Consider the following 115343-nt stretch of genomic DNA (forward strand, 5'->3'; position numbering starts at 1 on the left):
GGACGCTCCGCGTCCTCTCCTGATTATGTGGCGCGGCGCAGAACGTGAGGGACGATAGTTGTAACCGCCCCCCACGCCCCGATCAACGCACCAGATGCAGGAACTGCATATGCCGTTCGTACTGATCGAGCACGTCGTTGATGACTTGTTCCTTGGTGTAACCCACCAGGTCGTAGTCCTGACTGCCCTCGCTCAAGTGCACCTCGGCGCGGTAGTAGCGGCGGTTGTTCAATTGCTTGGAGCCCATGCCGCCACGGGCGAACGACGGGGTGAAGAAGCCTTTCATCTGCACCTGGTAAATGAATGGACGTTCTTCACCATGACCGATTTCCAGGGTCACCGAGTCGTTGGACGGGTCGGGTACGTTGACCACGTTCAAGCCCTTCTCGACGAACACCGCCGTCACTTCTTCAATCGCTGGACGCACGGTCTGATCGAGGAAACGGTACACCTCGTCTCGCGACGGGTAATGCACCGCCTGGCTCAGACGCTGACGCCAGCCACCGCGTCGTGAACCGGACACTGGCGCCAGCGAGTACAGCTGGGCAATCTTGCGCTGCGACTCCATGACGAACGCCTTGTGCAGGCCCCACATCATTAGCAACAGAATCAACGAGAACGGCAGCGACGTCAGCACCACGGCCGATTTCAGCGCATCGATGCTGCCGGAGAACAACAGGCCACTGGTGATCAGCGCCGTGGCCACACCCCAGAACACCCGCAGCCATTTCGGACCGTCTTCGTCAGGGTTGCCGCCTTTGGCTGACAGTGTCGACAGCACCACGGTGCCTGAGTCGGCTGAGGTAACGAAGAACACGAAGCTGATGAACACCGTGACCGCAATGACTGTCTTGCTCCACGGATAGGTTTCCAGCAGCAGGTACAGGGTCATCGACGGATCGTCGATAGCCGACTGACCCAGCGCCGTCATGCCGTGGTTGAGCACTTGATCGATGGCGCTGTTACCGAAGATCGACATCCACGCCAGGGTGAAGCCCAGCGGGATCAGCAACACACCGAAGACGAACTCGCGGATGGTCCGGCCACGGGAGATGCGCGCGATGAACAGGCCCACGAACGGCGCCCAGGCAATCCACCAGGCCCAATAGAACACCGTCCAGCCGCCCAGCCAGTCACTCGGCTCGTTATAGGCGTACACGTCGAAACTCTTGCTCGGCAGTGCGCCCAGGTAGTCACCGATGTTCTGCACCAGCGTATTGAGCAAGTGCTGAGTCGGGCCGGCAAACAGCACGAACAGCAGCAGCGCACAGGCCAGCAGCATGTTGATGTCGGACATGACGCGTACGCCCTTGTCGACACCGGCGATCGCCACCAGAATCGCCGCGCCCATCATCAGGGTGATCAGACCGACCTGAATCCAGTGGGTGTGCGCCACGCCGAACAGGTAGTCCAGACCGGAATTGAGGTGCAGCACCCCGAAGCCCATGTCTGCGCCGAGCCCGAAGATGGTCGCAATGATGCCGAAGCCATCGACGGCATAGCCGATAGGGCCGTTGATGCGTTTGCCGATCAGCGGATACAGCGCCGAACGCAGGGCCAGCGGCAGGTTGTGCCGATAGGCGAAATAGGCCAGCGCCATCCCGACGAAGGCAAACACGCCCCAGCCATGCAGCCCCCAGTGCAGAAACAGCAACTGCATGCCCTGGCGTGCCGCTTCTGCGGTGCCACCCTCGCCCTGCGGCGGTTGCAGCAGATGCGTCAGGGGTTCTGAAACGCAGAAAAAGAACAGCGTGATGCTGATGCCGGCAGCGAATAGCATCCCGGCCCATGACAGGTAACTGAACTCGGGTTCGTCGTGGTCGGCACCGAGCTTGATCTTGCCGAAGCCCGACAAGGCGGTGACCACCACGAAGACCAGGTACAGGGTCATGACCATCATGTAGTACCAGCCGACCGTGTTGGCCGCCCAGTTTTGCGCCGCCAGCAGCCATTCGCCGCTGGCTTGCGGGAACGCGATCACGACGATGCCGAAAATCAGAATAAAACTCGCAGCGAAATAGAACACTGGAGCATTCATGCGAACCATGCCGCTTGAGGAGGAACTCGCAGAACTCATCGGTTGAGTGCCTCCGGACTGATAAAACCAACTGCAAAAAGCGGATACGGCAAGGGTAAGCCTCCTGTTGTGAGCGGGCAGCGAACCACCGGTTTAACTTGAACGAGCGTTCAATTTAAACATGAAAACACCCGCGAGACCTAATCGCAGGCCGGTGAATGCTGGCTCAGGCCTGGGTATGACGCATGCTTGCGCGGGTTCGTTCCCACGCTAAAGAGGCCATTTTCAGTCCGCCAAAAGCGCTGTTTGCAAACATCCGCAGCACTTTGATTCCGGTCTTAACGCGATGCACACCCTCCTCGCACCAATCTGTTACCTGCCGCCCCAAAACTGCGCAAAAAGTCATTCAGGTAACAGAACAGCGCTCCTCTCAGGCCAATGCGTGCGCGCTGACCAAAACCGTAAGACCCCGCAAATAAAGCCCTGCAGGCAAGTTAGATGGGTAAAAAACAGCAGCAGCGCAAAGTTGGTCTTTTGATTGCATATGCTTGTATGTACAAGTAGAGACAGGCTAAACACTCTGTCTTCTACTTAACTGAATCAGCCTGCTTCGCCAGGCGCTGTTCGCCCTTCATCGGGGTGGTTCGAATTGATCGCCGAGGATTTTTTTGTGACCGAGAATAATCAAGACCTGAAGCAGGACTGGACCCGCCATCGTGAAGGCGTCGTACGGGCTGCACGCGGCACTCAACTGACCGCCAAGAGCTGGCTGACCGAAGCGCCGCTGCGCATGTTGATGAACAACCTCGACCCGGAAGTCGCCGAAAACCCCAATGAGCTGGTGGTTTACGGTGGCATCGGTCGCGCCGCGCGCAACTGGGAGTGCTACGACAAGATCGTCGAAAGCCTCACCCAGCTCAACGATGATGAAACCTTGCTGGTGCAGTCCGGCAAACCGGTCGGCGTATTCAAGACCCACAGCAATGCCCCGCGCGTGCTGATCGCCAACTCCAACCTGGTGCCGCACTGGGCCAGCTGGGAGCATTTCAACGAACTGGATGCCAAGGGCCTGGCCATGTATGGCCAGATGACCGCCGGCAGCTGGATCTACATCGGCAGCCAGGGCATCGTGCAAGGCACTTACGAAACCTTCGTCGAAGCCGGTCGCCAGCACTATGACGGCAACCTCAAGGGTCGCTGGGTGCTGACCGCAGGCCTGGGCGGCATGGGTGGCGCGCAGCCGCTGGCCGCGACATTGGCCGGGGCCTGCTCGCTGAACATCGAATGTCAGCAGAGCCGCATCGATTTCCGCATCAAGACCCGCTACGTCGACGAACAGGCCGCTGATCTCGATGACGCACTGGCGCGTATCGCCAAATACACGGCCGAAGGCAAAGCCATCTCCATCGCCCTGTGTGGCAACGCAGCGGACATCCTGCCGGAAATGGTCCGTCGCGGTGTGCGCCCGGACATGGTCACCGACCAGACCAGCGCCCACGACCCGCTCAATGGCTACCTGCCCAAAGGCTGGACCTGGGACGAGTACCGTGCCCGTTCGGTGAGCGAACCGGCCAACGTGGTAAAAGCCGCCAAGCAGTCAATGGCCGAGCACGTCGAAGCCATGCTCGCCTTCCAGCAAGCCGGCATTCCGACCTTCGACTACGGCAACAACATTCGCCAGATGGCCAAGGAAGTCGGCGTCACCAATGCCTTCGATTTTCCGGGTTTCGTGCCCGCCTACATCCGTCCGCTGTTCTGCCGTGGCATCGGGCCGTTCCGCTGGGCCGCGCTGTCGGGTGACCCGCAGGACATCTACAAGACCGACGCCAAGGTCAAAGAACTGATTCCGGATGACGAGCACCTGCACAATTGGCTGGACATGGCACGCGAGCGCATCAGCTTCCAGGGCCTGCCGGCGCGTATCTGCTGGGTAGGCCTGGGTCAACGCGCCAAACTGGGCCTGGCCTTCAACGAAATGGTCCGCAGTGGCGAGCTGTCGGCACCGGTGGTGATCGGTCGTGATCACCTGGACTCCGGCTCGGTCGCCAGCCCCAACCGCGAAACCGAATCCATGCGTGATGGCTCCGACGCTGTTTCCGACTGGCCGCTGCTCAATGCCCTGCTCAATACCGCCAGCGGTGCGACCTGGGTCTCGCTGCACCACGGTGGCGGCGTGGGCATGGGCTTCTCGCAGCATTCCGGCATGGTGATCGTCTGCGACGGCACCGATGAGGCCGCCGAGCGTATCGCCCGCGTATTGCACAACGACCCGGCTACCGGGGTGATGCGCCATGCCGATGCCGGCTACGACATCGCTATCGATTGTGCCAGAGAGCAGGGCTTGAACCTGCCAATGATCGGACGTTGAAAACGTTGTCGGTCATCAGGCCGACACACGTCGGGGACGGGCATGAGCATGCCCACGGGCCGGATGCCTACTTGAAGCTGCCGTCATCCATTTCAGGCTTAGGAGCATCGACAATGAATATGAAAAAGGCCCTGTTGACCACACTGGTATCCGCTGGCCTGCTCGCCAGCGCGGGCGCAAGTCAGGCGGCCGGCTGGTGCGAATCAGGCAAGCCGGTGAAATTCGCCGGTCTTAACTGGGAAAGCGCGATGCTGCTGACCGACATTCTGCAGGTCGTTCTGGACAAGGGTTACGGCTGCACCGTTGACGCCCTGCCCGGCAATTCCATTGCCATGGAAAACGCCCTGGGCACCAACGACATCCAGATCTTTGCCGAAGAATGGGTCGGTCGCAGCGAGGTCTGGAACAAGGCCGCCGCTGCCGGCAAGGTGGTCGGTGTCGGCGCACCGATCGTCGGCGCTGTGGAAGGCTGGTACGTGCCGCGCTATGTGATCGAAGGCGACGCCAAACGCAAGCTGGAAGCCAAGGCACCCAACCTGAAATCCATCAGCGACCTGGCCCAGTATTCAGCCGTGTTCAAGGACCAGGAAGAGCCTGGCAAAGGCCGCTTCTACAACTGCCCGGCCGGCTGGACCTGTGAGCTGGAAAACAGCGAAATGCTCAAGAGCTACGGCCTGGAAAGCAAATACACCAACTTCCGCCCAGGCACCGGCCCGGCGCTGGATGCGGCGATTCTGTCCAGCTACAAACGTGGCGAGCCGATCCTGACCTACTATTGGTCACCCACGCCGCTCATGGGTCAGGTAGACCTGGTGCGTCTGGAAGAGAAAGCCGGGGTCAACAAGACGATCGATATCAAGGTCGGCGTGTCCAAAGTGTTCCACGATGAGGCCCCTGAACTGGTCGCCATCCTGGAAAAGGTCAACCTGCCGATCGACCTGCTCAACCAGAACCTGGGGCGCATGGCCAAGGAACGCATCGAATCGCCGAAGCTGGCGAAGATTTTCCTGAAAGAGCACCCCGAAGTCTGGCACAAATGGGTCAGCGAAGACGCCGCGAAGAAGGTGGACGCTTCGTTGTAAACGGCCGGGCTGTCGGACCGAACGGTTCGACAGCCCTGTCGTTGACCCGACACACCTCATTTGAGAGCCGCTTATGTTTCCTGAAAGCTTCACTTTCTCGATCGCCAACTGGGTCAACGATGGCGTCGACTCACTGGTCACGCAGTACGGCGATGTGTTCCGGCACATCTCCGACACCCTGCTATGGGCCATCGTCAACCTCGAAGGCCTGCTGCGCATGGCGCCGTGGTGGCTGATGCTGATGATCGTCGGCGGCATTGCCTGGCACGCGACACGCAAGATCGTCACGACGCTGGTCATCGTCGGCCTGCTGTTTCTGGTCGGCGCGGTCGGGTTGTGGGACAAGCTGATGCAGACTCTGGCGCTGATGCTGGTCGCCACGATCATCGCGGTGCTGATCGGCATTCCGCTGGGCATCCTCTCGGCGCGCAGCAATCGTCTGCGCTCGGTGCTGATGCCGCTGCTCGACATCATGCAGACCATGCCCAGCTTCGTGTACCTGATCCCGGTGCTGATGCTGTTCGGTCTGGGCAAGGTTCCGGCGATCTTCGCCACAGTGATTTACGCCGCGCCGCCGCTGATTCGTCTGACCGATCTGGGCATTCGTCAGGTGGATGGTGAAGTGATGGAAGCCATCAACGCGTTCGGCGCCAATCGCTGGCAGCAACTGTTCGGTGTGCAACTGCCGTTGGCGATGCCGAGCATCATGGCCGGAATCAACCAGACCACCATGATGGCGCTGTCGATGGTGGTGATTGCCTCGATGATCGGTGCACGCGGGCTTGGTGAGGACGTTCTGGTGGGCATTCAGACCCTCAACGTCGGGCGCGGGCTGGAAGCGGGCCTGGCCATTGTCATTCTGGCGGTCGTCATCGACCGTATCACGCAGGCCTATGGCCGCCCACGGCATGAGGCGCACAAATGAGCAGCGTGGAACCGAACAAAATCGTCGTCAAAAACGTATTCAAGATCTTCGGCAACCGCTCCAAGGAAGCACTGCAACTGATCAAGCAAAACCAGAGCAAGGACCAGGTGCTGGCCCAGACCGGCTGTGTGGTCGGGGTCAACGACCTGTCGCTGTCGATCGGCAGCGGCGAAATCTTCGTCATCATGGGCCTGTCCGGCTCGGGAAAATCGACGCTGGTGCGTCACTTCAACCGGCTCATCGACCCCACCAGCGGCGAGATTCTGGTCGATGGCGAAGACATCCTGCGTTACGACATGGAGGCCTTGCGCCAATTCCGCCGGCATAAGATCAGCATGGTGTTCCAGAGCTTCGGCCTGCTGCCGCACAAGACCGTGCTGGCCAACGTGGCCTACGGCCTGACCGTGCGTGGCGAAAGCAAGACGCTGTGTCAGGAACGCGCGCAGCACTGGATCACCACCGTAGGCCTCAAGGGCTATGAAAATAAATACCCGCACCAGCTTTCCGGCGGCATGCGTCAGCGTGTAGGTCTGGCCCGCGCACTGGCCGCCGATACCGACATCATTCTGATGGACGAAGCATTCAGCGCCCTCGACCCGTTGATCCGCGCCGAGATGCAGGACCAGTTGCTGGAGCTGCAAGCCAGCCTGCACAAGACCATCGTGTTCATTACCCACGATCTGGACGAGGCCGTGCGCATCGGCAATCGCATCGCGATCCTCAAGGACGGGCGATTGATTCAGGTCGGTACGCCGAAAGAAATCCTCCACTCGCCTGCCGACGATTACGTGGATCGTTTCGTTCAGCGCCGCGTAGCCACCCTTTAAGGACCGTTGCAGATGTCGCGAGCAGAACAGATCGTCATCGGTGAAGCACCTGCAGGCTGGCAGGACGTGGTCGCCGTGGCCCGACATGGCGCAAAACTGGTCCTGTCGGATGCTGCCTGGGCACGGATCGACAACGCCCAGGCCATCGTGCAGCGCATCGTCGTCAGCGGCGAGCGCGCCTATGGCGTGAACACCGGGCTCGGCGCGCTGTGCAATGTGTCACTGCAAGGCGACCAGCTCAGTCGCCTGTCGCGCAATACCCTGCTCAGCCATGCCTGCGGCGTCGGTGCGCCACTGGCCGACGAGCAGACCCGCGCAATCATCTGTGCCGCGATTCTCAACTACAGCCAGGGCAAGTCCGGCATTCACCGGCAAGTGGTCGAAGCGCTGCTGGCCCTGCTCAACCGGGGCATCACGCCGCAAGTACCGGCGCAGGGCTCGGTGGGTTACCTGACGCACATGGCGCATGTCGGTGTTGCGTTGCTGGGCATCGGCCAGGTCAGCTATCGCGGGCAGATCGTCCCGGCCGAGCAGGCCCTGAATGAAGAAGGCCTGGCTCCGGTCATCCTCGGCGCCAAGGACGGATTGTGCCTGGTCAACGGCACACCGTGCATGACCGGCCTCAGCTGTCTGGCCATTGCCGATGCCGAGCGCCTGAGCCAATGGGCCGACGTAATCGGCGCGATGAGCTTCGAAGCCCTGCGCGGCCAGCTGGACGCGTTCGATGCAAGCATCCTCGCCCTCAAGCCGCATCCGGGCATGCAACAGGTGGGCAAGAACCTGCGCACGTTGCTGGCCGGCAGCGAAGTGCTCGCCAGCAGCGAAGGCATTCGTACCCAGGATGCGCTGAGTATTCGTTCGATTCCCCAGGTGCATGGCGCCACCCGCGACCAACTGGCTCACGCCACTCGCCAGGTCGAGATCGAGCTCAATTCAGTCACCGATAACCCGCTGCTGCTCGGCACGCCCGAGGCTTTCCGAGTGGTGTCCCAGGCCAATCCACACGGCCAGTCGGTGGCCATGGCGGCAGATCTGCTGTGCATGGCGATGGCCGAGCTGGGCTCGATCGCCGAACGACGCCTGGACCGCCTGATCAACCCGATGGTCAGCGGCCTGCCGGCGTTTCTGGTCACCCAGCCGGGGGTCAACTCGGGAATGATGATCGTCCAGTACGTCGCCGCTTCGCTGTGCGCAGAAAACCGCCAGATGGCGCAACCGGCCGTGGTCGACAACTACGTGACCTCCGGCCTGCAGGAGGACCACCTGAGCCTGGGCACCAGCGCTGCGCTCAAGCTGCACAAAGTGCTGGGCAATACCACGCAGATTCTGGCCATCGAGTATTTGCTCGCGGCCCAGGCATTCGAATTTCTCAAGACACAGGGTTTTGGCGTGGGCACCGGTGCCGCGTGGCGGCTGCTGCGCGAGCGCATCCCGGCCTACGACGAAGACCGCTGGCTGGCCCCGGACATCGCCAGCAGCGCGGCCCTGATCAAAGACGAAGCGTCGCTGGAAAGGGTTTTCCAGCACTGCCGTAACAACGCGGCAGGCCTATAAAAACAGCTTACGGCCACCAGCCGTCGCTGACATTCATCAAGGAGTAGCAGCATCGTGACCACCTTATCTGCCAAGACGCTGAACCTGATCCCCGGCCAACTGACCCTGGCGCAACTGCGCGATATTTATCTGCAGCCGGTCAGCCTGACGCTGGACAGCAGCGCAGACCAGCAGATCGACGACAGCGTCGCCTGTGTCGAGCGCATTCTGGCCGAGAACCGCACCGCCTACGGCATCAACACCGGCTTCGGCCTGCTGGCTTCGACGCGGATTGCCAGCGAAGACCTGGAAAACCTGCAGCGTTCGCTGGTGCTGTCGCATGCGGCCGGTGTCGGTCAGCCAATCAGCGATGAGCTGGTGCGTCTGATCATGGTGCTCAAGGTCAACAGCCTGAGCCGCGGCTTCTCGGGCATTCGGCGCGTGGTCATCGACGCTCTGATTGCGCTGATCAATGCCCAGGTCTACCCGCATATTCCGCTCAAGGGCTCGGTCGGCGCTTCCGGTGACCTGGCACCGCTGGCGCACATGTCGCTGGTGCTGCTGGGCGAAGGCAAGGCGCGCTACAAGGGCGAATGGCTCAACGGCGTCGATGCGCTGGCGGCTGCCGGGCTGCAACCGCTGACCCTGGCGGCCAAGGAAGGTCTGGCACTGCTCAACGGTACGCAAGTGTCTAGCGCCTACGCCTTGCGCGGCCTGTTCGAAGGCGAAGACCTGTTCGCGGCAGCCCTGACCTGCGGCTCGCTGACGGTTGAAGCGGTACTGGGTTCGCGCTCGCCCTTCGACGCGCGCATTCATGCCGCACGCGGGCAGCGCGGGCAGATCGATGCAGCGGCCTGCTACCGCGACCTGCTCGGCGAAAGCAGCGGCGTGTCCGAGTCGCACCGCAACTGCGACAAGGTTCAGGACCCCTACTCGTTGCGCTGCCAGCCACAGGTCATGGGCGCATGCCTGACCCAGCTGCGTCAGGCCGCCGAGGTGCTGGAAATCGAAGCCAACGCGGTGTCCGACAACCCGCTGGTGTTCGCCGCCGAGAACGACGTCATATCCGGTGGCAATTTTCACGCCGAGCCGGTTGCCATGGCGGCGGACAACCTCGCTCTGGCCATCGCCGAGATCGGCTCGCTCAGCGAACGTCGCATTTCGCTGATGATGGACAAGCACATGTCGCAGTTGCCGCCCTTCCTGGTGGCCAACGGCGGTGTCAATTCCGGGTTCATGATCGCGCAGGTGACCGCTGCCGCACTGGCCAGTGAAAACAAGGCATTGGCCCATCCGCACAGTGTCGACAGCCTGCCGACCTCGGCCAATCAGGAAGACCATGTGTCGATGGCCCCGGCCGCCGGCAAGCGCTTATGGGAAATGGCAGAAAACGTTCGCGGGATTCTTGCCGTAGAATGGTTGGCTGCCTGCCAGGGTCTGGACTTGCGTGAGGGTCTGAAAACCTCTCCGAAGCTGGAGCAAGCCCGCAGCCTGTTGCGCAGCAAGGTCCCGTTCTATGAAAAGGACCGCTTTTTTGCACCGGACATCGAAGCTGCCAGTCAGCTGTTGTCCTCCACTTGCCTGAACCCGTTGGTTCCTGCACGTCTGCTACCCAGTCTGTGATGCACCGCGAGCCTGGCAGGGCTCGCTTTGGTCATCGCTGCGGGAAGCCGGATGCAGGCGTTCTCGCAGCTATTGCCGTACCTGTAATGAAATGGACCTGAAATGACGTCACAAGATGGTTTGAAACGCGGGTTATCCGCCCGCCACATCCGCTTCATGGCCCTGGGCTCTGCCATCGGCACAGGGTTGTTCTACGGCTCGGCCTCGGCGATTCAACAGGCCGGGCCTGCCGTACTGCTGGCTTACCTCATCGGCGGCGCGGCGGTGTACATGGTGATGCGCGCGCTCGGCGAAATGGCGGTCCACGACCCGGTGTCCGGTTCGTTCAGCCATTACGCCACGCGCTACATGGGCCCGCTGGCCGGCTTCGTGCTCGGTTGGACCTACGCGTTCGAGATGATCATCGTCTGCCTCGCCGACGTGACCGCATTCGGCATCTACATGGGCTTCTGGTTTCCGGAAGTACCGCGCTGGATCTGGGTGCTGGGCATCGTCTTTCTGATCGGCGCGCTCAACCTGTGCAACGTGAAAGTCTTTGGTGAAACCGAGTTCTGGCTGTCGATCCTCAAGGTCAGCGCCATCGTGGCGATGATCGTCGCAGGCTTCGGCATCATGATCTTCGGTATCGGCAGCTCGGCCAGCGGCACCGAAATCGGCATCAGCAACCTGTGGGCGCATGGCGGCTTCATGCCCAACGGCGTCACCGGTCTGATCGCCTCGTTCGCGGTGGTGATGTTTGCCTTCGGCGGCATCGAAATCATCGGCATTACCGCAGGCGAAGCGAAGGACCCGCAGCGCAGCCTGCCTCAGGCGATCAATGCCGTGCCGCTGCGCATTCTGCTGTTCTACGTGCTGACGCTGTTTGTGCTGATGTGTATCTACCCGTGGCCACAGATCGGCACGCAGGGCAGTCCATTCGTGCAGATTTTCGACAACCTGGGTATCGCTTCGGCGGCGACCATCCTCAACATCGTGGTGATCTCGGCGGCCGTGTCGGCGATCAACAGCGACATCTTCGGCGCAGGCCGCATGATGTATGGCCTGGCCCGTGAAGGTCAGGCGCCCGCCAGTTTCGCCCGCGTGTCGCGCCATGGCGTGCCGTGGATGACCGTGCTGGTCATGGGCATCGCGCTGCTGGGCGGCGTGCTGCTCAACTACCTGATCCCCAAGGACGTGTTCCTGCTGATCGCTTCGCTGGCCACCTTCGCCACCGTGTGGGTCTGGCTGATGATTCTGCTGACGCAGGTCGCCATGCGCCGCTCGATGAACCGCGAGGAAGCGGCACAGCTGAAATTCGCCGTGCCGTTCTGGCCTTACGGGCCTGCGGCCGCCATTGCCTTCATGCTGTTCATCTTCGGCGTGCTGGGCTACTTCCCGGACAACCGTGCAGCCTTGATCGTCGGCGCAATCTGGATCGTGCTGCTGCTCATCGCCTACGCTGTGTGGGTCAAGCCCAAGGCGCTCAACAACACTCATTGATCAACGAGGCCTGGAATGAAAACGCTCTGGAAAAACTGTCACATCGCAAGCATGGCGCACGGCAAATACTCGATCATCGAGCATGCCGCCATCGTGACCTCCGGAGCGCTCATCGAGTGGATCGGGCCTCAGGCCGAGCTGGCCGAGCCGGAACATGACAACTGCATCGATCTGAACGGTGCATGGGTCACGCCCGGCCTGATCGATTGTCACACCCACACGGTGTTCGGCGGCAACCGCAGCGGCGAGTTCGAACAGCGTTTGCAGGGTGTGAGCTACGCCGAGATCGCCGCAGCGGGCGGCGGTATTGCCAGCACGGTGCGTGCGACTCGCGCCGCCAGCGAGGATGAGCTGTACGCCAGTGCCGAGCGCCGTTTGCGGCATCTGCTGAAAGACGGCGTCACGACCGTCGAGATGAAATCGGGCTACGGGCTGGACCTGGAAAACGAGCGCAAGATCCTGCGGGTGATCCGGCGTCTGGGCAACACCCAGCCCGTCACCGTGCGCGCCACCTGCCTGGCCGCCCACGCGCTGCCACCGGAATACGCCGATCGCGCCGACGATTACATCAACCACATCTGCAACGACATGCTCCCGGCGCTGGCAGCCGAAGGGCTGGTCGATGCGGTGGATGCTTTCTGTGAATACCTGGCGTTTTCGCCTGCGCAGGTCGAGCAGGTGTTCATCACCGCAGGGCAACTGGCGCTGCCGGTCAAACTGCATGCCGAGCAGCTGTCGTCATTGGGCGGATCGAGCCTGGCCGCGCGCTACAAGGCGCTGTCGGCGGATCATCTGGAGTTCATGACCGAAGACGACGCCATCGCCATGGCCGCTGCCGGAACCGTCGCGGTGCTGCTGCCGGGGGCGTTTTACTTCCTGCGTGAAACACAACTGCCGCCGATGGACGCGCTGCGCAAGCACGGCGTGCCGATTGCGATTGCCACCGACCTCAACCCTGGCACCTCGCCGGGCCTGTCATTGCGCCTGATGCTGAACATGGCCTGCACGCTGTTTCGCATGACGCCCGAAGAAGCACTGGCGGGGGTGACGTTCAATGCCGCCAGGGCGCTGGGCATGAGCGCGACCCACGGCTCGCTGGAGGTCGGCAAGGTCGCGGATTTCGTCGCCTGGAACATCGAACGACCGGCTGATCTGGCCTACTGGCTGGGCGGCGATCTGGACAAACGTATCGTGCGCCACGGCGTCGAATCATCGATCTGAAGGAGAGCCCTGTGGATAACGTTCTGACATTCAAGCGTGGCCGTATTCCGCTGCTGATCAGCATGCCGCATGCCGGTCTGAAACTGACCCCGGTGGTCGAAGCCGCGCTGGTGGACGAAGCCTTGAGCCTGCCGGACACCGACTGGCACATTCCGCGTCTGTATGACTTCGCCGCTGAATTGGGCGCCAGCACCCTGGCCGCCGAATACTCGCGCTTTGTCATCGACCTCAACCGACCCGCTGACGACAAGCCCATGTACGCAGGTGCGACCACCGGCCTGTTCCCGTCGATTCTGTTCGATGGCATGCCGCTGTTCAAAGACGGCCAGACGCCGAGTGCCGAAGAGCGGGCGCTGTATCTGCAGCAGATCTGGACGCCCTATCACCAGACGCTGGAACAGGAGCTGCAGCGGATGCGTGATGAGTTCGGTTATGCGCTGCTGTTCGACGCCCACTCGATTCGCGGCCATATTCCGCACCTATTCGACGGCCGCCTGCCGGACTTCAACCTGGGCACCTTCAATGGCGCGAGCTGCGACCCGGAGCTGGCCAGCCGGATGGAGCAGGTCTGCGCAGCGGCCAAGGACTACAGCCATGTGTTGAACGGGCGCTTCAAAGGCGGCCACATCACCCGCCACTACGGCAACCCGGCCAACAACATCCATGCCGTACAGCTGGAGCTGGCGCAAAGCACCTACATGGACGAATTCGTGCCCTTCCACTACCGCCCGGACCTGGCCGAGCCGACCCGCGCCGTGCTCAAGCCACTGCTGGAAACCTTCATTGCCTGGGGACAAGAGCGCTTCGGCTGACAACGTCGGACGCAGAGCGTGGAGCGATAGCCGGTGGCCACGATTATCGTTCCCATGCTCCGCGTGGGAATGCCGTTCCGGACGCTCCGCGTCCGCCCTTCAAGGTTCCCGCCTGATCACTTCTTGAGCAAGCGCAAGCCGTTGAACACCACCAGCAAGCTCACGCCCATGTCGGCAAACACCGCCATCCACATGGTCGCCAGGCCCGCGAAGGTGATACCGATGAACAGCACCTTGGTCACAATGGCCAACACAATGTTCTGTTTCAGCACCGCCGAGGTCCGGCGTGAAAGCGCAATGAACGTTGGGATCTTGCGCAGATCATCGTCCATCAGGGCGACATCTGCCGTCTCGATAGCCGTATCGGTGCCTGCAGCGGCCATCGCGAAACCAATCTCCGCACGGGCCAGCGCAGGGGCATCATTGATACCGTCGCCCACCATGCCTACCCGGTGATTGCGGCTGTAAAGCGCCTCGATCGCACTGAGCTTGTCGGCAGGCAGCAGATTGCCCTGCGCTTCATCGATGCCGACCTGATCGGCAATCGCCTTGGCCGTGTGCGGGTTATCACCGGTCAGCATGACCGTCTTGATGCCCAACTCGTGCAACTGGGCGATGGCTTCACGGCTGGTCTCCTTGACCGTATCGGCGACGGCAAACAGCGCAATCGGACCCGAGGCATCGAGCAACAGCACCACGGTCTTGCCCTGCATCTCCAGCGCATCGAGCCTGGCTTCCAGCTCCGGCGAACACAGGCCCAGTTCTTCCACCAGACGATGGTTGCCCAGGTGATACATCTGGCCGTTGATCTCGCCTTTCACACCGCGGCCACCCAACGCCTCGAACGCACTGACTTCATACAGCGTCAGGCTGCCATCGGCGGCCTTGGCAATCGCCTGGGAAACCGGGTGATCTGAACGCCCGGCCAGGCTCGCGGCAATCCCCGGCGCGCTATCGGAGACTGCAGGGTTCAACGGCACATAATCAGTCTGCACCGGCTTGCCGTGGGTCAGCGTGCCGGTTTTATCCAGCGCCAGATAATCGAGCTTTTCGCCCATTTCCAGATAAACGCCACCCTTGATCAAAATACCCTTGCGCGCCGCCGCTGCCAGACCGCTGACGATGGTTACCGGGGTGGAAATTACCAGCGCACATGGGCAGGCCACCACCAGCAGCACCAGCGCCCGGTAGATCCAGTCATACCATTCGCCGCCAAAGAACAGCGGTGCGACCAACGCCAATGCCAACGCAACGACGAACACCACTGGCGTATAGATACGGGAAAAGCTGTCGACAAAGCGCTGGGTCGGCGCACGCGAACCCTGCGCCGCTTCCACCGCATGAATGATGCGCGCCAGCGTCGAGTTGTTCGCGGCGGCGGTGACGCGGTACTCCAGCGAACCGGCCTGGTTGATGGTGCCCGCGAAAACCTTGTCGCCGACAGTCTTCTCCACCGGCAGGCTTTCACCGGTAATCGATGCTTGGTCAATCGTTGAGCTACCGGACACCACTTCACCATCAAGCCCGACACGCTCGCCTGGCTTGATCCGGACGATAGCCTCCAGTTCGACGTTTTTGGCTTCGACTTCCTGCCAACTGCCATCCGCCTGCTTGACGGTGGCAAGCTCAGGCGTCAGTTGCATCAGGCCACTGATCGCATTGCGCGCACGGTCCAACGACTTGGCTTCGATCAACTCGGCAATGGTAAACAGGAACATCACCATCGCCGCTTCCGGCCACTGACCGATCAGAATGGCGCCGGTCACCGCGATGCTCATCAGCGCATTGATGTTCAGGTTGAAGTTCTTGAGTGCGATCCAGCCTTTCTTGTAGGTCGTCAGCCCGCAACTGAAGATCGACACCAGTGCCAACAAGGCAACCACCCAGGTCGGGCCGAGCGATGCAAAATGGACCACCTCTGCGCCCAGCGCCGCAACGCCGGACAACGCCAGCGGCCACCAGTGTTTCTTCACCACCGGCGCCGATTCGGCAGACGCTGCACCTTCCTCGACCGGCTCGGCCTGCATGCCCAACGAGCTGATAGCCTCACGAATCGGGTCGGTGGACGGCAGGTCATGCCAGACGCCCAACATGCGGTTGATCAGGTTGAATTCCAGCTTCTGCACACCGGCCAGCTTGCCCAGCTTGTTCTGGATCAGCGTCTGCTCGGTGGGGCAATCCATCGCTTCGATACGAAAGCTGCTCAGACGACCGCCCGCTGCAGGCGCGTCGCCAAAGGTCACTACAGCGGGCTGTGCATCGCTGGAGCAGCACGAATGGGCATGCTCCACGGGCTTTTGCTCGTGTGCGTGCTCGCCGTGATCATGGTCATGATCGTGGTCATGTGCGGGGGAATTCTTGATCGTCGTGCCCATTCGTTGTGGCTCCAGGATTCTGCTTGTTGCCAAGTGAACACCCTGTAGCCACTATAGGGTCAAGCAATCAAACGAGATGAGTCGAAATGAAAATCGGCGAACTGGCAAAAATGACCGACACCCAGGTCGAAACCATCCGCTATTACGAACGCGAAGGCCTGCTGCCTGCCCCTGCCCGCAGTGACGGCAATTACCGGCTGTATACCCAGGCGCACATGGAGCGCCTGTCGTTCATCCGCAATTGCCGCAGCCTGGACATGACCCTCGAAGAAATCCGCAACCTGCTCAACCTGCGCGACAGCCCGCAGGACCAGTGCGAAAACGTCAACGCCCTGATCGACGAGCACATCGAACACGTCAACGCCCGCGTCGCGAGCCTGCAAGCGCTCCAGGAACAACTGCTCGACCTGCGCCGCCGCTGCAGTGATGGCACGACAGAACATTGCGCGATACTGGAAAGGCTGGAAGTGACGGGGGCTGTGGCAGCGCCAGAAGGCGAGCCTTCACATGTGGGGAGGAGTCATGGGCATTGAGGTCACTTTTATCCCACTCTGATGATCGTGACAAAGCTGTGCGTCTGGATGTGTCTTCACTCTGTGCGTCTGTGTTAATTAAGGCTGGTCAAGGAAATAGCAGAAGGCTGGAGCAGACAAATGGGGACGAATGCTCTGGAAACAGAGGTTTCCCAGCTGAAGGCGTACTACGAAGAGCTAAATGCCCAGCTGCCATTGGCAACAGAAAACACTGGCGCGCGTTGTTAAGCGCTTTGCAAGATCAGAGCGGGTTGGTTACTATCACTGCCATTGGCGGGGATCGCTGGAGCAGTACCGGAACCTCGCGACGGCCTTTGGGCACTTACTGCAGAAGAAAACTCAAAAAACCGTCTGTCAGGGCGGTTTTTTGTTGCCTGAAAATCACCTCAGGGCGTCACGCAGCACGCCCACCCTGGGTGGTCCTCCATACTGTACAAGCGTTTAAACCGCCATCGGCGCCGTCATTGCCGGGTGATGCTGGTAGCCTTCCAGGGTGAAGTCCGAAGGCTCGATCAGCTCCAGCCATTCAGGCTGGTACACACCGGTCTTGGCGAATTCCGGCACGCGGTCGGAGATCACCAGTTTCGGCATCGGGTACGGCTCGCGGGTCATCTGTTCGTTGAGCATGTCCAGGTGGTTTTCGTACACGTGGGCATCGCCGATGAAGTAGGTGAACCAGCGCGGCGTGTAGCCGGTCAGGCGGCCGATGAGGCTGAGCAGCGCGGCGCCTTCGGTCAGGTTGAACGGCGTACCGAGGCCCAGATCGTTGGAGCGGATGTACAGCGTCAGCGAGATTTCGCGGGTCTGCGGGTTCGGGTGCAGCTGGTACAGCAGGTGGCACGGCGGCAGGGCCATTTCATCGAGCTGTGCGCAGTTCCAGCCATGGAACAGGATCCGCCGGCTGCCCGGGTCGTTGATGATGGTGTCGACGCACTGGCGAATCTGGTCGATGGCCTTGTACAGGACCACGAAAGACTGACCGTCTTCTTCGGACTCGGCAATCTGACGATACCCCTGGCCCAGCGCCAGTTCGATGGCCGCGACATTGCCGGCATCGATACGCTTGTAGGCTGGCCACTTGCGCCATTGCACGCCATAGATTTCGCCCAGATCGTCCTCGCCCTTGCGGAACGGGTTGTTCAGCCACTGAGCGTTTTCGTTGGCGTTCTGATCCCAGACCTTACAGCCCAGTTCGCGGAATTCCGCGGCGTTGTTTACGCCACGCAGAAATCCGACCATCTCGCCGATGGCCGATTTGAAGGCCATGCGCCGTGTGGTGATCGCCGGAAAACCTTCCTGCAAGTCATAACGCAGCATCGCACCCGGAAAGCTGATGGTGTTCACGCCGGTACGGTTGGCTTGCAAGGTCCCGTGCTTGATCACATGAGCGACCAGTTCCAGATATTGCTTCATAAATCACCTGCATTGTTGAACGCGCCGGGCGTCGTCACCCGGCGTTTCGGTATTAAACCGCTGCCTTGCTGGCGGACGGGTCGCGCTTGTAGGCCAGCCAGATCAGCAACAGGCCGGCGATGATCATCGGCAGGCTGAGGATCTGACCCATGGTCACCCAGCCCCACGCCAGGTAACCCAACTGGGCATCAGGGACGCGGACGAACTCGACCACAAAGCGGAAGATCCCGTAGAACAGCGCGAACATGCCGGAAACGGCCATGGTCGGACGCGGCTTGCGGGCGTACAGATTGAGAATGATGAACAGCGCAACGCCTTCCAGCGCGAACTGATACAGCTGCGAGGGATGACGCGCCAGTTGCGCTGGGTCGCTGAACGGCGGGAAGACCATGGCCCACGGCACATCGGTCGGCTTGCCCCACAGCTCGGCATTGATGAAGTTGCCGATACGCCCGGCACCCAGGCCGATCGGCACCAGCGGGGCAACGAAGTCCATCAGTTGGAAGAAGCTTTTGCCGTTGCGCTTGCCAAACCACCAAGCCGCGATCATTACGCCGACAAAGCCGCCGTGGAACGCCATACCGCCCTTCCAGACCTCAAAGATCAGCAACGGATTGGCGATGTAGGCCGACAGGTCATAGAACAGCACGTAGCCCAGCCGCCCACCGACAATCACGCCCATGGCCAGCCAGAAAATCAGGTCGGAGAGTTTTTCCTTGGTCCAGGTCGGGTCGAACTTGTTCAGGCGACGCGACGCGAGCAGCCAGGCGCCGCCGATACCGACCAGGTACATCAACCCGTACCAGTGAATTTGCAGCGGGCCGATAGCGACGGCTACCGGGTCAATCTGCGGGTAAGGCAGCATTGCGACTCCTCAATTGGAACGCCCTTGCGAGCGACTGAATCAGGCGCGCATGTTACCGGAGCCCGGCAGGATGCTCTAGCGGCGACCGATGGAAGCCGCCTGAACGAAGTGAAAAAAGATGCGATTGATGTGTCCAGCCGTATGGTCTTGAGCATGCGGTGTTGCGCGGACTTGTGACGCGGAGCGTCACCCAAGGCATTCCCACGCTGGAGCGTGAGGAACGATATTCTCTAACTATCGTGCCCATGCTCCGCGTGGGCATGCCGTTCTGGACGCTCTGCGTCCGGTCTTAGCGCGAGGAACGATATTCTCTGACTGTCGTGACGCTTAGTGCCCTTTGACCGAGCTGGGGTTGATCATCCGCGACAGGCCAAGGTTTTTCAGTGCCAGTTGCAGGGAGCTGCTGATGACCTGCGGGTTGTCGTTGGTCATCAGTTGCGCAAGCAGTTCCTTGGCCTTGCTGAGGTTGATCTGGCGCAGCATCCATTTCACTTTCGGCAGGTTGGTGGCGTTCATCGACAGGCTGTCGAAGCCCATCGCCATCAACAACACCGCGGCTGCCGGGTCACCCGCCATTTCGCCGCAGATGCTCACCGGCTTGCCTTCGGCGTGGGCATCACGCACCACGCTTTGCAGCGCCTGAAGCACTGCCGGGTGCAGGTAATCATAAAGATCGGCCACACGCGGGTTGTTGCGGTCGACCGCGAGCAGGTATTGAGTCAGGTCGTTGGAGCCGACCGAGAGGAAGTCCACCTGACGCGCCAAGTCGCGGGTCTGGTAGACCGCCGCCGGCACTTCGATCATCACGCCCACCGGCGGCATCGGTACGTCAGTGCCTTCGTCGCGCACCTCGCCCCAGGCGCGGTGGATCAGGTGCAGCGCTTCTTCCACTTCGTGGGTGCTGGAGATCATCGGCAACAGAATGCGCAGGTTATTCAGGCCCTCGCTGGCCTTGAGCATGGCGCGGGTCTGGACCAGGAAGATTTCCGGGTGGTCGAGGGTGACGCGAATACCGCGCCAGCCGAGAAACGGGTTGTCTTCCTTGATCGGGAAGTAGGACAGCGACTTGTCGCCGCCGATGTCCAGGCTGCGCATGGTCACCGGCAGTGGATGGAAGGCGGCCAGTTGCTCGCGGTAGATCGCCAGCTGCTCCTTTTCACTCGGGAAGCGCTGGTTGATCATGAACGGCACTTCGGTTCGGTACAGGCCCACCCCTTCGGCGCCACGCTGTTGCGCACGCGCCACGTCGGCCAGCAGGCCGGTGTTGACCCACAGCGGCATGCGATGCCCGTCGAGGGTGACGCAAGGCAGTTCACGCAGGGCATCCAGGCCCTGGGAGAGCTGACGCTCCTCCTCCACCACCTTGCCGAACTGCTTGCGCATGATTTCGCTGGGGTTGGTGAAGACTTCGCCGTGATAGCCATCGACCACCAGATCGATACCATCGACCTTGGAGTAAGGGAAGTCCACCAGGCCCATGACCGTGGGAATGCCCATGGCCCGCGCCAGAATCGCAACGTGGGAGTTGCCGGAGCCCTGAACCGACACCAGGCCGACCAGTTTGCCTTCCGGCACCTCGCCGAGCATGGCCGGGGTCAGCTCTTCACTGACCAGGATCGTGTTGTCGGGATAGACCAGCGCCTGTTGCCGTGCTTCCTGGAGATAGGCCAGCAGGCGGCGGCCCAGGTCCTTGACGTCCGACGCCCGCTCGCGCAGGTAGGCATCGTCCATCAGTTCGAAACGTTTGACGTGCTCGCTGACCACCGAGCGCAAGGCACCCTGCGCCCATTGGCCGGTCTTGATGACGTCGGTCACTTCGCTGCCCAGCGAGGCGTCGTCGAGCATCATCAGGTAGACATCGAACAGCGCCCGCTCTTCGGGGCGTAGCTGGGTGGCCAGCTTGGCTGACAGGGTGCGCATGTCACCGCGTACGCCTTCCAGCGCGTTCTGGAACAATGCCAGTTCGGCGGCGATGTCAGTGACGGTCTTGTCGGGGACCACTTCCAGATCGGCAGGCGGCAGCATGACCACAGCGACACCGACCGCAGCACCCGGCGAACCGGCCACACCCACGAACTTGGCTTCCTGAATGCCCTTGCCCTGACGACCCAGACCGCGGATCGAGCCGGTCGCTTCGGCATGCGCGATAACGCCCGCCAGTTGCGCGCTCATGGTGACCAGGAAGGCTTCTTCGCCCTCGTCGAACTGACGGCGCTCCTTTTGCTGGATGACCAATACGCCAACCACGCGCCGATGATGGATGATCGGCGCGCCCAGGAACGAGGCGTAGCGTTCTTCACCGGTTTCGGCGAAATAGCGATAACGGGGGTGATCTGCGGCGTTTTCGAGATTCAGCGGTTCTTCGCGCGTACCGACCAGACCGACCAGGCCTTCATTCGGTGCCATGCTGACTTTGCCGATGGAGCGCTTGTTGAGGCCTTCGGAAGCCATCAGGACAAAGCGGTTGACCTCGGCATCGAGCAGGTAGACCGAGCAGACCTGGCTGCCCATGGCCTCCTTGACGCGCAACACAATAATGCCCAACGCCGCCTTGAGATCCTTGGCGGAGTTAACTTCCTGGACGATCTTGCGCAGCGTATTGAGCATGGCTCGGGGTCGAACTCCGTGTCAGTCGCGCGATAAGAGGCGCGGGGCAAGCTCTTTGAGTGCGCGTCGATACACCTCGCGCTTGAATGTCACCACCTGGCCTAACGGATACCAATAACTGACCCAGCGCCAGCCATCGAACTCCGGTTTACCGGTCAAATCCATCCGCACCCTCTGCTCGTTGGAGATCAGGCGCAGGAGAAACCATTTTTGCTTCTGGCCGATACACAGCGGCTGGCTGTGGGTACGGACCAGTCTTTGCGGCAGACGATAGCGCAACCAGCCCCGAGTGCAGGCAAGTATTTGCACGTCATGTCGTTCCAGACCGACTTCTTCATTCAATTCGCGATAAAGCGCGTCTTCCGGCGTCTCCTGCGGGTTGATACCCCCTTGAGGAAACTGCCAGGCATCCTGGTTAATACGCCGAGCCCATAGGACCTGACCAGCATCGTTTGTCAGAATAATCCCGACATTAGGACGGAAACCATCGGGGTCGATCACGGCAACAACCTCGCAAACGCATGTCGCCGCATTGTTCCACAAAGGCGATCAAACCAGCAACGAGGCTTATCACCTTATGTGAAGACTTGTGAAAACCTCGTATTCTGGGGCTCTTTTTTCAACTATTTCAGCGAGTAACCCTATGCGCCTGGCTTTATTCGACCTCGACAACACCCTTCTGGGCGGCGACAGCGATCACGCCTGGGGCGATTACCTGTGCCGGCGCGGGATCCTTGATGCCGCGACCTACAAGACCCGCAACGACGAGTTCTATCAGGATTACCTGGCCGGCACGCTGAACATGACCGACTACCTGAATTTTACTCTGGAGATTCTGGGCAACACTGACATGGCGCAGCTCGAGCAGTGGCATCGCGAGTTCATGCGCGATTGCATCGAACCAATCATGCTGCCCAAGGCGCTGGAATTGATCGCCAAGCACCGCGAGGCCGGCGACAAGCTGGTGGTGATCACCGCCACCAACCGCTTTGTGACCGCACCTATCGTGGCGCAACTGGGGATCGATACCCTGCTGGCGACCGAATGCGAGATGGCGGATGGACGCTATACCGGCCGCACCACAGGTGTGCCCTGCTTCCGTGAAGGCAAGGTGACACGCCTCAATCAGTGGCTGGAAGACAACGCGTTCAGCCTCGAGGACAGCTATTTCTACAGTGACTCGATGAACGACCTGCCTCTGCTGGAGCAGGTGGCCAATCCGGTTGCGGTCGATCCGGACGATAAATTGCGTGCCGAAGCCGAGCGACGCGGCTGGCCGGTGATTACCCTGCGTCACTGAGTGCTGGCAATACTCAGGCCGGTTTGAAGCCTGTCAGACCGGCCATCACCACGAAGCACACGACGCTGATCACCATCAGCGCCAGGGTAAAGCCGCGCTTGCCGCCTTTGGCACCAAGACGCAACCGATTGAGCCTGGCCACCAGCCAGACCCAACTGCACAGCCCCAGGGTGTAAAGCACGCTGCTGCCCAGTACCCAGGTCTGGCCCAGTGACAGGCCTTTCAAATGCACCAGCCACCAGCCACTGAACGGCAGCGTCGCCAGGCAAACGGCCATCAACACCCAGAAAAACAGCAACGGCCGCTTGAGCAGGCGATTCTGCACGGTCGTGTCGCCTTCAAGACGCACCTTGACCACCCCGCTGGCCAGCACCAGCGCGCTGATCAGCAACAACGCGATGGCGACGATGTGCAGGGTATTGAGGGTGGTGATGGGTTCCATGACGCGGTGTTCCTCTGGAATCGGGCTTGGGTGAGTTTAGCAGTGTGGACACAAGAGTCGTGCCTTAAGCGCTATCGCGCCCATGCTCCGGTGGGTATGCCGGTCTGGACGCTCCGCGTCCTCTTGCGACGCAGAGCGTCGTGAACTGCATTCCCACGCTGGAGCGTGAGGAACGATAGTCGTCAGTCAGATCACCATCTTACCCATGCTCCGCGTGGATATGCCGTTCTGGACTGCATTCCACTGGAGCGTGAGGAACGATAGTCGTCAGGGATAACACTATCGTGCCCATGCTCCGCGTGGGCATGCCGGTCTGGACGCTCCGCGTCCTCTTGCGACGCAGAGCGTGAGGAACGAGAGATATCCACGGCCTCAGCCCAGAAACAGCCTGTACGCCGGGTTCTCGCTTTCGTCCCAATACCGGTAACCAATCTCATCCAGCGCAGCGCCGACCAGATGCCGCTCATCCTCCGGCACTACCAATCCAGCAACCACCCTGCCATCGGCTGCGCCGTGGTTGCGGTAGTGGAACATCGAGATGGTCCAGCGACCGCCCAGGCGGTTGAGGAAGTTGAACAGCGCGCCCGGTCGTTCCGGGAACTCGAAGCGCAGCACCACTTCATCGTCGACGCGCTCGGCATGCCCGCCAACCATGTGACGGATGTGCAGTTTGGCCAGTTCGTTGTCGGTCAGGTCCAGCACCGGGAAGCCTTGCCCGGTCAGGCTGGCGATCAGGGCGCTGCGCGGGTCGTTCTCGGGATGGGTCTGCACGCCGACGAAGATGTGCGCCTCGCGATCGGTGTGATAGCGGTAGTTGAATTCGGTGATCTGCCGCTTGCCGATGGCCTCGCAGAATGCCTTGAAGCTGCCCGGTTGTTCGGGGATGGTCACGGCAATGATCGCCTCGCGACCTTCGCCCAGCTCTGCACGCTCGGCCACGTGACGCAAACGGTCGAAGTTGACGTTGGCGCCTGAATCAATCGCCACCAGCGTCTGGCCGCTGACGCCGCGCTGCTCGACATACTTCTTGATCCCGGCCACGCCCAGCGCGCCGGACGGCTCGGTGATCGAACGGGTGTCGTCGTAGATGTCCTTGATCGCCGCGCAGATTTCGTCGGTGCTGACGGTGATCACTTCATCGACATAATGGCGGCACACTTCGAAGGTGTGATGGCCGATCTGCGCGACCGCCACGCCATCGGCAAACAGCCCGACCTGGCTCAGCACCACGCGTTCCCCGGCGGCCATCGCCGCCTGCAGGCAGTTGGAGTCGTCCGGCTCGACGCCGATGATCTTGATCTCCGGGCGCAGGTATTTCACATAGGCCGCGATACCGGCAATCAGACCGCCGCCCCCGACCGGGACAAAGATCGCATCCAGCTGGCCCGGTTGCTGACGAAGAATCTCCATCGCCACAGTGCCTTGCCCGGCGATGGTGTCAGGGTCGTCATACGGATGGATGTAAACGAAACCTTGTTCGTCGACCAGCTTCAGCGAGTAAGCCAGCGCTTCCGGGAACGAATCGCCGTGCAGCACCACGGTGGCACCCCGCGAGCGCACACCCTCGACCTTGATCTCCGGCGTGGTGCGCGGCATGACGATGGTCGCCTTGATGCCCAGCTCGCGTGCCGCCAGCGCCAGGCCCTGGGCATGATTGCCCGCCGATGCCGTCACCACGCCCCGTGCAGTCTGCTCTGCGGGCAATTGCGCGAGCTTGTTGTACGCCCCGCGAATCTTGAACGAGAACACCGGCTGCAGGTCTTCGCGCTTGAGCAGCACCTGATTGCCCAGCCGTTCGGACAGCTGACGAGCGCCTTGCAGCGGCGTTTCGATGGCAACGTCGTAGACGCGCGAGGTGAGGATTTTCTTGACGTACTGTTCAAGCATCGGGGTGGCATCACTGACGAAGCGGGCAAGGTCGGGAAGTCTACTCTGCGCACCGAAAGACGACCATACGAATGACAGGGCTTTGCGGCGCAGTCGCCGCTATAATGCGGGCCTTTTTGCATCCCCCTCTTCTACCTACATCAGGCACCGTGGAGCCCGCATGACCCAGGATCAACTCAAACAGGCAGTCGCTCAGGCAGCTGTCGACTTCATCCTTCCGAAGCTCGATGACAAAAGCATTGTGGGCGTCGGCACCGGCTCCACGGCCAATTGCTTCATCGACGCACTGGCCAAGCACAAGGCCGCCTTTGACGGCGCTGTCGCCAGTTCGCAAGCCACTGCGGCGCGCCTCAAGGCGCACGGCATTCCGGTCTATGAGCTGAACACGGTCAGCGATCTGGAGTTCTATGTCGACGGCGCCGACGAAAGCGACGAGCACCTGAACCTGATCAAGGGCGGCGGCGCGGCACTGACTCGCGAGAAAATCGTCGCGGCGGTGGCCAAGACCTTCATCTGCATCGCCGACGGCAGCAAGCTGGTGCCGGTGCTGGGCGCATTCCCGCTGCCGGTCGAAGTCATTCCGATGGCCCGCAGCCACGTTGCGCGGCAACTGGTGAAACTGGGCGGCGACCCGGTTTATCGCGAAGGTGTTCTGACCGACAACGGCAACATCATCATTGATGTGCACAACATGAGCATTACCAACCCGGTGGAGCTGGAAGCGCAGATCAACGCCATCGTCGGCGTGGTCACCAACGGCCTGTTCGCCGCCCGTCCGGCCGACCTGTTGCTGCTGGGCACCACCGAAGGCGTGAAAACCCTGACGCGCTGATAAAACCGGTCATGCCCACGCAAGGTGGGCATGACCCTCACAGGCTCAAGGCTTGCGGAACACGTAAAACAGGTTCGGCTCGCTCACCAGATACAACGTCCCCTGCGCATCCATGGCCATCCCTTCCGCCTGCGGCACACCCTTGCTCAGCCCCATCGCCCCTTTTGCCAGCGATCCGCTGCCAATCGGATGACCGCTGGTGTCGAGTTCAAGAATGCGCTTCGACTCATCGGACAACGCCAGCAAATGGCCGCTGGTCTCATCGAATTGCAGGCTGGAGAGGTCACGAACCGACAGTCGGCCATCGCGCTTGCTGTTGGAGATGACCTGCAGATTGCCGGGAGCCTCGGAGTTGGTCTTGGGAAAGCCGCGCACCTCGATGATCTGCACCGGATCACGCTCGCGGGCGACAAACAGGCGCTTGCCGACCGAATCATAGGCCAGCCCTTCATAGCCCTTGTTGCCGCTGGCGGTGATGCCCAGCGTCAATTGTTCGGCCTGGGCGGCGTCCAGACTTTTGGTGTTGTCATCGACGTGAATCTGAATCAGCCGGAGCCGGCGCTCATCGCTGATCACGTAAGTGCCCGGGCTGATGTATTCGACGGCCTCGGCATCACCGAAGCCCACCAGCGGAATGCGCCGCAGCACACGACCGTCCAGGCTCAGCTCGACCAGCTCGGGATTCTGGTTGGTCACCGTAAACAGGCTCTTGCGGTCCGGGTCGTAGCTCAGGCCCGAGACATCATCCTGCAACCCGTCGATCACCTGTGCTTCGGTGACGACGCGGTACTGATCCAGACCAATGGACTGAAGCGAGTCGGACTGCCAGAACACCTGCCAGTCGAACAAGGCGCTTTCAACATAGCGGTATCGCTGATTGGCGATCACGAATACGACGATCAGGGGTACAAGGGCCAGAAGCAGGACTAAAGAGCGAGTAGAGCGACGCATGAAGGGTGACTCGGACAGATTGAGCGGACGGGATTGATACCATGCCATCCTGAAAGCAAGCTTAATGGCATGGTGCTATATGTTTGCCGAATGTGTATCGGCGACCTGTGTAGCTGCCGTCCTGGCTCAGTGCTTGCGAAGCGCCCTGTGAAACGAATAGAACAGGTTCGGTTCGCTGACCATGTACAGCGTACCGGCCTCATCGAGGGCCACGCCTTCAGCGCGCGGAATTGTATCCTTCAAACCGTTCATGCCGCCCAACAATGTCATGAAGCTCACCTGCTCGCCTTGATCATCGACTTCCAGCAACATGTGCGAATCGGCAGACAGCGCGAGCATGTGGCCCGTGCGCGGGTCGATGCTCAGCGAGGACAGATTGCGCATGTCCAGCGAGCGACTGGGTAGCGGCTGCTTGTCGCCTGTCAGCACGTCGCTGCCATTACTTTTCCAGGTGTACAGCGCGGGAGGTCGCTCCTCGCCCAGTATCAGCTGCTGACGCTGCGGGTCCCAGGCGATGCCTTCGAAGCCCTTATTCTGGTTGGCGGACTTGCCGAGTTCATACTGGGGGAAATCCGCGATGTTCAGGGTGGTGGTGTCGGCGTTCACTTTAACGATGGTCAACTTGTGCTGGCGCTCGTCAGTGATCGCAATCAGGCCATCGTTCATGACGGCAACGCCTTCGGGATTGCTCCAGCCCATCAGCGGGATCTTGCGCAGTACATCGCCCGTGAGCGTCAGCTCCACCAGAAACGCATTTTTGCCCATGACCGCAAACAGCGTTTTGGTCACCGGGTTATAGGACAGGTCCGACGCCTCGTCCTTCTCCATGCCTGGCAGCACCTTGGCGTCGATATCGACATGGTAGTCCGGCAGCCAGATGCTGGCGTGGCGACCTGCCTTGCTCTCGAACCGCTCCTGAAACCAGAGCAGCGCGCGGTCATCCCAATGCATGATGAACGCCAGCCCATAGCCCAGCAATGCAACCATTAACAACCACGAATACCAGCGCATGTTGCGCAGGTAAGCGAAGCGTTTTTTGGTACGAGGCGGCGTTGCGGCAGTACTGGCCATTCATGTGTTCCTGAGCAAATGAGACTTCATGACGACGTGGTGCCCTTGCAGGGACGGCCGGATTATCCAGAACAGGTGTGAAAAAAACGCAAAACCGACTGGACTATCAGTCACCCCACAAACAAAAGCCACCCGAGAGTGATCCCGTGTGGCTTTGGGCGCTGCCTGAAAGGCTGTCGGCTTACCTGACGACGCTCTCGAAAGGCGTCTGCCCGACCAGTTCCAGAGCGATCTGGTCGCCGGCTTCGAACGGCCCGACACCGGCAGGCGTGCCGGTCATGATCAAGTCGCCGGCCTGCAGCGAGAAGTTGGCTGCCATGTGCTGGATCATCGGCACGATTGGGTTGAGCATCATGTTGCTGTTGCCGTCCTGAACCACCTTGCCATTGAGGATCAGGCGGATACCGATGTCCTCCAGATCAGGGAAGGTCTCGGCGGGCACGAACGGCGGGATCACCGCAGCGCCGTCAAAACACTTGGCCAGCTCCCACGGCAGGCCTTTCTCACGCAGACGAGACTGGACGTCACGCAGCGTCAGGTCCAGACCAGGCGCAAAGCCGCTGATCGCGTCGAGTACTTCTTCGCGCGAAGGGTTCTTGCTCAGGGGCTTGCCGATCAACACCACGATCTCGGCTTCGTAATGCACCGAACCGCGGTCTGCCGGGATGGTGAAGCCACCCTCCAGCGCAACCACCGCGCTGCCGGGTTTCATGAACAGCAGCGGCTCGGTAGGCACCGCGTTGCCCAGTTCCTTGGCGTGTTCGGCGTAGTTACGCCCGATGCAGACCACTTTACCCAGCGGGAAGTGAATGTTGGTGCCATCGACATATTTGTGCTGGTAGCTCATGACGTCTCCTGAGGCTGTAAGAGGTAGCCTGCTTATTGTTGCGACGGATCAAATGGTTGCGACGGATCAAACGGCGAAGATTTTGCCGGGATTCATGATCCCGTTGGGATCGAACACCGCTTTCAACGCCTTCATGTATTCGATTTCGACCGGCGAGCGACTGTACGTCAAATAGTCACGCTTGGTCATCCCGACGCCATGCTCGGCCGAAATCGAGCCGTTGTACTTTTCGACGGTCTCGAACACCCACTTGTTGACCCGGGCACATTTGACGAAGAACTCGTCCTTGTCGAGGCTCTCGGGCTTGAGGATGTTCAGGTGCAGGTTGCCGTCGCCAATGTGGCCGTACCAGAGCACTTCGAAGTCCGGATAGTGTTCGGCAACGATGGCATCGATTTCAGCCAGAAACTCCGGCACTTTCGAGACAGTGACCGAGATATCGTTTTTGTACGGCGTGAAATGCGAGATGGTTTCGGAGATGTACTCGCGCAGCTTCCACAGGTTGCGTATTTGCTGTTCGCTCTGGCTCATCGCGCCGTCCAGCACCCAACCCTGCTCGACGCAGTGCTCGAAAGTCGCCAGCGCCTGATCGGCGAGGTCTTCGGTGGTCGCTTCGAATTCCAGCAACACGTAGAACGGGCACGGCGTGTCGAAAGGCGACGGCACATCACCGCGCGCCATGACGCGGGCGAAGGATTTGTCCGAGAAGAATTCGAAGGCGGTCAGGTCGAGCTTGCCGTGAAAGGCATGCAGCACCGGCATGATCGAGTTGAAGTCCGAGGTGCCCAGCACCATCGCGGTGAGGTTCTTCGGCGCACGGTCGAGGCGCATGGTCGCTTCGACGACAAAGCCCAGCGTACCTTCGGCACCGATGAACAACTGGCGCAAATCGTAGCCGGTGGCGTTCTTGATCAGGTCCTTGTTCAGCTCAAGCAGGTCGCCCTTGCCGGTGACCACCTTGAGGCCAGCGACCCAATTGCGCGTCATGCCGTAGCGAATGACCTTGATGCCGCCTGCATTGGTGCCGATATTGCCGCCAATCTGACTGGAGCCCGAAGAAGCGAAGTCGACCGGGTAATAAAGACCGTTTTCTTCAGCCAGTGCCTGCAATTGCCGGGTGATCACGCCAGGCTGACAGACCGCCGTGCGGTCGGTGAGATTCAGATCCAGCACCTGGTTCATGTAATCGAACGAGACGACCACTTCACCGTTGGCGGCCACCGCGGCCGCCGAAAGCCCGGTTCGTCCACCCGAAGGCACCAGCGCCACGAGCCGCTCATTGGCCCAGCGCACGATGGCCTGCACCTGTTCGGTGGTCTTGGGGAATACGATGGCCAGTGGCGCGGGGGTGAACTGCTTGGTCCAGTCCTTGCCGTACGTCTCCAGAGAGCCGGCATCAGTGAGTACCTTGCCAAGGTCAACCAGGGTCTGCAGCTCATCAATCAAAACGCGATTGGTCATTGAATCAACTCTCGAACGATTCATGGGCATCCTGAGAACGGTTCACGTTCGGGATGAGGTTTCGCGGGGCTCATATGCTAGCATACGCCCCCCGCGAGTCGTGCCCAGAGCCGATCCGGCCACCCCCTGCCAATTTTCTTCGGGACACAGGTTTACGCAGATGAGCAAGACTTCCCTCGACAAGAGCAAGATCAAGTTCCTTCTTCTCGAAGGCGTCCACCAATCCGCTGTCGACGTCCTCAAGGCAGCCGGTTACACCAGCATCGAGTACCACACCAAGTCTCTGCCGGAAGCCGAACTGAAAGAAAAGATCGCCGACGCCCATTTCATCGGTATCCGCTCCCGTACTCAGTTGACCGAAGAGCTGTTCGATTGCGCCAAGAAACTGGTTGCGGTCGGCTGCTTCTGCATCGGCACCAACCAGGTTGACCTGAACGCGGCGCGCGAGCGCGGTATCGCAGTGTTCAATGCGCCCTACTCCAATACCCGTTCGGTCGCCGAACTGGTGCTGGCCGAAGCCATCCTGCTGCTGCGCGGTATCCCCGAGAAGAACGCTTCCTGCCACCGTGGCGGCTGGATCAAGAGCGCGGCCAACTCCTTCGAGATCCGTGGCAAGAAGCTGGGCATCATCGGTTACGGCTCGATCGGTACGCAGCTGTCGGTGCTGGCTGAAGGTCTGGGCATGCAGGTGTACTTCTACGACACGCTGACCAAGCTGCCGCTGGGCAACGCCACTCAGGTGTCGAGCCTGAACGAGCTGCTGGGCATGTCCGATATCGTCACCCTGCACGTTCCGGAAACCTCGGAAACCCAGTGGATGATCGGCGAGAAAGAAATCCGCGCGATGAAGAAGGGCAGCATCCTGATCAACGCTGCGCGTGGCACGGTGGTCGAGCTGGACGCACTGGCTGACGCCATCAAGGACAAGCACCTGATCGGCGCCGCCATCGACGTGTTCCCGGTCGAGCCGCGCTCGAACGACGACATCTTCGAAAGCCCGCTGCGCGGTCTGGACAACGTGATCCTGACGCCGCACATCGGTGGCTCCACAGCCGAAGCGCAGGCCAACATCGGTCTGGAAGTGGCGGAAAAACTGGTCAAGTACAGCGACAACGGTACGTCGGTGTCCTCGGTCAACTTCCCGGAAGTGGCGCTGCCTGCGCACCCTGGCAAGCACCGCCTGCTGCACATCCACGAAAACATCCCGGGCGTGCTCAGCGAGATCAACAAGGTCTTCGCCGAAAACGGTATCAACATCTCCGGTCAGTTCCTGCAGACCAACGAGAAAGTCGGCTACGTGGTCATCGACGTCGACGCCGAATACTCCGACCTCGCCCAGGCCAAGCTGCAACAGATCAAAGGCACCATCCGCAGCCGCGTGTTGTTCTGATCTGAGCGCCGTGCCCACCCCGTGTGGGCACGAGCGATGTTCTTGCGGGCACCTATCGTTCCTCACGCTCCAGCATGGGAATGCAGTTCACGACGCTCTGCGTCGCACGATAGTTGCGATAATCGTTCCTCACGCTCCAGCGTGGGAATGCCGTTCGTGACGCTCTGCGTCACACCAGCACTGATAGCCCTACTTCACATTGATGGTGATCTTCTTCGACTCGACCGAAGGGTTCAGCGGCATGTGGCCTTTGTCGCCCATCAGCAATTGCAGGGTGTGCTGGCCCGGCGGCAGGTTGATTTCGGTTTCGGTCTGGCCCTTGCCGAAGTGGCGGATGTTGTCGCTGACAGGTAGCGGTGCATTCATCGACGGCTGGTCCTTCACGTCGATCAGCAGGTGATGGTGACCGGTCTCGGGTACATCGACACCCGCAGGCGCGACGCCCATGCCCTTGAGGCCGAATTGCACCTTGAACGGTGAAGTGACCGTTTCACCGTCCTTGGGCGAGATGATGTACACCTCGGCGCCTTCAGGGGCTGCGGTGCGTGGTATATCGGCGGCGCTGGCCAGCATGGATGCGCTGAGCAACAGGCCGGCGACCATCGTTCCAGAAAATAAGGATTTCATGATTGCTCCGGCTGCAGTTGGCGTAAGTCGACCCTCACACGACGAATCCGTCGGGTCAGGAGTGCTCACGATAGACCGCAGCCAGGCTCAATGGCTCATTGCGTTGATGAAACTGTTTTCATGAACGCAGCCTGCAGGTCACTGGAACAGCTCGTTACCCCGGCGTCTGAACCATCCCGTCAGTGACAGGCGATCACGACTGGCGGGCATAACTTCGTGGGGAATTTCGCCGGACAGAAAGACCACCAGGCAGCCGCCTGTAGGCTGAACGTCGTAAGCCACCTCGTCCTTGAGGTACATGCGCAACTGACCGCCGTGCTCGGGCAGCCAGGCGTTGTTGAGGTAGAGCACCGCCGACACCATGCGCCTGTCGTCATCGCGGAATCGATCCACATGCCTGAGGTAGCGGGCACCTGGCGGATACAGTGCGAAATGGCTTTCGTAATCTTCCAGCCCGAGGAAAAGGCCGCGATTGAGCGCCTGACGCAAACTGTCCATCAGCTCAAGATAGCGGTCGCAGCACTGCACCTGCCCCGGCTCGAGCCACTGAATGCGGTCGCCACGAATCCCCTCGCGTATTTCCAGCGCGGTTCCCTTGCCAATCGCGGCAGGCTCGAGCTCGCCTTCGGCCGCACGTTTGCGGCACTCTTGCTCAAGTTCCAGAGTCAGAGCTTCGGGCAGGAAAATATTCTGCTGCGACCAGCCGTTGGCGGCCAGATCGTCGACGATTCGTAACAGCAGTGGGTGGTCAGAGGGTATGCGCATGGCGTGCATAGTATCCATAAGCCCTGAAATCGGACAGAGGCTTATACATGCGGTATCACACGCATGAGATTTCATTCACCGAAGGCACTCATAACTCGACAAATCCACGCTAACACCGGGAGAATAGCGGCCTGCCGACAGGAGTCCCCAATGCGTCGTTTGTTTGTTTTGCTGTTGATGTTCTGCACCTCACCTGCCTGGGCAGACAGCTACGATCAGTTGTACAAGTCTGCAGGCTGGCCGGAACAGCGCGCGCATTTCAACGATGCCCTCAAAGCTGCCCAACAGCGTTACAGCAACAACCTGCCGCCTGCGGTTTATCAAGCGCTGGTCAACAACAGCAATCAGCGTTTCGCCCCCCAGGCCATGGACCAGCGCGCCTCGAAGCGCCTGCGTGAAAGCCTCAAGGACCCTGCCCCGTCGCTGCAGTTTTTCCAGTCGCCGCTGGGCCGCAAGATCGTCAATGCCGAGCTGACCGCCACCCGCGCCGATCAGCTGGCCAAACATGCCCAGGGGCTGCCACATATCGAAGCGGATGCAACGCGTCAGTTGTTGATCGGCCATCTGGCCCAGGCGCTGCCTGCCAGAGAGGCCGGCGCGGAAGTCAGCCTTGCCATCGCAGGCGTTGCCGCAGACAGCCTGAGCCAGATGATTCCCGGCCTGCTCGGTGGAGGCCAGGCGCAGGGCATGCTCGAAGGCCAGCGCGAGCGCCTGATGGCGCAGATGAGTGCTGATCTGAACAACACGCTGCTGTACGTCTATCGCGACCTGTCGGACCCTGAGCTCGAAGAATTCTCGACCTTCGCCGAGTCGCCGGAAGGCAAAGCCTATTACCAGGCCGCTCTGGCCGCGATTCGTGCCGGCCTAGCCGTCGGGCAGAGTGCGTCGAGCCTCAATCCCTGATCGTCACCAGAACGCCTAGCGCAAGCGCCCTTTCAGAAAATCAAAGTACCGAGCCCGCAGCTCTGGCGTTTCGTTGGCCAGATGATGCCGGGCGTGCCCGAGCATCAGAATCTGCGGCTGGCTGAACTTGTCTTTCAGGATCGCCAGATTGTGCGACCAGTCGACCGTCATGTCCGCCTCGCCCTGGATGATCAGCGGGCTGCGCAGGCTGCGCGGCGCGCTTTCAACACGCACGATCCATTGCGCCAGCGCGCCGACCCAGGCCGTGGGCAGTCGCAGCGGCTGTAACGGATCGGCCATCAGAAAAGGCAGGAACGCGGGTGCATTGGAGTTTTCGGTGAAACGGCGGGCAATGCCGTTCACGAACGGTTTGAGCAGGTGATAACTCAGACGCGACCAGCCCCAGGCGCGCGGCCTGACCAGCGGCGCCAGCAGGATCACCTCCCCCTGCGCGGGCGAGTCTGCCCCCTGATGAAGCAGGTGATCCGTCACGATGGCACCGCCCATGCTTTGTCCGCACAGGTGCCAGGGATGTGGCAGCCCAAGGCCTTCGGCTTCGAGCAGCAGGCGTTGCAACACCAACTGGTACTCGGCGAAGTCATTGATACAAGCACGGCTGCCGCTCGACAGACCATGCCCCGGCAGGTCGCAGGCGATCACGGCAAAGCCCTGCTCCAGAGCCCACTCGATCACATGCCGGTACAGCCCCATGTGGTCATAGAAGCCGTGAAACAGAAACAGCGTGGCGACCGGGCTGTCAGGCAGCCAGACCTGCCCGACCACCTCGTAGCCCGCCACATCGAGGCGCCCCAGCCAGCTGCGTATGACGTTCTCGCCACACAGTCCGGCAAGACCGTAGAAGCGCTGATAGGCCAGTCCTTCCATGGAAAGCGGATCAATAACGCTCAGCGGCAGCAGGCTGGCACGCAGGTTATCGGGGTCGAACGTGGCGGACATGTGGTTTCCAGATTTCAACAAATGGCTCGTAAAGTTGTGTAACGATATTCTTCTGTCTGCCACGGCATGGCAAGCTAAGCCGCTGTAATCGCAGACATCTGTCATTGAACGTGCACATTACTGTCTGCACACTGGGCAATGCTCGCGAGCTCACCTGCCCGAATTCGCCCTGAAGCCGCTTCAAACGGCTCTTGTGCCGGGTTTCATCGAGTCAACTGCGTCACAACGATAGTCTCCATTCCTGCCTACGCCATTTACAGAGAAACCGGATGAAACGCAGCCTCTTCATTCTAGCCATCATCATCGCCCTGCTTGCAGGTGTCGCGGGCTGGTACGTAAATAGCAAGTTGCCGGTACGCGACGGCGAGATCGCCATGAGCCGTCTTCAGGCCCCCGTCACCCTGCGCTACGACGAGCGTGGCGTGCCGCACATCCGCGCCGAGAACGAAGCCGACCTTTACCGTGCGCTGGGCTATGCCCATGCTCAGGACCGGCTATTCCAGATGGAAATGCTGCGTCGCCTGGCACGTGGCGAGCTGGCGGAGGTACTCGGGCCGAATCTGGTCGAGACCGACAAACTGTTTCGCACCCTGCGCATTCGCGAACACGCGGACGCGTATGTCGCACGCCAGGACAAGAACACCCCGACCTGGAAAGCGCTGGAAGCCTACATCGATGGCATCAACCAGTATCAGGACACCCACGCAAGGCCGATGGAGTTCGACGCACTGGGCATTCCCAGACGGCGCTTCACCACAGAGGATACGGTCAGCATCGCCGGCTATCTGGCTTACAGTTTTGCCGCGGCGTTCAGAACCGAGCCGCTGCTGACCTACGTGCGCGATCAGCTTGGGCCGGAGTACTTGAAAGTCTTCGATCTGGACTGGCACCCGGACGGCATGCTCGACTCGAAACCGGCACTGGCCGACGCCGACTGGAAGGGCCTGAATCAGCTGGCGCAGTTGAGTCACAAGGCGCTTGAAGACGCTGGTCTGCCGCAATTCGAAGGCAGCAACGCCTGGGTAATTTCCGGCAGCCGTACGCAAAGCGGCAAGCCGATCCTGGCGGGTGACCCGCACATTCGCTTCTCGGTACCTTCGATATGGTACGAAGCGCAGCTGTCTGCGCCGGGCTTCGAGCTGTACGGGCACTTTCCTGCACTCAACCCGTTCGCGTTGATGGGCCACAACATGGATTTCGGCTGGAGCCTGACCATGTTCCAGAACGATGACGTGGACCTGATTGCCGAGAAGACCAACCCGGATAACCCGAATCAGGTCTGGTACCACGGGCAATGGGCGGACATGAAACGCACCGAGCAGCAGATCGCCGTCAAGGGCCAGGCCCCGGTCACACTGACGCTACTGGAATCGCCGCACGGCCCTATCGTCAATAACGTGATGGGCAAGAACGCCGGCCAGACACCTATCGCGATGTGGTGGTCGTTTCTGGCGTCTGCCAACCCGGTGCTGGACGGTTTCTACGAGGCCAACCGCGCCGATACACTGGACAAGATGCGTAGCGCAGCCGAGAAGATTCAGTCGCCGGGCCTCAACATCGTCTGGGCCAACGCCAAGGGCGATATTGGTTGGTGGGCTGCGGCGCAACTGCCGATCCGTCCGCAGGGCGTCAACCCGGGTTTCATTCTGGATGGCAGCACGGCGCAGGCCGATAAGCTCGGCTTTTACCCGTTCAGCGCCAACCCGCACGAAGAAAACCCGGCGCGTGGTTACATCGTGTCAGCCAACTTCCAGCCGCAGTCGCCGACCGGCATGCAGATTCCCGGCTACTACAACCCGGCCGAACGCGGCCAGGCGCTGAACCGGCAACTGAGTGACTCCAGCATCAAGTGGGACTTGGCCGCCAGCAAAGCGCTGCAACTGGGCACGCAGACCGACTATGCACCGAGCATTCTCAGGCCACTGATTCCGGTACTGCGCAGCGTTGTCAGCGACCCGGACGAACGGGTGCTCGTGGAGCGACTGGCCAGCTGGAAAGGCGATTACCCCGTCGATTCGGTGGGTGCCACGCTGTTCAATCAGTTCCTGTTCGACCTGACCGAAGAGACCTTTCACGACGAATTGGGCGACGCGATGTTTGAAACCCTGCTGTCGACCCGCGTGCTGGACGCCGCCCTGCCGCGCCTGGCCGCCGATGCCGATTCGCCGTGGTGGAACAATCGCAATTCACCCCACGAAGAAAGCCGTGCCAACACCGTCAAGGTGGCTTGGCGCGCAACTGTTTCGCACTTGCGGTCGCTGTACGGCACCAACCCGGATGAATGGGTGTGGGGCAAGGCGCATACCCTGACTCAAGGCCATCCGCTGGGTTCGCAGAAGCCACTGGACATGATTTTCAACGTCGGCCCGTATGCAGCGCCGGGCACGCATGAAGTGCCGAACAACCTGTCGTCGAGCATCCGCCCCGCCCCGTGGCCAGTCGGCTACGGCCCCTCGACCCGCCGCCTGATCGACTTCGCCGACCCGGCACACAGCCTGGGGATAAACCCGGTAGGACAAAGCGGCGTGCCGTTCGACAAGCACTATTCCGATCAGGCCAAAGCCTTCGTGAACGGCGAATACTTGCCGCAGCGCTTCAGCGAGAAGGACGTGGCCGAGCATACGGAAGGCGTTTTGCGGCTGGTGCCGGGGGCGTAGCGATATTCTCTGCGCCGGGCCCGGAAATGGGGCTTCTGCCCGGAGGGCGTGGGAGCGAGCTTGCTCGCGAACTGTCGGGAACCGACAGTGAAACCGTCACGTGCGGTACATCTGGCACAACCGAGGTCGCTGGTTTTGCTGCCGGTCCCCGGCAGTTCGCGAGCAAGCTCGCTCCCACGCCCTGCGGGCAGAATCAAGAGCGGGCTTGTGTATCGCGCCCGATCAGGCTGCTTCCAGGGGTTTTAAGGCTGGTGCCGGGGGCGCAGCGACACTCTCTGCGCCGGGCGCGGAAATGGGGCTTCTGCCCGGAGGGCGTGGGAGCGAACTTGTTCGCGAACTGTCGGGAACCGACAGTGAAACCGTCACGTGCGGTACATCAGGCACGACCGAGGTCGCTGGTTTTGCTGCCGGTCCCCGGCAGTTCGCGAGCAAGCTCGCTCCCACGCCCTGCGGGCAGAATCAAGAGCGGACTTGCGACCAACATCTTCGCGAACAAGTTCGCTCCCACGCCCGGAGGGCAGAATCAGGAGCTGACTTGTGTATCGCGCACGATCAGGTCTTCACGCCGCCGGTGCACGCCTCGGATCAGGCTGCTTCCAGGCGTCTGCCGCGCTTTCCTCGATAGCTTGCTGGATCGCGCGCTTGCGGTTGTTTTCGGCGCGGCGGGTGAAGAACCAGACCAGGAAGGTCGCCAGCGACACGGCCAGCAAGATCAGGCTCGCCACGGCATTGATTTCAGGCTTCACACCCAGACGCACGGCAGAGAACACTTCCATCGGCAAGGTCGTCGAACCGGGTCCGGAGACGAAGCTGGCGAGTACCAGATCGTCCAGCGACAGCGCGAAGGACATCATGCCCCCGGCTGCCAGCGATGGCGCGATCATCGGGATGGTGATCAGCAAGAACACCTTCCACGGACGGGCGCCCAGGTCCATTGCGGCTTCTTCGATCGACAGGTCCAGCTCACGCAGGCGCGCCGACACCACCACCGCCACGTAGGCCGCACAGAACGTTGTGTGCGCGATCCAGATGGTCATGATGCCGCGTTCCTGCGGCCAGCCGATCAACTGCGCCATGGCCACGAACAACAGCAACAGCGACAGACCGGTGATCACTTCCGGCATTACCAGAGGAGCTGTGACAAGCCCGCCAAAGAACGTGCGGCCTTTGAAGCGGCTGATGCGGGTCAGCACAAACGCGGCCATGGTCCCCAACGCCACCGCAGCAATGGCGGTGTAGCAGGCGATTTCCAATGAGCGCATCGCCGAGCCCATCAGTTGCGAGTTGTCCAGCAGGCCGACGTACCACTTCACCGACCAGCCGCCCCAGACCGTCACCAGTTGTGAGGCGTTGAACGAGTAGATGACCAGAATCACCATCGGCGCATAGATGAACAGCAAACCCAGCACCAGCATCAGGTTCGAGAATCGAAAGCGGTTCATGCCTTGCCCTCCAGTTCTTTGGCCTGACTGCGGTTGAACAGGATAATGGGCACGATCAACACCAGCAGCATGATGACCGCCAGCGCCGAAGCCACCGGCCAGTCACGGTTGTTGAAGAATTCCTGCCACAGCACGCGGCCGATCATCAGGGTTTCCGGGCCGCCGAGCAGCTCGGGAATCACGAACTCGCCCACCACCGGAATGAATACCAGCATGCAGCCGGCGATCACGCCGTTCTTGGACAGCGGCACGGTGATTTTCCAGAAGCTGTTGAAGGTGCTCGAGCCCAGGTCGGAGGCAGCTTCCAGCAGGCTGGTGTCGTGCTTCACAAGGTTGGCGTACAGCGGCAGGATCATGAATGGCAGGTAGGAATAGACAACGCCGATGTACACCGCCAGGTTGGTATTGAGGATCTGCAACGGCGCGTCGATCAGCCCCAGCCACATCAGGAATGCATTGAGCAGCCCGTTGTTGCTGAGAATGCCCATCCAGGCGTAGACGCGGATCAGAATCGCCGTCCAGGTCGGCATCATGATCAGCAGCAACAGCACGGTTTGCAGGTCCTTGCGCGCGCTGGCGATGGCGTAGGCCATCGGATAGCCGATCAGCAGGCACAGCAAGGTGCTGATGAAGGCCATCTTCAGCGAACCCAGATAGGCCGAAACGTACAGATCATCGCCACTGAGCAAGGTGTAGTTGGCGAAGTTGAGGACCATCTGCAGCTTTTCGTCGGCGTAGCTGAAGATTTCGGTGTACGGCGGGATCGCGACGTCGGCCTCGGCGAAGCTGATCTTGAGCACGATCAGAAACGGCAGAGCAAAGAACAGGAACAGCCAGAGGAACGGCACGCCGATGACCATCTGCCGCCCGTTGGGCTTTATGCGCTCGAACGCGCGCTTGATCTTGCGGATTTTCATGAGCGCAGTACCACGCCGCTGTCGTCTTCCCACCAGACGTAGACTTCATCGCCCCAGGTAGGCCGTGCGCCCTGCCGCTCGGCGTTGGCGACGAACGACTGCACCAGCTTGCCGCCCGGCAGCTCGACGTAGAACACCGAGTGACCGCCCAGATAGGCGATGTCGTGGACCTTGCCGCGCGACCAGTTGTATTCGAAGCCGGGCTGCTCGGTGGTGATCAGCAGTTTCTCCGGACGCAGTGCGTAGGTGATGTGCTTGTCTTCCACCGACGTACTGACGCCGTGGCCGACATAGATATTGCGCTCCAGCTCGGGGCTGCGGATCAGCGCATGGGCTTCCATGTCTTCGATCACGTCACCTTCGAACAGGTTGACGCTGCCAATGAATTCGCAGACCAGACGGCTGGTCGGAGTCTCGTAAATGTCGATCGGGCTGCCGATCTGCGCGATCCAGCCCAGGTGCATGATCGCGATACGCTCGGCCATGGTCATGGCCTCTTCCTGATCGTGAGTCACCATCACGCAGGTCACGCCGACGCGCTCGATGATCTCCACCAGTTCCAGCTGCATCTGCGAACGCAGTTTCTTGTCCAGCGCGCCCATCGGCTCATCGAGCAGCAACAGCTTGGGCTTTTTGGCCAGCGAACGGGCCAGGGCCACGCGCTGACGCTGACCGCCGGAGAGCTGATGCGGCTTGCGCTTGGCGTACTGAGTCATCTGCACCAGCTTGAGCATCTCTGCCACGCGGGCTTCGATTTCCGACTTGCCCAGCTTGTCCTGCTTGAGGCCGAAGGCGATGTTGTCCGCCACGGTCATGTGCGGGAACAGCGCATAGGACTGGAACATCATGTTGATCGGGCGTTCGTACGGCGGCATGTCGGTGATGTCGACACCGTCGAGGTAGATGCGCCCTTCGGTCGGCCGTTCGAACCCGGCCAGCATGCGCAGCAGTGTCGATTTGCCGGAGCCAGAGCCGCCAAGCAGGGCAAAGATCTCGCCCTTGTTGATCTGCAGGGACACATCGTCCACCGCGATCGTCTCGTCGAACTTTTTCGTGACCCGATCAATCTTGACCAGCACCTCTTTGGGTTGCTGACCGCCTTCGATGGCTTTCTTGTAGGCGCCGGAGGCAACTGCCATGGGTGAAACTCCCAACAGGTAGGCAACCCGGCCCATATGGCCGGGTGCTGGATTTTTATTTGCCCGACTTGACCTTGGTCCAGCTGCGGGTCATCAGACGTTGCACCTTGGGTGGCAACTCGCTGTTCACGAACAGGCGGTCCAGCACTTCCTGAGGCGGATAGACCGCTTCATCGGTACGGATGCTCTGGTCCATGAACTCGCCGGAGGCGGGATTGGGGTTGGCGTAACCGACTTCATCGCTGACCTTGGCGATCACCTTGGGGTCGAGCATGTAGTTGATGAAGGCACTGGCCGCCTTGATGTTCTTCGAGTCCGCCGGGATCGCCAGCATGTCGAACCACAGGTTACCGCCCTCTTTCGGAATGCTGTAGGCGAGCTTCACGCCCTTGCCCGCTTCTTCTGCACGGGCCTTGGCCTGGAACACATCGCCCGAGAAACCTGCGGCAACGCAGATGTCGCCATTGGCCAGGTCGGTGATGTATTTGGACGAGTGGAAATAGGTCACGTAAGGACGAATCGCCAGCAGCTTGGCTTCGGCCTTCTTGTAATCGGCTTCCTTGGTGCTGTTGGGGTCCAGCCCCATGTAGTTGAGCACCGCTGGCAACATTTCATCGGCAGAGTCGAGAAACGCTACGCCGCAGCTGGAGAGCTTCTTGATGTTCTCCGGCTCGAACAGCACGGCCCAGGAGTCGATCTTGTCGACGCCCAGTGCCGCCTTGACCTTCTCGACGTTGTAACCGATGCCGTTGGTACCCCACAGGTACGGCACGGCGTACTGGTTACCCGGATCGTTCTTCTCCAGGCGCTTGAGCAGCGCCGGGTCAAGATTCTTGTAGTTGGGCAACAGCGACTTGTCGAGCTTCTGGAACGCACCGGCCTTGATCTGCTTGCCGAGGAAGTGATTGGACGGCACCACCACGTCATAGCCTGTGCGTCCGGCCAGCAGCTTGGCTTCCAGGGTTTCGTTGGAGTCGAACACGTCGTACATCGGCTTGATGCCGGTAGTGGCTTCGAAGTCGGCCAGGGTGGTCTTGCCGATGTAATCGGACCAGTTATAAATATGCACGGTGGACTCAGCCTGGGCACTGAGGGTCAGTGTCAGGCTGGCAGCCGCCAGCAAGGCTTTGGAAAGAATAGAAATAGACAAAGAATGAGTCCTTTTAACAGAGGGGCCTGAGCGCCGGAGGGCGTCCGGAAAACCAAACCGGCGCGCAACTTACCGTCTATGAGCCCAACCAGCAAAGGTTTAGGCAATATTCCTGTCTGCTGACTGCTGCGCGGCCGAAGCTACGCAGCATCCACAGGTTTGATGACAGGCTTATTTACCTGACTTTATCTTGGTCCAGCTGCGGGTCAGCATTCGCTGCGTAGCAGCAGGCAGGTCAGCGATTGCATACAGTTTGGCCTGTACGTCGGCAGGTGGATAAACGCCAGGGTCACTGGTGATTTCCTTGTCGACCAGCGCCGTAGCCGCCGCGTTACCGTTCGGGAAGCGCACGGCGTTGGTGATCTCGGCCATGATTTCCGGCTTCATCAGGAAGGTCATGAACTTGTAGGCACCCTCGACGTTTTCGGCATCCTTGGGAATGGCGACCATGTCGTAGAAGCTGCCGGCGCCTTCTTTCGGAATGTTGTAAGCAACTTTGACCTTGCCACCGGCTTCGGCAGCGCGGGACTTGGCCTGATAGATATCACCCGAGTAGCCGACCGCTACACAGATGTTGCCGTTGGCCAGGTCCGAGATGTACTTGGACGAGTGGAAATAGCCAATCGACGGACGAATCTTCATGAACAGCGCTTCAGCTTCGGCGAGCTGCTTCTTGTCCTGAGAGTCGGTCGGGTAGCCCAGGTAATGCAGGGCAATCGGCAGCATTTCGGTCGGCGAATCGAGGAAGCTGATGCCGCATGATTTCAGCTTGGCAGCGTTCTCCGGCTTGAACAGCAGGTCCCAGGAATTGACTGGCGCGTCAGCACCCAGAGCGGCCTTGACCTTGTCCGGGTTGATGCCGATACCGATCGAACCCCACATGTACGGGAATGCGTGCTTGTTATCCGGGTCGCTGACCGACACGGCCTTGAGCAGCGATTCGTTGAGGTTCTTCCAGTTTGGCAGCTTGGACTTGTCCAGCTCCTGATAAACACCGGCCTTGATCTGCTTGGCCAGGAAGTTGTTGGACGGCACGACGATGTCATAGCCGGATTTGCCCGCGAGCAATTTGGCTTCAAGCGTCTCGTTGCTGTCGAAAACGTCGTAGACCACCTTGATGCCCGATTCTTTCTCGAATTTGGCAACGGTGTCCGGCGCGATGTAATCGGACCAGTTATAGACGTGCAGCACTTTGTCATCGGCCTGCGCAGCAGTGGCCACAACGCCCATCAGGGACAGCGCGAGAAGGGTCTTGCCAAATTTTTTCATGCGTAGCTCCAATGTATTTTTATCACTGACCGTCAGTTAGCGGCGTGTAGCCATTAGTCTGGCAACTTCCTGGGCAGGCTTTCAAGCCGAAACCCCTTCAAACAATGCACATTGCGCTTGAATCGACGCTTTTTTCTGCGTTTTCAGCCCTGCAACACCGCCAGTGTCAGATCCAGGCATTTGCGCGCCTTCTCTACCAACTCATCGATTTGCGCAAAACTGATCACCAGCGGTGGCGCAATGATCATGGTATCGCCCACAGCCCGCATGATCAGGCCATTGTCGAAGCAGAAGGTTCGACAGATCATTCCCGCGCCCTTGTCGGTGTAACGCTCGCGGGTGGTCTTGTTCTTCACCAGTTCAATGGCCCCGAGCAGCCCGACACCGCGGACTTCGCCCACCAGCGGATGATCGCTCAACTCACGCAAACGCTTTTGCAAATACGGTGCCGTTTCCGACCTGACCCGTTCGACGATCTTTTCTTCGCGCAGGATACGGATGTTCTCCAGCGCGACCGCCGCAGCCACCGGGTGCCCGGAGTAGGTAAAGCCATGATTGAAGTCGCCACCCTCATTGAGCACCGCGACGATTTCATCGCGCACGATCAGGCCGCCCATCGGCACGTAACCGGAGGTCAGTCCTTTGGCGATGGTCATCATGTCCGGCTTGAGGCCATAGAAATCGCTACCGAACCACTCACTGGTACGCCCGAAGCCACAAATCACCTCATCGGCGGCGAACAGGATGTCGTAGCGGGAAAGGATTTCCTTGATCTTCGGCCAGTAGGAATCGGGGGGGACGATCACACCGCCTGCGCCCTGGATCGGCTCGGCAATGAATGCACCGACGTTCTCGACGCCCAGCTCGAGAATTTTCTTTTCCAGTTGCTCGGCAGCCCAGATGCCGAATTCGTCCGGCGTCATGTCGCCGCCTTCGCCGAACCAGTAGGGCTGGGGAATGTGCACCACCCCTGGAATCGGCAGATCGCCTTGCTCGTGCATGTAGGTCATGCCACCCAGACTGGCACCGGCGACGGTGGAGCCGTGATAGCCATTGACACGGCTGATGATGGTTTTCTTGTTCGGCTGGCCTTTCAGCGCCCAGTAATGACGAACCATGCGCAGCATCGTGTCATTGCCTTCAGAGCCTGAGCCGGTGAAGAACACATGGTTCATGCCCTGCGGTGCGATCTCGGAAATGGCCTTGGCCAGTTCCAGCACCGGCGGGTGAGCGGTCTGGAAAAACAGGTTGTAGTACGGCAACTCACGCATCTGTTTGCTGGCTGCGTCGGCCAGTTCTTCGCGGCCATAACCGATGGCCACGCACCACAGGCCGGACATGCCATCGAGGATCTTGTTGCCCTCGCTGTCCCACAGATAAACGCCCTCGGCACGGGTGATGATGCGCGGGCCTTTCTCTTTTAGTTGTTTGTAGTCGCTGAACGGTGCCAGGTGATGCTCGCTGCTCAGGGCCTGCCATTCGAGGGTTTGCGGGTTGTTGGCACTCATGCAGCACTTCCTTTGATCAGGTCAGTTGGCAGAGCGCCGCGCCTCAACCGCGGCGGCGCTCTGCGTGATCAGACGGCGAAAAGCAGGAATTCCCGCTCCCACGAACTGATCACGCGCTTGAAGTTTTCATGCTCGACGCGCTTGACCGCGACGTAACCGATGATGAATTTCTTGCCCAGGTATTTTTCGATGGTCTTGCTGTTTTCCATGCGCTCCAGCGCGTCTTCGATGGTCAACGGCAGACGCAGATTGCGCCGCTCGTAACCGCGTCCGACCACCGGTGCGCTCGGGTTGATGCCTTCGACCATGCCGATGAACCCGCACAGCAGACTGGCGGCGATGGCCAGATAAGGGTTGGCATCGGCACCCGGCAAACGGTTTTCCACACGACGGTTCTGCGGTACGGCGTCCGGCACACGCAAGCCGACGGTGCGATTTTCTTCGCCCCACTCGACGTTCACTGGCGCCGAGGTGTCAGGCAGAAAGCGCCGGAACGAGTTGACGTTGGGCGCGAACAGCGGCAACAGCTCGGGGATGAACTTCTGCAGGCCACCGACGTGGTTCAGAAACAGCTCGCTCATGGTCCCGTCTTCGTTGGAGAAGATATTCTTGCCGGTCTCGATGTCGATGATGCTCTGGTGCAGGTGCATGGCACTGCCTGGCTCGCCGGTCATCGGCTTGGCCATGAAGGTCGCCGCGACATCGTGCTTGAGGGCGGCTTCGCGCATGGTGCGTTTGAACACCAGAATCTGGTCGGCCAGCGACAGCGCATCACCGTGACGGAAGTTGATTTCCATCTGCGCCGTGCCGTCTTCGTGGATCAGCGTGTCCAGGTCGAGGTTCTGCAGTTCGCACCAGTCATAGACGTCTTCGAACAGCGGATCGAACTCGTTGGCCGCTTCGATCGAGAACGACTGACGGCCGGTTTCCGGACGCCCGGAGCGGCCGATCGGCGGCTGTAGCGGGTAGTCAGGGTCGTCGCTGCGCTTGGTCAGGTAAAACTCCATCTCCGGCGCCACGATGGGCTGCCAGCCCTGATCGGCGTAGAGCTTGAGGACCTTCTTCAGCACGTTGCGCGGCGACAGCTCGATGGGGTTGCCTTGCTTGTCGTAGGTGTCGTGGATCACCTGCGCAGTGGGCTCGACCGCCCAGGGCACCAGATACACCGCGTTCTGGTCAGGGCGGCAGATCATGTCGATGTCTGCCGGGTCCAGCAGCTCGTAGTAGATATCGTCCTCTACGTAGTCACCGGTCACCGTCTGCAACAGTACGCTTTCAGGCAGACGCATGCCTTTTTCAGCGATGAACTTGTTGGTCGGCGAGATCTTGCCGCGCGTGATCCCGGTGAGGTCGGACATCATGCATTCGACTTCGGTAATCTTGTGTTCTTTCAACCAATCGGTGAGCTGGTCGAGGTTGGTACTCATAAATACCTCAGGGTTTTATTGTCCTGATCGTGATCAGGCGTTCCAGACGCATCGGCGTCATGATGTACAACTCGTTTCGGCAGACGCCGAATAGGGGTAAGGTGACAGCTGCGGGACCGGATTTCCAGACGGCCGCGGTCACACTGACGAAGCCGCTATAGTGGTAATGTCCGGCGTTGAGAGTAGAGCAGACTGGCTTCGGTAGCCGTTCAGGGATGTCGCAATGTGTGGCAACCCACCACGAGCACCGATATCACAGGCATGATGAGCGCTGTACGGACTTGATAGTCGCGTGTCGACCAGGGAAAGGTGAAGCATTGGACCCCCGCTATTGTTGCTCTACTGGGTTGCGATCGAGCTTAGCCTCGTTCATTTTTTTATACAACAACCCGTTAAAAATAGAAGACAGGCCGCTCTAGCTCGTATTTAACAACGGTCAGAAACGGAATAAAACGCCCTAAATAGCAGCAAAAAAGGCCATATGGCGCAGTTTTAGGGCAAAAAAAGGCTCTATTGACTTCATCATGGCTTTCGGATTGACTGAGATCCGCAATCATTGATGATTGATATTTTTAACAACAAAGGTGTTGCATCATGTCGGTACCCCCGCGTGCCGTTCAGCTTAACGAAGCGAACGCGTTCCTTAAGGAACATCCTGAGGTTCTGTACGTTGACCTTCTGATTGCAGATATGAATGGTGTGGTGCGTGGCAAACGCATCGAACGCACCAGCCTCCATAAGGTTTACGAGAAGGGCATCAACCTGCCTGCCTCTTTATTTGCTCTGGATATCAATGGCTCCACGGTGGAAAGCACCGGCCTGGGCCTGGACATCGGTGATGCTGACCGAATCTGTTATCCCATCCCCGACACCCTGTGCAACGAGCCATGGCAAAAGCGCCCTACCGCGCAATTGCTGATGACCATGCACGAACTCGAAGGCGATCCGTTTTTCGCCGACCCGCGTGAAGTATTGCGTCAGGTCGTCGCCAAATTCGACGAAATGGGCCTGACCATCTGCGCCGCGTTCGAGCTGGAGTTCTACCTGATCGATCAGGAGAACGTGAACGGTCGCCCACAACCGCCCCGCTCGCCGATCTCCGGCAAACGCCCGCATTCGACACAGGTCTACCTGATCGACGACCTCGACGAATATGTCGATTGCCTTCAGGACATCCTCGAAGGCGCGAAGGAACAAGGCATTCCTGCTGACGCCATCGTCAAGGAAAGCGCCCCGGCCCAGTTCGAAGTCAACCTGCATCACGTCGCCGACGCGATCAAGGCGTGCGATTACGCCGTATTGCTCAAGCGCCTGATCAAGAACATCGCCTACGATCACGAGATGGACACGACCTTCATGGCCAAGCCCTATCCGGGTCAGGCAGGTAATGGTCTGCACGTTCACATCTCGATCCTGGATCGCGATGGCAAGAACATCTTCACCAGCGAGGATCCCGAGCAGAACGCCGCATTGCGTCACGCAATCGGCGGTGTGCTCGAGACCCTGCCGGCACAAATGGCCTTCCTGTGCCCGAACGTCAACTCGTATCGCCGGTTCGGTGCGCAGTTCTATGTGCCCAACTCGCCGACCTGGGGTCTGGATAACCGCACGGTCGCCGTTCGCGTACCGACCGGCACCGCCGATGCGGTACGTATCGAACACCGCGTTGCCGGTGCCGATGCCAACCCGTATCTGGTCATGGCTTCGGTCCTGGCGGGCGTGCACCATGGCCTGGTCAACAAGGTCGAGCCTGGCGCCCCGGTAGAAGGCAACTCCTACGAGCAGCATGAACAAAGCCTGCCGAACAACCTGCGTGATGCACTGCGCGAGCTGGACGACAACCCGGTGATGGCCAAGTACATCGACCCGAAATACATCGATATTTTCGTGGCCTGTAAAGAGAGCGAGCTGGAAGAGTTCGAACACTCCATCTCCGACCTCGAGTACAACTGGTATCTGCATACGGTCTGATTGAGGCCGAGTAACACAAAACGCCGCAGGCTTTGAGCCTTGCGGCGTTTTTGTTTGGTGTGCAGCCTCCGGACACCTATCGTTTCTCACGCTCCGGTGGACTGCAGTTCATGACGCTCCGCGTCACACCTATGTACCGCGCCGCCAGTTCAAGATCGGACGCAGAGCGTCCAGAACTGCGCTACCACGCGGAGCGTGGGAGCGATAATCACATGGCCGCACGCTTATCGTTCCGCACGCTCCAGCGTGGGAACGCATTTCATGACGCTCTGCGTCATAACTCTGCGCCGCGCCGCCAGTTCAAGATCGGACGCAGAGCGTCCAGAACTGCGCTACCACGCGGAGCGTGGGAGCGATAATCACATGGCCGCACGCTTATCGTTCCGCACGCTCCAGCGTGGGAATGCAGTTCGTGACGCTCCGCGTCACACCTATGTTCCGCACCGCCAGTTCAAGATCGGACGCAGAGCGTCCAGAACTGCGCTACCACGCGGAGCGTGGGAGCGATAATCATATGGCCGCACGCTTGTCATTCCGCACGCTCCAGCGTGGGAATGCAGTTCGTGACGCTCCGCGTCACACCTCTGCGCCGCGCCGCCATTTCAAGATCGGACGCAGAGCGTCCAGAACTGCGCTACCACGCGGAGCGTGGGGGCGATAATCATATGGCCACACGCTTATCGTTCCTCACGCTCCAGCGTGGGAATGCGGTTCGTTTGGCGACGACAGCGGTTCATCCCGTCGTAATCCCTTACAATGCCCGCAGCCCAACCAAGAGCCACGCCCATGACACGCGCCGCCACTCCTCGCAAACCTCAAGCACGCAGCCAGGCCAGAATCGATTCGATTCTCGACGCCGCGCGCACGCTGCTTGCCGAACAAGGAGTGGCCAGCCTGTCGATCTACAGCGTTGCCGAGCGCGCCGGCATTCCGCCCTCGTCGGTGTACCACTTCTTCGCCAGCGTCCCCGCGCTGCTTGAAGCACTGACCGCCGACATCCACGCCGCCTTTCGCGCGTCGCTGCAGGCCCCCATCGATCACGACCAGCTCACCACCTGGCGCGACCTGTCACGCATCGTCGAGCTGCGCATGCTGGCCATCTACAATGCCGACGCCGCCGCCCGCCAATTGATCCTCGCCCAGCACGGCCTGACCGAAATCAACCAGGCCGACCGCCAGCACGACATTGAACTGGGTCACTTGATGCTTGAAGTGTTTGACCGCCACTTCCAGCTGCCCGCACTGCCGGACGATGTCGACGTGTTTGCGCTGGCCATGGAACTGGGGGATCGGGTGTATGCGCGGTCGGTGCAGTTGCATGACGAGATTACACCGCGCATGGCTGAGGAAGGGATGCGGGTGTTTGATGCTTATCTGGGGTTGTATTTGCCGGTGTTTTTGGTGAAGAGAAAAATATCACCACTGCAGTGACCGAGGTTGTAGAGACTGAGTGCAACACTGTTATTTATGCTGTTTACGTATAGCCTTACGGTGTATCCTATACATATCAGCCGCGTATAATTTAAAATTATTAATATCTCTCTCCCTAATAGCTTTATAAAACTGCGATGGACCAGCCGCTATAGAATTCTCAGTGCTAACAGCCCGTCTGGCATCATGAAAACAGATGAACTTTTCGACGTCTATCCGTCTTTTATTGTGCAAATCCAAAAGGGTTTGGGCCTTATAAAAATCCGCGGGTGCAGCCGTGTCAATTGGATTATGAAACTCCTTAGTCTTTCTCGCCCTATACTCCCAACTCATGTCTGGAAAGGCGACCGACGGCCTACCTTTATCAGAAACTTGCAGAGCTGAGGTCATAGATGGCGGAGGGGATGAAGCAGTGTTCGTTGATGCAGGGGGTGATGCTGGCAAAGGCCTGTTCTCCATTGAACGATGCGCTTTTGAGTATTTGCCCCGCGTGCTCAAAAAACCGCGAGAAATTTGTTTTCTCCCTCCTTTTGATTTCAAGTATGCGTTTTTTAGTACCCGTCTAAGTAGCACGTTATATGGCGCATGCCCCGACGGATCTCTAAACCCCACCGGGTCTCCTTCACAATACCCATACGCATTCAACCCGCCCTCATCAAACGGACTCAAACTGTCCGGGCTGTTGAACCGCATAAACACCGGGTTGTAAGCCCGATACCCATTCCCCAGCAGATAATGCCCGGTCACCGGATCACGCCGCTCGCCATTGAAGCCCAGCAAGCTGGTCAGTCCGCTTTCAGCCGGGTGATGACCATAGACGCTGTACGCCACAGGCTCAATTCCAGACTTATCCACAAGCCGCAGGACAGAACGTTGCTGATCCGTCGCAAGCAGTGTCGTATCCACTACGCCATCGGCATACCGCAGCTGAGCCAATAACAGGTCTTCATGCTGAAAGACCGTACGCTGCAGCGCGCCCTCAATCTCGGTTGCCAGGCGGTTCTTTTGATAGAAGCGCTGAATATCAGCCTGCCCCAAAGGCGAGCTCGAAGCCAGCCGGTCCAGCGGGTCGTAGCGATACGTGCACAGCACTATCGGGTTGGGGGAGGTCATGGCAGTTGTTTCACATAGAACCAGTCTTCAGCATCCGGCAAAACCGATACGTCGCCTACCTCGCATAACTGCTAGGTAAACGCTCGGCTTCGAGCTTGAAAGCACCGTGCTTGAGGTCTTTGATCGCCGCCTCAAGCTGCCTGCATTGCAGAATGATGTAGGCGGCGATGGGACTGGGAGGATCGGGTGTATGCGCGGTCGGTTCAGTTACATGACGAGATCACACCACGCATGGCCGAGGAAGGGATGCGGGTGTTTGATGCGTAATTGGGGTTGTATTTTCCGGTGTTTTGGGTGAAGAGAGCCAATTGAGAATTACGACCGAATGGATGCTTGTTCTTCTCTTGGGTTTTTTAGATACTCAATATAGTTTTTTCTTTCCCGCCTCAATGCCGATCTCTGATCATAAAAGGTGCCTCTATTAAAACCAGCAGAGCCTTTAATGCTAGACATATAATTAATCTTCGCCTCAAGATACCCAATTCTCGTAGTGAACGTTTCAGTTTCTAGTCTGCCATTAATATAAACAGGATTATCAGGCTTAGGCTTTTGAATACCAGCGCTCTTAAGTGCGTCACGATATTTTTTGCGTGCACTCAACACGATAGGATCCCTGCTGGCAAAGCCTACCTGATTGCCTCCTTTTTTCTTACGAGGCCTCGATGGAGCTGATTTATTCCCATGCGACGAGGCCAACGAATTTAATTTTTTAGTTGAGTTAGCTGAAGTGACATTGCCAATGCCCCTTGATGAGATTCCCGCGCTTGACGAAGCAATCGGCGAAGGGCTAGAGGAAATCGCGGGGAGCCTATCAACCATTTCAGATAACATTGATAACGGCGTCTTGATTTTTATAGGCGGTGCCCGCACCATCTCAATCGGTCGGGCTCGGTTTAAAACACGCTTTGCCATCTCAGTGATAACGCTGAATTTTCCATGCCCCGACGGATCCACAAACCCCACCGGATCCCCCCCACAATACCCATACGCATTCAACCCGCCCTCATCAAACGGACTCAAACTGTCGGGACTGTTGAACCGCATCAACACCGGGTTATAAGCCCGATACCCATTCCCCAGCAGATAATGCCCGGTCACCGGATCACGCCGCTCGCCATTGAAACCCAGCAAGCTGGTCAAGCCACTTTCAGCCGGGTGATGACCATAGGCGCTGTACGCCACAGGCTCAATTCCAGACTTATCCACAAGCCGCAGAACAGAACGTTGCTGATCAGTCGCAAGCAGCATCGTGTTCACCACACCATCAACATGCCGCTGCTGAGCCAACAACAGGTCTTCATGCTGAAAGACCGTACGCTGCAGCGCGCCCTCAATCTCGGTTGCCAGGCGGTTCTTTTGATAGAAGCGCTGCACATCCGTCTGCCCAACCGGCGAGCTGGAAGCCAGCCGGTCCAACGGGTCGTAGCGATACGTGCATAGCACTGTCTGGTCGAGAGAGGTCATGGCAGTTGTTTCACATAGAACCAGTCTTCATCATCCGGCAAAACCGATACGTCGCCTACCTCGCATAACTGCTAGGTAAACAGCAAAAAACCCCGGAGGGTCAAGACCGTCCGAGGTGTTTTTTGCCCATCGTTTACAGCTTGGCGATGGAAACTTCAGTGGACTTCACGAAGGCGATGACTTCGCTGCCGACGACCAGCTCCAGCTCTTTGACCGAGCGGGTGGTGATGACCGAGGTCACGACGCCCGATGCGGTCTGTACGTCGATTTCCGACAGTACGTCGCCGTGGACGATTTCCTTGATGGTGCCTTTGAACTGGTTGCGAACGTTGATGGCTTTGATAGTCATGGCATGTCTTCCTTTGGGGATCAGGGTTAATTTGCCCAGCGCAATTGCGTAGGCAGTGGCGAAAACGGTTCCGGGTCAGGCGGCGAACCCGGCAGGGCCAGCACGCGGTTGAGCACTTCGGCCTCCAGCGCCGCAAGGCGATGCGAACCACGAACACGCGGACGTGGCAGGTCGACCAGCAGATCGAGACCGATCTGCCCTTCTTCGATCAGGATCACCCGGTCAGCAATGGCAACGGCCTCGCTGACGTCGTGGGTGACCAGCAGCACCGTGAAACCATACTGGCCCCACAGTTTTTCGATCAGTTGCTGCATTTCGATCCGGGTCAGGGCATCCAGCGCGCCCAAAGGCTCATCGAGCAACAGCAGGCGCGGCTTGTGAATCAATGCACGAGCCAGGGCAACGCGTTGCTTCTGGCCGCCGGACAATGCGGCAGGCCACTCATTGGCGCGCTCGGCAAGGCCGACGGCCTCAAGCGCTTCAAGGGCCTGCGCCCGCCAGTCGCCGTTCAGGCCAAGGCCGACGTTGTCGATGATCTTTTTCCAGGGCAGCAAGCGCGCCTCCTGAAACATCAATCGCGTATCTTCGCGGGCATCGTCCAATGGCGCAGAGCCGGCAAGCAGCTGGCCTTGCGTTGGTTTGTCGAGGCCGGCGAGCAGGCGCAACAGGGTGCTTTTGCCGCAACCGCTGCGGCCGACGATGGCGACAAACTGACCGGCAGGGATGTGCAGGTCGATGTCCTTGAGCACTTCACGGGCGCCGAACGCTTTTTTCAGCTTGCGTACCGCCAGCGGGATGCCACGCAGCAAGTGTGGAGGTTGCTGTTTCAGACTGGTCATGCGGCACCGCCTTTGCTCGTTTGATAGGCCGGGTGCCAGCGCAGGCAGACACGTTCCAGGCCTCGCGCCGCCAGATCGGCCAGCTTGCCGAGTACGGCGTACAACACGATGGCCAGCACCACGACGTCGGTTTGCAGAAATTCCCGCGCATTCATCGCCAGGTAGCCGATGCCGGAGCTGGCGGAAATGGTTTCCGCGACGATCAGCGTCAGCCACATGAAGCCCAGTGCAAAGCGCACACCGACCAGAATCGAAGGCATGGCCCCCGGCAGGATCACATGACGGAACAGGCTGAAACCTGACAGGCCGTAGCTGCGGGACATTTCTACCAGCGCCGGATCGATGTTGCGGATGCCGTGGTAGGTGTTCAGGTAAATCGGGAACAGAGTGCCCAGTGCGACCAGGAATATCTTGGCGGTCTCGTCGATGCCGAACCACAGGATGACCAGCGGAATCAGTGCCAGGTGCGGCACGTTGCGGATCATCTGCACCGAGCTGTCCAGCAGACGCTCACCCCATTTGCTCAGGCCGGTGATAAAGCCCAGCGCCAGACCGATGCCGCCGCCAATGGCGAAACCGATCCCGGCGCGCCAGCCGCTGATCGCCAGGTGCGTCCAGATTTCGCCGCTGGCGACCAGGTTTATCCCCGCTTCGATGACCGCGCTGGGCGCGGGCAGAATGCGTGTGGATAACCAGCCGGCGCTGACTGACAGCTGCCAGACTGCCAACAACAGCACTGGAAGTGCCCAGGGCGCCAGTCGGTGAATGATGCGTTGCGAAGCACTGAGGCTCATGGAGTTGTCTCCTCGAAGGGCCTGACGATCACTGTGCTTGAGCAACAGCAGCAGGAGGTGTCCAGACCACATCAGCAATGCTGAGCGGCTTCGGAATCAGCTTGAGCTGGTAGAAGGTGTCAGCGATTTTCTGCTGTGCCGCCACCACCGGCGGGGTAAGGAACTGCGCGCCGTAGCCCTGACGCTTCACTGAAGTCAGGGTGATGTCGGCCGGCAGCCCCAGCAACGGCGCGACCTGTTGGGTCACTTCATCGGGGTTGGCCTTGGACCACTCGCCCACCGCACGAACCTCCTCGACCAGCGCCTGAATCACCTTGGGGTTTTTCTGCGCGTATGGCTTGGTGGCGAGATAGAACTGATGGTTGTCGACAATGCCGGTGCCGTCTTTCAAGGTCCGCGCCTGCAATTGCTTTTCAGCAGCGGCCTGGTACGGGTCCCAGATGACCCAGGCATCCACGCTGCCGCGCTCGAAGGCTGCACGCGCATCGGCCGGAGGCAGGAAGACGGTCTGGATATCGGTGTATTTCAGACCGGCATCTTCCAGCGCCTTGACCAGCAGGTAATGGACGTTCGAGCCCTTATTGAGGACGACTTTCTTGCCCTTCAGGTCTTTGACCGAAGTAATCGGGGAGTCTTTGGGAACCAGGATGGCTTCACTGGTCGGTGCTGGCGGCTCGTAGGCGACATACAGCAGGTCCGCGCCTGCGGCCTGAGCGAAGACCGGCGGCGTTTCGCCTGTTACGCCGAAGTCAATGGAGCCGACGTTCAGGCCTTCAAGCAACTGAGGGCCACCGGGGAACTCGGTCCACTGGACTTTCACACCCTGCTCGGCCAGACGCTTTTCCAGCGAGCCCTTGGCCTTGAGCAGCACCAGCGTGCCGTATTTCTGGTAACCGATGCGCAGATCTTCCGCCTGGGCCTGAGTGACCGCACCAAGAGCGACTGCAGCAGCAAACAGAGCGGCAAGGCTTCGACGCAAAATGACAGTGCGCATATGCGCTCCTTTACCTATTTGGGGTGGCCCCCTGCTCGACCGCTGAGGAACGAGCAAGGTGGGAATAGGCACGACATTAACAGCCCTTTTTTATATCTATAAATCTTATTTATTCATTTAGTTATTCCATAAATGAATATAAGAGAAGTGTCCATGTTTGCACGTTGGCGACCTGTGACGCAGAGCGTCACGACAGGCATTCCCACGCTGGAGCGTGAGGAACGATAATCTCAACTATCGTACTCATGCTCTGCGCCCGCAGTTGATCCAGCGACGCAGCAAGCGGCAGGGAACAATAAAAAAGGGCCGATAAATCGGCCCGAATAACCCCACGCTTGGTAGATCGGAAATCAGCGGTTTGGCTGTGGTGTCAGGCGCAGATAAGGCGTGACTGCTTTGTAGCCCTTGGGAAAGCGCTGCTTGATCTCGGCTTCGTCCTTGATCGACGGCACGATCACTACGTCATCACCGTCCACCCAGTTGGCGGGCGTGGCAACTTTGTAATTGTCGGTCAGTTGCAAGGAGTCGATGACCCGCAATATTTCGTGGAAGTTGCGCCCGGTGCTGGCCGGATAGGTAATCGTCAGACGCACCTTCTTGTTCGGATCGATCACGAACAGCGAGCGCACAGTCAGCGTGTCGTTGGCATTGGGATGAATCAGGTCGTACAGGTCGGAAACCTTGCGGTCGGCATCGGCCAGAATCGGGAAGTTGACCAGGGTGTTTTGCGTGGTGTTGATGTCGTCGATCCACTTGATGTGCGAATCGACCGGGTCCACCGAGAGCGCAATGGCTTTCACGCCGCGCTTGGCGAACTCGTCTTTTAATTTGGCAGTGAAGCCCAGCTCTGTGGTGCACACCGGCGTGAAGTCAGCCGGATGAGAAAACAACACACCCCAGCTGTCACCGAGCCATTCATGAAAACGTATACGCCCCTCACTGGATTCCTGTTCGAAATCAGGGGCGATGTCGCCAAGTCGCAGTGTCATGGTGTTGCTCCTTGTCTGTATCGGGTAGGCCTTGGTATAGCACTACTGTGCGCCCTGTCGAGAGAAGTTAAAAAGAATAAATAATGCGCCTTATAGACCTTTTGGAAATATCAAAAAACAGGCAAAAGAAACCCCGCACGGGGCGGGGTTCCTTCAAGCCTCAATACACTTACATGAAGTTGTAGGTGTAGTTGAAGATCAGACGGGTTTGGTCGGTGTTGGTCGAGTTGTTCAGGTCGCCATCCGCACGGTAAGTACCGTGACGCAGGGTGGTGCCGAAACCTTTCATCGGACCGCTCTGGATCACGTAGTCAACACGCATGTCGGTTTCCCACTCGGAGTATTCTTCTTTACCGGTAGTGCGATCACGAATGTCGTCTGCGTGCAGGTAAGCGATGGCTGCTTTCAGGCCTGGAACACCCACCTTGGCGAAGTCATACGAGTACTGACCGAACGTGGTGTTTTCACCCGCGCGGTTGAAGCCGTTGATCATCGAGTCAGTGAACAGGTAGAAGCTCGAACCGCCGTTGCCTTCAAGACTCGAAGTGCTGGTGCCGTTCTTGGTGACGTTGCCCTGGTTCAGGAAAACCATGCCGCCGTCATCGCCAATCTGCTGATGGCCAACCATGAACGCATGGCCGCCCAGGGCGTAGGTGAACATGGCGGACCAGGTGGAGTTATCCACTTCGCCAGCGTTCTTGGCATAACCGTTGTTGTTGTTGAAACGGTAGCCGGTTGCTGCGTCGCTGTTTTTGCCGTCGGAGCTGCTGTTGAAATAACGCAGGTCAGTCTTGAAGGACTGGTTGGCGTCGATTTGGTAAACGTGTACCAAACCGAGGAAGTGCTGCTTGTAGAAGTCTTCCAGATTTGCGTAGTAGTACTGCAGGGTCAGGTCTTTGGTGACTTTCCAGTCAGCACCGGCGAAGCGGAACTGATCGGCAGTCTCGGAAGCGCCGGCAATGGACAGGTCAGTCCAGTTGCTCGAAGCACGGCCGATGGATTTGTTCAGCTGACCGGCAGTGAAGGTGACGTTGTCCAGATCCTTGGAAGTCAGGATGCCGCCCTGGAAAGCCTGAGGCAGAAGACGACCGTCGTTGCTGACCAGAATTGGCAGGTTAGGTGCCAATGCGTTACCGACTTTCAGCTCGGTTTTCGAGAAGCGTACCTTGCCGTTGGCGCCCAGACGGCTCCACTCGCTGACAGCAGAACCGTCGCTGTCGGTAGGCAGAATGCCGCCGTTCGCTGCAGGACCGTGGTTGCCACGGCCGCCATCAAGGTGAACACCGACCAATCCCTGGACGTCCAGACCAAAACCGACAGTACCCTGAGTGAAGCCCGACAGGTAGTCGAATTTCAGGCCAGTGGCCGTCTCACGGTTGTTGTGGGTAGTGCCTTCGCGGAAATCGTTGTCAAAATACAGGGTACGAGAACTGACGGACGCTTTACTGTCTTCCAGGAAACCAGCTGCGCTGGCCTGCTGAGCCAATACACCAACGGTGACGGCCAAAGCCAGGGTGGACTTCTTCATTACTACGCTCCTCGTGAATCTAATTTTTTATATCCATGGTGCCGGGCTTGGCCCTGACCCACGGATTAGCGATAGGCGACAGTCCCGATCCGAGATCAATGGATTCTGTTCGCCCTGACTTTTGACTAGACCGCTTTTGTCGATGGCAACACGTCGGTGCAATGCTTTTTATGCGCTGAAGAAACCATTGCTGGAATCTTGAGAACATCCAGTCATATGTCACAACTCGTGTCAGCATAGACGTCACGGAGTGTATCGACCTAACTACCCATTTCCCAAAATTTATTTTGGTACCGTTCGTCAGATCTTTCATTTTCGTGCGCCCGACCGGAAAAATGCACCTTCACCGGTCTCGATCTCCGCCAGTAGAGCGCTGATGCAAAACTGGCGAAAGCCTTGTATTACGGGAACTTCGGAGAGATTAGTCAGTAAATGTGACAGTTGTCATCACTTTGATGGCGCGCCCTGTTCAAGCACAAAAAATTTTTTTCACTTTGCTTTTTGAGGCCATTTTCAAGCGATTTTCGGCCTTCAGAGCCGTCCTTCACTGTAGCTCACGTGAACAAAAAGGCAATTCTGGTGTCCGGCGCCTTAACAGCCAGCCGATTGGCCAATGCGCAAACGGCTCATTTATGCATGAGACGGGGACGATCCATCATCGAGTTCGAATGAATGAGTGCATCAGTATGGGTTTCTGCACCCCCGTGGTGCGCAAATTGAGTGCGCTCCTGAAAGCCGGAAAGCTGGAACATGTACTGCGTTATGAGGGATGAGCGACGCGGCACCACGGCTCCGCTCAATAGCCAAATCACCTTCGGCACACGAAGAACATGTATAAATATTTATAATTCAAAGAGTTATGCGTTGCACAAATAAAGCATGGCATCACACAGAGAGAATACGCTTCACACGCGGACACGCTTTTTCTGAGACGATTTGAAAACTGGCACGCCACCTGCAATAGGTATTACATCACCAGTTTTGGGGACCTTGGTACAGGCAGGCCGGGGATTCCCCTCTTTTATTCCTCCCGGAGACTGACCTCCAGTCTCCAGCGCCCGTCCACTTTCTCAGTGCGCCAGTCGCCATGAAGTGGACGGGCTGCCAGGAGCGTCAGCACCAACCCCTTCTCCCCTCGTTCCACCTTCCAGCGCGCAACCCGATTGTCGAACCTCAGTTGGCCCGTCCACGGCTGTCCTGAAGCATCGACGTTGAGTACCACTGCACCATCGACTGTCGCACCCCGATACTTCGGTTCTTCGTTGAACCAGAGCGCCAGACCGGCAGGCAATTCTTCGATCTGTTCCAGCTCGACCGGGTCAGGCTGCTGCAGGCGGCCGATAATGGTGCCCACGGTAAACCCGACAATCGCCATGGAACCAAGAACACGCGGCCATAGCTTCGGTCTCGGGTCCTCTTCAAGGGTAGAATGCATCCCGTCCTTTCGTTCGGAGCCGTGCATGTTTCACGTCATCCTTTTTCAACCAGAAATTCCGCCGAATACCGGCAATGTCATCAGGCTGTGCGCCAACAGTGGCTGCACCCTGCATTTGATCGAACCCTTGGGTTTCGAGCTGGACGACAAGCGCCTGCGCCGTGCCGGGCTCGATTATCACGAGTATGCCACGCTGCAGACACATGCTGACCTGGCAAGCTGTCTGGAGAAGATAGGCAACCCGAGATTGTTTGCCTTCACCACCAAAGGTTCGCGCCCCTTTCATGATGCGAGCTTTGAGCCAGGCGATGCCTTTCTGTTCGGTCCGGAAAGCCGTGGCCTGCCCGCCGATATTCTCGACTCGCTGAGCAGCGAGCATCGCCTGCGACTGCCCATGCGTGAAGGCTGCCGTAGCTTGAACCTGTCCAACACGGTGGCCGTGGCTGTCTATGAAGCATGGCGTCAGCACGGGTTTGCCTAGACCGAGCGGCCATGCACAAAAAAGCGCCCCGAAAGGCGCTTTTTGTTTGCAGCGGTAACGCTTACTGAACAGTCGGCGTTTCGCCAGCTTCCTGCATGCGCTGCAGTTCTTGCGCGTACAGGGCGTCGAAGTTCACCGGAGCCAGCATCAGCGCAGGGAACGAGCCACGTACGACCAGGTTGTCGATGGCTTCGCGAGCGTAAGGGAACAGGATGTTCGGGCAGAATGCGCCGAGGGTGTGGCTCATTGCGCCGTCGTCCAGGCCCTTGATCAGGAAGATACCGGCCTGTTGCACTTCAACGATAAAGGCAACTTCGTCGCCGTTGTTGACGGTCACGGACAGGGTCAGCACGACTTCGTAGAAATCGCCTTCCAGCTGCTTCTGACGGGTGTTGAGGTCCAGGCTGACGGTCGGCGTCCACTCCTGGCGAAAGATCGCCGGGCTTTTTGGCGCTTCGAACGACAGGTCGCGAACGTAGATACGCTGCAGGGAGAATTGTGGGCCGTTTTCTTCGTTGGCAACGGCGTCGTTGTTCGGTTGATCGGTCATCTCGGATCCTTGTCAGATTAGGCTGAAAGATTAAGGGGTATCAGGCCAGCAGCGCATCGAGCTTGCCGGCACGCTCCAGAGCGAACAGGTCATCGCAGCCGCCCACGTGGGTCGAGCCGATCCAGATTTGCGGTACGGAAGTACGACCGGCCTTCTTGGTCATTTCGGCACGCAGCTGCGGCTTGCCGTCGACCCGGATTTCCTCGAAGGCCACGCTCTTGCTCTGCAGAAGCTGCTTGGCACGTATGCAATACGGGCAGTAGTCGCTGGAATAGACGATGACTTGAGCCATGTTCACTTCACCAGAGGAAGGTTATCGCCGCGCCAGCTGGAAATACCGCCGGACAGCTTGGCCGCCTTGAAGCCGGACTTGAGCAGCTCGCGGGCGGTGGTGCCAGCATGCTGCCCCATTGCATCGACTATGATCAACGTCTTGTCCTTGTATTTCTCCAGTTCGGCGGTACGGGTCAGTACCTTGTCCTGCGGGAAATTCAGCGAGCCGACGATGTGCCCTGCGGTGTAATCCTTTTTCGAGCGCACGTCGATGACCACGCCCTGATCGCTGTTGACCAGCGCGGTCAGCTCGCGAGTGCTCAGGCTGGCGCCGCCCTTGCTCATTTCGTAAGCAATCAGCAGTCCCAGCAGAATGACGAAGGCACCGGTGATCAAATAGTGGTTAGTGGCGAATTCAAGCAGGTGAGCAACCATCAGTAGGTTCCAGGGCGTTAAAATGTCGGCCAGTATACACAGCAGCCAAGGTCGGCCAAAGTCCGTACGGCAGTGACGCCGTTTGAACTTGTCCTTAAAATGCCGTTCCCTTGTACTTTGTTCATCTCTTTATCCAATCAGCATCGAGTGGGTTCTATGACTGCCACGCCAAAACCTCTGGTTCTTATCATCCTGGATGGCTTCGGACACAGCGAAAGCCACAAGGGCAATGCCATTCTGGCCGCGAAGATGCCCGTCATGGATCGTCTCTACCAAACCATGCCCAATGGCCTGATTTCCGGGTCGGGCATGGACGTCGGTCTGCCGGACGGTCAGATGGGCAACTCCGAGGTCGGGCACATGAACCTGGGTGCCGGCCGCGTGGTGTATCAGGACTTCACTCGGGTGACCAAAGCGATTCGCGATGGCGAGTTCTTCGAGAACCCGACCATCTGCGCCGCTGTGGATAAAGCCGTCAGCGCCGGCAAGGCCGTGCACATCATGGGCCTGCTCTCCGATGGCGGCGTGCACAGCCACCAGGACCATCTGGTGGCGATGGCGGAACTGGCGGTCAAACGCGGTGCAGAAAAAATCTACCTGCACGCCTTCCTTGATGGCCGCGACACGCCACCGCGCAGCGCGAAGAAATCCCTTGAGCTGATGGACGCAACCTTCGCCCGCCTGGGCAAGGGTCGCACCGCCACGATCGTCGGCCGTTACTTCGCCATGGACCGTGACAACCGCTGGGACCGGGTTTCCTCCGCCTATAACCTGATCGTCGACAGCACCGCTGATTTCCACGCAGACAGCGCCGTTGCCGGGCTCGAAGCGGCCTACGCACGCGACGAGAACGACGAGTTCGTCAAAGCCACCCGCATTGGCGAAGCTGCCCGCGTGGAAGATGGCGACGCAGTGGTGTTCATGAACTTCCGCGCCGACCGCGCCCGTGAACTGACCCGCGTGTTCGTCGAAGACGATTTCAAGGACTTCGAGCGCGCCCGTCAGCCGAAGGTCAACTACGTGATGCTGACCCAGTACGCGGCCAGCATCCCTGCGCCGTCCGCTTTTGCTGCGGGCAGCCTGAAAAACGTGCTGGGCGAGTACCTGGCGGACAACGGCAAGACCCAGCTGCGCATTGCCGAAACCGAGAAATACGCCCACGTCACCTTTTTCTTCTCCGGCGGACGTGAAGAACCGTTCCCGGGTGAAGAGCGCATTCTGATCCCGTCGCCGAAAGTCGCCACCTACGACCTGCAGCCGGAAATGAGCGCACCGGAAGTGACCGACAAGATTGTCGATGCCATCGAACATCAGCGTTATGACGTGATCGTCGTCAACTACGCCAACGGCGACATGGTTGGCCACAGCGGCATCATGGAAGCCGCGATCAAGGCTGTGGAATGCCTGGACGTGTGTGTCGGGCGCATCACCGAGGCGCTGGAGAAAGTCGGCGGTGAGGCGCTGATCACCGCTGACCACGGCAACGTCGAGCAGATGACTGACGACCACACCGGGCAAGCGCACACCGCGCATACCTCCGAGCCGGTGCCATTCGTTTATGTTGGCAAACGTCAGCTGAAAGTTCGCCAGGGCGGGGTTCTGGCCGATGTCGCGCCGACCATGCTGCATCTGCTGGGCATGGAGAAACCGCAGGAAATGACCGGCCATTCGATCCTTGTTAACGAGTAACCCGGTCAAAACCGGCCTTTAGCCATCAGGCAAGGCCGGTTTTTTATGTTTCAGGCCTCAAAGCAGTGGCTGCGAGGCGTTTTTTTTGCAGCGCATGGCGGGCATACTAGGCCTGACATTTTTTCTCACAATTCCTCGGTATCGCCCACCTACATGCTTCGCGCCTTGATTGCCCTTGCTCTGATCTGCCTGCTCAATCCGGCGTTTGCCGAAGACGAGCGTGTGCAAACCCAAAAACAGATAGATGCTGCGCGTCAGGATGTGGCAGAGCTGCAAAAAGTCCTGGGCAAGCTTCAGGAAGAACGTGCAGGTGTCCAGAAGGACCTGCGCACCACTGAAACCGAAATGGGCAAGTTGGAAAAGCAGGTCGAGGTCCTGCAAAAGGAACTAAAAAAGACCGAAACCGAGCTGCAAAAGCTCGACAGTGAAAAAAAGAAACTGAACAGCGCCCGTGTTGAACAGCAACGCCTGATTGCCATCCAGGCCCGCGCCGCCTATCAGAGTGGCCGCCAGGAGTACCTCAAGCTGCTGCTCAACCAGCAACACCCCGAGAAGTTCGCCCGAACCCTCACGTATTACGATTACCTGAGCCAGGCGCGTCTGGAGCAGCTACGCAATTTCAATGAAACCCTGCGCCAGCTGGCCAATGTCGAAAAAGACATCGACCTGCAGCAGGCCCAACTGCTGGTGCAGAAGAGCAACCTGGACAGCCAGAGCGAAGAACTGGCCAAGGTTCGTCAGGAACGCCAGCAGGCGCTGGCCAAGCTGAATCAGGACTACAAGGCCCGCGATCAGAAAATGCAGGCCCGTCAGCAGGATCAGGCCGATCTGGCCAAAGTCCTCAAGACCATCGAAGAAACCCTGGCCCGCCAGGCACGTGAAGCCGAAGAAGCTCGCCAGAAGGCGCTGGTTGCCGCCCGCGAGGCAGAAGAAAAGCGTCAGCGCGAAGCTGAAGCCGTCGCCCGCAATAACAGCAGCAACAGCAGTAGCAAAAGCGATGATGAACCGGCACCGCGTCGCCCGGTCAAAGCCCCCGGCGCAGTCGTTTCCAGTGCCGGTGTTTCCTATGGCGGACCTTTTGCACAGGCCAAGGGAAAACTTCCATGGCCTATCGATGGTCGACTGCTTGCGCGTTTCGGTGAAGCCCGCGGTGATGACGAACGGACCAAATGGGACGGCGTCATGATCAGCGCCGCAGCCGGAAGCCAGGTACGTGCCGTGCATGGCGGACGAGTGGTGTTCGCCGACTGGTTGCGCGGTGCCGGGCTTCTGGTCATTCTCGACCATGGCAACGGTTATCTGACCCTTTACGGGCACAACCAGAGCCTGCTCAAGTCGGCAGGTGACATTGTAAAAGCCGGTGAAGCGATTTCCACGGTCGGCAATAGTGGCGGTCAGGACACGGCAGCGTTGTACTTTGCTATTCGTCAGCAGGGTCGCCCCAGCGATCCGGCCCAATGGTGCCGCACTCAAGGATAAGTCGGCGTCAATATCTGTAGGAGTTCGTTAGACATGCTGCATTTGTCCCGCCTCACCTCGCTGGCCCTGGCAATTGCCATCGTTATCGGCGCGCCTCTGGCGCAAGCTGCCGAAAAGACCGCGCCAGCCACGCCTGCAGCAGTCTCGCCCGCCAAAACCAATGCCACCGCAAAGCCACCGCTGCCGCTCGACGAGTTGCGCACCTTTGCCGAGGTCATGGACCGGGTCAAGGCGGCCTACGTGGAGCCGGTCGACGACAAGACCCTGCTGGAGAACGCCATCAAAGGCATGCTCAGCAACCTTGATCCGCACTCTGCCTACCTCGGCCCGGAAGATTTCCAGGAGCTGCAGGAAAGCACCAGCGGCGAGTTCGGTGGGCTGGGCATCGAAGTCGGCGTCGAGGACGGTTTCGTCAAGGTGGTTTCGCCCATCGACGACACACCGGCTTCCAAGGCTGGCATCGAGGCAGGCGACCTGATCGTGAAGATCAACGGTACGCCGACCCAGGGCCAGAACATGCAGGAAGCGGTCGACAAGATGCGCGGCAAGATCGGCGAAAAGATCACCCTGACGCTGGTCCGCGATGGCGGCACGCCGTTTGACGTGACCCTGGCGCGGGCAACCATTCAGGTCAAGAGCGTCAAGGCGCAGATGCTGGAAAATGGCTACGGCTACATCCGCATCACCCAGTTCCAGGTCAAGACCGGTGACGAAGTCGGCAAGGCGCTGGCCAAATTCCGCAAGGACAACGGCAAGAAGATGAGCGGCCTGATTCTCGACCTGCGCAACAACCCGGGCGGCGTGCTGCAATCGGCGGTGCAGGTGGCGGATCACTTCCTCACCAAGGGCCTGATCGTCTACACCAAAGGCCGCATCGCCAACTCCGAGCTGCGCTTCTCGGCAGACCCGGCAGACGCCAGCGAAGGCGTGCCACTGGTGGTGCTGATCAACGGCGGCAGCGCCTCGGCATCGGAAATCGTTGCCGGCGCCCTGCAAGACCAGAAACGCGGCATCCTGATGGGCACTGACACCTTCGGCAAAGGCTCGGTGCAGACCGTTCTGCCGCTGAACAACGATCGCGCCCTGAAGATCACCACCGCCTTGTACTACACGCCGAACGGCCGCTCGATCCAGGCCCAGGGCATCAACCCGGACATCGTCGTACGTCGGGCCAAGGTCACCAACGAAGCGGACGGCGAGAACTACAAGGAAGCCGACCTGCTGGGTCACCTGGGCAATGGCAATGGCGGCGCGGACAAACCGACCGTCAAGAGTGGCACAGCCGCCAAGGCGCGTCCGCAGGATGACGACTTCCAGCTCAGCCAGGCGCTCAGCCTGCTCAAGGGGCTGAGTATCACCCGCGGCAACTGACGTATGCGCTTTCTAGCTCTGCTACTGCTGACCCTCTCGATCACTGGCGTTGCTCATGCAGCGCCAGCCGAGAACAGCGGCAAACCGCCCAAGGCTTACCTGAGCCTGATCATCGACGACCTGGGCCAGAACCAGGATCGCGACAGCCGCACACTGGCGCTTCCCGGCCCGGTCACCCTGGCGATCATGCCTGATACTCCGCATGCCACCGAGTTTGCCCGCCAAGCGCATCGCGCAGGCAAAACGGTCATGCTGCACATGCCCATGGACCCCGCGACCGGCCCTTACGCCTGGCACCCCGAACTGCCACTGCCCGAGCTGGAAAGCCGTCTCAATGCTGCCCTGCTGAAAGTGCCGTATGCAGCCGGTATCAACAACCACATGGGCAGCCGGATGACCGCCGAGCCGGTCGCCATGACCTGGCTGATGGCCGAGCTACAGCGCCGTCACCTGTTTTTCGTCGACAGCCGCACCAGCGCGAAAACCGTGGCGGCCGCCGAGGCGCAGCGTATCGGGCTGGCCAGCGTCTCGCGTGACGTGTTCCTGGACGACGAACGCACCGCAGAAGCCATCACCCGCCAATTGCAGACCGCGATAAAAATCGCCCGCAAATATGGCTCGGCCGTGGTTATCGGCCACCCCTACCCCGTCACGCTGGACGTACTGGAACGCGAACTGCCCAACCTCAAGGCACAAGGCGTCGAATGGATCGACCTGCGCAGCATGATCGGCGAACGCGGCAATCAGGCGAGTGCGGCGCATGGCAAGAACGGGATTTATCGCTGACGCAGCAGACCACCGCACCGCCCTGTCAGTTCTGTCAGTACCTTCCAAGCAAGGACAAGCCCACACTGCGTTTACTCGGTTCGGGCAGTATGGACATCCGATAGCAGATCTCGTCTGACGCTATCCACCACTCCCGCTGTTGTACGAGAAGATCACAGGCACGAGCATAGTGGCCCTCACCGCCCACCTCGTACCTGCCCACTATTTCTCTCTCGGGCATGAAGCGCCCGGGCAACAACGGGTAACCATTTCATGAGCGATTTCACTTCAACCGTCACGGGTGCGGGGGCGATGCAGGGCTTCATCTGCGGCACCTCCATAGAGGATTCCGAACCGCAGGCAACTCAAGCCGTTTCAATTGTTGCAGTCGACATAACGGCAGTTTCAGATGATCGCGTCGAGGTCATCGTCATGGTCTACGGCGCAAACGGGGCGACGGTAGAGGCGCTTAGAGCCGATGGCACCTGGGCCTCGATCGGCTCGGTTGCCATGGGCATACTCAATCCGGATGTGCCTGCAAGTTATCTCGTAGACCCTGACCACATTCGCCTGCGTGTCGCCGGCTTTCCAGGCTCTGACACCACGTTTCGAGTCCGTCCGATACTGACCCGCCTGTCATCGCACAAGAACAACGACGGCAGCCTGTCAGTCAGCGGCTCCACCACTATGCAGTCGGGGCTGGTAGAAGCATTTTCCGATTCAGAATGGAAAGGCATCGGTATCGTCAGCGGCGGGGTCTTTTCCAACCCGGCCGTACCGTCTGCTTATCTGCACACCGCCGATACCCTGCGTGTCCGAATATGCGGCCATGATAAAAACATTTGCTCTTACGCACTGGATTCAACGCTCGAATTCCCTCAGCCGCGCTCTTTGCTTATTCGACCAATGCAGGACGCTGCAGCCGAGCAGGCCGAGAGGTCCTGGCTACTTCGCAAGGCCGACTATCAGCCGACCGGCTACTATGCGCCAGCAGGACAAGAGATCGAGGTGCGGGCATGGGGCAACGTCGATAATCTGACCTTGCTGGTCGGTACACAAGGCATGGCTGACCGCAACAACCCCTCAGAGCAGTCCGAGAACATGCGGGCAACGCCTCTGAACCGAGTAGTCAACACTATTCGAGACCCGTTGGGCGGTGCCATTCATATCCGCAAGCTGGCCGGCCCCAGGTCGGGCGCAGCGCGGGTTACTTTCGGGCCCGGAGCCATTCCGATGCCCTACTACGTCAATGGGGTTACCACTCAAAACCAGTGGCGCAGCATGCTCCTCCTCACCAATGCGCCTGAAGTCGAGCTGGCGGGAACACATATGGTCATTGCGGCATTACTGAGCACGGCACTCAAGTTTTCCAATGTCGACCCCAGCGCCATAGTGCATTCTCATGAAGAGGTCATGCGGCTGGAAGCAGAGCTCAGCGGGCTGAATGGTTCGGCTACTGTTCACAAAAGGTCGGATCTTTTGCTCTATGCGGTGGAAAGTCGATCAACCTTTAGTCCCTACGCAACCACAGGCATAGTTGGTCTGCCTTACATGGAACATATCGGCGAGTATAACGAGGCTCTGCTCGGCGGGCTGGCCGCTGAGCGATGGGTCACGCTGCATGAGTATGGACACCATTATCAAACCTCTTACAACTCATACGGCCCATTTCGCGAAGTCACCGTCAATCTGTATGCCCTTGCTGTAGGACGACACTACATCAACGAATACACCTATGTATTTCCAGAGCGGTGGCCTGGCACCGTGAATTGGCTGGCGTTACCACGCACTGAAAAAATCTACGGGGCGCCTGAATCCGACCCTTTGGCGATGTTTGAACAGCTTCGCAAGGGATTAGGCGAGAACTTCCTGCCAGACTGGCATCGTTACATCAGAGAACATCCAGGCGAGGCCCTGGGTCTTAAATACTTCGTACTGACTGCGTCTATCGCCGCCAAACGTAACCTGACCGAGTTTTTTGCCGATTGGGGCTTACTCAAACTCACGGATACCGACGTATGGATTGCCGTGAACGCCCTTGGATTTCCTTACCCGTCACAGCGGCTGGCTGCCATCAGGCCTTACTTGAATCAGGTTTGACTGTCATGGATCAGCTCGGCTTGGCAGAGGTAGGTACATGAATACGCCCGGATTGCGTCGGCAGGTTCAAGATCAGACGTAAGCCAAATCTGCTTTCCGTGTCCACCACCGTCTCAGCCTTGATAAACGTGTCAATTCCGGCTTAAAGGAAGGTGTTCCCATGATGGGGGCCCAGACACATTTATCAGGGATTGATGATGAAACCGACCATGATGACGGGGGCGTGCTGCGTCGCCGCACTGCTGCCTTTTTCCATCCACGCCACACCTGCAGACCTGGGCGAAGGGCTGATAGCTCTCTCACCTTCGACAGCCCTGCTCAACGCCGACGGCTCGCGCGACCACTGGAACGGCATTGGCCGTATCAACAGCAGGTCAGGGTCCAACTGCACGGCGACGCTGATCGATAGCCGAAGCGTCGACAGCCCGTCTGACGCGCCCGCCTACGTACTCACCAGCGGCCACTGTATCAATCGCCAGAATGGCGTGATCATCACCGATGGCGAAGTCGAAGGCAGCGTGCAGTTCAATTTCTTCACCGACAGCAAAGCGCGCAGCTATCCATTGAAGCGCGTCCGCTGGAGCAGCATGCAGGGTGTCGACCTGGCGATCGTCGAGCTGCAGCCCACGCTTGAAACGCTCGTCAACGACGGTATTCAGCCGATCAGGCTCGCCAGCGAGATGCCCGAACAGGGTCGCGATATCTTGTGGGTGGGCGCACCGCTCGACAAGGATTCCGGACATCTGCGCATGGCGGCCTGTGTTCACCAGACGTCGGAGGTGATCATGGAGCAGCCTTGGGTCTGGCGTCACACCGTACGCAATCAATGCCGGGATGTCGGTACGGGCGCGTCCGGCAGTCCGCTGCTGACCCGTGACAACGGCGAGCTCTATGCGGTCATGAACCTCACCAACCAGGCCTCGTCGGATAACCCGATCGAAGACCTCAGTGATGAAATACCCGGCTTTCCGCCCATGGTCGCCGACAGCAACTATGGCAACCCGGTCACGCTGTTGAAGAAGTGTTTTGTCAGCGGCACGCTGAGTACGGATCCGGCAGTCTGCGATCTGTTCCCAGCCTTCTCGGTCGATTTCGAAACGCTGGGCCGGCAGCCCGCACAGCATGCCAGGGTGCAACTGGATGCCGAGGGCAGGAATGTCTATCCATCCTGGGACTTGCGCTTCATGGTCGACACGCCCTTGTATCGCTACAAGAAGGTCGATTCGGCCATGCAGTGCGAAGACCCGGTGGGTTACAGCCATACCATCAGCTCACAGGACGCGGCCATCGATGACCCTGTGGACAAACAGATAGGCATCAACTGGCTGTGCATGGTCGGCGTGTCTTCGGCCGAGCAACGCCCAAGCATCGGTCTGATGCGCAATGCCCTGACGCTTGGCATAGAGCTGCAACCGGCAGGCCCCACTCCGGCACCGCAAATGGAGATCGGCAAAAACCGATCTGGCGCGACATCGGTCGTCTGGTCGCACGAGCACCGGCTGATCGACTACTACACGGTCAAAATGGGCAAGCCGGACACCACCGACTGCTCCGCCCCTGAAGGTTTCAAGCCGCAATTTCGCAATCTGGTATTACGCGCGCAGTCGTTGCCGTTGAAGATCTGCACTTACGCCCACGACATCAACGGTCAGCCATCCGCCTTGCGCGAAGACATCATCCCGTCGCCCGCAGCAGGTTGAGTGGTTACTGATAGCGCGCCTTGGCGGCATCGACCCAGCCTTCGGCGCGCATCTGATCGAGGGCCTTTTGCAAGCGTCTGACGACCTCGTCAGGCGTGCTCTTGTTGACTGCCAGGTAGAGTTCGGCGCTGTTGAAGCGCAGCGCCGTCTTGAGGCCCGTGACGCCTTCCAGTTTCGCCAGATAGCGGCCCACTGGATCGCCTACTGCCCACAGGTCGATCTGGCCGTTGGCGAGCTTTTTCACGTTGTCGCGGTCACGCAACATCAGAATCGGGTTCAAGCCCATGGTTTTAAGACGCTCGCCAATCGCATCGCCCTTGTAGGCACCGATACGGTAATCCCTGGCCTGCTCCAGCGACGTCAAGGTGATCGGGCTGTCGCCCCGCGCCAACATGATCCAGTCGTAGGAACCTACCGGGCCGACCCATTTGAAGAGGTTTTCCCGTTCGGGCAGGCGGGTCGTGGAAAACACGCCGTAACCGGGCTTTTCCAGGGCCAGTTTGTAGACCCGGTCCCACGGAAAACGCAGCGTCATGCTGTAGCCGATATTGGCGCGCTTGAACATCTCGCGCACCACTTCGGCGGCGATACCGTCAATGTTGTTTTCCTGGGCGAAATTCTTGCCGTCGACCGCCATGTTGAACGGCGGGAAGTTCTCGGTCAGCAACACCATGGAATAAGGCGTCGACTCGCTGGCCCGGACACCTTCACTCGACAAGACACCGATCCCGATCAGTGCAAGCAGTAGGCGTTTGAACATGTTCCGGCACTCGATCGTGAACGACGCATGCAGAGTGCCGTGAACCCGGCGCACTGTCTAGCACGCTGTCCGGCGATGTCGCTTACAGGCAATAGTCGAATGCCACAGGGCTGAAACAAAGCGAGCGCCGGCTGTTTCAAACCCTTGGCCTGAAACAAGCGGCGCCCGCTTTCATGCGCAGTGGCCTAGCGCACGACAATCCCGCGGCTGGCCATGTAGGCCTTGGCCTCGGGGACCGTGTATTCGCCAAAGTGGAAGATACTCGCCGCCAGCACAGCGCTGGCGTGGCCCTCGATGACACCGGCAGCCAGGTGCTCGAGGTTGCCGACGCCACCCGAAGCAATCACCGGAATACCCAGCGCATCGCTGATTGCGCGCGTGACGCCCAGGTCGAAGCCGTTTTTCATGCCGTCCTGGTCCATGCTGGTCAGCAGGATCTCGCCAGCGCCCAGGTCTTCCATCTTTTTCGCCCAGAGCACCGCGTCCAGCCCGGTGGGTTTGCGCCCGCCGTGGGTGAAGATTTCCCAGCGCGGGGTTTCGCCCGGACCGGAGACCTTCTTGGCATCGATAGCGACCACGATGCACTGCGACCCGAAACGCGCGGCGGCTTCACCGACGAACTCGGGGTTGAACACCGCGGCCGTGTTGATCGAGACCTTGTCGGCACCGGCATTGAGCAGGTTGCGGATGTCCTGCACGGTACGCACGCCGCCGCCAACGGTCAGCGGGATGAACACCTGACTGGCCATGCGCTCGACGGTATGCAGCGTGGTGTCACGGCCATCGACACTGGCGGTGATGTCGAGGAAGGTGATTTCGTCGGCACCCTGCTCATCGTAACGACGAGCGATTTCAACCGGATCGCCTGCGTCGCGGATGTTCTCGAACTTGACGCCCTTGACCACTCGACCGTTGTCGACGTCCAGGCAAGGGATGATGCGTTTGGCTAGGGCCACAGGGTCAATCTCCAGCTGTTCAGCGTTGTTCGCGGTCGCAGAGCGCCTGAGCTTCGGCCACATCCAGCGTGCCTTCGTAAATCGCACGGCCGGTGATTGCGCCGATGATGCCCGGAGCCTTCGCATTCAGCAGCGCCTGGATGTCGCCCAGGTTATGGATGCCACCCGAAGCGATCACCGGGATCCGCGTGGCAGCCGCCAACGCCGCGGTGAACGGGATGTTGCAGCCCTGCATCATGCCGTCTTTGGCGATGTCGGTGTAGACAATGGCCGACACGCCATCGGCTTCGAAACGCTTGGCCAGATCGATGACCTGCACCGAGCTGACTTCAGCCCAGCCGTCGGTGGCGACGAAACCGTCTTTGGCATCCAGACCGACAATCACCTTGCCGGGGAACGCACGGCAGGCTTCAGCCACGAATTCTGGCTCCTTGACGGCCTTGGTGCCGATGATGACGTAGCTCACGCCCGCCCTGACGTAATGCTCGATGGTTTCCAGCGAACGGATACCGCCGCCGATCTGGATCGGCAGGTTCGGGTAGCGTCGGGCGATGGCCGTGACCACATCACCGTTGACCGGCTGACCTTCGAACGCACCGTTCAGATCGACCAGATGCAGACGGCGGCAGCCACCCTCGACCCACTTGGCGGCCATGGCCACCGGGTCATCGGAGAACACCGTGGAATCTTCCATCCGGCCCTGACGCAGACGCACGCAAGCGCCGTCCTTGAGATCGATAGCGGGGATAATCAGCATGCTTATTCCTTGGTCTGAAAGAGCGGCAAGCTGCAAGCGGTTAGCTGCAAGTATGCGTACTCACTGATTCTTGCGGCTTGAAGCTCAACGCTTGAAGCTGCTTTATCTAATTCTTTTCGAGTGCCCACAAGTCACTTTCGATGCTCTCGAAGCGCTCCTTGAGCTGCTGCTGAACATCGAAAATGGCGCGATTGTAGTAATGCGGGGCAATCTCGCGCGTGAACAGCTCGAGGACTTCAGCCACTTCGAACGAGCCCAGATCCAGCTCGAAGCGCTCTGCGAACAGGCGCTTGAGCTTGTCGATCGCCTGTTGCTCGTGCTCGGGCGAGAGGGTCAGGATCGGCGGCTTGCCCTTGGCTTTGCTCATACGCTTACCAGCGACCATCCCAGGCGGCGAAGTTCTGCAGCAACTGCAGGCCGTGGGTGTGGCTCTTTTCAGGGTGGAATTGCACGGCGAAGCGCGAACCGTCGGCCAGCGCAGCGGCGAAATCGAGGCCGTAGTGACCACGCCCGACCACCTGACGCTGATTGGCAGCATCGATATAGAAACTGTGCACGAAGTAGAAACGCGCCTGGTCCGGAATGTCATGCCACAGCGGGTGATCCACCGCCTGAGCGACCTGGTTCCAGCCCATGTGCGGCACTTTCAGGTGCTCGCCTTCCTCATGCAGGTCCTTGCCGAAGAACTTTACCTGGCCGGGAAACATGCCGATGCAGTCCACGCCGCCGTTCTCTTCGCTGCTGTCGAGCAACGCCTGCATACCGACGCAGATCCCCAGAAACGGGCGATCCTGGCTCACTTCCTGAACCAGCGAATCAAAACCCAGACGGCGAATCTCGGCCATGCAGTCGCGAATCGCGCCCACACCCGGAAAGACGATGCGGTCGGCTTCGCGAATCACCTTGGCGTCACTGGTAATCAGCACACGGCCTGCGCCCACATGCTCCAGCGCCTTGGCGACAGAGTGCAGGTTGCCCATGCCGTAATCGATGACCGCAACTGTCTGCATCAGAGCACACCCTTGGTGGATGGCATCTGCCCGGCCATACGCTCATCCAGCTCGACCGCCATGCGCAGCGCGCGACCGAAAGCCTTGAACACGGTCTCGATCTGGTGGTGAGTGTTGGTGCCACGCAGGTTGTCGATGTGCAGCGTCACGTTCGCGTGGTTGACGAAGCCCTGAAAGAACTCCTGAAACAGGTCCACATCGAAGCCGCCTACAGTGGCGCGGGTATACGGCACATGCATCTGCAGGCCCGGACGCCCGGAGAAGTCGATGACCACGCGCGACAGCGCTTCGTCGAGCGGCACGTAGGCGTGGCCGTAACGACGAATGCCTTTCTTGTCGCCGATCGCCTGGCTGAACGCCTGGCCCACGGTGATACCGACGTCTTCCACCGTGTGGTGATCGTCGATTGCCAGGTCGCCCTTGCATTCGATGTCCAGATCGATCAGCCCGTGCCGGGCGATCTGGTCGAGCATGTGCTCAAGGAAAGGCACGCCGATATCGAATCGGGCCTTTCCGGTACCATCCAGGTTGATCGAGGCTTTGATCTGGGTTTCCAGAGTATTGCGCTCGACGTACGCCTTACGTTCGGCCATCACCAGCTCCGCAAAATCATTGGGCGAAAAAAAGGCGAGCATTATAGGCCCAGAAGCGCCCGCCATGAAGCAAACAGACGACCAGCAGGGTATTTAACGGGCGAAGAGGCTCGCGATTGCGTCACATACCTTGTCGATATTCCCTTCATTCAAACCTGCCATGCACACCCGGCCACTGCGCAGCATGTAAATGCCGTGAACATCTTTCAGTTCGTCGACCTGCTGCGGGGTCAGACCGGTGTAGCTGAACATCCCGTTCTGCCTGAGGATAAAGCTGAAATCGTGGCCGGAGGCCTTCTGCGCCAGCACCTCGACCAGCCGCGTGCGCATGTCGATGATACGCAGGCGCATGGCCTCGACTTCACCCAGCCACTGCTCGCGCAAGTGCGGCGTGTTGAGCACTTTCGACACCAGAAACGCACCATGTGCAGGCGGGCTGGAGTAGTTGCGGCGCACGGTCGCCTTGAGCTGGCCGAATACGTTGGCCGCGGAGGTCGCATCTTCACAAACCACCGACAGCCCGCCTACCCGCTCGCCATACAGCGAAAAGATTTTCGAGAACGAGTTACTGACCAGCGTTGTGATACCTGCGTTGGCCATTGCCCGGATGGCGTAGGCGTCTTCGTCCATGCCTTTGCCGAAGCCCTGATAGGCGATATCCAGGAAAGCGATGAGCTGACGATCCTTGATCACTTCGATCAGGCGGTCCCATTGCGCCACCGTCAGATCGGCACCGGTCGGGTTATGGCAGCACGGGTGCAGCAGGAGGATGCTCTGCGCCGGCAGACCCTGCACCGTGTCGAGCATGGCCTCGAACCTCACGCCGCCGGTCTGGGCATCGAAGTACGGGTACGCGTTGACCTTGAAGCCCGCCCCGCCGAACAGCGCGTTATGGTTTTCCCAGGTCGGGTCACTGACCCAGACCTGTGAGTCCGGAAACGCATACTTGAGGAAATCGGCACCTATCTTGAGCGCGCCCGAACCGCCCACGGTTTGAATGGTGGCGACGCGGCCGGCCTGAACCAGCGGGTGATCGGCGCCGAACAACAGCGTTTGCACCGCCTGCCGATACGCCGCCAGGCCTTCCATCGGCAGGTACACGGACGCTGCCTGTTCGCCTTCGGCCAGTTGCTGTTGCGCCGTTGCTACGCATGCCAACTGCGGAATGCGGCCCTGTGCGTCGTAATACAGGCCGATGCTCAGATTGACCTTGTCCGCACGCGAGTCCTTGCCAAAGGTCTCCATCAGCGAAAGGATCGGATCACCGGCGTATGACTCCACGTGGGCTAGCATGCAAACAACTCCTTCGGGCAATAAAATCAGGGCTGACTAATGTAGCAGCGTATGCACCGGAACGGGCAGTGCATCGAGTACATAGGGTCAACTGAATATGACTATCGCGACGAATAAATCCGGACGCGATGATCAAAAGCGCAGCGCACCAAAACCCAGGCAAAAAAAAAGCGCCTGCACCGAGGTGCAAGCGCTTTTCTGTTAACGGCAGGCTTTTAGTGGAACAGCACTGCGGTTTTTTGCAGGGTAATCCAGACACCCCATGCCAGCGGGATGCCTACGGCCAGCCAGGCGGCGATGACCAATGGCTTGCTGCCTGCGGATGCTTTCCACTCCAGCGAAGTCGTGGCGTTGGCACCCTTGTCGTGACCGATGGCTTGTTCAGCCGCCAGTTCGGCGTCGGTCATGAAGTACTTGTCGGCAACCGGACGAATCAGCAGGTTGCAGATAAAGCCCAGCACCAGCAGACCCGACAGGATGTACAGGGTGATGTCGTAGGCGTCGGCACGTGCAACACCGTGGGCGAGTTGGTACTCACGCAGGTAGTTGACCAGTACCGGACCCAGCACACCGGCCGCAGCCCAGGCAGTCAGCAGACGACCGTGGATCGCACCGACCATCTGCGTACCGAACAGGTCAGCCAGATAAGCCGGAACCGTCGCAAAACCGCCACCGTACATCGACAGCACGATACAGAACGCGGCCACGAACAGGGCGATGCTCCCCATATGGCTCAGGGTCGGAACCGACGCATAAAGCAGGAAGCCCAGTGCGAAGAATACGAAGTAGGTTGCCTTGCGACCGATGAAGTCCGAGCACGAAGCCCAGAAGAAACGACCGCCGATGTTGAACAGACTCAACAGACCGGTGAAGCCGGCCGCAATCGCAGCAATGGCCTTCAGTTGATCGGCATTGAGCTGGCTGAAGGTCAGGTCGAGGCCCAGCAGTTTACCGGCGAAGACTTCCTGCAGCAGCGGCGAAGCCATGCCCAGGATGCCGATACCGGCCGATACGTTCAGGCACAGCACCAGCCAGACCAGACGGAACTGCGGTGTTTTCCAGGCCACGCTGACGTGCACGTGACGGTTGGTGATCATCGAGTTCTTTGCCTTGGCAGCCGGAGCGGTCCAGCCTTCAGGTTTCCAGCCGGTTGGCGGAACGCGGTAGCCCAGCGCACCGCCGATCATGAAGATGAAGTAGATCACCGCCATCACCACGAAGCTCTGCCATACGCCAACGCTTTCAGCCGAAGCGAAGTGACTCATCAGAGCCGTAGCCAGCGGTGCGCCCACCATCGCGCCGCCGCCAAAGCCCATGATCGCCATGCCGGTCGCCATGCCGCGCTTGTCCGGGAACCACTTGATCAGGGTCGATACCGGGGAGATATAGCCCAACCCCAGACCAATACCGCCGATTACGCCCGAGCCCAGCCACATCAGCCAGATCTGGTGCGTATAAATGCCCAGTGCGGAAATCAGCAAGCCACCACACCAGCAGAGGGCCGAAACCACACCCGCCTTGCGTGGACCTGCGTGCTCCAGCCAACCACCCCAAATGGCAGCCGAGCAACCCAGGAAGATGAAAAACAGTGTGTAGATCCAGCCCAGCATGGAGATCTGCCAGTCACAGGTCGACGCGAACATCTGCGCGAAAAAACCCATGTCCGGTGTGCAAGCGACAGGTGCCGTAACACCGATAGCCTTCGACAGCGGCAACCAGAATACCGAGAAGCCGTAAGCCATACCGATACAAAGATGGATGGCCAATGCTGCAGGTGGAACAAGCCAACGGTTGAAACCTGGCTTGGCGATAATGCGCTCTTTGGACAAGAACGCAGGCTGAACGGCTGCGCCGCCCAAGGCTGTGCTTGTGCTCATTATAATTACCCCAATGTGTGAAGCTCGCAGATGGTCCGCTGGTCCGCCACAGACTCAGTGCCGAGCGGCCATGTCTGTTTTATCGGCAGGTTATTCAGATACGTGACAAAAAGACGCACCCAACCCAGCAAAAACGGAGACTATCACTCTCTGATGGCAAATAAGCATCTCGTCATATGCTTTTTATTGTCTATTTTCGTAAGTTAATCCACGCGCTCTATCGAGCCATAGATACAACCAATTAAGCACTAGCGAAAACGTGCCCAAGGCTTAGTTGGAGCAGCAACTGTGTGACTGTCCGACAGGCGCGCGAAGATTCGGAAGATATATCGCGACAAGACCACTCGCACTTTTTCATCGGCTCCCAGACCTAGTGGCGCACGGTGCCAGCGTCTCGAACCGGAGGCCAGACAGCAATAACGGTATCCGCGGCCCGATAGGCTCGTCAGAGCGGTATACTCGTGGGCTATTTTTGAACATCGACACAAGGACTCGCCCATGAAAGCGTTCGGCAAAATCCTGGGGCTGTTTATTCTCGGGTTGTTGCTGATCATCGTGGCTCTCGGCTTCGCCCTGACCCACCTGTTTGATCCCAACGACTACAAAGACGAGATTCGCCAGCTGGCACGCGACAAGGCCAACGTCGAGCTGACGCTCAACGGCGATATCGGCTGGAGCCTGTTTCCCTGGCTCGGCCTGGAATTGCACGACGCCCATGTCGCCACCCTGACCGCTCCCGATCAGCCGTTCGCCGATGTGCAGATGCTCGGCCTGTCCGTACGTGTCCTGCCCCTGCTTCGTCGCCAGGTACAGATGAGCGACATTCGCGTCGAAGGCCTGAACCTGACCCTGCACCGCGATGAAAACGGTCATGGCAACTGGGAAGACATCGGCAAGCCTGCCGTGGCAAGCACTGAAGCACCTGGCGAGACAACACCGGCCCCGGCTCCGGACGCGCCCAAAGCGGATCGCCCTTCCCAGCCGATCCGCCTGGATATCGACAGCCTGACCGTCAACAACGCCCGCGTGGATTACAGCGATGCCCGAAAAGGCCGGACCTTCATGGCCGAGAGCATTCAGCTGAGCACCGGACCGATTCGTGAGGCGTCCGATATCCCGATCAAACTGACGGCGTTCCTGAGCACCAACCAGCCCGTCGTGCGCGCCAAGACCGAGCTGGTCGGCGCATTGCGCATGGACCGCGTGCTCAAGCGTTATCAATTCGAAGACATGCGCCTGTCCGGTGAAGTCGCCGGCGAGCCGCTGCAAGGCAAGACCGTGACCTTCTCGGCGCAGGGCCAGTTGCTCGTCGACCTGGCCGCCAACATCGCTGAATGGAACAGCCTCAAAGTCTCGGCCAACCAGTTGCGTGCACTCGGCGAACTGCGTGCCCGCGATCTGGACAAAACGCCACAGATCAGCGGCGGCCTGTCCATTGCCCAGCTTGATCTGCGCGCGTTCTTCGAGAACATTGGCCAGCCGTTGCCGGCCATGTCCGAGGGCGCGCTGAGCAAGGTTGAAATGGTCACGCGCCTGGCGGGTACGCCTACCAGCCTTGCGCTGGAAAACCTCAACCTGAAAGTCGACGACAGCACCTTCACGGGTCGCATCGCGGTGGACGACTTCGCCAAACAGGCGCTGCGTGTCCAGCTCAAGGGCGATACCTTCGACGCCGACCGCTACCGTCCGGCTGAAAGCGAAGAAAGCAAAGGTGCCAAGGCCGCGCGCAAATCCGAGGTGCAGTCCGGTGAAGCCGCCGCCGCTGCGGGCGACTCGCCGCTGCCCGAACAACCGACCAAGGCCGCCTGGAGCACGGCAAAACTGCTGCCGCTGGAGCGCTTGCGTGCGCTGGATGTCGAGGCTGACCTGAGCTTCGGCAAACTGACCCTGAACAAACTGCCCATCGACAACGCAGCCTTCAAGACCCAGGCCAACGGTGGCCTTATCAAGGTCGATACGCTGAGTGGCGATCTGTACAACGGCAACTTCGAGGTCAAGGGCAATCTGGACGCGCGTCCGGACACGCCTGTGGCCACGGTGCAGACGCGCATTGTCAAAGTACCGGTCGAACGCATTCTGGAAAGCCAGGGCCAGACACCTCCGGTGCGCGGCATGCTGAACCTCGACAGCAACCTGACCGGCACAGGCAACAGCGAAAAAGCCCTGATCGACAGCCTGAACGGCACCGCCAGCTTTGCGCTCAATAACGGCGTACTGGTCAATGCCAATCTGGAGCAGCAGCTGTGCAAGGGTATTTCGATCCTCAACCGCAAGACGCTTAGCGGCGAACCGCGTGCCAAGGACACTCCTTTCCAGCAGCTCAACGGCAATCTGGTGATACGCAATGGCGTCGCCAGCAACCCGGACCTCAAGGTCCGTACGCCGGGCATGGCCGTCAACGGTAACGGCGACGTCGACCTGCGCGTGCTGGGCATGAACTACCGCGTCGGCATCATCGTCGAAGGCGACAAGAGCGACATGCCCGACCCGGCCTGCGAGATCAACCCGCGCTTTGTCGGCATCGAGTGGCCGGTGCAGTGCCGTGGCCCGCTGGAACTGGGCGCCAAGGCCTGCCGTCTGGACAAGGAAGGCGTCGGCCAGATCGCTGCGAAACTGGCGGGCGACCGGATCAGCGAGAAGCTTGAGGACAAGCTGAACGACAAACTCGGCGACAAGGTCAGCCCCGAGCTCAAGGACGCCCTCAAGGGACTGTTCAAACGCTAGGGCAACGTGAACTGCTCAGGAGCGCCCTCGCGGCGCTCCATTTCATATCCCGACTCACATCTCGACGAGAGCCCTCCAGGCCATGCAACCCGAACAATTCTCCAGCGCCGTGCTGGACTGGTACGACCGTCATGGCCGACATGACCTGCCCTGGCAACAAGACATCACGCCGTACCGGGTCTGGGTATCGGAAATCATGCTGCAGCAGACCCAGGTCAGCACCGTTCTGAGCTATTTCGACCGCTTCATGGAGGCCCTGCCGAGCGTGCAGGCGCTGGCCGAAGCGCCCGAGGACGAAGTGTTGCACCTGTGGACCGGGCTGGGTTACTACACCCGCGCCCGCAACCTGCAGAAGACGGCAAAAATCGTCGTCGCCGATCATGGCGGCGAGTTTCCCCGCGATGTCGAAAAACTCATTCTGCTGCCCGGCATCGGCCTGTCCACCGCAGGCGCGATTGCCAGCCTGAGCATGGGCATTCGCGCGCCGATCCTCGATGGCAACGTCAAACGCGTGCTGGCGCGCTTCACCGCGCAAGAGGGTTACCCTGGCGAACCGAAGGTGGCCAAACAGCTGTGGGCCACCGCTGAACGCTTCACGCCGCACAGCCGGGTCAACAACTACACCCAGGCGATGATGGACCTGGGGGCCACACTCTGCACCCGCAGCAAACCCAGCTGCCTGCTTTGCCCGCTGGAGCGCAGTTGTGAGGCGCACATGCTGGGCCTGGAAACGCGCTACCCAATCCCCAAGCCGCGTAAGACCGTGCCGCAGAAACGCACGCTCATGCCGATGCTCGCCAACGAAGACGGCGCGATCCTGCTTTATCGCCGCCCTTCCAGCGGCTTGTGGGGCGGCCTGTGGAGCCTGCCGGAACTGGATGACTTCGATGACCTTCAGCATCTGGCCACGCAACACGCGCTGCAACTGGGCGAGCACCATGAACTGCCGGGACTTATCCACACCTTCAGCCACTTCCAGCTGAGCATCGAACCCTGGCTGGTCAAGGTCCGCGAGTCCGCCGATCACGTGGCCGAGGCCGACTGGCTCTGGTATAACCTCGCCACCCCGCCACGCCTGGGCCTTGCTGCCCCGGTGAAAAAGCTGCTCAAACACGCAGCCGACGTATTGAACGCAGGAGAGTCGTCATGACCCGCACCGTAATGTGCCGCAAATACAAAGAAGAACTGCCCGGCCTGGAACGCGCCCCGTATCCGGGTGCCAAGGGCGAAGACATCTTCAACCACGTCTCGCAGAAAGCCTGGGCCGATTGGCAGAAACACCAGACCCTGCTGATCAACGAACGCCGCCTGAACATGATGAACGCCGAAGACCGCAAATTCCTCCAGACCGAGATGGACAAGTTTCTTTCCGGCGAAGAATACGCCCAGGCCGAAGGCTACGTTCCCCCCGAAAAATAAAGCGTTTCACGCAGTGAAGGTCGTAAGCGTCGGTAATAATTCAAATTTTTTAAAAAACACGCTTGACGACCTCCTGAAAAACACGTCTAATGCGCCCCGTTGCCCAGATAGCTCAGTCGGTAGAGCAGGGGATTGAAAATCCCCGTGTCGGCGGTTCGATTCCGTCTCTGGGCACCACCTTCCGTTTTCAGGTGATGCCAAGCACACCTGAAAGCACACAAAAAGCCCGCCTCGTGCGGGCTTTTTGTTGTCTGGGGTTAACCCTCCTCGTATGCCCAAAGTTCGGCACACAACCCGTCCAGTGACAAGCTCGACCACCGAACGATGCTAGTCATTCAGCACGTAGCTAAATTGCTGAGCAGCGGCTGATACCTATGGTCTCTGGGGGCCATGCTCGCTGAAGCAGGCATCGTCTATCCAGTCCTGAAAGTCTGCTCACGCGCGAGCGCTCGAAACTTTGCGTACAACGTTTTCGCTTGCCCGCATTTCGCGCTGCATGACAGAGTGCCCACATGCACTCCCGAAGGGGAAGCCAAGTCATCTGGCGCGCTGAGGGTATCGGCAAACCAACGAACCGCCGGGGGTGTACTGCAATAGGCAACGCAGCTGGCTTGCGCGGCTGGACCATGGCACACGGAGGTGAAGTTGATACCACTATGGGATCATCAGGGGGTAATTCCGCCGATCAACGAGCGGAATCCAACATCTTTTGAGCGAGCGCCCTATCCGACAGACGTAAAGCGGTTGATTGATCGCTTCTCGACTACCTTAGAAAGATGCGAGGTGCTTGAGGGCTTCCTGTCTCATCGATCTGAAATCCATCGCATGGGTATCGTTTCGGGCATTCAGTGGCTTAACGGCAGCTTCATGGAGAACGTGGAGATGCTGGAGGGCCGTCCGCCCAATGATATGGATGTTGTGACATTCGCCGATGTGTCAGCCGCCATTCAGCAATCATTGACCGCTGATGATGTTCAAAAGCTGACAGACACAGAATGGATCAAGACATCGTATAGAGTCGATTTTTATATAAATCTGCTCTCTGACCCACCCGAAACACTCATTGAGCCTGCGGCGTACTGGTACAGTATGTGGTCGCACAGAAGATCTCAGCAATGGAAAGGATTTCTGAGCGTGAAACTCGATCCATTGCATGACCAAGCTGCGGCCGACCTTTTGGGGATTCGAAAGCGGGAGCTCCAGAATGAATAGAACTGAATTCACTCACGCACAGGCAGAAATCGGTTTCCTGGACCGCATCGCTCAGAAGCCAGGTCTGAGCAACCTTTCACGTCTTTCGCTGCAAGCCAGGAAGAATCAGGTAGGCGCAAGTCTTCGAGAGCCTGGCCGCGGCGCATTCTCACCCGCTAAAGCAGTGGTTACTTACCGCGGAACTCCAGTCAGAGGGGTACACGGTATAGGTGCTGAGTTCGGGGCCGCGGTAACCACAAAATTTTCCGATGCCGTATCGGCTATTGCAGCCTCTATAAGCGGTGTTCTGAATGATTTTGGGCCAATCCCAAACAAAGCTCAAAACCAGATACTGATCACAGGGACGGCACTGGGCTCATTTGGCTTTGAATTTGAGGAAGCGCCAAGTGGTGACCCTCAGCTCACGCTGGAAGGAACTACGCCCGTCTCGCAAGCTTTCGAGCTGGTTGCAGAACTTCTTGAGGCATCCACCAAGGGTGATGAGGAGTTGTCGGAGCCAGCGTCGCGGCTTGGTACAAGGGCTATTGCCACGGTCTCAGAGTATCTGGACAAGCTGATAGCGTACGAAGCCTACTGCTCCGTAACAACCAGAGACCACGTATTTTCCTTCACCAGCGTTGATCAGGTTCGCATTAGCAGATCGCGCCTGAGCGTGGAAAACATCACTGAAACCGATATCGAGTTCAGTGGCGAATTTCTTGGCGCCTTTCCTGCCGAACGTCGTTTCGAGTTCAAAACCCAGGAAGGCACAATTATCCACGGACGGATTGCTGCCGCAATCGAGAACCCGGCAATAATTAACACCCGGCTAAATCAGACATTCACTATTGGCGTAAGCGCGAGAACAGTGGGAAATGGCAGGCCGAGATACACAATTTCCAAACTTCCTTGGTAAATACTGGCCCAGCCTGCAGCTGGGCTTTTCATTTCTCCCTCCCTGATCCGATCCTTGGATATCGACCTGCCGAGGTCATGTACAGTCAATCTGCGAAGAAAGGTATCAATCCGAATCGCTTCCAGATAGCGCTCGGCCACAGGTGCGAAACGATGCTCCGAGCCTCTCAAAACCAGCCATCCAGAGCCCTGCCACCCCCATCCCATTGAACTAATTTTCCCTGCCCACCCTCGAAGCCATACATTTGCTTCCACAAGGAAAATTCCGTGCTCAAGTTAACCGCCTCCGCCCTCATCCTCGCCGCCACTCTGGGTCTGGCTGCCTGCGACAGCAAATCCGAACAGAAGGCACAGGACGCTCAGGCGCATCAGGAGAAATCCCAGGAGAAGATGGAGTCTGCTCAGGACAAAGTGAACGAAGCGGCCAAAGAGAACACCGAAGCGGCCAAGGATAAAGCCGAGTCCAAGGAAGCGGCTGCCGAAGAGTCGAAGACCTTCGTGCCGACGTCCGAAGTGACCAATACCATTCAGCCTGAAAAAAAGTAAAACAGTGAAAACTCTTCACAAAGTTTTCACAGCGGCCGCGTCATTGTAGAGCTGCTCCCAAGTGTGAATCCTTAAGCCCGCTCCCCCATCGCGGGCTTTTCTTTGCCCGGAATCTGGCGGGCAAACGACCTCCGCATTAGCCCCGAACTCATTGCCGAATGCTTTTCCTGGCAAATCAGACCTGCGCGTCTTCTGGCGTCAAAAAAAATACTTGATTTATTTTTTCGATTGTAGCAATGCACATTCATGCTGCAGCCTTTCGAGTCGATAGCCTCATCACAGTAAGTCCGCAAATACACCAAGGGGCACGTTATGTTCGGAAATAAGAACAAAGCTGAGCTGACGGCCATGAAGGCCCAGGTAGATGGACTCAACGGACTGACAAGCGCGCTGGAAAAATCGATGGCGGTGATCGAGCTGAGTCTCGATGGCAAAATACTTCGTGCCAACGATAACTTCCTCGCGGCGATGGGCTATCGGGCCGAAGAACTGACAAGCAAGACGCATCGCGACTTCTGCGAACCGGAAATGCTCCGCAGCCGCGAGTACGCTGATCTCTGGGCGTCCTTGAAGGCCGGGAAATTCATCTCGGGCACCTTCAAGCGCGTCGGCAAGAATGGCCACAGCGTCTGGCTCGAAGCCAGCTACAACCCGGTAACCGATGCGCAGGGCAACGTAGTCAAGGTGGTCAAGTACGCCCTGGACGTCACCACACGCGTGATGTCGGAGAACGAAACCAACAGCAAGCTGGCAGCGGTAGACCGGGCGATGGCTATCTGCGAATTCGAACCCAACGGCAATGTGATAACCGCCAACAACAACTTTCTGAACGTCATGGGTTATGCGCTGACCGAGATCAAGGGCAAACACCACCGAACCTTCTGCGAGCCGACACTGGTCAACAGTCCGGAATACACCGAGTTCTGGCGCAAGCTGAACCACGGCGAGTTCATCGGCGACCAGTTCAAACGTATCGGCAAACAGGGTCGGGTTGTCTGGCTGGAAGCAACCTATAACCCGGTTTTTGATGTCGACGGCAAACTCTACAAAATCGTCAAGTTCGCCAGCGACATTACCCAACGCGTCGAAAAACAGGAAGCGGACGCGCACGGTGCATCGCGCGCTTACCATATCTCGGCAGAAACCGAGAAAGTGGCCGAACAAGGAACTCTGGTCATTCAGGACACGGCGCGGGAGATGCGTCAGATCTCCGAAAACATCGGTGCATCGGCGAAGCTGGTGAGTCAGCTGGGCGACCGCTCCGAGCAGATCACCGCTATCGTCAACACCATTCGCGGCATCGCCGATCAGACCAACCTGCTGGCGCTCAACGCAGCCATCGAAGCGGCACGGGCGGGTGATCAGGGCCGCGGGTTTGCTGTGGTGGCCGACGAAGTCAGGCAACTGGCGGGACGTACCAGCGGCTCGACCACCGAAATTGCCGAAATGATCGGCAAGATCCTCGCCGAAACACGCGAAGCCGTGGCGAGCATGGACGCCACGCAGGAAGGAGCCATTCGCGGTGTGACGCTGGCAGACCAGGCCGGGCAGGTCATTGTGCAGATCCGCGACGGCGCTAGCGATGCGGTCGAGGCGGTCAGCATGTTCGCCAACCGCATGGATGAAGCCGAAGCGTTCGCAAAGCCGGGTAAGCGGTGACGCGTCGGTAATGCCCCGCAAATCAAAAACCCGCACGTTGCGGGTTTTTTATCGACCGCTGATTACTGCACAAACCTTGGTTATCGGGCCCGTCTGCGCTTCAATAGCGCCCATTGCACCCCACGCCAGCCAAAGGACCGCTCATGGCCTCGCCAGACAAGCAGCAAAAACGTGCCAAGCGCGCAAAGATCAAGGCCAAGCAGAACCGCTCGGGCAAGGCTGCAACCAGCCTGGTTCATCCGGTGTTTGCCTCGGCGCTGGTCAACCAGCCGTTCGACGACGTCGAGCTCGACCTTAATACCTTCGACTTCAGCGACATTGTCGAGAACGGTTTTGACCCGGCCGACTACGACGACCTGTTCACGGCCATGAAGCAAGCGGAGGCCATCAGCCAGCTCGCGCTGTGCGTCGTCTTCCTGCAGTACCCGGTGCTGGCACTGGTGATTTCCGAAGAGGACGAAGACCCGGCCACGGACTTCATGATGGGCCTGCTCATCGTGTACCGCGCCATGTACCACGATGAAGACGAAGACAGCGCAATCGAGTGGATCGAAAGCCCTGCCTTCCAGAAGGATTACACGCTGGCGTCCGACCTGCTGATGAAGAGAGACACCAGAGCCGCACGCTGATGCAAGATCGTGCCAATGCGTGGCATTGGCACGAACGTCATCCGCCCAAGGGCGCGATCAACCCAGCGCAGCAGCGCCCACGCGTCCGTCCTTGCGGCGACGCGATACGATCAGGCCAGCGCCGATCACCAACAGGCTGAGCACGCCGGTGGCGATGATTTCGAGGCGATGCTCTTCCTGCAGCAGCATGATGGTCAGCACCGCGACGATGAACGCGATCACTGCCCAGGTCAGCCATGGGAACAGCCACATCTTGAAGTCGATGGCCTCGCCCGCAGCAATGCGCTTCTGGCGCATACGCAGCTGCGACACTGCGATTACCAGGTACACCAGCAGTGCGATGGCACCGGAGCTGGCGAGCAGGAAATCAAACACGGCCGCAGGCGCGATGTAGTTGGCGAACACGGTCAGGAACGCCGCCGCAGTCGACATGATCACCGCCCAGTGAGGCGTACCGCCCTTGCTGGTGCGCTTGGACACGGCCGGTGCATCGCCACGCTTGCCCAGCGAGAACAGCATGCGCGAAGCGGTATACAGGGCCGAGTTCAGGCAGCTGGTCACAGCGACCAGGACCACCAGATCGACGATCAGCTTGGCGTTCGGGATGCCCATTGCATCGAGCACGGTCTGATACGAACCCACCTCGGCCAGGCGCGGGTCGTTCCACGGCACCAGCGATACAACGATGAAGATCGAAACCAGATAGAACAGGAAGATCCGCCAGATCACCGAATTGGTGGCCTTGGTGATCTGCTTGCCAGGGTTCTTGGACTCGGCCGCGGCGATGGTCACGATCTCGGTGCCCATGAACGAGAACATGGTGGTCAGCATCGCTGCCAGAACCGCGCCCATACCGTTTGGCAGGAAGCCGCCGGTATCGAACAGATGGCTGACGCCGCTGACGTTGCTGGTGGGCAGCAGACCGAAGATCGCCGCAACACCCAGCACCACGAAGGCGATGATCGCCACCACCTTGATCAGCGCGAACCAGAATTCGAATTCACCGTAGTTCTTCACGCTGAACAGGTTGGTCGCCGTCAGCAGCAAGGTGATGACCAGCGTGAACATCCAGATCGCGATGTCGGGGAACCAGGCATGGAGGATGGTTGCAGCAGCGTTGGCCTCCAGCGGGATGACCAGCACCCAGAACCACCAGTACAACCAGCCGATGGTGAAACCGGCCCAGTGACCGATAGCGCGGTCGGCATAGGTTGAAAACGAACCGGTGTCAGGCGAGGCAACGGCCATTTCGGCCAGCATGCGCATCACCAGCACCACCAGCGTACCTGCAGCGGCATACGCCAGCAGCACGGCAGGCCCGGCTTCGGCAATCGCGTGGCCGGAGCCGACGAACAACCCGGCGCCAATCACGCCAGCAATCGACAGCATCGTAATGTGTCGAGGTTTCAGCCCTTGTTCGAGCTCGGAAGAGTTAGCGGTACTGCTCATAAAACCACCTGTGCAAGACGAGCGAGGCACACCGGAGCGTTACGTAAAAAGAAACCTACGGTGCCGTTCTTTATATTTGACGCAAGAATTGCGCCAAAATATTTCGAAAACGACGTCGCTTAGAGAATACGAGGGCTGTGGCTTGACCCGTGAAGCCTGCAAGGCGATGGCTTTTATACGCAGTCTGTAGGATTTGTTACCAAACGCCTCAGATTCGTCTCTATGCACGCACCAAAAACGCCCCAAACCTTCTTCCAAGCGCGAACATGGTGCAGAAATCAGACCGCCGCTCAGCAAATGCTACTTCCAACACCAGCCCAAAGCTGGCAACATCGCGCCTTTTTCGCGCACGCCCCCGTTTTACAGGGCACCGTGCTTGCCTTCTTGCGACCGTCCGCTGCCCGGATCTGACAACCCGTCGAGCGCCTCCACGCTGGACACAATACGTCGATGGTTGTCCTTTGAACGCTGTGCTAGCTTGGCGTTCGCTGGCAGCCAGCGCGCACACTTCAACGAGGACCCCACATGGCCGAGGCCACGCCCGCCCTGGAAATCCGCAACCTGCACAAGCGCTACGATCAGCTTGAGGTGCTCAAAGGCATCTCGCTGACGGCGCGCGACGGCGACGTCATATCGATCCTCGGCTCCTCCGGTTCCGGCAAGTCCACGTTGCTGCGCTGCATCAACCTGCTGGAAAACCCGCATCAGGGCCAGATTCTGGTGGCCGGCGAAGAATTGAAGCTCAAGGCCGCGCGCAACGGCGACCTGATTGCCGCCGATAACCGGCAGATCAATCGCCTGCGCAGCCAGATCGGTTTTGTGTTCCAGAATTTCAACCTGTGGCCGCACATGAGCGTGCTCGATAACATCATCGAAGCCCCGCGTCGCGTCCTCGGTCAGAGCAAGGCCGAAGCCATCGCGGTGGCTGAAGAGCTGCTGGCCAAGGTCGGTATCGCCGACAAGCGCCATGCCTACCCCGCACAACTTTCCGGCGGACAGCAGCAACGCGCCGCCATTGCGCGTACGCTGGCCATGCAACCAAAGGTTATCCTGTTCGACGAGCCGACCTCGGCCCTCGACCCGGAGATGGTTCAGGAAGTACTCGGCGTCATCCGCGCACTGGCTGAAGAAGGCCGGACCATGCTGCTGGTGACCCACGAAATGAATTTTGCACGTCAGGTATCAAGTGAAGTGGTGTTTTTGCATCAGGGAATGGTCGAAGAACAGGGCACACCGCAGCAAGTATTCGAAAACCCGCTGTCGGCAAGGTGCAAACAATTCATGTCGAGTCACCGCTAACGGAGCAACACCCATGCAGTCGTACAAAAAGATCTTGCTGATCGCAGCGGCCACCCTTGCCTTCAGCGGCAGTGCCTTTGCTGAAAAAATGAAAATGGGCATCGAAGGTGCCTACCCGCCGTTCAACAACAAGGACGCGAGTGGCCAGGTGGTGGGCTTCGACTATGAGATCGGCCAGGCCCTGTGCGCCAAGATGAAGGTCGAGTGCGAAGCGGTGACGTCAGACTGGGACGGCATCATCCCGGCGTTGATAGCCAGCAAGTTCGACTTCCTGATCTCGTCGCTGTCGATCACCGAAGCGCGCGAGGAAGTGGTCGATTTCACCAACCCGTATTACTCGAACAAGCTGCAATTCATCGCGCCGAAAACCTCCTCGATCGACGTGTCGAGCATTGAAAAGGCCAAAGAGAGCCTTGCCGGCAAGTCAGTGGGTGCACAGCGCTCGACGCTGGCTGCCACCTGGCTGGAAGACAAGCTCGGGATCATGGACCCCAAACTCTATGACACTCAGGAAAACGCCTTCCTCGACCTGTCCTCCGGTCGCGTAGACGCCATGCTGGCTGACAAATACGTCAGCTTCGAGTGGCTGAAAAGCGAAGCGGGTCAGAACTTCGAGTTCAAGGGCGAGCCTGTCGTGGAAGACGACAAGATCGGCATCGCAGTGCGCAAAGGCAACACCGAACTGCGCGATCGCTTGAACGTTGCCCTGAAAGAAATCATCGAAGACGGCACCTACAAGAAGATCAACGACAAGTATTTCCCTTTCAACATCCTCTGATTCACCGACCGCGTCGCCGCTGCTTCCTGTTGAAGCGCGGCGGCCGGCCCTGACAAAGCCTGCCCATGAACATTGATCTCCACGGATTCGGCCCGGCCCTTGCGGCTGGCGCGCTGATGACGGTCCAGCTTGCTCTCTCGGCCCTGTGCCTGGGGCTGGTGCTAGGACTGCTCGGCGCCTTGGCCAAGACCTCGCCCTACAAGCCGCTGCAATGGCTGGGCAGTACCTACTCGACCCTGGTACGCGGCATTCCCGAACTGCTTTGGGTGCTGCTGATTTACTTCGGCACCGTCAACGGCATGCGCGCCCTGGGCAAACTGTTCGACATTCCCGACCTGGCCCTCAGCGCCTTTGCTGCCGGGGTCATCGCCCTGGGCATTTGCTTTGGTGCCTACGCGACCGAAGTGTTTCGCGGCGCGATTCTGGCCATCCCCAAAGGTCATCGTGAAGCCGGGCTGGCGCTGGGCATGTCACGCTCGCGCATCCTCTTCAAACTGGTCCTGCCGCAGATGTGGCGCATCGCCCTGCCCGGCCTGGGCAACCTGTTCATGATTCTGATGAAAGACACCGCGCTGGTCTCGGTGATCGGCCTGGAAGAAATCATGCGCCACGCGCAGATCGCCGTGGGTTTCACCAAGCAAGCGTTCACCTTCTACATGGTCGCGGCCTTCATGTACCTGGGCCTGACCGTGCTGGCCATGGCCGGCATGTACTTCCTTGAAAAACGCGCCAGTCGCGGCTTTCTGAGGAGTGCGTCATGAACTGGGAAGTCATCATCAAGTGGCTGCCACGTCTGGCACAAGGCGCGACCCTGACCCTGGAGCTGGTGGCGATTGCCGTCATCGCCGGGATGATCCTCGCCATCCCGATGGGCATCGCCCGCGCATCGCGTCACTGGCCGGTGCGCGCCCTGCCCTACGCCTACATCTTTTTCTTCCGCGGCACACCGCTACTGGTGCAACTGTTTCTGGTCTATTACGGGCTGGCGCAGTTCGAGTCGGTGCGCCAGAGTGCGTTGTGGCCGTACCTGCGCGACCCGTTCTGGTGTGCGGTGGTGACCATGACTCTGCACACCGCCGCCTACATCGCCGAGATCCTGCGTGGCGCCATGCAGGCCGTGCCGCCAGGCGAGGTCGAAGCGGCACGGGCGCTGGGCATGTCGAAATGGAAGGCGCTGTTCTACATCGTCCTGCCACGCGCGGCACGCATCGGCCTGCCGGCCTACAGTAACGAAGTGATCCTGATGCTCAAGGCCAGTGCGCTGGCCAGCACCGTCACCCTGCTGGAACTGACCGGCATGGCGCGCACGATCATCGCCCGCACCTACCTGCCGGTGGAAATCTTCTTCGCCGCCGGCATGTTCTACCTGGTCATGACCTTCGTGCTGGTGCAGGGCTTCCGGCTGCTGGAAAAACTATTGCGTGTAGACGCCAGCCAGGGTCGCTGATATGAAAGGTGCTGGCATCGATCCAGCCAGCACCTTGCACCACGAGGCCGCCACCATGCCCTCTGAACCTCCCTTGCAGGATGAACACCTCGACAGCCACTTCGGTGCGCTGGACAGCTTCCTGTTCGCGCATCAGGCCTTGTGGCGGCCCAAGCCGTTCACGCACCTGGCCCTGCCGTGGGAAGACAAATACCCGGACCTCGCGCACTGGCTGCGACAACGCACGCTGGAACAGGCCGAGGCCGCGCACAATCATCCGGAACACCTAGACGCGCCCTTCCCGTTCAAGCAACTGGCCGCCGAAGCCGTCGCGCTGAGCCACGTTGCCGAACTGCCCGTGCACGCTCTGCAGCCGGTCGAGCCGCGCATGAGCGTCGATGTGCCGGGGCGCAAGTGGCAGCAGATCGAAGCCTTCGCCAGCCATCTGGACATGCGTGACAGCACAATTCACTGGCTGGACTGGTGCGCTGGCAAAGGCCATCTGGGGCGCCGCCTGACCGGGCCCGGCCAGCGTCTGACCTGTCTGGAGCACGACCAGGCGCTGATCGAAGCAGGCCTGGCCCTGAGCACGCGGCAAGGCATCGACGCCAGACATGTGCAGCAGGATGTCATGGCCGACGACACGTGGCGCTACCTGCAACCCGAACACACGCCTGTGGCGCTGCATGCCTGCGGCGACCTGCACATTCAGTTGATGGAGCTGGCCAGCCAGACGGGCTGTCGGCGTATGGCGATTGCGCCGTGCTGCTATAACCGCACCCGGCACGAGCTTTATCAGGCGCTGTCCAGCGATGGCAAGGCGTCCGGCCTGAAGCTGTCGCGAGACGAGCTGGGTCTGCCGCTCAGTGAAACCGTGACGGCTGGCGCACGCGTACGCCGTCAACGCGACATCTCGATGTCCCGTCGCCTGGGCTTCGACCTGCTGCAGCGCCGCCTGCGCGGCATTGATGACTACTTGCCCACACCCTCGCTGCCGACGTCATGGCTGGATGCGTCTTACGCGGACTACTGCAACCATCTGGCAAAACTCAAGCATCTGCCTGCACCGGGTCAGCAGGACTGGGCTGCTCTGGAAACCGCTGGCTGGAAAAGACTGGCCGAAGTGCGCAATCTGGAACTGGTCCGCGATCTGTTTCGGCGTCCGCTGGAGATGTGGCTGGTGCTGGACAGGGCGATGTATGTGCGTGAGCAGGGTTACAGCGTGAGCGTTGGCACTTTCTGTGACAGCCGAATTACACCGCGCAACCTGCTGATTTTGGCCCGAAAATTGTGACTCAAATCGGTTGAGCAACCTGTGGATAAGTCTGTTGATGAAAATGTGGATGAGTGCGTTAAAGCTTGGCGCGCCAGTTACTGAAGCCCCTTATTTTTTTCCGCAGTCCTTCCCGTAACCCGCAAAAACAATGCCTTGCGGCTCAATGCGCCCGACTGCACATAATTACCCGGCTGCGCAAATCTTTATCAGCAAATTGTGCATAAAGATTTGGTAAAGGCTCTGGCGCAAGCGTTTTGCGCGGCCCAATCGTGCACATGCAGGCGCTTGTGCACGAGCTGTCCGACGTGAGATTTCAGGCCTCTTCGACACACTCCAGCGAGCGCTCGACCATGACTTTGGCCATTTCCAGCATGTGCATGGAAGCGAACGCCAGATCGCGTTGCGAACCGGTCAGTTCATCGCCGAGTTCGTGAGCGGTGGCCGATGCGCAGCGCAGGAAATCCAGCGCGTGCACCAGGGTGGCTTCCAGGCTGATGAAGTCGAACTTGCTGTCGTGGGGTTCCTTGGCCGGTCGGGAGATTGGCAGGTAACACTCCATGGCGCGCTTGACCACAGCCTTGTCGAAGACCGGTGCGGTGCTGGACGGTTTGTTGGGCGGATCGGGGGTTACTTTGACCATGCTTAGCTCTCTCCTCAATGGAACTGCCACTGGGTCGCGACTAAACGATTGAGGTGGCAGCTGTGCGAAAGGTTAGTCGACCGGGAGCTAAGACCGGCGCACCCGAAGGTGCCCTCACGCACAGCCGCCATAGAGTGCAGGAAGAAGACCTGAACAAAACAGCGACGCGATACGCCTTAACTCAAATCCGGGCGACTAAACCCGATCGCTGATGGGCAGCGACGGGCGGAGAGTAGAAGCCCAGATAGAGGGGCGCAAGCGGTCGGGGATTCTCTCGGAAATGTCCTTCAAAAGAAAGAGACGGTGCCTGCAAAAACCGGCCTGAAAGCGTTGCAAAAGGTGAGTTCACAGTACGACGCTTTGATTCTGGCCGAAGGCCGTAGGAGCGAACTTGTTCGCGAAGACTGAATACGCAGCGCCGCATTCCTGTCATGACTCACTACTAAAACTGATCATCCTTCAACCGCGCAAACGGCACACTGCGGTTCTGCAGCTTGCGCAACGTCAGCTTGTAGGCACTGGACTTGATCTGACTGCCCATCGGCGTCTCCTCCAGCAAAATCCGACCCGAGGCAAATGCACAGCCGGTACTCATCATCTTGTACTTGAGCAGGTACAGCCCCGGGTCCATCTTGGCGAACGTAAACACCGCCCCGGCCGGCACAAACGCATGCCGAAACGCCCTGCGCCCCACCGCATCCGTAACCTTGGCATACACCGCCGACTCGCCCGCCGAGTTATCCACAGTGATCTGCGACCAACCGTTGTCCTTGAGCACCGGCATGTCCTTCACATAGCCCGCCTTGTCCGGCCACGGCGCGCCCATCGGATCAAGCGCCGGCACACCACACTCGGACGCCGCCGCATCCACCGGCTTGGCCGGGCTCGCTACAGGCTCCTCGACCGGCGCGGCAGGCGTCGCAGGTGCGGGCTTGACCCATGTCTGCGCAACCGGCGCAGGCTCGGACGGCACAAACGACTTGCCCGCACCCGGGTCGTAGCCCATCCACGCGCCACCCGCGCAGAACACCACAAACAACAGCGCCCAACGCCACGCACTGCGACGACGCTTGTCACGGGAAGGGGATGCAGAAGCATGGGAAGAAGACTTGGGCGCCGGCCCCGAACGAGCCGCCTGAGACGGCGCAGCAGCAGTGGCTGCAGAAGTGGCCGCATACACATGCACCGCCTGCCCACGCGCTGCATGCGCCTGCTTGCGGCGCGCAGCGTCGATACGCGCCTTGTGCTCATTGGCAGCGAGCTGCGCATCATAAGCCGCACGCCGCGAAGGGTCAGCCAGCACATCGTGAGACGCGTTGACGACGCCCATCATGTCCGAGGCGTAAGGATCTGGATTCCTGTCCGGGTGCAGCTTCTGCGCCAGCTTGCGATAAGCCTTCTTGATCTGCTCAGGAGAGGCATCGCGAGCGACACTCAGCAGCTCGTAATGCGTAGGCGTTCTCTGCATTGCACTTGCTGTCCATGGCTGACTGCCATTTTCGATACAGCTGTATCGGCCAAAAAGCCGGTAGCTCCAGTGCAAATCCGACGCAACAGCAACCAGCCCACAAGAAAATGCCCGAATCCAGAGGATCCGGGCATTTCTTGAAACATCGATGAAGCCTTCGTCGGCATCCAGACGTACATTCATGCGATTCAGACAGCCATCCTCAGCCCCACCCTGCGCAAAGCCAACAGGCCAGGCGCACCTGCAAATATCCTTCAACAACTCTTCAGCGAATGACCAGCCTGCGGCAAACAACACCCCAAACCCGGTTACGATCCATCGCATCACTCATCAGATAGTCCTTTATCTGCATGGCTGAAAAGCTAACGACCCGTGCTGCTGACTCAGTAGCCTGGGCCGTTGAGAACAAGCCTATGCAAAGCCCTCCTGCCCCGCAACTGCCCAAAAATGGCGGGGTCGGATGGGTGCCTGTTCCTACGCCAAATCGCCATCAACGCTGGACCCATTGGTTTGCGCGACCAGGTTAAAAATCCAGCGTTCTGTCAGGCACAAGCGACGAGCGCCAAAGGCAAAATCAACCCCCGAATTCAACGCCATCCGCCCTGCCACGCAGACCAATCTGTCAAAACCGAAGGACACGTCCTGCACCACCACCCGCCCGCATCCGACCCGAGGCGCCAATGGTCGATTTTTTTCAACTGAATCAGACAGCTAGGCTTTACAAGCGCATCAGACTCTATATACTCGCAGCCCATTACGCCGGTATAGCTCAGTTGGTAGAGCAACTGACTTGTAATCAGTAGGTCCCGGGTTCGACTCCTGGTGCCGGCACCATACAAGGTTTCAAAGGTGGTTTTTGCAGCCTTTGAAACCTCCGAAAAACCCGCCTTTTGGCGGGTTTTTTCGTTTTGCGATCTTGGATGCTGACCTGGCACGGCTTGATACGATTTGGGCAGAGCACTGGTCGGATCCATAAGATCGACTGCTCTAGAATTTCGCCCCTCAACGGCAGTGATGCTGACTTCATCTATGGATAAGGAATGCTGGATGGGCGGCAAACCTAGGCCTAACCCCTCTATCGTTAGCGGCATGACCGTTGCGTTTGTAGAGGGCGGCCGTAAGTACTATGTTGATGCCGAAGCGCAGCGATACTATTCATGGGACTCGCTCCACGGTGAATTTGAGGTCTTTGACCGGCGTTGCTTTCATTTGGGATCGGTCTATTTCCTGCCGGAGCTCTGAGTGGGTCGCATGTAACATACTTGCACCACATTCAGCAGGTCAAAACCATTCAGACTGCAGTTGGCGACCGCTGGACTCGAGACAATCCGCGGACGTGGAAGCAAAAGTATCTCGTGTGATTTTTAAATCGCTGTGTGAATTAGCACGCGGAATCGACATACTATGACTTTGTACTGACGATGCGGTTACTTACTAAAAGGTTAGGGAAGTCTTGGCAATTCGATCGCTAGGCATCGGACTGCAGAAGGAGACATCCATTGTGCACAGAGTGGTTTACGCGTCTTCATCACTTGGTGCGAGAGTATTGACGTGCTTGAAACACACCGAGGATTTAGAGGCGGTCAGCACGTACGCGATACTGAAGGAGATAAGGCCTGCTGGGCACGGTTCATTAAGATCTATAGGTTTAATTTTTAGGTTCGAAAGCTTTCTATGCAGGCTGAAAAGTCTCAATGAAATATATTGCTGAAAATCCGTACTTTTTAGCTATGGCGTCGTAGAAAGTTGGCTCAATATGTCTTGCAAACGCGAGCAATCCCCTAAGATTGTACATTTCCTCATTTGTCATGTCGCCTACGACACTTTTATGTATAAGTGACCGTATGTACCGCTTGCGCTCTCGACCAAGCGAGACTTTATCTTCGTTGCTGATAACCAACCCTGTTACATGACGATTGTTTTTCTTTGACGAGAACACCGTTTTAGCGTCATTGACTTTCAAGGTTGGATACGCAATATGCCCACACAACTCTTTCACATGGTTTGGCACTCCTAACAGAACACCTTTAATATTCGTTGTAAGGGTTATATCATCCGCATATCTAGTGTAGGTCACTGATAGCTTGTCACAGTATTCCTGAAGAATGCAATCGAACTCATACATAAGCGTATTGGAGATCAACGGAGATGACGGAGCCCCTATGCTTAATCTATGTATAGGATCTTTTTTCCTAGCCCAAAAGAATAGTTTTTTTACCATATAGGCATCTTCGGCTGTTATTGATCCTTTATACTTTGATATGTGCTTGACTAGATCTGAAGGCCGCATTGAAGGAAAGAAATCTGAGAAATCCATCTTGAGAAGATATTGATTCTTCACATGAGCCTCTGCGTTATCTTTGATACTTAACCCTTCTCGGTAAGCGGTGGCGCATGCGTGAATCGGTAACTCAGACAAGAATTCATCTGCGACCATTCGCTGCATCATCTTTAAGACGTCAGTCGGCTGAGCAATTATCCGCACACCCTTGCCACTTCGTTTAGGGACCGGATACACTTTATAACGGTAAGGAGCAGTTTTTATAAATGAACGCAGTTCGCTAGTGCTCATCATAAGCTTCTGCGATAGCAACTCAAGTATACTCATCAGATCGCTCCAACTTCAGGGGGGACTGAGGGTGCTGGAGCAGCTGTTGGATGAGTAGTCGCGTATGCTGCTGTTATGACCTGAAGTCTTTTGGACTCACTGTCGTTAGTTATATAGAACCGCATAGCGGCCAGTTTTGCTTTTGTGTGTTCAAACTTCCCGGCAAAGTCGACTTTAACAACATCCGTTATCGCGTAGTAATATTCGACATGTCCGCGCTTGATCATATTAACCAGCTTAAATTTAGTGAGTAAAAATATAAGCCTCTTAATTTTCTCTCTTTGTATTTCAAGCCCAAGCTTACCAAGAAAGCTATCTATTTCTGTAAGTTTCAGCGCCCGAAATGTTCTTACGAGTTCGTAAATCACAAAACTGATATGACCTTCATTGTCTCGATTAAACTGTTCTGACTTATCTTGCTCAGACACGATACTCAGAATGTCATTGCGCATTTCTTTTAGTGTCACTTTAAGCGACCCCTTAAGGTCCATCTTTTCAGTGTTTTCAATTTTCTCCCAAGGATAAGAGCATACGCTTGAGTCTTTAATATCCTGGAGATGACGCAAAGGGCCTAGCTTAATAAATGAATCTTCCTCGTAGTGCTTCTCATTTATAAACACCAATATTTTATTTTTCAAAGCCCGATTTCTTACAAACAAACCAAGCTCGGTAAGCGCACCTGCACTTTCCAAGATAATAATTATCAAGGATGAGATGTGAGCTATATCGCTTTCGAAAACTAAAAGGTCACGGTAGATAGAATCGTGTATCCAGTCTTTGAAGTCTTCAGCAAGAGTTATACTGTCCGCGAGGTCGCACCCAGCATTATTTAGATACGAGACTAGTGCTCCCCTTACCGACTCTGGCTCTACAAGCCGATGATCAACTATCCCACCGCAAAGAAACAGGATTGGCTGTGTGAGCACGATCCGAGAGGATTCGAGAGTGATTTGAGCGAGATATTCTTCCCTTTTATCATCGAACTTCACTGTAGTCACTCAAATGCTTGTTGCTAGTCTCATGCCAGCGAAACGTAGCGACTTGAGAAATGGCTCTTTACCAAAGATATAGCGACGAAGTCCCGCGTGGGCTTTAGGAGGAGGAACGACGACTGAGGCCCACGCGGGACTTCGTCGCAACTAAAGCCAATCAATAAGTTAGAGTCTGGCTATACACCCGACTAGAGCAATGAAGCTCCAAAGCACGTAAAGAGACCTTCATTTTAGGGCCGAAAGACTGGTAGTCAAGGCCTCAGCGCTTTTTTTTTAGGTCGCATCAAAAGCCGTTTTTCAAGATATGAATAAAAAGACTATTCGGTCGCTTTTCTACGTATCTTATGGTTGCGACTATTTGCCAAATATGATCTGACCCACAACGTAGCAACGATGGTCTTGACGCACGACCATACCTCCGCTCTCAGCACGCCCAGTCATTGAGGCGTTGGCATCGATTGATGTACGAGTTTTGGGCCATTTCATCGTCGGCAGCGGTGACCGATCGTCAATGATGATGAAATGGATGCATCCTACTCTCCACTCTAGCCCCATCGAACGCCCCCCTCATGACAAAGCTGCCTCCTACGGCTTCCAGAAATGTGCCTATTGCGAAGTTTATTCGCACATGGCACACTACAAAAACGAACCCATCAAAGGATAGACCTCGTGATCATTGATACCAATAACCTCGTGCGTGTGGCACGGCAAGCTGCAGATCTAACCACGACCGAGGCAGCGCAACTGGTACACGTCGGGCGGCGTACCTTCGAAATGTGGGAAAGCGGCGAACGCAACATTCCAGCAGCAAAACTGGAACTGTTCATGTCGAAGCTTGACGGCGCTCGGCCTAAAGAGCGAGAACTGGTCGTTGTCCTCGGGGAATTACAAGCGCCACTGGACGTTGTGGCAGGTGATACGTTTGCAGGAATTGTTGAACACAATGACGGCACGGCAACGATCAGTTCGCTTGCAATTAATCGTGTCACTGGCCGCCCTTATGTTTATCGCACCACTTTCAAGCTTGAGTACAATTCTCACGTCATCCGCCAAACCGAAAACTGGAAAAGCGTTATGGACGTATAAAAAATGGAGACGACGCACGACTATGGGACGTGCCGATCGTCAGATAGCCCGAAATATTGAATGACATAGGTTGGAGATACCTAGATTTTTTTAAAGCGAGCATGCAAGGCCTTCAGAAAAATCCGAAGACTGCGCTGTTGGAATCAAGTTTTCAAGGATAAAATAGGGACGAATGAAAATATCAGAAGATACTTAAGCTACTAAGAAATCATCCTTTTCAGTTATTTAATCTTTCGTGTTGCACCAAAACAGAAGAAGGGCCTGAAGCAATGCGGACCCTTCTTTGTGCTTCAGATATGATGTCCGGCGAGAACGTGTATAGGCCGAATATTCCGTGTATAAGTTTGCGCTCAGTGGGCATCCGGCCCCCGCTTCTGCAACATTTCGCCTATTTATATTGGGCCCTCGAAAGCAATAATTTCTGTTAGTTAAGCAACCCGAAGTGTGGCTTTACACATTTCTCAATCACTCCCCCTGCTAACAATAAGAATATTCAATCACCTATCTGTCTCTTTTAAGGTACATTCTTCATGTGCGAAGTGGAACACGTACTGTCTGCCAATGGAGTGGATATCTATCAGGGTTGGCTCGACACCGTTCGAGGCACGCGATCCAAAGCAAGAATCACTACCCGGATCGACCGAGCGGCGCTTGGCCACTTCGGCTTGACCGAGCCGGTGGGTGATCGAGGCGAGAGGTGGCATGGGTAATCTCTCGAAGAACACGGGCCTGGCCAGACCTAACCTTTACAGGTCTATCGCTGCTGGCGGCGACCCTAAGCTTTCTACCATCCTCAAGGTGCTCCAGGCACTGGGCGTGGGAATGTCAAAGGTCGTTTCGCACAGAGCTGACATGGGCAGTCAGAGCCCCGATCAGTGACGATTCCTTACCCCGAAATGGCGCCGCTTTCACGACAACGAGCAGTTTTTGTAGTCGTCAGAGCGCCATCTGCAAGTGAAGCTGTTTGGCTTCATCTGCTCTCAGCGTTTTGTGAAGGTTGTGAGCATATTCGCCAGTCGTCAGCGTCCACATGCCTGAACAGTATGTAGCCACCACCATTGGGTACATGGTTCTTGATTTCGTACTCACGCCAGTCCGCCATCGCTCGGCCACAAATGTCATGCGGCTTGCGCTCGATCAGCCAGGCGACGGCATTGATGAATTGCCCATGCGAAAACACCGCAATGCGCTGAGCAGGATGCTCCGCAAGTCGAGCCAGGAACGCCTGCGCTCTTGCCATAAACCCTGAAAAAGATTCGGCACCTGCTCCATCCGTAAACGCCGGATCTGACCTAGCCCAATAAGCTTCAACCCAATCCCGCCGCTGAGCAACGGTCGTGTTGGCACATCGCGCGGGTTCGAGGTAGGTAAATTCCTGGATGGGCCAGGTTTCAAGCGGAGTGTTGGGAAAAGTAGCTGCGGTCGCCATGGCGATTGCCTGCGCTCGGGAAAACGGCGAGGCGACAATCAAATCCGGCGCATGTGTGAATGATCGAGCCACTGCCTGCGCTTGCTCTACCACCCCCTTCAACGTGAGAGGGATAGTCGCGTGATCCACACTGGCTTCGCCTGCGTTAGCAGCGCTTTGTCCGTGACGAATTAGTCTGACCTGCTTCATTAATCAGAGACTCGCGTAAGAGGCAGAGGCTGAGCGCATTCAAGCGTACGCCCCCTTCTGGCAAAACCCGTCAGCATCAGGGGGCATACAGGCGGTTGATTACCACTCGCGCGGCGCAATCAGCTCCTCAATGTCCGCGTCAGTGAAACCATAAGCGTCTGCTATCCGTACGAAATCATCGGCAATGGTCTCGCGGGCGACGGTTTCGATCTCACTGCCGTTCTCTTCGAACACCTCCTCCAGCTCGTTGATTTGCTCTGTCGCTTTGTGAGTCAGGGCATACAACGCGTCCAGGTCGGAAGGCTTTTGTTGCTCGATTTCGCGACACAGGTTGACCAGCACGTCTTCGCACATTTTCACAACGGCATCAGGGAAATACTCGTCCTGATACATGCCTTTCAGGAAGGTGTGTTTGGCCATGGTTTCATTGGTCAACTGCATGGGTATCCCTCGTCGATGCACAGTGGGCGCACAGTCAGTCCAATTGAGGTGACAATCGGAGATGCATTGCAAGATTATTGCCCACTCTGCAGGCTGGGCGTATACGGCGGCGGAGCCAGGGCTGATAGCCTACAAGACAGTTGTGACTTATAACTCCGTTGTGAGCACCGAGGATCAGGTTTTCTAGCCATGAACGAACCCCTTGATTACAAAATAATGGATAGCATCGTCGTCTGCATCAACGATACCGCGGGCTTTGGAAGAAAGGCGTTTGAAAGCTTCAGCTTGGCGACCGATGTCGCAAGGGACATGGGCGTTGATGGTGACGATGCAAATGATCTTATGGTCGAGTTTTTCGAAAGGTTCTCTATCGATCTTAACGATTACGACCCTTATCGGTACTTTTTGGAAGAAGGTTTCAACTTCTTTTCCTTCAGACGCGCCAAAGACAGACGCGGAAACATTCCGTTGAGGGTGGGCATGTTGTATTCAGCCTTGAAAGCGAGACGTTGGGATACGCAAGCATTTGAACAAGCCACATTCAGCGATGCTCCACTGTATGAGCGCACAGAAGATATTCCGATTGATGGCTACAAGATAAAGAGCCGTTGATCTTGCCTACGTGATCCGCTTGGTATGCATGTCATACCCCAAGCGCCTTACGAAAAGTGAATGCGCTCGGTGATGACGTCAGGTCGCAGCAATCCACGTAATTCAAACCTCCTTTCAGCGTGACGGAGGTTTCCTGTGCGCGTGGCCTTGAGCAGGCCGCGACGTGCCAAGTTCTATCGGGAAACAAAAGCTCCCGAGGCAAAGCTCACGGAAACAACCTGAAAACCTTCGTCCTCCCCAAACTCCTCAAGCTTCCCACCCACCCCGTCGATACCCTCCATACAACCCCGCAATCATGGATCGATGAAATGGTTATCTCACTCACCCCCGGCAACAACACGTCTCCCACCATCACCCTGCCCAATTCCGGCATCACGCTCACTCCAAAGCCGCTCACCGATGCGCAGAAAGAAGCGTTTAAGAACGCTGCTGCCAGTACGCCCGCTGTCGTTTATCACCCGAGTACCGAAGTGCCTGCGACCACTGAGCCGATGGAAGCGGTTGATACCTGGATAGGTCGCTCGCAGTCGCCTGATTTCCCGAAGATGGCGGCGCAGCACAGTAACTCGACAGAGGCGCTGAAAACGTCGTATGAAGCGTTCACGTCGACGCTGGCGTCGGTGTATCCGGATCTGGCCAGCAAGAAGTTCGGCTTCACGATCGAGGCGGACGGTAATCTGAAGGCGATCAACAGCTCCGGCGAGTTGAGCGAGGCGGATACCAAGCAACTCAATACATTGTTGAATGCGTCCAGCGGGCTGAAAGCCGCTGCGGCTACCTATCGGGACACGGCCATTGATCTGGTCGACGCCGATTCGCCCTGGAGCGGCAGTTATCTGGGTCGCTACAACCTGAACAAGGAGAACTTCGCCAATTCTCTGGACCTGGGCGCGCTGTTTATTCCCAAGACGTCGACGCCATCGAAAGATCAGATCGACGGCATGTTCTTCAATCAGTTGGCCTACAAAGGTGAGCTGCACACCCAGGAATCGGAGGCGGCCATGCTCGCTGCACGTGCGGCGGAGAAAGCTGCCTCGGCGGGTTGATCCCCACCCGTCAGCACATCGGCAAACGTTGCTGGCGGAGGTAGTAGTTGTCGAACTCGCCGCTCTCGACGAGCTGAAACCCGAGGCGGACGTAGAAGCGGTTGGAGTCGCTTTCTTTCAGGGGCCAGATGTATAACGTGGATGCGGTGGCATCTGCTGACGCACGGTATCTCCTGATTTGTGCCAAACCTTTAGAACTCGCGCATCGAATTCGAGGTTATAGGTCATGCAGTGAAACCTTTACCCGCTGCGGAGATGCCAGGCGCTCGCGGACAGTTGCCAGTAGCGCTTCGTCTTCATCGGTCATCATGGAGGGCAGCTGGCCACGCTCAGCTACGTACTGCAGGGTTTGGCGCAGTAATTCCGAGGGGGTGGCGCCAAGCCTTTCCAGCTCGAGGTAAGCACGCGTTTTGAGATCGTCGTCGATACGAACGTTGATAGACGCCATCGGGGCACCCTCAAAACGTGGCGGGCGTAGGTAGTAGTTGTCGAACTCGCCGCTCTCAACGAGCTGAAACCCGTGGCGGACGTAGAAGCGGTTGGAGTCGCTTTCTTTCAGGGCGCCCACTCGTACTGTGGATGCGGTTGCGTCCGCTTGTGCGAACACTTGCCGAAGCACGGCAGCACCAATGCCCTGCCCTTGAACAGCCGGCTTGATGTACAGGTGATCCAGCAACAGGCCGTCGCTGGTTGGTTTCACGACCACGAAGCCGACCTTGCTGCCGGCAATCTGGATGTAGTGCGTGGATGACGCAGAAAACCCTTCACGAAAACGCTCTCGGGCGCGCACCGGATCGAACCGGCCAACGCGCTCGAGGCTTTCGCGCATGGCTTCGATACGTATGGCCACCAAGGTTTCGAAGTCTTCGGGCTGGACCGTTACCAGGGTGATGTCGGGCTCGGTGTTGCGGGTCAACGGCATTCGGGTCGCTCCCTGTTTATCGGGCAATATCACCTAGGCTGGTGGTTATGGGCAACAGGTTAATGCCGGGGCGGCCTCTACGTCAGACGTTCGAAGTGCCTGCTTGCAGCGCTCGCGCCAACCACTCCTCCCGCGTCATCTCCCAGACTTCCACCTCGAACCGTCCGCCGACGAACTCCCCTTCCTGCGTGCTCACTTTGCGCATGCCTTCGTTAATCGAGATGCGCCGGGAGGCTTCATTGGGGGCGGCTTTGGGCACTTGCATCAGGGGCATGCCCATCACGTCGAACCACTGTCGATTGATCACGCGGCAGGCCTCTTTCATGTAGCCGTGGCCTTGCCAGTCCGGGTGCAACCAGAAGCCGCGGTTGTTGCCGGGATGGGTCATCAGGGTGATGCTGCCGATGATGTCGTGGGGCGCGCTCTGTAGGCGGATCATCCAGTGCCATTCGGTGCCGTTTGCTATGGCGGGCAGTGCGACGTCCTGGATGTAGCGCAGCGCACCGTCCTGTGGATAAGGCCACGGGACGCGGTTGTTCAGGTAGCGCACGATGTCCCAGAGCGGAAAGCGTTGCTGAACCGCAGGCGCATCCTCGAGTTGCAGTGGCGTCAGCAGCAGGCGGTCGGTGTGCAGCGTGGGGATAATGGTCATGACGATGTCCCTGTTCGTCGAAACGTGCTCACTGGATGAACGGTCCCGTATGCCGGGGATTTAAGTCGAACTGCTGGCTGCAGGTGGGGGTCTATGCAGCACCTTTTATACATCGGTAACACCAGTGCCCAGAATCATAACGGATGAAACACCCGCGAAAGTGGTGGATGAGCAGCAGGTCAAATTGTTTGGCTCGCCCAAGGAACGGCTGGACTTTTATCGACGCGAAATTCACTACGAAACCACCAACCTTTCCAACCGCACCAATGCCTATTTGTCGGCGCAGTCATTTCTGGTGATCGCTTACGCGTCGTCGATGGCTAACATGAACACGGCCTGGGGCGCGATGTTTACGCTGGTGGTGCCGCCGATGCTGGCCTTGCTGGGGCTGCTCAGTACGCTGTTCGCCTGGCCGGGTATTCGGGCGGCGTGCGACATCATCCAGCACTGGCATCACAAACAGGCGCAACTGCTGCTCAGCGAGCCGGTCATCGGGCTGACCTATGACGATTCGCCGTTGTTCAGCGATTGGGAATCCAGCGAAACCGGGCCGAAAAAGTCCTTGCTGTTCTCCAAGCGCAGTCCTTGGCTGTTCAGCTTTTTCTGGATATTCCTCGGCAGTTTCGCAGTGTTTGTTCAGTTGGTCGCGGACTGAGTCAGGCGACGGCCTTTGCCAGGCCGTCGCCTTCAGATCAGAAAACGTTGATCGGGTAGTCCACGAAGATGCGTGTCTCGTTGCCTTCGCTGTTGTAGGCCTGTGCATCGTCCGAGACCCGCAGGAACGAGTTGCGCAGGCGGATCGAGAGGTCTTTGGCCGGGCCGCTCTGGACCACGTAGGTCAGCTGACTGAAGATTTCGCGTTCAGTGCCGTCGCCGCTGCCTGCGGTGCCATCGTCGATGTTGTCGCCGCGTACGTAGGCAGCCTTGTAGCTCAGGCCGGGCAGGACCAGCCCGGACAGGTCGACGCCATAGGCAGCCTGCCAGGAGCGTTCGTCCTTGCCGTTGAAGTCGGACCAGTAGGAGTTGGCGAGGTAGATGGTGTTACCGCCATCACCAAAACCACCGTCGTTGCGATAGCCTCCGTAGGCGTAACCCATGTCACCGGTGCTGCGCTGATGCGCCAGGGTGAAGGAGTGGATGCCCACAGCCCAGGTCGCGGCCAGGCTCCAGATCTTGTTGTCACGTGCGTCGCTGGCAGTGAAGTCTTTATCCAGTCGGGTCTTGTAGCCATTGAAATCGAAGGTCAGCGACTGATCTTGCGGCAAGGCGAAGACGTAGTTCAGGTTCAGGTACTGCTTCTTGAACACGTCTTCGTTGTCCGAAGCGTAGAAAGCGGCGCTGAACTCATCGGTGAATTTGTAGCTGGCGCCGTAGACGTTGATGCTTTTCAGGTCACCACTGTCGCGACCTTCGGCGCTCTTGCGCGCTTCCTGAGTGAAACGCCCGGCGACCACCTCCAGCCCATCGATTTCCTTGGAGGTGATCAGGGTGCCGGTGTAGCTTTCCGGCAGCAAGCGGGAGTTGTCGTAGTTCAGCACCGGCAATTGCGGCATCTGATCGCCGTACTTGATGACGGTATTCGAGAAGCGAGCTTTTACCGCCGCGCCTGCACGGGACAGGTCATCGGCAGCCGCGCCGCTGTCGCCCTGCTTGAAGAAGTCGATGCCGCCATTGCCACTGCGGCCCTTTCCGCCATCAAGGCGAATGCCATACAGCGCAAAGGCGTCGACGCCCACGCCAACCGTGCCCTGAGTGAAACCGGACGCGAAGGTGCCCATGAAGGCCTGGCCCCATTCGGATTTGTCTTCACGGTCGTTCTTGTAGTCGCGATTGATGTAGGCGTTACGCAGGTTGACGTTCAGGCTGCTGTCTTCAACGAAGCCCTTCGAATCCGCCTGGCCCTGAGCCACGGCCTGACCGGCGCTGATGATGCCCAAAGCGAGCATGCCCATACGTGTGTTAAGCATCTTGTCTTCCTTGTTCTGCAAATGACATGCGCTGTGGCGGCGGCCAATGGCCGTCTGGCTTCCTGCCTCTGATCAGGCGGTGGAGAGCCGCACGAGGTCATCGCAGTGGACTACGAAGCACGTACAGGGGGTGGAGCCACAGGCAGTGGGGCGCGAATCCTAGTTCGGGTGCCTGGGGGTGTCAAACGTGTGGATGGCCGGGGCCAGGTCTGGTGTATTGCTTAATCTGTCAGCACGCGCGCCAACGCTTCGAATTCAGCATCGTTGAACAGGCCTGCCGGATAGCGCTGCAGCAGCATGGCACGTACGTCCGGTCTGGCTTTCACGGGCCTGGTCGTCCTTAACCAATCCGCCACTCGCTGGCGTGCCTCGTTACTGAGCGAAGCAGAAAAACCACGGACTCGCTGTTGGCTCATACCTGCATTCATAACGAAAACCTCTTGATTCATGAGGGGCTAAATCTACTGATGCCATGTGACAGTCAAGCTAAGAAAACGGGTTTTCGCCAGTCTGATTTAGGGTCATTCGGATAAACGAGCCCAATTTAGTTATAAGGTAACGCATAAAAAAGCCCGTCAGATGACGGGCTTAATACCAGCAAAAACGGGACCAACTAGTTGCTGTTAGTTACAACTAGTTACTAAGCACTAGTTCTTGTGAGGGGCTGGCTGTTGCTGTGTCAGGCAGTGGATATTGCCCCCACCCAGCAGCAATTCACGGCCCGGTGCCATCACCACCTCATGCTCCGGAAACAGCTTTTGCAGGATCTCGCGGGCCTTTCCGTCCATCGGATCGTCGAAGCTGGGCGCAATGATGCCGCCGTTGACGAACAGAAAATTCACATACGACCCGGCCAGACGCACCGAAGGGTTGCGCTCCTGGCTGCCATGCACCTGATCGACGCCTGCGCATTCTTCTTCCGTGGCGAACAATGGGCCCGGAATCGGCATTTTATGCACGATAAACGCACGACCCTTGGCATCCAGGGTGTTTTCCAAAATACTCAATGCCGCGTGGCAGCGTGAGTAGTTGGGGTCTTCGGGATCATCGGTCCAGGCCAGTAACACCTCGCCCGGACGGATGTAGCAGCAGAAGTTATCCACATGCCCGTCGGTTTCATCGTTGAACAGGCCGTCCGGCAACCAGATGACTTTATCCACAGCCAGGTAATCGCCAAGGATCGTTTCGATCTGTTCGCGGGTGAGGTGCGGGTTGCGGTTGCGATTGAGCAGGCACTCTTCGGTGGTGATCAGTGTGCCCTCACCATCGACGTGGATCGAGCCGCCTTCAAGCACGAAGCCTTCGGTGACGTAACGCGGGCAGCGCTCGATTTCGAGCACTTTGCTGCCCAGCTGCGAATCGAGGTTCCACGGCGCATACAGGCCGCCATCGAAGCCGCCCCAGGCATTGAATTCCCAGTTCACGCCACGCACTTCACCACGGTCGTTGATGACGAACGTCGGGCCGCTGTCGCGCACCCACGCGTCGTTGCTGCTCATTTCCACAACGCGGATGTTCGGCATGTCCAGCCGCGCACGGGCGTTGTCGTATTGTGCAGCGGAGACCGCCACCGTGACCGGCTCAAAGCGGGCGATGGCCTTGGCGATGGCAACGTGGGCAGCCTGGGCAGGCTTGCCACCCAGGCGCCAGTTGTCCGGGCGCTCGGGCCAGACCATCCAGACCTGGGTTTGCGGTGCCCATTCGGCCGGCATGTGGAAGCCGTCGGCGCGTGGCGTGCTATTGAGCGTGGTCATGGCGATCAGGACTCCAGCGAACCGTCGAGGGTCTTCACCGCGCCGTACAGGTTAGGCCGGCGATCACGGAACGTGCCCCAGGCACTGCGGATGTGCTCCAGCTCGTCCAGGTCGAAGCTGTGGACCAGCACGCCTTCTTCGGTTTCGTTGAGCTCGGCGACTTTTTCACCGAACTGGTTGGCGATGAACGACGAGCCGTAGAAGGTGATGTCGTAGCCGTCCTGCTCTTCGTTGCCGATGCGGTTGCTGGCGATCAGCGGCATCAGGTTCGCGCCGGCGTGACCTTGCTGCACGCGCTGCCAGTGGTCGCGCGAGCTGATGGTCTTGTCGTGCGGCTCGCTGCCTATGGCAGTCGGATAGAACAGAATTTCCGCGCCCTGCAACGCCATGCTGCGCGCGCACTCCGGGAACCACTGATCCCAGCAGATACCGACGCCGATTTTCGCGTAACGGGTCTGCCAGACCTTGAAGCCGGTGTCGCCCGGGTTGAAGTAGTACTTTTCGTGGTAGCCGGGGCCGTCCGGGATGTGGCTCTTGCGGTAGATGCCCAGGTTGCTGCCGTCTGCGTCGATGATCGCGATGCTGTTGAAACGCGCACGCCCTGCCAGCTCGAAGAAGCTGATCGGCAAGACGACCTGCAGTTCTTTGGCGATTTTCTGGAAGTGCTTGATCGCGACGTTGGATTCGAGGGTAGTCGCCAACTGCAGGTAGTCCGGGTTCGGCTTCTGGCAGAAGTACGGGGTTTCGAACAGTTCCTGAATCAGAATGATCTGGGCGCCCTTGGCGGCAGCTTCACGTACCAGCTTTTCAGCGGTCTCGATGTTGGCTTCCAGATCCCAGGAGCAGGCCATCTGGGTAGCAGCGACAGAAACGATACGGCTCATGAAAATATCTCCAGGGGCGGTTGCAAAGGACTTAACACCATAGCAGACGAGCGATGACGATTATGAACGCCTTTATAGCGGATATAAATCGGCATTAAAAGCTAAAAAAATGTTTTCATCGCATTAAATTTTGAATTTTACCGATATTAATCTGTTTAAGGCTCATGACGGCGCTCATTTCTACGAGATGGGTGTGACGCGCAGGCCCCTTTCGCGAACAAGTTCGCTCCTACGGCCTTCGGCCAGAATCAAAAGCAGATCCGGGTATGACGGTAGTGTCCGGCGGCGCCTTCGCGAACAAGCGAAGCGTCGCCCGGTTCGCTCCTACGGCCTTCGGCCAGAATCAAAAACAGATACGGGTATGACGATAATGTCCGGCCAACCCCTATCGTACCCATGCTCCGCGTGGGTATGCCGTTCTGGACGCTCTGCGTCCTCTATTCCAGTTCGTGCAAAACCTTCGATACGTTATCAACGAAAAAGTCCACGCTTTGGCGGGTGGTGCACATCGGGGGTTTGATTTTAAGGATATTCAGGTAGTCGCCGGTCGGCTGCATGAAGATGCCCAGTTCACGCAGGCGCTCGCACAGGCGGGCGGTTTCTTCTGAGGCGGGCTCCAGGGTGTGCCGGTCGCGGACCAGTTCCATGCCCAGATAAAAGCCCATGCCGTGCACCGCGCCCACCAGCGGATGTTTGTCGGCCAGGGCCTGCAGCCGTGCCTTGAAGTGGTCACCCACGATTCGGGCGTTGTCCCAGAGCTTTTCTTCCTCCATGACATCCAGCACCGCCATGCCGATCCGGCAACTGACCGGGCTGCCACCGGATGACGAGAAGAAATAGCCCTCGGCCTCCAGCGCCTCGGCGATCTCACGGCGGGTGATCACCGCGCCCAGCGGATGGCCGTTGCCCATGCCTTTAGCCATGCTGATGATGTCCGGCACCACGCCCTGCTCTTCGAAGCCCCAAAAGTAATGACCCAGCCGGCCATAACCCACCTGCACCTCATCGGCAATGCACACGCCGCCCACCGCGCGGACCTTCTGATACACCTGTTGCAGATACCCCGGCGGCAAGGAAATCCCACCCGCATTGCCATACACCGGCTCGCAGATGAAGCCCGCCACCTGCCGCTGCTGCTCAGCCAGCGTGGCAAGGGCCTGATCGACACTGCACAGGTACTCCGGCGCACTGTCCGCGCCCCTGAACGGCCCGCGATAGGTGTTGGGCGCGGTGACCGGATGCACCCAGTCCGGGCGCGTGCTGAGTGCCTGCGGGTTGTCGGCGATCGAGGTTGAAATGGCATCGGTTGCCACCGACCAGCCGTGATACGCCTCCAGCACACTGAGCATGTCGCGGCCACCGCTGTAAGCCCACGCCAGCCTGATCGCGAGGTCGTTGGCCTCGGTGCCGCTGTTGACCAGAAACACGCGATCCATGCCCTCGGGGGCCAACTTGAGCAGGCGCTCGGAAAACTCGGCGATCGCTGCATAGTGAAAGCGCGAGTTGGTGTTGAGCAGCGACCACTGCCGCGCCGCCTCGTGGGCCATGCGCGGATGGCCATGACCGAGAACCGCGACGTTATTGAGCATGTCCAGATAGGAGCGGCCCTGCATGTCGATCAGGTGATTGCGCCAGCCGCGCTCGATCTGCGGCGGGGCCTGGTAGTAATGCTTTTGCGAGCGGGCAAAGCTGGCATCACGGCGCGCCAGTAATTGCGCGGCGTCTTGCAACGCTGGCGCATCACAATCAAAACCCAGCAGCGCCGACGGCGACGGGCAGATTGCGCGCCAGACATCTGCCCAGGCCGGTGTGCTGAACAGCGGCGGGTTGAGGTCTGGCGCCGTACACAATTGCAGCAACAGCGAACCACCGCCCTGCCCGATCAACGAGCCCGCCGCCACCTGACCCTGTAGCGAAGCCTCCGGCAGCACACCCCACAGCTTCAAACTGATGCGCTCGCCGACCAACAGCACCGCAGCATCGGCCGTCAGCCGCAAGGTGCCATCGAACGGCGCATGCAGCGGCGTTGCTGCGAGCACGTGTAATTCGACGTGCAGCGCAAAGGTCTCCGGCTCGCTGGCGCAATCAGGCAAGGTGCGTGACAGACGGTATTCACCGAACCGACTGGCCGCCAGCCCATTGTCCCCGGCCGCTTGCGACAGCAGATATTCATCGATGCCGCTCTGTTCCCAGTTGCCTGCCACGAAGTGTTCGCTGAGCACGCCCAGATCCACCAGCACCGGCTGAAGCCCCGCCAGGCTGGGCAACAACGGCGAATAGGCAGGTTGCTCGACGGGCGGCAGATCCAGACCCACCGCGCGCAGAATGGCAGCTTCCATCAGCGCCATCGGCACCGAAGTGGCGACATCGAAGATGTTCCATTCACCGGCAAGGTTGGCCTGGATATACGCATTGCCAGGCTCGACGCTGGCCTGCTGTTCGCTGCTGAGCACAAGCACTGCGGATCGAGCGACGATCAGCGGCCAGAGCGCCTGCAATTCCTCGATCTTCAGCGGATTGAGGGCGTGATAGGCGGCAATGGCCGGGAGGATGTACAGCGGATCGCCCTCGGCATGGTGCAGCAGCGCCGCGCAGGTCACCGACAGGTCAGCCACTCGCCAGGTACTGAGCAGATCGCCGAAATCAATCAGCCCCTGCAAGTGCCACGGGTGCCCCGCCTCACGCCGCCAGACTGCGTTGTGTTCGGAGATGTCCAGATGCACCGCCTGGATCGGCAGTGCTGCAATCAATGGCAACAAACGGCGATGAGCCTGCTCGCCCGCTTCGATCAGACAGGCGCGGGCGTCGGCATCCTTGATCACCGGCAGCAGGTGCTTGATCAACGCGTGGGCGTGGCGCGGGTCCCACTGCAGGATGCGCTGCAGACCGGAGTGGTCGAAATCGGCCAGCGCGATATCCACGTGGGCACACAGCTCGCCCAGCTCGACCACGATGTCACGCCCCAGATGCTCGACATGCCCCAGCGATTGCCCGTCGATGAACTCCAGCAGGCGCACATGCACCGCCTGCCCGTCGATGTCGACCGACAGTAACTGCTCGGTGTCATTGGCGCGGATCACGCCCGGCACCTTGAATGCACCGTGGCCGGCCAGATGATGCAGCGCAGCGTGTTGAGCGTTCAGCTCGGTGGTCGAATACGCCCCGTGGCAGATTTTCAGCACATAACGCCGCGTGCCGGTATCCAGCAGAAAGTTGCGATCCTGCTGGCTGCCCAACGCTTTCAGCGTACCGCTCAGCCCGTAGTGCTCAGAGAGCAATTGCAAAGCCTGGTCCACGCTGACCTCGGGGCAAGGCAGACTGGATCGGCGGATAAGCGTGGCAAGCGGCATGGAGAACCTCGTTGTTGTTGTCAGGCCCAGGCTCGTCGAGCAAGGCGTGATGGGCAGTCGCGCAACTATAGGGGCATTGACTATAGGGGGATTGTGCTGCGTGACCAATCCGCACCTGCACGCCAGGTCGGAAAACACCCGGAGTTTTATTCGACCGGCCGCTCGGGTTTAATGGTCCGATCATGTCATACGCGCTCAAGCGCTATGCTGCATTACTCCAGAACACACAAGAAGGTCAGTTCATGCGAATACTCGTTACCGGAGGCGCAGGTTTCATTGGCTCTGCACTGATCCGCCACCTGATAAACAACACCGAACACGAAGTGCTGAACTTCGACAAATTGACCTACGCGGGCAACCTTGAATCGCTGCAGTCGATTGCGACCGACACGCGCTATGAGTTCGTGCAGGCGGATATCTGCGACCAGGCCCGCGTCAGCGCGGTGCTCGAGCGCTTTGCGCCGCAGGCGATCATGCACCTGGCGGCTGAATCCCACGTCGACCGCTCCATCGATGGCCCGGCCGAGTTCATCCAGACCAACATCGTCGGCACTTACAGCCTGCTGGAAGCCACACGCGCCTGGTGGCTGAAACTGCCGGAAGCGCAGCGCCAGGCGTTCCGCTTTCACCATATTTCCACTGATGAAGTGTATGGCGACCTGCACGGTGTCGACGATCTGTTCACCGAAACCACGCCGTATGCGCCCAGCTCACCCTACTCGGCGAGCAAGGCTGCGTCCGACCATCTGGTGCGCGCCTGGCACCGCACCTATGGCCTGCCGGTGGTGGTGACCAACTGCTCCAACAACTACGGGCCGTTCCACTTCCCGGAAAAGCTCATCCCGCTGGTGATTCTCAACGCCCTGGCGGGCAAGCCTCTGCCGGTGTATGGCAATGGCCTGCAAGTGCGCGACTGGCTGTACGTCGAGGACCACGCGCGGGCCCTGCTCAAGGTGGTGACCGAAGGTCAGGTCGGCGAGACCTACAACATCGGTGGCCACAACGAGCAGAAAAACATCGACGTCGTGCGCGGTATCTGCGCGCTGCTCGATGAGCTCGCCCCGCAGCATCCGGCAGGCGTCGCGCAGTACAGCGACCTGATTACCTACGTGGTCGACCGTCCGGGCCACGATCAGCGTTATGCCATCGACGCGAGCAAGATCGACAACGATCTGGGCTGGACGCCCGAAGAAACCTTCGAGTCCGGGCTGCGCAAGACTGTGCAGTGGTACCTGGATAACCTGGACTGGTGCCGCAGGGTTCAGGACGGCAGTTATCAGGGCGAGCGACTGGGCTTTACTGAGCCTAAAGACCTGATTGCCTGATCAGCACCCTTCTCGGCAGGCGCGCCTCAGGGCAGACTGTCGAGTCGCCACGACTTATTCAACATTGCAGGGGAAGCCACGTGAACGTAGTCGCAACAAAATTGCCGGAAGTCCTGATTCTCGAACCCAAGGTATTCGGTGATGAACGAGGCTTTTTCTATGAAAGTTTCAACGCCAAGGCTTTTCAGGCAGCCACTGGCCTGACCCGCGAATTCGTGCAGGACAACCACTCGCGTTCGCAGCGCGGCGTCCTGCGCGGGCTGCACTATCAGATCGAAAATGCCCAAGGCAAACTGGTGCGCGTCACGGTCGGCAAGGTGCTGGATGTGGCCGTGGACATTCGCCGCAGCTCGCCGAACTTCGGCCAGTGGGTCGGCGTCGAGCTGTCCGCTGAAAACGCCCGTCAGCTGTGGGTTCCGGAAGGCTTTGCCCATGGCTTCGTGGTGCTCAGCGAATACGCCGAGTTCCTCTACAAGACCACCGACTACTACACACCGTCTGCCGAGCGCTGCATCGCCTGGGACGATGCGGATCTGGCCATCGACTGGCAGTTCGACGGCCAGCCCAACCTGTCGGCCAAGGATCAGCAAGGCAAGCGCCTGAAAGAAGCCGACCTGTTTCCTTGAGCCCGCGACCCAAGGCCGCCCGGCGCAATGTCCGGGTGCCTGACAAGCCGGCGGCGGGCATAATACGCGCCTGATGCCCACGTCAGGATCGACCGGGTGTTTCTGTTGCCTGCCACGGCGTGATCGCCAGCAGGCATCGTCAACCCTTCGGCGACGGCCAATCGATGACCATGACTCCCGCACTGCCGCGCCGCCCTCGCTGGCGCAGCCTCGCCCTTCTGGCACTCTGCCTGGCGCCGTTGCTGTGGCCGCTGGAGCATCTGGCCGAACGTTATTACCGCAACGTGCTGGCCAACCAGAACCGCCAGACCCTGGACCTGTACGTCGCCAACCTGCTCGGCACCCTGCACCGTTACGAAACCCTGCCGCAGATCCTCGGCGACCTGCCTGCTTTGCGCGCCGCACTGGCGGCACCGGGCGACA

Annotated in this window: 99 protein-coding genes, 2 tRNA genes and 7 pseudogenes (1 of these 108 running past the window's edge); 51 read left to right on the forward strand and 57 right to left on the reverse strand. The window is 58.9% G+C overall.

What is annotated here, in order from left to right:
• Window positions 1–82: 82 nt before the first annotated feature.
• Window positions 83–2038, reverse strand: a complete 1956-nt coding sequence (gene betT, locus P406_RS08435) for a choline BCCT transporter BetT (RefSeq protein ID WP_205902143.1) — start codon at window positions 2036–2038, stop codon at window positions 83–85.
• A 649-nt stretch (window positions 2039–2687) separates the two neighbouring features.
• Here betT and hutU point away from each other — a divergent pair.
• The 9 genes from hutU (at window position 2688) to hutG (ending at window position 13887) form a co-directional block, all read left to right on the forward strand.
• Window positions 2688–4385: a urocanate hydratase gene (hutU, locus tag P406_RS08440; protein WP_046235986.1), complete on the forward strand. Its 1698-nt coding sequence runs from the start codon at window positions 2688–2690 to the stop codon at window positions 4383–4385.
• A gap of 113 nt (window positions 4386–4498) precedes the next feature.
• The gene (locus P406_RS08445; RefSeq protein WP_003413481.1) at window positions 4499–5467 is read left to right on the forward strand and encodes an ABC transporter substrate-binding protein; all 969 of its coding nucleotides are present in this window, start codon (window positions 4499–4501) and stop codon (window positions 5465–5467) included.
• Between the two features lie 73 nt (window positions 5468–5540).
• Entirely contained in the window at window positions 5541–6392 is an 852-nt protein-coding gene (locus tag P406_RS08450) for an ABC transporter permease (protein ID WP_003343849.1), read from the forward strand.
• Window positions 6389–7219 (forward strand): quaternary amine ABC transporter ATP-binding protein, encoded by an 831-nt coding sequence (locus tag P406_RS08455; protein WP_052739325.1) that lies wholly within the window; start codon window positions 6389–6391, stop codon window positions 7217–7219. Before P406_RS08450 ends, P406_RS08455 begins: the two co-directional genes overlap by 4 nt.
• A gap of 12 nt (window positions 7220–7231) precedes the next feature.
• Window positions 7232–8773, forward strand: a complete 1542-nt coding sequence (locus tag P406_RS08460) for an HAL/PAL/TAL family ammonia-lyase (RefSeq protein WP_046235937.1) — start codon at window positions 7232–7234, stop codon at window positions 8771–8773.
• A 54-nt stretch (window positions 8774–8827) separates the two neighbouring features.
• The gene (hutH, locus tag P406_RS08465) at window positions 8828–10375 is read left to right on the forward strand and encodes a histidine ammonia-lyase (RefSeq protein WP_016569241.1); all 1548 of its coding nucleotides are present in this window, start codon (window positions 8828–8830) and stop codon (window positions 10373–10375) included.
• A gap of 102 nt (window positions 10376–10477) precedes the next feature.
• On the forward strand, window positions 10478–11854 hold the full coding sequence (locus P406_RS08470; RefSeq protein ID WP_046235938.1) for an L-histidine transporter HutT: 1377 nt from the start codon (window positions 10478–10480) through the stop codon (window positions 11852–11854).
• Window positions 11855–11869: 15 nt separating this feature from the next.
• A complete protein-coding gene (gene hutI / locus P406_RS08475; protein WP_046235939.1) occupies window positions 11870–13075 on the forward strand; it encodes an imidazolonepropionase in 1206 nt (401 codons plus the stop codon).
• A gap of 11 nt (window positions 13076–13086) precedes the next feature.
• Window positions 13087–13887: an N-formylglutamate deformylase gene (gene hutG / locus P406_RS08480; RefSeq protein ID WP_046235940.1), complete on the forward strand. Its 801-nt coding sequence runs from the start codon at window positions 13087–13089 to the stop codon at window positions 13885–13887.
• 116 nt (window positions 13888–14003) lie between these two features.
• Here the strand turns inward: hutG and P406_RS08485 are convergent, their stop codons facing one another.
• Window positions 14004–16262: a heavy metal translocating P-type ATPase gene (locus tag P406_RS08485; protein ID WP_046235941.1), complete on the reverse strand. Its 2259-nt coding sequence runs from the start codon at window positions 16260–16262 to the stop codon at window positions 14004–14006.
• A gap of 86 nt (window positions 16263–16348) precedes the next feature.
• On the opposite strand from P406_RS08485, the gene cadR reads away from it, so the two are divergent.
• Window positions 16349–16795 carry a Cd(II)/Pb(II)-responsive transcriptional regulator gene (gene cadR, locus P406_RS08490; RefSeq protein ID WP_046235942.1) on the forward strand — a complete coding sequence of 149 codons (447 nt, stop codon included), beginning with the start codon at window positions 16349–16351 and terminating at the stop codon, window positions 16793–16795.
• 441 nt (window positions 16796–17236) lie between these two features.
• Here the strand turns inward: cadR and P406_RS08495 are convergent, their stop codons facing one another.
• The 4 genes from P406_RS08495 to P406_RS08510 all read right to left on the reverse strand — a co-directional run bounded on the left by P406_RS08495 (window position 17237) and on the right by P406_RS08510 (window position 22181).
• On the reverse strand, window positions 17237–18208 hold the full coding sequence (locus P406_RS08495) for a thymidylate synthase (protein WP_002555742.1): 972 nt from the start codon (window positions 18206–18208) through the stop codon (window positions 17237–17239).
• Between the two features lie 52 nt (window positions 18209–18260).
• Window positions 18261–19073 (reverse strand): prolipoprotein diacylglyceryl transferase, encoded by an 813-nt coding sequence (lgt, locus tag P406_RS08500; RefSeq protein ID WP_024659399.1) that lies wholly within the window; start codon window positions 19071–19073, stop codon window positions 18261–18263.
• 327 nt (window positions 19074–19400) lie between these two features.
• Window positions 19401–21680, reverse strand: coding sequence for a phosphoenolpyruvate--protein phosphotransferase (ptsP, locus tag P406_RS08505; RefSeq protein WP_003420161.1), 2280 nt, complete (start codon window positions 21678–21680; stop codon window positions 19401–19403).
• 21 nt (window positions 21681–21701) lie between these two features.
• Window positions 21702–22181 (reverse strand): RNA pyrophosphohydrolase, encoded by a 480-nt coding sequence (locus P406_RS08510; protein WP_002555745.1) that lies wholly within the window; start codon window positions 22179–22181, stop codon window positions 21702–21704.
• A gap of 142 nt (window positions 22182–22323) precedes the next feature.
• Here P406_RS08510 and P406_RS08515 point away from each other — a divergent pair, with 142 nt between their 5' ends.
• Window positions 22324–22980: a histidinol-phosphatase gene (locus P406_RS08515; RefSeq protein ID WP_046235943.1), complete on the forward strand. Its 657-nt coding sequence runs from the start codon at window positions 22324–22326 to the stop codon at window positions 22978–22980.
• Between the two features lie 13 nt (window positions 22981–22993).
• On the opposite strand, the gene P406_RS08520 is transcribed toward P406_RS08515, so the two are convergent.
• On the reverse strand, window positions 22994–23422 hold the full coding sequence (locus P406_RS08520) for a DUF2269 family protein (RefSeq protein WP_003413504.1): 429 nt from the start codon (window positions 23420–23422) through the stop codon (window positions 22994–22996).
• Window positions 23423–23794: 372 nt separating this feature from the next.
• Window positions 23795–25309 (reverse strand): threonine ammonia-lyase, biosynthetic, encoded by a 1515-nt coding sequence (gene ilvA / locus P406_RS08525; protein WP_046235944.1) that lies wholly within the window; start codon window positions 25307–25309, stop codon window positions 23795–23797.
• Window positions 25310–25469: 160 nt separating this feature from the next.
• Between ilvA and rpiA the strand changes: the two genes are divergently transcribed.
• Window positions 25470–26141 (forward strand): ribose-5-phosphate isomerase RpiA, encoded by a 672-nt coding sequence (rpiA, locus tag P406_RS08530; protein WP_003343875.1) that lies wholly within the window; start codon window positions 25470–25472, stop codon window positions 26139–26141.
• Window positions 26142–26186: 45 nt separating this feature from the next.
• Here the strand turns inward: rpiA and P406_RS08535 are convergent, their stop codons facing one another.
• The 4 genes from P406_RS08535 to P406_RS08550 form a co-directional block, all read right to left on the reverse strand.
• Window positions 26187–27092, reverse strand: coding sequence for an SdiA-regulated domain-containing protein (locus P406_RS08535; RefSeq protein WP_046235988.1), 906 nt, complete (start codon window positions 27090–27092; stop codon window positions 26187–26189).
• A gap of 126 nt (window positions 27093–27218) precedes the next feature.
• The gene (locus tag P406_RS08540; protein WP_046235945.1) at window positions 27219–28163 is read right to left on the reverse strand and encodes an SdiA-regulated domain-containing protein; all 945 of its coding nucleotides are present in this window, start codon (window positions 28161–28163) and stop codon (window positions 27219–27221) included.
• Between the two features lie 181 nt (window positions 28164–28344).
• Window positions 28345–29010 carry a fumarylacetoacetate hydrolase family protein gene (locus P406_RS08545; protein ID WP_046235946.1) on the reverse strand — a complete coding sequence of 222 codons (666 nt, stop codon included), beginning with the start codon at window positions 29008–29010 and terminating at the stop codon, window positions 28345–28347.
• Window positions 29011–29076: 66 nt separating this feature from the next.
• Complete coding sequence (locus P406_RS08550) at window positions 29077–30471, reverse strand: D-2-hydroxyglutarate dehydrogenase (RefSeq protein ID WP_046235947.1); 1395 nt, start codon at window positions 30469–30471, stop codon at window positions 29077–29079.
• A 160-nt stretch (window positions 30472–30631) separates the two neighbouring features.
• On the opposite strand from P406_RS08550, the gene serA reads away from it, so the two are divergent.
• Entirely contained in the window at window positions 30632–31861 is a 1230-nt protein-coding gene (serA, locus tag P406_RS08555; RefSeq protein WP_002555754.1) for a phosphoglycerate dehydrogenase, read from the forward strand.
• Between the two features lie 189 nt (window positions 31862–32050).
• On the opposite strand, the gene P406_RS08560 is transcribed toward serA, so the two are convergent.
• Together P406_RS08560 and P406_RS08565 are read right to left on the reverse strand one after the other, a co-directional pair.
• Window positions 32051–32488, reverse strand: coding sequence for a DUF4399 domain-containing protein (locus P406_RS08560; RefSeq protein WP_003420188.1), 438 nt, complete (start codon window positions 32486–32488; stop codon window positions 32051–32053).
• 138 nt (window positions 32489–32626) lie between these two features.
• Window positions 32627–33262, reverse strand: coding sequence for a 2OG-Fe(II) oxygenase (locus P406_RS08565; RefSeq protein WP_003316482.1), 636 nt, complete (start codon window positions 33260–33262; stop codon window positions 32627–32629).
• Between the two features lie 141 nt (window positions 33263–33403).
• Here P406_RS08565 and P406_RS08570 point away from each other — a divergent pair, with 141 nt between their 5' ends.
• Window positions 33404–34156, forward strand: coding sequence for a DUF2059 domain-containing protein (locus tag P406_RS08570; protein ID WP_003413516.1), 753 nt, complete (start codon window positions 33404–33406; stop codon window positions 34154–34156).
• Window positions 34157–34171: 15 nt separating this feature from the next.
• Here the strand turns inward: P406_RS08570 and bipL are convergent, their stop codons facing one another.
• Window positions 34172–35113, reverse strand: coding sequence for a phospholipase BipL (gene bipL, locus P406_RS08575; RefSeq protein ID WP_046235948.1), 942 nt, complete (start codon window positions 35111–35113; stop codon window positions 34172–34174).
• Window positions 35114–35382: 269 nt separating this feature from the next.
• On the opposite strand from bipL, the gene P406_RS08580 reads away from it, so the two are divergent.
• Window positions 35383–37770, forward strand: a complete 2388-nt coding sequence (locus P406_RS08580) for a penicillin acylase family protein (RefSeq protein ID WP_046235949.1) — start codon at window positions 35383–35385, stop codon at window positions 37768–37770.
• A gap of 560 nt (window positions 37771–38330) precedes the next feature.
• Here the strand turns inward: P406_RS08580 and P406_RS08585 are convergent.
• The 7 genes from P406_RS08585 to P406_RS08615 form a co-directional block, all read right to left on the reverse strand.
• Window positions 38331–39212: an ABC transporter permease subunit gene (locus tag P406_RS08585; protein WP_046235950.1), complete on the reverse strand. Its 882-nt coding sequence runs from the start codon at window positions 39210–39212 to the stop codon at window positions 38331–38333.
• Complete coding sequence (locus tag P406_RS08590) at window positions 39209–40129, reverse strand: ABC transporter permease subunit (protein ID WP_003372160.1); 921 nt, start codon at window positions 40127–40129, stop codon at window positions 39209–39211. The genes P406_RS08585 and P406_RS08590 overlap by 4 nt, the downstream gene beginning before the upstream one ends.
• Window positions 40126–41268: a polyamine ABC transporter ATP-binding protein gene (gene potA / locus P406_RS08595; RefSeq protein WP_003420200.1), complete on the reverse strand. Its 1143-nt coding sequence runs from the start codon at window positions 41266–41268 to the stop codon at window positions 40126–40128. The genes P406_RS08590 and potA overlap by 4 nt, the downstream gene beginning before the upstream one ends.
• Window positions 41269–41323: 55 nt before the next feature.
• Window positions 41324–42418, reverse strand: coding sequence for a polyamine ABC transporter substrate-binding protein (locus P406_RS08600; RefSeq protein ID WP_046235951.1), 1095 nt, complete (start codon window positions 42416–42418; stop codon window positions 41324–41326).
• A gap of 171 nt (window positions 42419–42589) precedes the next feature.
• On the reverse strand, window positions 42590–43687 hold the full coding sequence (locus tag P406_RS08605; RefSeq protein WP_046235952.1) for a polyamine ABC transporter substrate-binding protein: 1098 nt from the start codon (window positions 43685–43687) through the stop codon (window positions 42590–42592).
• A gap of 143 nt (window positions 43688–43830) precedes the next feature.
• Complete coding sequence (locus P406_RS08610; RefSeq protein ID WP_046235953.1) at window positions 43831–45195, reverse strand: aspartate aminotransferase family protein; 1365 nt, start codon at window positions 45193–45195, stop codon at window positions 43831–43833.
• A 68-nt stretch (window positions 45196–45263) separates the two neighbouring features.
• On the reverse strand, window positions 45264–46622 hold the full coding sequence (locus P406_RS08615; RefSeq protein ID WP_046235954.1) for a glutamine synthetase family protein: 1359 nt from the start codon (window positions 46620–46622) through the stop codon (window positions 45264–45266).
• A 594-nt stretch (window positions 46623–47216) separates the two neighbouring features.
• On the opposite strand from P406_RS08615, the gene P406_RS08620 reads away from it, so the two are divergent.
• Complete coding sequence (locus P406_RS08620; protein WP_003413528.1) at window positions 47217–48593, forward strand: glutamine synthetase family protein; 1377 nt, start codon at window positions 47217–47219, stop codon at window positions 48591–48593.
• A 786-nt stretch (window positions 48594–49379) separates the two neighbouring features.
• Window positions 49380–50024, forward strand: a complete 645-nt coding sequence (locus P406_RS08625) for a TetR/AcrR family transcriptional regulator (protein ID WP_024642508.1) — start codon at window positions 49380–49382, stop codon at window positions 50022–50024.
• A 30-nt stretch (window positions 50025–50054) separates the two neighbouring features.
• Here the strand turns inward: P406_RS08625 and P406_RS27355 are convergent, their stop codons facing one another.
• On the reverse strand, window positions 50055–51137 hold the full coding sequence (locus P406_RS27355) for an RHS repeat-associated core domain-containing protein (protein ID WP_082100744.1): 1083 nt from the start codon (window positions 51135–51137) through the stop codon (window positions 50055–50057).
• Window positions 51138–51317: 180 nt separating this feature from the next.
• Between P406_RS27355 and P406_RS30210 the strand changes: the two are divergent.
• Window positions 51318–51404, forward strand: a pseudogene (locus tag P406_RS30210) (TetR family transcriptional regulator); the annotation flags it as partial.
• Window positions 51405–51452: 48 nt separating this feature from the next.
• Here the strand turns inward: P406_RS30210 and P406_RS29745 are convergent.
• The 8 genes from P406_RS29745 to P406_RS08670 all read right to left on the reverse strand — a co-directional run bounded on the left by P406_RS29745 (window position 51453) and on the right by P406_RS08670 (window position 59556).
• Window positions 51453–52601, reverse strand: a complete 1149-nt coding sequence (locus P406_RS29745) for an RHS repeat-associated core domain-containing protein (RefSeq protein WP_244467797.1) — start codon at window positions 52599–52601, stop codon at window positions 51453–51455.
• A 133-nt stretch (window positions 52602–52734) separates the two neighbouring features.
• Entirely contained in the window at window positions 52735–52950 is a 216-nt protein-coding gene (locus P406_RS08640; protein ID WP_002555770.1) for a TOBE domain-containing protein, read from the reverse strand.
• Window positions 52951–52976: 26 nt separating this feature from the next.
• The gene (ssuB, locus tag P406_RS08645; protein WP_003413532.1) at window positions 52977–53789 is read right to left on the reverse strand and encodes an aliphatic sulfonates ABC transporter ATP-binding protein; all 813 of its coding nucleotides are present in this window, start codon (window positions 53787–53789) and stop codon (window positions 52977–52979) included.
• Window positions 53786–54583 carry an aliphatic sulfonate ABC transporter permease SsuC gene (gene ssuC, locus P406_RS08650; RefSeq protein ID WP_003342192.1) on the reverse strand — a complete coding sequence of 266 codons (798 nt, stop codon included), beginning with the start codon at window positions 54581–54583 and terminating at the stop codon, window positions 53786–53788. Before ssuC ends, ssuB begins: the two co-directional genes overlap by 4 nt.
• A gap of 28 nt (window positions 54584–54611) precedes the next feature.
• Window positions 54612–55577 carry a sulfonate ABC transporter substrate-binding protein gene (locus P406_RS08655; RefSeq protein ID WP_003420212.1) on the reverse strand — a complete coding sequence of 322 codons (966 nt, stop codon included), beginning with the start codon at window positions 55575–55577 and terminating at the stop codon, window positions 54612–54614.
• Between the two features lie 350 nt (window positions 55578–55927).
• On the reverse strand, window positions 55928–56566 hold the full coding sequence (locus P406_RS08660; RefSeq protein WP_003318285.1) for a peroxiredoxin: 639 nt from the start codon (window positions 56564–56566) through the stop codon (window positions 55928–55930).
• Window positions 56567–56735: 169 nt separating this feature from the next.
• Complete coding sequence (locus tag P406_RS08665; protein ID WP_003342199.1) at window positions 56736–58094, reverse strand: OprD family porin; 1359 nt, start codon at window positions 58092–58094, stop codon at window positions 56736–56738.
• Between the two features lie 1021 nt (window positions 58095–59115).
• Window positions 59116–59556: a hypothetical protein gene (locus P406_RS08670; RefSeq protein WP_003372188.1), complete on the reverse strand. Its 441-nt coding sequence runs from the start codon at window positions 59554–59556 to the stop codon at window positions 59116–59118.
• Here P406_RS08670 and trmL point away from each other — a divergent pair.
• A complete protein-coding gene (gene trmL / locus P406_RS08675; RefSeq protein ID WP_002551469.1) occupies window positions 59555–60010 on the forward strand; it encodes a tRNA (uridine(34)/cytosine(34)/5-carboxymethylaminomethyluridine(34)-2'-O)-methyltransferase TrmL in 456 nt (151 codons plus the stop codon). The two genes, P406_RS08670 and trmL, sit on opposite strands and share 2 nt — an antisense overlap.
• Window positions 60011–60071: 61 nt before the next feature.
• Here the strand turns inward: trmL and secB are convergent, their stop codons facing one another.
• Genes secB through P406_RS08690 form a run of 3 tightly spaced genes read right to left on the reverse strand, consistent with a single transcriptional unit; the run spans window position 60072 to window position 61268 of the window.
• Complete coding sequence (secB, locus tag P406_RS08680) at window positions 60072–60560, reverse strand: protein-export chaperone SecB (protein ID WP_003372189.1); 489 nt, start codon at window positions 60558–60560, stop codon at window positions 60072–60074.
• A 40-nt stretch (window positions 60561–60600) separates the two neighbouring features.
• Window positions 60601–60852, reverse strand: coding sequence for a glutaredoxin 3 (grxC, locus tag P406_RS08685; protein ID WP_002551467.1), 252 nt, complete (start codon window positions 60850–60852; stop codon window positions 60601–60603).
• Between the two features lie 2 nt (window positions 60853–60854).
• The gene (locus tag P406_RS08690) at window positions 60855–61268 is read right to left on the reverse strand and encodes a rhodanese-like domain-containing protein (RefSeq protein WP_003318290.1); all 414 of its coding nucleotides are present in this window, start codon (window positions 61266–61268) and stop codon (window positions 60855–60857) included.
• Between the two features lie 156 nt (window positions 61269–61424).
• Here P406_RS08690 and gpmI point away from each other — a divergent pair, with 156 nt between their 5' ends.
• The 6 genes from gpmI (at window position 61425) to P406_RS08725 (ending at window position 70372) form a co-directional block, all read left to right on the forward strand.
• Window positions 61425–62957 (forward strand): 2,3-bisphosphoglycerate-independent phosphoglycerate mutase, encoded by a 1533-nt coding sequence (gene gpmI / locus P406_RS08695; protein ID WP_046235956.1) that lies wholly within the window; start codon window positions 61425–61427, stop codon window positions 62955–62957.
• Window positions 62958–63110: 153 nt separating this feature from the next.
• The gene (locus P406_RS08700) at window positions 63111–64436 is read left to right on the forward strand and encodes a murein hydrolase activator EnvC family protein (RefSeq protein ID WP_044312436.1); all 1326 of its coding nucleotides are present in this window, start codon (window positions 63111–63113) and stop codon (window positions 64434–64436) included.
• Window positions 64437–64469: 33 nt separating this feature from the next.
• Window positions 64470–65807: a S41 family peptidase gene (locus tag P406_RS08705; protein ID WP_046235957.1), complete on the forward strand. Its 1338-nt coding sequence runs from the start codon at window positions 64470–64472 to the stop codon at window positions 65805–65807.
• Between the two features lie 3 nt (window positions 65808–65810).
• Window positions 65811–66593 (forward strand): divergent polysaccharide deacetylase family protein, encoded by a 783-nt coding sequence (locus P406_RS08710; RefSeq protein WP_046235958.1) that lies wholly within the window; start codon window positions 65811–65813, stop codon window positions 66591–66593.
• A 252-nt stretch (window positions 66594–66845) separates the two neighbouring features.
• Window positions 66846–68672, forward strand: coding sequence for a M60 family metallopeptidase (locus P406_RS08720; protein WP_046235960.1), 1827 nt, complete (start codon window positions 66846–66848; stop codon window positions 68670–68672).
• Window positions 68673–68869: 197 nt separating this feature from the next.
• A complete protein-coding gene (locus P406_RS08725) occupies window positions 68870–70372 on the forward strand; it encodes a trypsin-like serine peptidase (RefSeq protein ID WP_046235961.1) in 1503 nt (500 codons plus the stop codon).
• A 4-nt stretch (window positions 70373–70376) separates the two neighbouring features.
• On the opposite strand, the gene P406_RS08730 is transcribed toward P406_RS08725, so the two are convergent.
• From P406_RS08730 to P406_RS08765, 8 genes are all read right to left on the reverse strand, one after another.
• Complete coding sequence (locus tag P406_RS08730; RefSeq protein WP_003413551.1) at window positions 70377–71132, reverse strand: substrate-binding periplasmic protein; 756 nt, start codon at window positions 71130–71132, stop codon at window positions 70377–70379.
• Between the two features lie 185 nt (window positions 71133–71317).
• Complete coding sequence (gene hisF / locus P406_RS08735) at window positions 71318–72088, reverse strand: imidazole glycerol phosphate synthase subunit HisF (RefSeq protein ID WP_002551458.1); 771 nt, start codon at window positions 72086–72088, stop codon at window positions 71318–71320.
• Between the two features lie 19 nt (window positions 72089–72107).
• Window positions 72108–72845 (reverse strand): 1-(5-phosphoribosyl)-5-[(5-phosphoribosylamino)methylideneamino]imidazole-4-carboxamide isomerase, encoded by a 738-nt coding sequence (gene hisA / locus P406_RS08740; protein ID WP_003420230.1) that lies wholly within the window; start codon window positions 72843–72845, stop codon window positions 72108–72110.
• A gap of 106 nt (window positions 72846–72951) precedes the next feature.
• Window positions 72952–73212, reverse strand: coding sequence for a DUF2164 domain-containing protein (locus P406_RS08745; RefSeq protein ID WP_003342219.1), 261 nt, complete (start codon window positions 73210–73212; stop codon window positions 72952–72954).
• Between the two features lie 4 nt (window positions 73213–73216).
• Complete coding sequence (hisH, locus tag P406_RS08750) at window positions 73217–73855, reverse strand: imidazole glycerol phosphate synthase subunit HisH (RefSeq protein ID WP_003318304.1); 639 nt, start codon at window positions 73853–73855, stop codon at window positions 73217–73219.
• Window positions 73855–74448: an imidazoleglycerol-phosphate dehydratase HisB gene (hisB, locus tag P406_RS08755; protein ID WP_002551454.1), complete on the reverse strand. Its 594-nt coding sequence runs from the start codon at window positions 74446–74448 to the stop codon at window positions 73855–73857. Before hisB ends, hisH begins: the two co-directional genes overlap by 1 nt.
• A gap of 93 nt (window positions 74449–74541) precedes the next feature.
• Entirely contained in the window at window positions 74542–75741 is a 1200-nt protein-coding gene (locus tag P406_RS08760; protein WP_046235962.1) for an amino acid aminotransferase, read from the reverse strand.
• Window positions 75742–75956: 215 nt separating this feature from the next.
• Complete coding sequence (locus tag P406_RS08765; protein ID WP_046235963.1) at window positions 75957–77618, reverse strand: OFA family MFS transporter; 1662 nt, start codon at window positions 77616–77618, stop codon at window positions 75957–75959.
• Between the two features lie 498 nt (window positions 77619–78116).
• Here P406_RS08765 and P406_RS08770 point away from each other — a divergent pair, with 498 nt between their 5' ends.
• From P406_RS08770 to P406_RS08810, 10 genes and pseudogenes are all read left to right on the forward strand, one after another.
• Complete coding sequence (locus tag P406_RS08770) at window positions 78117–80342, forward strand: AsmA family protein (RefSeq protein WP_046235964.1); 2226 nt, start codon at window positions 78117–78119, stop codon at window positions 80340–80342.
• Window positions 80343–80424: 82 nt separating this feature from the next.
• On the forward strand, window positions 80425–81492 hold the full coding sequence (mutY, locus tag P406_RS08775; RefSeq protein WP_024662612.1) for an A/G-specific adenine glycosylase: 1068 nt from the start codon (window positions 80425–80427) through the stop codon (window positions 81490–81492).
• Entirely contained in the window at window positions 81489–81761 is a 273-nt protein-coding gene (locus P406_RS08780) for an oxidative damage protection protein (RefSeq protein WP_002555777.1), read from the forward strand. Before mutY ends, P406_RS08780 begins: the two co-directional genes overlap by 4 nt.
• A 101-nt stretch (window positions 81762–81862) precedes the next feature.
• Window positions 81863–81938: transfer RNA gene (locus P406_RS08785), tRNA-Phe, on the forward strand.
• 462 nt (window positions 81939–82400) lie between these two features.
• Window positions 82401–82973 carry a DUF6932 family protein gene (locus tag P406_RS08790; protein WP_235810409.1) on the forward strand — a complete coding sequence of 191 codons (573 nt, stop codon included), beginning with the start codon at window positions 82401–82403 and terminating at the stop codon, window positions 82971–82973.
• The gene (locus P406_RS08795; RefSeq protein ID WP_046235966.1) at window positions 82966–83868 is read left to right on the forward strand and encodes a flagellar hook-associated protein FlgL; all 903 of its coding nucleotides are present in this window, start codon (window positions 82966–82968) and stop codon (window positions 83866–83868) included. The genes P406_RS08790 and P406_RS08795 overlap by 8 nt, the downstream gene beginning before the upstream one ends.
• Window positions 83869–84134: 266 nt before the next feature.
• Complete coding sequence (locus P406_RS08800; RefSeq protein ID WP_003318312.1) at window positions 84135–84413, forward strand: lipoprotein; 279 nt, start codon at window positions 84135–84137, stop codon at window positions 84411–84413.
• 402 nt (window positions 84414–84815) lie between these two features.
• A pseudogene (locus P406_RS30215) lies at window positions 84816–85502 on the forward strand (PAS domain-containing protein); the annotation flags it as partial.
• A 102-nt stretch (window positions 85503–85604) separates the two neighbouring features.
• Window positions 85605–86072: pseudogene (locus P406_RS30220) on the forward strand (methyl-accepting chemotaxis protein); the annotation flags it as partial.
• A gap of 143 nt (window positions 86073–86215) precedes the next feature.
• Window positions 86216–86701, forward strand: coding sequence for a hypothetical protein (locus P406_RS08810; protein WP_003342242.1), 486 nt, complete (start codon window positions 86216–86218; stop codon window positions 86699–86701).
• A 57-nt stretch (window positions 86702–86758) separates the two neighbouring features.
• Here P406_RS08810 and gabP read toward each other — a convergent pair whose 3' ends face one another.
• On the reverse strand, window positions 86759–88150 hold the full coding sequence (gene gabP, locus P406_RS08815; protein ID WP_003413568.1) for a GABA permease: 1392 nt from the start codon (window positions 88148–88150) through the stop codon (window positions 86759–86761).
• 525 nt (window positions 88151–88675) lie between these two features.
• Here gabP and P406_RS08820 point away from each other — a divergent pair.
• From P406_RS08820 to P406_RS08840, 5 genes are all read left to right on the forward strand, one after another.
• The gene (locus tag P406_RS08820) at window positions 88676–89449 is read left to right on the forward strand and encodes an ABC transporter ATP-binding protein (protein WP_003318317.1); all 774 of its coding nucleotides are present in this window, start codon (window positions 88676–88678) and stop codon (window positions 89447–89449) included.
• Between the two features lie 13 nt (window positions 89450–89462).
• A complete protein-coding gene (locus P406_RS08825) occupies window positions 89463–90227 on the forward strand; it encodes an ABC transporter substrate-binding protein (RefSeq protein ID WP_046235967.1) in 765 nt (254 codons plus the stop codon).
• 65 nt (window positions 90228–90292) lie between these two features.
• On the forward strand, window positions 90293–90988 hold the full coding sequence (locus P406_RS08830; protein WP_003342249.1) for an ABC transporter permease: 696 nt from the start codon (window positions 90293–90295) through the stop codon (window positions 90986–90988).
• Window positions 90985–91674: an ABC transporter permease gene (locus P406_RS08835; protein ID WP_046235968.1), complete on the forward strand. Its 690-nt coding sequence runs from the start codon at window positions 90985–90987 to the stop codon at window positions 91672–91674. Before P406_RS08830 ends, P406_RS08835 begins: the two co-directional genes overlap by 4 nt.
• Before the next feature lies 1 nt (window position 91675).
• Entirely contained in the window at window positions 91676–92947 is a 1272-nt protein-coding gene (locus tag P406_RS08840) for a methyltransferase (protein ID WP_046235969.1), read from the forward strand.
• Between the two features lie 295 nt (window positions 92948–93242).
• Here P406_RS08840 and P406_RS08845 read toward each other — a convergent pair whose 3' ends face one another.
• On the reverse strand, window positions 93243–93569 hold the full coding sequence (locus P406_RS08845) for a DUF6124 family protein (protein WP_046235970.1): 327 nt from the start codon (window positions 93567–93569) through the stop codon (window positions 93243–93245).
• Window positions 93570–94011: 442 nt separating this feature from the next.
• A complete protein-coding gene (locus tag P406_RS08850; RefSeq protein WP_046235971.1) occupies window positions 94012–95037 on the reverse strand; it encodes a J domain-containing protein in 1026 nt (341 codons plus the stop codon).
• Between the two features lie 758 nt (window positions 95038–95795).
• Between P406_RS08850 and P406_RS08855 the strand changes: the two genes are divergently transcribed.
• Together P406_RS08855 and P406_RS08860 are read left to right on the forward strand one after the other, a co-directional pair.
• Window positions 95796–95871 (forward strand) — tRNA-Thr (locus P406_RS08855).
• Window positions 95872–96084: 213 nt separating this feature from the next.
• The gene (locus P406_RS08860; protein WP_046235972.1) at window positions 96085–96279 is read left to right on the forward strand and encodes a colicin E3/pyocin S6 family cytotoxin; all 195 of its coding nucleotides are present in this window, start codon (window positions 96085–96087) and stop codon (window positions 96277–96279) included.
• 430 nt (window positions 96280–96709) lie between these two features.
• Here the strand turns inward: P406_RS08860 and P406_RS08865 are convergent, their stop codons facing one another.
• Together P406_RS08865 and P406_RS08870 are read right to left on the reverse strand one after the other, a co-directional pair.
• Window positions 96710–97645, reverse strand: coding sequence for a retron St85 family RNA-directed DNA polymerase (locus tag P406_RS08865; RefSeq protein ID WP_046235973.1), 936 nt, complete (start codon window positions 97643–97645; stop codon window positions 96710–96712).
• On the reverse strand, window positions 97645–98634 hold the full coding sequence (locus P406_RS08870) for a retron St85 family effector protein (protein WP_046235974.1): 990 nt from the start codon (window positions 98632–98634) through the stop codon (window positions 97645–97647). The genes P406_RS08865 and P406_RS08870 overlap by 1 nt, the downstream gene beginning before the upstream one ends.
• Before the next feature lie 672 nt (window positions 98635–99306).
• Between P406_RS08870 and P406_RS08875 the strand changes: the two genes are divergently transcribed.
• From P406_RS08875 to P406_RS08880, 3 genes and pseudogenes are all read left to right on the forward strand, one after another.
• Entirely contained in the window at window positions 99307–99723 is a 417-nt protein-coding gene (locus P406_RS08875; RefSeq protein ID WP_046235975.1) for a helix-turn-helix transcriptional regulator, read from the forward strand.
• A gap of 530 nt (window positions 99724–100253) precedes the next feature.
• Window positions 100254–100409 (forward strand): annotated as a pseudogene (locus P406_RS29760) (type II toxin-antitoxin system RelE/ParE family toxin); the annotation flags it as partial.
• Window positions 100399–100602: pseudogene (locus P406_RS08880) on the forward strand (helix-turn-helix domain-containing transcriptional regulator); the annotation flags it as partial. The pseudogenes P406_RS29760 and P406_RS08880, both read left to right, overlap by 11 nt.
• A 91-nt stretch (window positions 100603–100693) precedes the next feature.
• Here P406_RS08880 and P406_RS08885 read toward each other — a convergent pair.
• On the reverse strand, window positions 100694–101341 hold the full coding sequence (locus P406_RS08885; RefSeq protein WP_046235976.1) for a histidine phosphatase family protein: 648 nt from the start codon (window positions 101339–101341) through the stop codon (window positions 100694–100696).
• Window positions 101342–101440: 99 nt separating this feature from the next.
• Window positions 101441–101782 (reverse strand): DUF5713 family protein, encoded by a 342-nt coding sequence (locus tag P406_RS08890; protein WP_046235977.1) that lies wholly within the window; start codon window positions 101780–101782, stop codon window positions 101441–101443.
• 189 nt (window positions 101783–101971) lie between these two features.
• Between P406_RS08890 and P406_RS08895 the strand changes: the two genes are divergently transcribed.
• Window positions 101972–102394, forward strand: coding sequence for a DUF1493 family protein (locus P406_RS08895; protein ID WP_003434761.1), 423 nt, complete (start codon window positions 101972–101974; stop codon window positions 102392–102394).
• Window positions 102395–102702: 308 nt separating this feature from the next.
• Window positions 102703–103440 carry a hypothetical protein gene (locus P406_RS08900; protein WP_046235978.1) on the forward strand — a complete coding sequence of 246 codons (738 nt, stop codon included), beginning with the start codon at window positions 102703–102705 and terminating at the stop codon, window positions 103438–103440.
• A gap of 10 nt (window positions 103441–103450) precedes the next feature.
• On the opposite strand, the pseudogene P406_RS30225 reads toward P406_RS08900, so the two are convergent.
• From P406_RS30225 to P406_RS08910, 4 genes and pseudogenes are all read right to left on the reverse strand, one after another.
• Window positions 103451–103606 (reverse strand): annotated as a pseudogene (locus P406_RS30225) (GNAT family N-acetyltransferase); the annotation flags it as partial.
• Window positions 103607–103657: 51 nt separating this feature from the next.
• Window positions 103658–103888 (reverse strand): type II toxin-antitoxin system RelB/DinJ family antitoxin, encoded by a 231-nt coding sequence (locus P406_RS27405; RefSeq protein ID WP_082100747.1) that lies wholly within the window; start codon window positions 103886–103888, stop codon window positions 103658–103660.
• Window positions 103889–103903: 15 nt separating this feature from the next.
• A pseudogene (locus P406_RS08905) lies at window positions 103904–104362 on the reverse strand (GNAT family N-acetyltransferase); the annotation flags it as partial.
• Between the two features lie 82 nt (window positions 104363–104444).
• Window positions 104445–105014 carry a GNAT family N-acetyltransferase gene (locus tag P406_RS08910; protein WP_046235979.1) on the reverse strand — a complete coding sequence of 190 codons (570 nt, stop codon included), beginning with the start codon at window positions 105012–105014 and terminating at the stop codon, window positions 104445–104447.
• Window positions 105015–105174: 160 nt separating this feature from the next.
• Between P406_RS08910 and P406_RS08915 the strand changes: the two genes are divergently transcribed.
• A complete protein-coding gene (locus P406_RS08915) occupies window positions 105175–105669 on the forward strand; it encodes a hypothetical protein (protein ID WP_003372272.1) in 495 nt (164 codons plus the stop codon).
• Between the two features lie 37 nt (window positions 105670–105706).
• Here the strand turns inward: P406_RS08915 and P406_RS08920 are convergent, their stop codons facing one another.
• The 4 genes from P406_RS08920 to P406_RS08935 form a co-directional block, all read right to left on the reverse strand.
• Complete coding sequence (locus tag P406_RS08920; protein ID WP_003420302.1) at window positions 105707–106981, reverse strand: OprD family porin; 1275 nt, start codon at window positions 106979–106981, stop codon at window positions 105707–105709.
• A gap of 647 nt (window positions 106982–107628) precedes the next feature.
• Complete coding sequence (gene aguA / locus P406_RS08925; RefSeq protein WP_046235980.1) at window positions 107629–108735, reverse strand: agmatine deiminase; 1107 nt, start codon at window positions 108733–108735, stop codon at window positions 107629–107631.
• Between the two features lie 5 nt (window positions 108736–108740).
• A complete protein-coding gene (gene aguB / locus P406_RS08930) occupies window positions 108741–109619 on the reverse strand; it encodes an N-carbamoylputrescine amidase (protein WP_003372277.1) in 879 nt (292 codons plus the stop codon).
• 437 nt (window positions 109620–110056) lie between these two features.
• Window positions 110057–112969, reverse strand: a complete 2913-nt coding sequence (locus tag P406_RS08935) for an aminotransferase (RefSeq protein WP_046235981.1) — start codon at window positions 112967–112969, stop codon at window positions 110057–110059.
• Window positions 112970–113211: 242 nt separating this feature from the next.
• Between P406_RS08935 and rfbB the strand changes: the two genes are divergently transcribed.
• The 3 genes from rfbB to P406_RS08950 form a co-directional block, all read left to right on the forward strand.
• The gene (gene rfbB, locus P406_RS08940) at window positions 113212–114294 is read left to right on the forward strand and encodes a dTDP-glucose 4,6-dehydratase (protein WP_046235982.1); all 1083 of its coding nucleotides are present in this window, start codon (window positions 113212–113214) and stop codon (window positions 114292–114294) included.
• An 80-nt stretch (window positions 114295–114374) separates the two neighbouring features.
• Window positions 114375–114920, forward strand: a complete 546-nt coding sequence (gene rfbC / locus P406_RS08945) for a dTDP-4-dehydrorhamnose 3,5-epimerase (protein ID WP_046235983.1) — start codon at window positions 114375–114377, stop codon at window positions 114918–114920.
• A gap of 170 nt (window positions 114921–115090) precedes the next feature.
• A protein-coding gene (locus tag P406_RS08950; protein WP_046235992.1) for a sensor histidine kinase crosses the window boundary here: on the forward strand, window positions 115091–115343 show its beginning. It continues 1556 nt past the right edge of the window; only the first 253 of its 1809 coding nucleotides appear in the window; it begins with the start codon at window positions 115091–115093; its stop codon lies off the right edge, out of view.

The sequence above is a fragment of the Pseudomonas syringae pv. coryli str. NCPPB 4273 genome (assembly GCF_000972175.1).
Classification (GTDB): Bacteria; Pseudomonadota; Gammaproteobacteria; order Pseudomonadales; family Pseudomonadaceae; genus Aquipseudomonas; species Aquipseudomonas syringae.

Excerpts from the sequence above, each read along its gene's own strand:
- secB (WP_003372189.1), bottom strand. The coding sequence starts at position 60,560 with ATGACCGATCAACCGAACAACGACGCCGTTGCCAACGAAGAAAACGGC.
- P406_RS08450 (WP_003343849.1), top strand. The coding sequence starts at position 5,541 with ATGTTTCCTGAAAGCTTCACTTTCTCGATCGCCAACTGGGTCAACGAT.
- P406_RS08620 (WP_003413528.1), top strand. The coding sequence starts at position 47,217 with ATGTCGGTACCCCCGCGTGCCGTTCAGCTTAACGAAGCGAACGCGTTC.
- mutY (WP_024662612.1), top strand. The coding sequence starts at position 80,425 with ATGCAACCCGAACAATTCTCCAGCGCCGTGCTGGACTGGTACGACCGT.
- rfbB (WP_046235982.1), top strand. The coding sequence starts at position 113,212 with ATGCGAATACTCGTTACCGGAGGCGCAGGTTTCATTGGCTCTGCACTG.
- P406_RS08765 (WP_046235963.1), bottom strand. The coding sequence starts at position 77,618 with ATGAGCACAAGCACAGCCTTGGGCGGCGCAGCCGTTCAGCCTGCGTTC.
- P406_RS08720 (WP_046235960.1), top strand. The coding sequence starts at position 66,846 with ATGAGCGATTTCACTTCAACCGTCACGGGTGCGGGGGCGATGCAGGGC.
- P406_RS08590 (WP_003372160.1), bottom strand. The coding sequence starts at position 40,129 with ATGAAAATCCGCAAGATCAAGCGCGCGTTCGAGCGCATAAAGCCCAAC.
- gpmI (WP_046235956.1), top strand. The coding sequence starts at position 61,425 with ATGACTGCCACGCCAAAACCTCTGGTTCTTATCATCCTGGATGGCTTC.
- P406_RS08850 (WP_046235971.1), bottom strand. The coding sequence starts at position 95,037 with ATGCAGAGAACGCCTACGCATTACGAGCTGCTGAGTGTCGCTCGCGAT.
- P406_RS08895 (WP_003434761.1), top strand. The coding sequence starts at position 101,972 with ATGAACGAACCCCTTGATTACAAAATAATGGATAGCATCGTCGTCTGC.
- P406_RS08865 (WP_046235973.1), bottom strand. The coding sequence starts at position 97,645 with ATGAGTATACTTGAGTTGCTATCGCAGAAGCTTATGATGAGCACTAGC.
- P406_RS08840 (WP_046235969.1), top strand. The coding sequence starts at position 91,676 with ATGAAAGGTGCTGGCATCGATCCAGCCAGCACCTTGCACCACGAGGCC.
- P406_RS08920 (WP_003420302.1), bottom strand. The coding sequence starts at position 106,981 with ATGCTTAACACACGTATGGGCATGCTCGCTTTGGGCATCATCAGCGCC.
- P406_RS08885 (WP_046235976.1), bottom strand. The coding sequence starts at position 101,341 with ATGAAGCAGGTCAGACTAATTCGTCACGGACAAAGCGCTGCTAACGCA.
- P406_RS08900 (WP_046235978.1), top strand. The coding sequence starts at position 102,703 with ATGGTTATCTCACTCACCCCCGGCAACAACACGTCTCCCACCATCACC.
- P406_RS08795 (WP_046235966.1), top strand. The coding sequence starts at position 82,966 with ATGAATAGAACTGAATTCACTCACGCACAGGCAGAAATCGGTTTCCTG.
- P406_RS08495 (WP_002555742.1), bottom strand. The coding sequence starts at position 18,208 with ATGAAGCAATATCTGGAACTGGTCGCTCATGTGATCAAGCACGGGACC.
- lgt (WP_024659399.1), bottom strand. The coding sequence starts at position 19,073 with ATGCTGCCTTACCCGCAGATTGACCCGGTAGCCGTCGCTATCGGCCCG.
- P406_RS08470 (WP_046235938.1), top strand. The coding sequence starts at position 10,478 with ATGACGTCACAAGATGGTTTGAAACGCGGGTTATCCGCCCGCCACATC.
- P406_RS08890 (WP_046235977.1), bottom strand. The coding sequence starts at position 101,782 with ATGCAGTTGACCAATGAAACCATGGCCAAACACACCTTCCTGAAAGGC.
- P406_RS27355 (WP_082100744.1), bottom strand. The coding sequence starts at position 51,137 with ATGACCTCCCCCAACCCGATAGTGCTGTGCACGTATCGCTACGACCCG.
- P406_RS08665 (WP_003342199.1), bottom strand. The coding sequence starts at position 58,094 with ATGAAGAAGTCCACCCTGGCTTTGGCCGTCACCGTTGGTGTATTGGCT.
- cadR (WP_046235942.1), top strand. The coding sequence starts at position 16,349 with ATGAAAATCGGCGAACTGGCAAAAATGACCGACACCCAGGTCGAAACC.
- aguA (WP_046235980.1), bottom strand. The coding sequence starts at position 108,735 with ATGACCACGCTCAATAGCACGCCACGCGCCGACGGCTTCCACATGCCG.
- P406_RS08745 (WP_003342219.1), bottom strand. The coding sequence starts at position 73,212 with ATGAGCAAAGCCAAGGGCAAGCCGCCGATCCTGACCCTCTCGCCCGAG.
- P406_RS08655 (WP_003420212.1), bottom strand. The coding sequence starts at position 55,577 with ATGCGCACTGTCATTTTGCGTCGAAGCCTTGCCGCTCTGTTTGCTGCT.
- betT (WP_205902143.1), bottom strand. The coding sequence starts at position 2,038 with ATGAATGCTCCAGTGTTCTATTTCGCTGCGAGTTTTATTCTGATTTTC.
- P406_RS08725 (WP_046235961.1), top strand. The coding sequence starts at position 68,870 with ATGAAACCGACCATGATGACGGGGGCGTGCTGCGTCGCCGCACTGCTG.
- P406_RS08845 (WP_046235970.1), bottom strand. The coding sequence starts at position 93,569 with ATGGTCAAAGTAACCCCCGATCCGCCCAACAAACCGTCCAGCACCGCA.
- P406_RS08520 (WP_003413504.1), bottom strand. The coding sequence starts at position 23,422 with ATGGAACCCATCACCACCCTCAATACCCTGCACATCGTCGCCATCGCG.
- P406_RS08460 (WP_046235937.1), top strand. The coding sequence starts at position 7,232 with ATGTCGCGAGCAGAACAGATCGTCATCGGTGAAGCACCTGCAGGCTGG.
- rpiA (WP_003343875.1), top strand. The coding sequence starts at position 25,470 with ATGACCCAGGATCAACTCAAACAGGCAGTCGCTCAGGCAGCTGTCGAC.
- P406_RS08700 (WP_044312436.1), top strand. The coding sequence starts at position 63,111 with ATGCTTCGCGCCTTGATTGCCCTTGCTCTGATCTGCCTGCTCAATCCG.
- P406_RS08810 (WP_003342242.1), top strand. The coding sequence starts at position 86,216 with ATGGCCTCGCCAGACAAGCAGCAAAAACGTGCCAAGCGCGCAAAGATC.
- P406_RS08540 (WP_046235945.1), bottom strand. The coding sequence starts at position 28,163 with ATGGCCAGTACTGCCGCAACGCCGCCTCGTACCAAAAAACGCTTCGCT.
- bipL (WP_046235948.1), bottom strand. The coding sequence starts at position 35,113 with ATGTCCGCCACGTTCGACCCCGATAACCTGCGTGCCAGCCTGCTGCCG.
- P406_RS08615 (WP_046235954.1), bottom strand. The coding sequence starts at position 46,622 with ATGAGTACCAACCTCGACCAGCTCACCGATTGGTTGAAAGAACACAAG.
- P406_RS08445 (WP_003413481.1), top strand. The coding sequence starts at position 4,499 with ATGAATATGAAAAAGGCCCTGTTGACCACACTGGTATCCGCTGGCCTG.
- P406_RS08660 (WP_003318285.1), bottom strand. The coding sequence starts at position 56,566 with ATGACACTGCGACTTGGCGACATCGCCCCTGATTTCGAACAGGAATCC.
- P406_RS08485 (WP_046235941.1), bottom strand. The coding sequence starts at position 16,262 with ATGGGCACGACGATCAAGAATTCCCCCGCACATGACCACGATCATGAC.
- P406_RS08830 (WP_003342249.1), top strand. The coding sequence starts at position 90,293 with ATGAACATTGATCTCCACGGATTCGGCCCGGCCCTTGCGGCTGGCGCG.
- gabP (WP_003413568.1), bottom strand. The coding sequence starts at position 88,150 with ATGAGCAGTACCGCTAACTCTTCCGAGCTCGAACAAGGGCTGAAACCT.
- hisH (WP_003318304.1), bottom strand. The coding sequence starts at position 73,855 with ATGCAGACAGTTGCGGTCATCGATTACGGCATGGGCAACCTGCACTCT.
- P406_RS08935 (WP_046235981.1), bottom strand. The coding sequence starts at position 112,969 with ATGCCGCTTGCCACGCTTATCCGCCGATCCAGTCTGCCTTGCCCCGAG.
- ilvA (WP_046235944.1), bottom strand. The coding sequence starts at position 25,309 with ATGCTTGAACAGTACGTCAAGAAAATCCTCACCTCGCGCGTCTACGAC.
- ssuC (WP_003342192.1), bottom strand. The coding sequence starts at position 54,583 with ATGAGCCTCAGTGCTTCGCAACGCATCATTCACCGACTGGCGCCCTGG.
- ssuB (WP_003413532.1), bottom strand. The coding sequence starts at position 53,789 with ATGACCAGTCTGAAACAGCAACCTCCACACTTGCTGCGTGGCATCCCG.
- P406_RS08835 (WP_046235968.1), top strand. The coding sequence starts at position 90,985 with ATGAACTGGGAAGTCATCATCAAGTGGCTGCCACGTCTGGCACAAGGC.
- P406_RS08640 (WP_002555770.1), bottom strand. The coding sequence starts at position 52,950 with ATGACTATCAAAGCCATCAACGTTCGCAACCAGTTCAAAGGCACCATC.
- P406_RS08455 (WP_052739325.1), top strand. The coding sequence starts at position 6,389 with ATGAGCAGCGTGGAACCGAACAAAATCGTCGTCAAAAACGTATTCAAG.
- P406_RS08565 (WP_003316482.1), bottom strand. The coding sequence starts at position 33,262 with ATGCACGCCATGCGCATACCCTCTGACCACCCACTGCTGTTACGAATC.
- hutI (WP_046235939.1), top strand. The coding sequence starts at position 11,870 with ATGAAAACGCTCTGGAAAAACTGTCACATCGCAAGCATGGCGCACGGC.
- P406_RS27405 (WP_082100747.1), bottom strand. The coding sequence starts at position 103,888 with ATGGCGTCTATCAACGTTCGTATCGACGACGATCTCAAAACGCGTGCT.
- P406_RS08580 (WP_046235949.1), top strand. The coding sequence starts at position 35,383 with ATGAAACGCAGCCTCTTCATTCTAGCCATCATCATCGCCCTGCTTGCA.
- P406_RS08585 (WP_046235950.1), bottom strand. The coding sequence starts at position 39,212 with ATGAACCGCTTTCGATTCTCGAACCTGATGCTGGTGCTGGGTTTGCTG.
- serA (WP_002555754.1), top strand. The coding sequence starts at position 30,632 with ATGAGCAAGACTTCCCTCGACAAGAGCAAGATCAAGTTCCTTCTTCTC.
- P406_RS08560 (WP_003420188.1), bottom strand. The coding sequence starts at position 32,488 with ATGAAATCCTTATTTTCTGGAACGATGGTCGCCGGCCTGTTGCTCAGC.
- ptsP (WP_003420161.1), bottom strand. The coding sequence starts at position 21,680 with ATGCTCAATACGCTGCGCAAGATCGTCCAGGAAGTTAACTCCGCCAAG.
- P406_RS08860 (WP_046235972.1), top strand. The coding sequence starts at position 96,085 with ATGGGCGGCAAACCTAGGCCTAACCCCTCTATCGTTAGCGGCATGACC.
- P406_RS08760 (WP_046235962.1), bottom strand. The coding sequence starts at position 75,741 with ATGCTAGCCCACGTGGAGTCATACGCCGGTGATCCGATCCTTTCGCTG.
- P406_RS08705 (WP_046235957.1), top strand. The coding sequence starts at position 64,470 with ATGCTGCATTTGTCCCGCCTCACCTCGCTGGCCCTGGCAATTGCCATC.
- P406_RS08710 (WP_046235958.1), top strand. The coding sequence starts at position 65,811 with ATGCGCTTTCTAGCTCTGCTACTGCTGACCCTCTCGATCACTGGCGTT.
- hisB (WP_002551454.1), bottom strand. The coding sequence starts at position 74,448 with ATGGCCGAACGTAAGGCGTACGTCGAGCGCAATACTCTGGAAACCCAG.
- trmL (WP_002551469.1), top strand. The coding sequence starts at position 59,555 with ATGTTTCACGTCATCCTTTTTCAACCAGAAATTCCGCCGAATACCGGC.
- P406_RS29745 (WP_244467797.1), bottom strand. The coding sequence starts at position 52,601 with ATGACCTCTCTCGACCAGACAGTGCTATGCACGTATCGCTACGACCCG.
- P406_RS08570 (WP_003413516.1), top strand. The coding sequence starts at position 33,404 with ATGCGTCGTTTGTTTGTTTTGCTGTTGATGTTCTGCACCTCACCTGCC.
- P406_RS08910 (WP_046235979.1), bottom strand. The coding sequence starts at position 105,014 with ATGACCATTATCCCCACGCTGCACACCGACCGCCTGCTGCTGACGCCA.
- P406_RS08605 (WP_046235952.1), bottom strand. The coding sequence starts at position 43,687 with ATGAAAAAATTTGGCAAGACCCTTCTCGCGCTGTCCCTGATGGGCGTT.
- P406_RS08670 (WP_003372188.1), bottom strand. The coding sequence starts at position 59,556 with ATGCACGGCTCCGAACGAAAGGACGGGATGCATTCTACCCTTGAAGAG.
- P406_RS08550 (WP_046235947.1), bottom strand. The coding sequence starts at position 30,471 with ATGACCAATCGCGTTTTGATTGATGAGCTGCAGACCCTGGTTGACCTT.
- P406_RS08515 (WP_046235943.1), top strand. The coding sequence starts at position 22,324 with ATGCGCCTGGCTTTATTCGACCTCGACAACACCCTTCTGGGCGGCGAC.
- P406_RS08825 (WP_046235967.1), top strand. The coding sequence starts at position 89,463 with ATGCAGTCGTACAAAAAGATCTTGCTGATCGCAGCGGCCACCCTTGCC.
- P406_RS08610 (WP_046235953.1), bottom strand. The coding sequence starts at position 45,195 with ATGAGTGCCAACAACCCGCAAACCCTCGAATGGCAGGCCCTGAGCAGC.
- P406_RS08625 (WP_024642508.1), top strand. The coding sequence starts at position 49,380 with ATGACACGCGCCGCCACTCCTCGCAAACCTCAAGCACGCAGCCAGGCC.
- aguB (WP_003372277.1), bottom strand. The coding sequence starts at position 109,619 with ATGAGCCGTATCGTTTCTGTCGCTGCTACCCAGATGGCCTGCTCCTGG.
- hisA (WP_003420230.1), bottom strand. The coding sequence starts at position 72,845 with ATGCTGATTATCCCCGCTATCGATCTCAAGGACGGCGCTTGCGTGCGT.
- P406_RS08545 (WP_046235946.1), bottom strand. The coding sequence starts at position 29,010 with ATGAGCTACCAGCACAAATATGTCGATGGCACCAACATTCACTTCCCG.
- P406_RS08820 (WP_003318317.1), top strand. The coding sequence starts at position 88,676 with ATGGCCGAGGCCACGCCCGCCCTGGAAATCCGCAACCTGCACAAGCGC.
- grxC (WP_002551467.1), bottom strand. The coding sequence starts at position 60,852 with ATGGCTCAAGTCATCGTCTATTCCAGCGACTACTGCCCGTATTGCATA.
- P406_RS08690 (WP_003318290.1), bottom strand. The coding sequence starts at position 61,268 with ATGGTTGCTCACCTGCTTGAATTCGCCACTAACCACTATTTGATCACC.
- potA (WP_003420200.1), bottom strand. The coding sequence starts at position 41,268 with ATGGCAGTTGCCTCCGGCGCCTACAAGAAAGCCATCGAAGGCGGTCAG.
- P406_RS08535 (WP_046235988.1), bottom strand. The coding sequence starts at position 27,092 with ATGCGTCGCTCTACTCGCTCTTTAGTCCTGCTTCTGGCCCTTGTACCC.
- P406_RS08780 (WP_002555777.1), top strand. The coding sequence starts at position 81,489 with ATGACCCGCACCGTAATGTGCCGCAAATACAAAGAAGAACTGCCCGGC.
- P406_RS08770 (WP_046235964.1), top strand. The coding sequence starts at position 78,117 with ATGAAAGCGTTCGGCAAAATCCTGGGGCTGTTTATTCTCGGGTTGTTG.
- P406_RS08730 (WP_003413551.1), bottom strand. The coding sequence starts at position 71,132 with ATGTTCAAACGCCTACTGCTTGCACTGATCGGGATCGGTGTCTTGTCG.